The 115,343-nt window shown below is 56.8% G+C and carries 106 protein-coding genes, 3 tRNA genes and 1 riboswitch (1 of these 110 running past the window's edge); of the genes, 45 read left to right on the top strand and 64 right to left on the bottom strand.

Translation table 11 applies throughout. The features are described 5' to 3' along the window. Nucleotides 1-985 carry the 3' end of a TIM-barrel domain-containing protein gene (locus AA74_RS0117305; protein ID WP_025912881.1) on the top strand. Its footprint begins 1,379 nt before the window's first position, so only the last 985 of its 2,364 coding nucleotides appear in the window; the start codon falls outside the window, past its left edge; the stop codon is at nucleotides 983-985. An 83-nt stretch (nucleotides 986-1,068) separates the two neighbouring features. Here AA74_RS0117305 and AA74_RS0117300 read toward each other — a convergent pair whose 3' ends face one another. Beyond that, entirely contained in the window at nucleotides 1,069-2,664 is a 1,596-nt protein-coding gene (locus AA74_RS0117300) for an ABC-F family ATPase (protein WP_008501187.1), read from the bottom strand. Nucleotides 2,665-2,886: 222 nt separating this feature from the next. Between AA74_RS0117300 and ldtB the strand changes: the two genes are divergently transcribed. Both ldtB and AA74_RS01000000122285 read left to right on the top strand, forming a co-directional pair. Continuing rightward, on the top strand, nucleotides 2,887-3,807 hold the full coding sequence (gene ldtB / locus AA74_RS0117295) for a L,D-transpeptidase (protein WP_008501186.1): 921 nt from the start codon (nucleotides 2,887-2,889) through the stop codon (nucleotides 3,805-3,807). Nucleotides 3,808-4,049: 242 nt separating this feature from the next. Next, a complete protein-coding gene (locus AA74_RS01000000122285) occupies nucleotides 4,050-4,859 on the top strand; it encodes a glycosyltransferase (protein ID WP_023615566.1) in 810 nt (269 codons plus the stop codon). 8 nt (nucleotides 4,860-4,867) lie between these two features. Here the strand turns inward: AA74_RS01000000122285 and AA74_RS0117285 are convergent, their stop codons facing one another. From AA74_RS0117285 to AA74_RS0117275, 3 genes are read right to left on the bottom strand one after another with little or no spacing between them, the layout of a single operon-like run. Next, entirely contained in the window at nucleotides 4,868-5,584 is a 717-nt protein-coding gene (locus tag AA74_RS0117285) for a GntR family transcriptional regulator (RefSeq protein WP_025912880.1), read from the bottom strand. A 15-nt stretch (nucleotides 5,585-5,599) separates the two neighbouring features. Further along, a complete protein-coding gene (locus AA74_RS0117280; protein WP_025912879.1) occupies nucleotides 5,600-6,922 on the bottom strand; it encodes a PTS sugar transporter subunit IIC in 1,323 nt (440 codons plus the stop codon). Nucleotides 6,923-6,973: 51 nt separating this feature from the next. Then, entirely contained in the window at nucleotides 6,974-8,350 is a 1,377-nt protein-coding gene (locus AA74_RS0117275) for a glycoside hydrolase family 1 protein (RefSeq protein WP_025912878.1), read from the bottom strand. A 300-nt stretch (nucleotides 8,351-8,650) separates the two neighbouring features. Between AA74_RS0117275 and AA74_RS0117270 the strand changes: the two genes are divergently transcribed. Further along, nucleotides 8,651-9,754, top strand: coding sequence for a succinylglutamate desuccinylase/aspartoacylase family protein (locus AA74_RS0117270; protein WP_025912877.1), 1,104 nt, complete (start codon nucleotides 8,651-8,653; stop codon nucleotides 9,752-9,754). Between the two features lie 114 nt (nucleotides 9,755-9,868). On the opposite strand, the gene AA74_RS0117265 is transcribed toward AA74_RS0117270, so the two are convergent. From AA74_RS0117265 to mntR, 6 genes are all read right to left on the bottom strand, one after another. Continuing rightward, nucleotides 9,869-10,909 (bottom strand): aldo/keto reductase, encoded by a 1,041-nt coding sequence (locus tag AA74_RS0117265; protein ID WP_025912876.1) that lies wholly within the window; start codon nucleotides 10,907-10,909, stop codon nucleotides 9,869-9,871. A gap of 104 nt (nucleotides 10,910-11,013) precedes the next feature. Then, nucleotides 11,014-12,537 (bottom strand): efflux transporter outer membrane subunit, encoded by a 1,524-nt coding sequence (locus AA74_RS0117260; RefSeq protein ID WP_023292941.1) that lies wholly within the window; start codon nucleotides 12,535-12,537, stop codon nucleotides 11,014-11,016. Beyond that, the gene (locus tag AA74_RS0117255) at nucleotides 12,537-14,108 is read right to left on the bottom strand and encodes a DHA2 family efflux MFS transporter permease subunit (protein ID WP_008501179.1); all 1,572 of its coding nucleotides are present in this window, start codon (nucleotides 14,106-14,108) and stop codon (nucleotides 12,537-12,539) included. The genes AA74_RS0117260 and AA74_RS0117255 overlap by 1 nt, the downstream gene beginning before the upstream one ends. Then, nucleotides 14,105-15,199, bottom strand: a complete 1,095-nt coding sequence (locus tag AA74_RS0117250) for an HlyD family secretion protein (RefSeq protein WP_008501178.1) — start codon at nucleotides 15,197-15,199, stop codon at nucleotides 14,105-14,107. The genes AA74_RS0117255 and AA74_RS0117250 overlap by 4 nt, the downstream gene beginning before the upstream one ends. Before the next feature lie 101 nt (nucleotides 15,200-15,300). Then, the gene (locus AA74_RS0117245; RefSeq protein WP_025912875.1) at nucleotides 15,301-16,410 is read right to left on the bottom strand and encodes an anion transporter; all 1,110 of its coding nucleotides are present in this window, start codon (nucleotides 16,408-16,410) and stop codon (nucleotides 15,301-15,303) included. Next, nucleotides 16,407-16,880, bottom strand: a complete 474-nt coding sequence (gene mntR, locus AA74_RS0117240) for a manganese-binding transcriptional regulator MntR (RefSeq protein WP_008501176.1) — start codon at nucleotides 16,878-16,880, stop codon at nucleotides 16,407-16,409. The genes AA74_RS0117245 and mntR overlap by 4 nt, the downstream gene beginning before the upstream one ends. Before the next feature lie 183 nt (nucleotides 16,881-17,063). On the opposite strand from mntR, the gene mntS reads away from it, so the two are divergent. After that, nucleotides 17,064-17,192, top strand: coding sequence for a manganase accumulation protein MntS (gene mntS, locus AA74_RS01000000122280; protein ID WP_008501175.1), 129 nt, complete (start codon nucleotides 17,064-17,066; stop codon nucleotides 17,190-17,192). 283 nt (nucleotides 17,193-17,475) lie between these two features. Then, complete coding sequence (locus AA74_RS0117230; RefSeq protein WP_023343631.1) at nucleotides 17,476-19,059, top strand: phosphoethanolamine transferase; 1,584 nt, start codon at nucleotides 17,476-17,478, stop codon at nucleotides 19,057-19,059. A gap of 147 nt (nucleotides 19,060-19,206) precedes the next feature. Here the strand turns inward: AA74_RS0117230 and ompX are convergent, their stop codons facing one another. Then, nucleotides 19,207-19,725 carry an outer membrane protein OmpX gene (gene ompX / locus AA74_RS0117225; RefSeq protein ID WP_008501173.1) on the bottom strand — a complete coding sequence of 173 codons (519 nt, stop codon included), beginning with the start codon at nucleotides 19,723-19,725 and terminating at the stop codon, nucleotides 19,207-19,209. Nucleotides 19,726-20,079: 354 nt separating this feature from the next. Between ompX and rhtA the strand changes: the two genes are divergently transcribed. The 6 genes from rhtA to ybiO all read left to right on the top strand — a co-directional run bounded on the left by rhtA (nucleotide 20,080) and on the right by ybiO (nucleotide 26,686). Further along, nucleotides 20,080-20,967, top strand: a complete 888-nt coding sequence (gene rhtA / locus AA74_RS0117220; RefSeq protein WP_008501172.1) for a threonine/homoserine exporter RhtA — start codon at nucleotides 20,080-20,082, stop codon at nucleotides 20,965-20,967. A 299-nt stretch (nucleotides 20,968-21,266) separates the two neighbouring features. Then, nucleotides 21,267-21,770 (top strand): DNA starvation/stationary phase protection protein Dps, encoded by a 504-nt coding sequence (gene dps, locus AA74_RS0117215; protein WP_008501171.1) that lies wholly within the window; start codon nucleotides 21,267-21,269, stop codon nucleotides 21,768-21,770. Between the two features lie 362 nt (nucleotides 21,771-22,132). Next, nucleotides 22,133-22,876, top strand: coding sequence for a glutamine ABC transporter substrate-binding protein GlnH (gene glnH, locus AA74_RS0117210; RefSeq protein ID WP_025912874.1), 744 nt, complete (start codon nucleotides 22,133-22,135; stop codon nucleotides 22,874-22,876). Nucleotides 22,877-22,969: 93 nt separating this feature from the next. Next, on the top strand, nucleotides 22,970-23,629 hold the full coding sequence (gene glnP / locus AA74_RS0117205; RefSeq protein ID WP_003858462.1) for a glutamine ABC transporter permease GlnP: 660 nt from the start codon (nucleotides 22,970-22,972) through the stop codon (nucleotides 23,627-23,629). Then, entirely contained in the window at nucleotides 23,626-24,348 is a 723-nt protein-coding gene (gene glnQ / locus AA74_RS0117200; RefSeq protein ID WP_008501169.1) for a glutamine ABC transporter ATP-binding protein GlnQ, read from the top strand. The genes glnP and glnQ overlap by 4 nt, the downstream gene beginning before the upstream one ends. A 124-nt stretch (nucleotides 24,349-24,472) precedes the next feature. After that, complete coding sequence (gene ybiO, locus AA74_RS0117195; protein ID WP_025912873.1) at nucleotides 24,473-26,686, top strand: mechanosensitive channel protein; 2,214 nt, start codon at nucleotides 24,473-24,475, stop codon at nucleotides 26,684-26,686. A 48-nt stretch (nucleotides 26,687-26,734) separates the two neighbouring features. Here ybiO and rlmF read toward each other — a convergent pair whose 3' ends face one another. Then, nucleotides 26,735-27,646, bottom strand: coding sequence for a 23S rRNA (adenine(1618)-N(6))-methyltransferase RlmF (rlmF, locus tag AA74_RS0117190; RefSeq protein WP_025912872.1), 912 nt, complete (start codon nucleotides 27,644-27,646; stop codon nucleotides 26,735-26,737). A 243-nt stretch (nucleotides 27,647-27,889) separates the two neighbouring features. Between rlmF and mcbA the strand changes: the two genes are divergently transcribed. The 3 genes from mcbA (at nucleotide 27,890) to ybiJ (ending at nucleotide 29,090) form a co-directional block, all read left to right on the top strand. Then, complete coding sequence (gene mcbA, locus AA74_RS0117180; protein ID WP_021240977.1) at nucleotides 27,890-28,156, top strand: DUF1471 family periplasmic protein McbA; 267 nt, start codon at nucleotides 27,890-27,892, stop codon at nucleotides 28,154-28,156. Nucleotides 28,157-28,277: 121 nt separating this feature from the next. Next, nucleotides 28,278-28,544 carry a DksA/TraR family C4-type zinc finger protein gene (locus AA74_RS0117175; protein ID WP_023292949.1) on the top strand — a complete coding sequence of 89 codons (267 nt, stop codon included), beginning with the start codon at nucleotides 28,278-28,280 and terminating at the stop codon, nucleotides 28,542-28,544. A 285-nt stretch (nucleotides 28,545-28,829) separates the two neighbouring features. Continuing rightward, a complete protein-coding gene (ybiJ, locus tag AA74_RS0117170) occupies nucleotides 28,830-29,090 on the top strand; it encodes a DUF1471 family protein YbiJ (protein WP_025912871.1) in 261 nt (86 codons plus the stop codon). A gap of 119 nt (nucleotides 29,091-29,209) precedes the next feature. On the opposite strand, the gene ybiB is transcribed toward ybiJ, so the two are convergent. Beyond that, nucleotides 29,210-30,172 (bottom strand): DNA-binding protein YbiB, encoded by a 963-nt coding sequence (gene ybiB / locus AA74_RS0117165; protein WP_023326955.1) that lies wholly within the window; start codon nucleotides 30,170-30,172, stop codon nucleotides 29,210-29,212. Between the two features lie 256 nt (nucleotides 30,173-30,428). On the opposite strand from ybiB, the gene AA74_RS0117160 reads away from it, so the two are divergent. From AA74_RS0117160 to AA74_RS0117140, 5 genes are all read left to right on the top strand, one after another. Further along, nucleotides 30,429-30,965, top strand: a complete 537-nt coding sequence (locus tag AA74_RS0117160) for a fimbrial protein (RefSeq protein ID WP_021240980.1) — start codon at nucleotides 30,429-30,431, stop codon at nucleotides 30,963-30,965. A 69-nt stretch (nucleotides 30,966-31,034) separates the two neighbouring features. Then, on the top strand, nucleotides 31,035-31,709 hold the full coding sequence (locus AA74_RS0117155; RefSeq protein WP_008501161.1) for a molecular chaperone: 675 nt from the start codon (nucleotides 31,035-31,037) through the stop codon (nucleotides 31,707-31,709). A 26-nt stretch (nucleotides 31,710-31,735) separates the two neighbouring features. Further along, on the top strand, nucleotides 31,736-34,279 hold the full coding sequence (locus AA74_RS0117150; protein ID WP_155267975.1) for a fimbria/pilus outer membrane usher protein: 2,544 nt from the start codon (nucleotides 31,736-31,738) through the stop codon (nucleotides 34,277-34,279). Between the two features lie 22 nt (nucleotides 34,280-34,301). Then, entirely contained in the window at nucleotides 34,302-35,291 is a 990-nt protein-coding gene (locus AA74_RS0117145) for a fimbrial protein (protein ID WP_025912869.1), read from the top strand. A gap of 5 nt (nucleotides 35,292-35,296) precedes the next feature. Further along, nucleotides 35,297-35,800: a fimbrial protein gene (locus tag AA74_RS0117140; RefSeq protein WP_008501157.1), complete on the top strand. Its 504-nt coding sequence runs from the start codon at nucleotides 35,297-35,299 to the stop codon at nucleotides 35,798-35,800. Here the strand turns inward: AA74_RS0117140 and dinG are convergent. Together dinG and rhlE are read right to left on the bottom strand one after the other, a co-directional pair. Then, nucleotides 35,787-37,964, bottom strand: coding sequence for an ATP-dependent DNA helicase DinG (dinG, locus tag AA74_RS0117135; protein ID WP_021240984.1), 2,178 nt, complete (start codon nucleotides 37,962-37,964; stop codon nucleotides 35,787-35,789). The genes AA74_RS0117140 and dinG overlap by 14 nt on opposite strands. Nucleotides 37,965-38,061: 97 nt before the next feature. Continuing rightward, on the bottom strand, nucleotides 38,062-39,441 hold the full coding sequence (rhlE, locus tag AA74_RS0117130; RefSeq protein ID WP_008501155.1) for an ATP-dependent RNA helicase RhlE: 1,380 nt from the start codon (nucleotides 39,439-39,441) through the stop codon (nucleotides 38,062-38,064). Between the two features lie 205 nt (nucleotides 39,442-39,646). Between rhlE and cecR the strand changes: the two genes are divergently transcribed. The 5 genes from cecR to AA74_RS0117105 are packed head-to-tail and all read left to right on the top strand — an operon-like array spanning nucleotide 39,647 to nucleotide 45,287. Continuing rightward, entirely contained in the window at nucleotides 39,647-40,324 is a 678-nt protein-coding gene (gene cecR / locus AA74_RS0117125) for a transcriptional regulator CecR (protein WP_023343624.1), read from the top strand. Further along, complete coding sequence (hlyD, locus tag AA74_RS0117120) at nucleotides 40,321-41,316, top strand: secretion protein HlyD (RefSeq protein WP_025912868.1); 996 nt, start codon at nucleotides 40,321-40,323, stop codon at nucleotides 41,314-41,316. Before cecR ends, hlyD begins: the two co-directional genes overlap by 4 nt. After that, nucleotides 41,309-43,048 (top strand): ATP-binding cassette domain-containing protein, encoded by a 1,740-nt coding sequence (locus AA74_RS0117115; RefSeq protein ID WP_025912867.1) that lies wholly within the window; start codon nucleotides 41,309-41,311, stop codon nucleotides 43,046-43,048. Before hlyD ends, AA74_RS0117115 begins: the two co-directional genes overlap by 8 nt. Then, the gene (locus tag AA74_RS0117110; RefSeq protein ID WP_025912866.1) at nucleotides 43,038-44,171 is read left to right on the top strand and encodes an ABC transporter permease; all 1,134 of its coding nucleotides are present in this window, start codon (nucleotides 43,038-43,040) and stop codon (nucleotides 44,169-44,171) included. Before AA74_RS0117115 ends, AA74_RS0117110 begins: the two co-directional genes overlap by 11 nt. Nucleotides 44,172-44,180: 9 nt before the next feature. Next, complete coding sequence (locus tag AA74_RS0117105; protein WP_008501150.1) at nucleotides 44,181-45,287, top strand: ABC transporter permease; 1,107 nt, start codon at nucleotides 44,181-44,183, stop codon at nucleotides 45,285-45,287. Here the strand turns inward: AA74_RS0117105 and AA74_RS0117100 are convergent. Beyond that, nucleotides 45,249-45,659 (bottom strand): YbhQ family protein, encoded by a 411-nt coding sequence (locus AA74_RS0117100; RefSeq protein WP_008501149.1) that lies wholly within the window; start codon nucleotides 45,657-45,659, stop codon nucleotides 45,249-45,251. The genes AA74_RS0117105 and AA74_RS0117100 overlap by 39 nt on opposite strands. Before the next feature lie 133 nt (nucleotides 45,660-45,792). Between AA74_RS0117100 and AA74_RS0117095 the strand changes: the two genes are divergently transcribed. The 3 genes from AA74_RS0117095 to AA74_RS0117085 are packed head-to-tail and all read left to right on the top strand — an operon-like array spanning nucleotide 45,793 to nucleotide 48,751. Next, a complete protein-coding gene (locus tag AA74_RS0117095; protein WP_008501148.1) occupies nucleotides 45,793-46,554 on the top strand; it encodes an endonuclease/exonuclease/phosphatase family protein in 762 nt (253 codons plus the stop codon). Then, nucleotides 46,551-47,789: a cardiolipin synthase ClsB gene (gene clsB / locus AA74_RS0117090; protein WP_023343620.1), complete on the top strand. Its 1,239-nt coding sequence runs from the start codon at nucleotides 46,551-46,553 to the stop codon at nucleotides 47,787-47,789. Before AA74_RS0117095 ends, clsB begins: the two co-directional genes overlap by 4 nt. Then, nucleotides 47,789-48,751, top strand: coding sequence for a YbhN family protein (locus tag AA74_RS0117085; RefSeq protein WP_008501146.1), 963 nt, complete (start codon nucleotides 47,789-47,791; stop codon nucleotides 48,749-48,751). The genes clsB and AA74_RS0117085 overlap by 1 nt, the downstream gene beginning before the upstream one ends. An 89-nt stretch (nucleotides 48,752-48,840) precedes the next feature. On the opposite strand, the gene AA74_RS0117080 is transcribed toward AA74_RS0117085, so the two are convergent. The 6 genes from AA74_RS0117080 to moaA form a co-directional block, all read right to left on the bottom strand. Continuing rightward, nucleotides 48,841-49,548: a Bax inhibitor-1/YccA family protein gene (locus tag AA74_RS0117080; protein WP_025912865.1), complete on the bottom strand. Its 708-nt coding sequence runs from the start codon at nucleotides 49,546-49,548 to the stop codon at nucleotides 48,841-48,843. A 64-nt stretch (nucleotides 49,549-49,612) separates the two neighbouring features. Beyond that, nucleotides 49,613-50,065: a molybdopterin synthase catalytic subunit MoaE gene (moaE, locus tag AA74_RS0117075; protein ID WP_025912864.1), complete on the bottom strand. Its 453-nt coding sequence runs from the start codon at nucleotides 50,063-50,065 to the stop codon at nucleotides 49,613-49,615. A gap of 1 nt (nucleotide 50,066) precedes the next feature. Beyond that, a complete protein-coding gene (gene moaD / locus AA74_RS0117070) occupies nucleotides 50,067-50,312 on the bottom strand; it encodes a molybdopterin synthase sulfur carrier subunit (protein ID WP_008501143.1) in 246 nt (81 codons plus the stop codon). Further along, nucleotides 50,305-50,790, bottom strand: coding sequence for a cyclic pyranopterin monophosphate synthase MoaC (moaC, locus tag AA74_RS0117065; RefSeq protein WP_025912863.1), 486 nt, complete (start codon nucleotides 50,788-50,790; stop codon nucleotides 50,305-50,307). The genes moaD and moaC overlap by 8 nt, the downstream gene beginning before the upstream one ends. Before the next feature lie 3 nt (nucleotides 50,791-50,793). Continuing rightward, the gene (gene moaB, locus AA74_RS0117060) at nucleotides 50,794-51,306 is read right to left on the bottom strand and encodes a molybdenum cofactor biosynthesis protein B (RefSeq protein WP_025912862.1); all 513 of its coding nucleotides are present in this window, start codon (nucleotides 51,304-51,306) and stop codon (nucleotides 50,794-50,796) included. A 24-nt stretch (nucleotides 51,307-51,330) separates the two neighbouring features. Beyond that, nucleotides 51,331-52,320 carry a GTP 3',8-cyclase MoaA gene (gene moaA / locus AA74_RS0117055; protein WP_008501140.1) on the bottom strand — a complete coding sequence of 330 codons (990 nt, stop codon included), beginning with the start codon at nucleotides 52,318-52,320 and terminating at the stop codon, nucleotides 51,331-51,333. After that, a riboswitch (molybdenum cofactor riboswitch) is annotated at nucleotides 52,308-52,442 on the bottom strand. Its footprint overlaps the gene before it by 13 nt. 225 nt (nucleotides 52,443-52,667) lie before the next feature. Between moaA and yvcK the strand changes: the two genes are divergently transcribed. Continuing rightward, nucleotides 52,668-53,576, top strand: coding sequence for a uridine diphosphate-N-acetylglucosamine-binding protein YvcK (gene yvcK, locus AA74_RS0117050; protein WP_008501139.1), 909 nt, complete (start codon nucleotides 52,668-52,670; stop codon nucleotides 53,574-53,576). 89 nt (nucleotides 53,577-53,665) lie between these two features. Here yvcK and uvrB read toward each other — a convergent pair whose 3' ends face one another. Then, complete coding sequence (uvrB, locus tag AA74_RS0117045) at nucleotides 53,666-55,681, bottom strand: excinuclease ABC subunit UvrB (protein WP_008501138.1); 2,016 nt, start codon at nucleotides 55,679-55,681, stop codon at nucleotides 53,666-53,668. Nucleotides 55,682-56,432: 751 nt separating this feature from the next. On the opposite strand from uvrB, the gene AA74_RS0117040 reads away from it, so the two are divergent. Further along, the gene (locus AA74_RS0117040; protein WP_008501137.1) at nucleotides 56,433-57,155 is read left to right on the top strand and encodes an ABC transporter ATP-binding protein; all 723 of its coding nucleotides are present in this window, start codon (nucleotides 56,433-56,435) and stop codon (nucleotides 57,153-57,155) included. Here AA74_RS0117040 and bioD read toward each other — a convergent pair. The 4 genes from bioD to bioB are packed head-to-tail and all read right to left on the bottom strand — an operon-like array spanning nucleotide 57,118 to nucleotide 60,745. Then, the gene (gene bioD / locus AA74_RS0117035) at nucleotides 57,118-57,819 is read right to left on the bottom strand and encodes a dethiobiotin synthase (RefSeq protein ID WP_021240995.1); all 702 of its coding nucleotides are present in this window, start codon (nucleotides 57,817-57,819) and stop codon (nucleotides 57,118-57,120) included. The two genes, AA74_RS0117040 and bioD, sit on opposite strands and share 38 nt — an antisense overlap. Further along, nucleotides 57,812-58,567 carry a malonyl-ACP O-methyltransferase BioC gene (gene bioC, locus AA74_RS0117030; protein WP_025912861.1) on the bottom strand — a complete coding sequence of 252 codons (756 nt, stop codon included), beginning with the start codon at nucleotides 58,565-58,567 and terminating at the stop codon, nucleotides 57,812-57,814. Before bioC ends, bioD begins: the two co-directional genes overlap by 8 nt. Next, entirely contained in the window at nucleotides 58,551-59,708 is a 1,158-nt protein-coding gene (gene bioF / locus AA74_RS0117025; RefSeq protein WP_025912860.1) for an 8-amino-7-oxononanoate synthase, read from the bottom strand. The genes bioC and bioF overlap by 17 nt, the downstream gene beginning before the upstream one ends. Further along, nucleotides 59,705-60,745 carry a biotin synthase BioB gene (bioB, locus tag AA74_RS0117020; protein WP_008501133.1) on the bottom strand — a complete coding sequence of 347 codons (1,041 nt, stop codon included), beginning with the start codon at nucleotides 60,743-60,745 and terminating at the stop codon, nucleotides 59,705-59,707. Before bioB ends, bioF begins: the two co-directional genes overlap by 4 nt. A 68-nt stretch (nucleotides 60,746-60,813) precedes the next feature. Here bioB and bioA point away from each other — a divergent pair, with 68 nt between their 5' ends. Next, nucleotides 60,814-62,121, top strand: a complete 1,308-nt coding sequence (gene bioA, locus AA74_RS0117015; protein ID WP_032667605.1) for an adenosylmethionine--8-amino-7-oxononanoate transaminase — start codon at nucleotides 60,814-60,816, stop codon at nucleotides 62,119-62,121. Nucleotides 62,122-62,169: 48 nt separating this feature from the next. Continuing rightward, complete coding sequence (locus AA74_RS0117010; protein WP_021240999.1) at nucleotides 62,170-62,646, top strand: kinase inhibitor; 477 nt, start codon at nucleotides 62,170-62,172, stop codon at nucleotides 62,644-62,646. Nucleotides 62,647-62,731: 85 nt separating this feature from the next. On the opposite strand, the gene hutH is transcribed toward AA74_RS0117010, so the two are convergent. From hutH to hutI, 5 genes are all read right to left on the bottom strand, one after another. Then, entirely contained in the window at nucleotides 62,732-64,252 is a 1,521-nt protein-coding gene (hutH, locus tag AA74_RS0117005; protein WP_025912858.1) for a histidine ammonia-lyase, read from the bottom strand. Further along, nucleotides 64,249-65,937, bottom strand: coding sequence for a urocanate hydratase (hutU, locus tag AA74_RS0117000; RefSeq protein WP_021241001.1), 1,689 nt, complete (start codon nucleotides 65,935-65,937; stop codon nucleotides 64,249-64,251). The genes hutH and hutU overlap by 4 nt, the downstream gene beginning before the upstream one ends. Nucleotides 65,938-66,063: 126 nt before the next feature. Then, nucleotides 66,064-66,798 carry a histidine utilization repressor gene (locus AA74_RS0116995; RefSeq protein ID WP_023343612.1) on the bottom strand — a complete coding sequence of 245 codons (735 nt, stop codon included), beginning with the start codon at nucleotides 66,796-66,798 and terminating at the stop codon, nucleotides 66,064-66,066. A 19-nt stretch (nucleotides 66,799-66,817) separates the two neighbouring features. Next, nucleotides 66,818-67,756 carry a formimidoylglutamase gene (gene hutG, locus AA74_RS0116990; RefSeq protein WP_025912857.1) on the bottom strand — a complete coding sequence of 313 codons (939 nt, stop codon included), beginning with the start codon at nucleotides 67,754-67,756 and terminating at the stop codon, nucleotides 66,818-66,820. Beyond that, nucleotides 67,753-68,976, bottom strand: a complete 1,224-nt coding sequence (hutI, locus tag AA74_RS0116985; RefSeq protein WP_025912856.1) for an imidazolonepropionase — start codon at nucleotides 68,974-68,976, stop codon at nucleotides 67,753-67,755. The genes hutG and hutI overlap by 4 nt, the downstream gene beginning before the upstream one ends. 224 nt (nucleotides 68,977-69,200) lie before the next feature. Between hutI and AA74_RS0116980 the strand changes: the two genes are divergently transcribed. Continuing rightward, a complete protein-coding gene (locus AA74_RS0116980) occupies nucleotides 69,201-70,484 on the top strand; it encodes a putative acyl-CoA thioester hydrolase (RefSeq protein ID WP_008501124.1) in 1,284 nt (427 codons plus the stop codon). A 123-nt stretch (nucleotides 70,485-70,607) separates the two neighbouring features. Here the strand turns inward: AA74_RS0116980 and pgl are convergent, their stop codons facing one another. Next, nucleotides 70,608-71,603 (bottom strand): 6-phosphogluconolactonase, encoded by a 996-nt coding sequence (gene pgl, locus AA74_RS0116975; RefSeq protein WP_023292974.1) that lies wholly within the window; start codon nucleotides 71,601-71,603, stop codon nucleotides 70,608-70,610. A gap of 140 nt (nucleotides 71,604-71,743) precedes the next feature. On the opposite strand from pgl, the gene AA74_RS0116970 reads away from it, so the two are divergent. Next, entirely contained in the window at nucleotides 71,744-72,562 is an 819-nt protein-coding gene (locus AA74_RS0116970; protein ID WP_025912855.1) for a pyridoxal phosphatase, read from the top strand. Here AA74_RS0116970 and modC read toward each other — a convergent pair whose 3' ends face one another. The 4 genes from modC to AA74_RS0116950 all read right to left on the bottom strand — a co-directional run bounded on the left by modC (nucleotide 72,563) and on the right by AA74_RS0116950 (nucleotide 75,415). Continuing rightward, a complete protein-coding gene (gene modC, locus AA74_RS0116965) occupies nucleotides 72,563-73,621 on the bottom strand; it encodes a molybdenum ABC transporter ATP-binding protein ModC (RefSeq protein ID WP_008501121.1) in 1,059 nt (352 codons plus the stop codon). 2 nt (nucleotides 73,622-73,623) lie between these two features. Beyond that, a complete protein-coding gene (modB, locus tag AA74_RS0116960; RefSeq protein WP_025912854.1) occupies nucleotides 73,624-74,313 on the bottom strand; it encodes a molybdate ABC transporter permease subunit in 690 nt (229 codons plus the stop codon). Continuing rightward, the gene (gene modA / locus AA74_RS0116955) at nucleotides 74,313-75,086 is read right to left on the bottom strand and encodes a molybdate ABC transporter substrate-binding protein (protein ID WP_025912853.1); all 774 of its coding nucleotides are present in this window, start codon (nucleotides 75,084-75,086) and stop codon (nucleotides 74,313-74,315) included. The genes modB and modA overlap by 1 nt, the downstream gene beginning before the upstream one ends. A 179-nt stretch (nucleotides 75,087-75,265) precedes the next feature. Beyond that, nucleotides 75,266-75,415, bottom strand: coding sequence for an AcrZ family multidrug efflux pump-associated protein (locus AA74_RS0116950; RefSeq protein ID WP_008501118.1), 150 nt, complete (start codon nucleotides 75,413-75,415; stop codon nucleotides 75,266-75,268). A 127-nt stretch (nucleotides 75,416-75,542) separates the two neighbouring features. On the opposite strand from AA74_RS0116950, the gene modE reads away from it, so the two are divergent. The 7 genes from modE to gpmA all read left to right on the top strand — a co-directional run bounded on the left by modE (nucleotide 75,543) and on the right by gpmA (nucleotide 83,290). Next, nucleotides 75,543-76,331 carry a molybdenum-dependent transcriptional regulator gene (gene modE, locus AA74_RS0116945; protein ID WP_025912852.1) on the top strand — a complete coding sequence of 263 codons (789 nt, stop codon included), beginning with the start codon at nucleotides 75,543-75,545 and terminating at the stop codon, nucleotides 76,329-76,331. A 67-nt stretch (nucleotides 76,332-76,398) separates the two neighbouring features. Continuing rightward, nucleotides 76,399-77,871 (top strand): molybdate ABC transporter ATP-binding protein ModF, encoded by a 1,473-nt coding sequence (gene modF, locus AA74_RS0116940; RefSeq protein ID WP_025912851.1) that lies wholly within the window; start codon nucleotides 76,399-76,401, stop codon nucleotides 77,869-77,871. Nucleotides 77,872-78,072: 201 nt separating this feature from the next. Then, nucleotides 78,073-79,089, top strand: coding sequence for a UDP-glucose 4-epimerase GalE (gene galE, locus AA74_RS0116935; RefSeq protein WP_008501115.1), 1,017 nt, complete (start codon nucleotides 78,073-78,075; stop codon nucleotides 79,087-79,089). A gap of 9 nt (nucleotides 79,090-79,098) precedes the next feature. After that, entirely contained in the window at nucleotides 79,099-80,145 is a 1,047-nt protein-coding gene (gene galT / locus AA74_RS0116930) for a galactose-1-phosphate uridylyltransferase (RefSeq protein ID WP_023343607.1), read from the top strand. A 3-nt stretch (nucleotides 80,146-80,148) separates the two neighbouring features. Then, nucleotides 80,149-81,297: a galactokinase gene (gene galK, locus AA74_RS0116925; protein WP_021241009.1), complete on the top strand. Its 1,149-nt coding sequence runs from the start codon at nucleotides 80,149-80,151 to the stop codon at nucleotides 81,295-81,297. Further along, on the top strand, nucleotides 81,291-82,331 hold the full coding sequence (gene galM, locus AA74_RS0116920; RefSeq protein WP_021241010.1) for a galactose-1-epimerase: 1,041 nt from the start codon (nucleotides 81,291-81,293) through the stop codon (nucleotides 82,329-82,331). Before galK ends, galM begins: the two co-directional genes overlap by 7 nt. Nucleotides 82,332-82,537: 206 nt before the next feature. After that, the gene (gene gpmA, locus AA74_RS0116915; RefSeq protein ID WP_008501111.1) at nucleotides 82,538-83,290 is read left to right on the top strand and encodes a 2,3-diphosphoglycerate-dependent phosphoglycerate mutase; all 753 of its coding nucleotides are present in this window, start codon (nucleotides 82,538-82,540) and stop codon (nucleotides 83,288-83,290) included. A 61-nt stretch (nucleotides 83,291-83,351) separates the two neighbouring features. Here the strand turns inward: gpmA and aroG are convergent, their stop codons facing one another. After that, nucleotides 83,352-84,404: a 3-deoxy-7-phosphoheptulonate synthase AroG gene (aroG, locus tag AA74_RS0116910; protein ID WP_008501110.1), complete on the bottom strand. Its 1,053-nt coding sequence runs from the start codon at nucleotides 84,402-84,404 to the stop codon at nucleotides 83,352-83,354. Nucleotides 84,405-84,708: 304 nt separating this feature from the next. Between aroG and AA74_RS0116905 the strand changes: the two genes are divergently transcribed. Together AA74_RS0116905 and zitB are read left to right on the top strand one after the other, a co-directional pair. Continuing rightward, entirely contained in the window at nucleotides 84,709-85,086 is a 378-nt protein-coding gene (locus AA74_RS0116905) for a YbgS-like family protein (RefSeq protein ID WP_008501109.1), read from the top strand. 106 nt (nucleotides 85,087-85,192) lie between these two features. After that, nucleotides 85,193-86,125 carry a CDF family zinc transporter ZitB gene (gene zitB / locus AA74_RS0116900; protein ID WP_008501107.1) on the top strand — a complete coding sequence of 311 codons (933 nt, stop codon included), beginning with the start codon at nucleotides 85,193-85,195 and terminating at the stop codon, nucleotides 86,123-86,125. On the opposite strand, the gene pnuC is transcribed toward zitB, so the two are convergent. From pnuC to mngA, 18 genes are all read right to left on the bottom strand, one after another. Then, nucleotides 86,122-86,841, bottom strand: a complete 720-nt coding sequence (pnuC, locus tag AA74_RS0116895; RefSeq protein ID WP_023293003.1) for a nicotinamide riboside transporter PnuC — start codon at nucleotides 86,839-86,841, stop codon at nucleotides 86,122-86,124. The genes zitB and pnuC overlap by 4 nt on opposite strands. Nucleotides 86,842-86,863: 22 nt before the next feature. Then, complete coding sequence (gene nadA, locus AA74_RS0116890) at nucleotides 86,864-87,907, bottom strand: quinolinate synthase NadA (protein ID WP_008501105.1); 1,044 nt, start codon at nucleotides 87,905-87,907, stop codon at nucleotides 86,864-86,866. A gap of 191 nt (nucleotides 87,908-88,098) precedes the next feature. After that, nucleotides 88,099-88,174: transfer RNA gene (locus AA74_RS0116885), tRNA-Lys, on the bottom strand. 46 nt (nucleotides 88,175-88,220) lie between these two features. After that, nucleotides 88,221-88,296: transfer RNA gene (locus AA74_RS0116880), tRNA-Lys, on the bottom strand. A gap of 24 nt (nucleotides 88,297-88,320) precedes the next feature. Beyond that, a tRNA-Lys gene (locus tag AA74_RS0116875) sits at nucleotides 88,321-88,396 on the bottom strand. 161 nt (nucleotides 88,397-88,557) lie between these two features. Continuing rightward, nucleotides 88,558-89,352 (bottom strand): cell division protein CpoB, encoded by a 795-nt coding sequence (gene cpoB, locus AA74_RS0116870; protein WP_025912850.1) that lies wholly within the window; start codon nucleotides 89,350-89,352, stop codon nucleotides 88,558-88,560. A gap of 9 nt (nucleotides 89,353-89,361) precedes the next feature. Beyond that, entirely contained in the window at nucleotides 89,362-89,883 is a 522-nt protein-coding gene (gene pal, locus AA74_RS0116865; protein WP_003858578.1) for a peptidoglycan-associated lipoprotein Pal, read from the bottom strand. A 35-nt stretch (nucleotides 89,884-89,918) separates the two neighbouring features. After that, entirely contained in the window at nucleotides 89,919-91,211 is a 1,293-nt protein-coding gene (gene tolB, locus AA74_RS0116860; RefSeq protein ID WP_013097529.1) for a Tol-Pal system beta propeller repeat protein TolB, read from the bottom strand. A gap of 134 nt (nucleotides 91,212-91,345) precedes the next feature. Next, entirely contained in the window at nucleotides 91,346-92,614 is a 1,269-nt protein-coding gene (tolA, locus tag AA74_RS0116855) for a cell envelope integrity protein TolA (RefSeq protein ID WP_025912849.1), read from the bottom strand. Between the two features lie 28 nt (nucleotides 92,615-92,642). Further along, the gene (gene tolR / locus AA74_RS0116850; RefSeq protein ID WP_003858589.1) at nucleotides 92,643-93,071 is read right to left on the bottom strand and encodes a colicin uptake protein TolR; all 429 of its coding nucleotides are present in this window, start codon (nucleotides 93,069-93,071) and stop codon (nucleotides 92,643-92,645) included. Between the two features lie 3 nt (nucleotides 93,072-93,074). Then, entirely contained in the window at nucleotides 93,075-93,767 is a 693-nt protein-coding gene (tolQ, locus tag AA74_RS0116845; protein ID WP_008501101.1) for a Tol-Pal system protein TolQ, read from the bottom strand. Further along, nucleotides 93,764-94,168, bottom strand: coding sequence for a tol-pal system-associated acyl-CoA thioesterase (gene ybgC, locus AA74_RS0116840; RefSeq protein ID WP_003858593.1), 405 nt, complete (start codon nucleotides 94,166-94,168; stop codon nucleotides 93,764-93,766). Before ybgC ends, tolQ begins: the two co-directional genes overlap by 4 nt. 148 nt (nucleotides 94,169-94,316) lie before the next feature. Continuing rightward, nucleotides 94,317-94,607 carry a cyd operon protein YbgE gene (gene ybgE, locus AA74_RS0116835; protein WP_023618885.1) on the bottom strand — a complete coding sequence of 97 codons (291 nt, stop codon included), beginning with the start codon at nucleotides 94,605-94,607 and terminating at the stop codon, nucleotides 94,317-94,319. Continuing rightward, the gene (cydX, locus tag AA74_RS01000000122275; RefSeq protein WP_003858598.1) at nucleotides 94,607-94,720 is read right to left on the bottom strand and encodes a cytochrome bd-I oxidase subunit CydX; all 114 of its coding nucleotides are present in this window, start codon (nucleotides 94,718-94,720) and stop codon (nucleotides 94,607-94,609) included. Before cydX ends, ybgE begins: the two co-directional genes overlap by 1 nt. A 14-nt stretch (nucleotides 94,721-94,734) precedes the next feature. Then, nucleotides 94,735-95,874, bottom strand: coding sequence for a cytochrome d ubiquinol oxidase subunit II (cydB, locus tag AA74_RS0116825; RefSeq protein WP_008501099.1), 1,140 nt, complete (start codon nucleotides 95,872-95,874; stop codon nucleotides 94,735-94,737). Nucleotides 95,875-95,889: 15 nt separating this feature from the next. Then, entirely contained in the window at nucleotides 95,890-97,458 is a 1,569-nt protein-coding gene (cydA, locus tag AA74_RS0116820) for a cytochrome ubiquinol oxidase subunit I (protein WP_008501098.1), read from the bottom strand. A 680-nt stretch (nucleotides 97,459-98,138) separates the two neighbouring features. Further along, a complete protein-coding gene (gene mngB / locus AA74_RS0116815; RefSeq protein WP_025912848.1) occupies nucleotides 98,139-100,769 on the bottom strand; it encodes a mannosylglycerate hydrolase in 2,631 nt (876 codons plus the stop codon). Nucleotides 100,770-100,792: 23 nt separating this feature from the next. After that, complete coding sequence (gene mngA / locus AA74_RS0116810) at nucleotides 100,793-102,709, bottom strand: PTS 2-O-a-mannosyl-D-glycerate transporter subunit IIABC (RefSeq protein ID WP_025912847.1); 1,917 nt, start codon at nucleotides 102,707-102,709, stop codon at nucleotides 100,793-100,795. Between the two features lie 170 nt (nucleotides 102,710-102,879). On the opposite strand from mngA, the gene AA74_RS0116805 reads away from it, so the two are divergent. Then, on the top strand, nucleotides 102,880-103,596 hold the full coding sequence (locus tag AA74_RS0116805; protein WP_021241016.1) for a GntR family transcriptional regulator: 717 nt from the start codon (nucleotides 102,880-102,882) through the stop codon (nucleotides 103,594-103,596). Between the two features lie 83 nt (nucleotides 103,597-103,679). Here AA74_RS0116805 and sucD read toward each other — a convergent pair whose 3' ends face one another. The 8 genes from sucD to sdhC form a co-directional block, all read right to left on the bottom strand. Beyond that, on the bottom strand, nucleotides 103,680-104,549 hold the full coding sequence (sucD, locus tag AA74_RS0116800) for a succinate--CoA ligase subunit alpha (protein ID WP_008501094.1): 870 nt from the start codon (nucleotides 104,547-104,549) through the stop codon (nucleotides 103,680-103,682). After that, on the bottom strand, nucleotides 104,549-105,715 hold the full coding sequence (sucC, locus tag AA74_RS0116795) for an ADP-forming succinate--CoA ligase subunit beta (RefSeq protein ID WP_006809579.1): 1,167 nt from the start codon (nucleotides 105,713-105,715) through the stop codon (nucleotides 104,549-104,551). The genes sucD and sucC overlap by 1 nt, the downstream gene beginning before the upstream one ends. A gap of 95 nt (nucleotides 105,716-105,810) precedes the next feature. Next, nucleotides 105,811-107,031, bottom strand: coding sequence for a 2-oxoglutarate dehydrogenase complex dihydrolipoyllysine-residue succinyltransferase (odhB, locus tag AA74_RS0116790; RefSeq protein ID WP_025912846.1), 1,221 nt, complete (start codon nucleotides 107,029-107,031; stop codon nucleotides 105,811-105,813). Nucleotides 107,032-107,045: 14 nt separating this feature from the next. Then, on the bottom strand, nucleotides 107,046-109,853 hold the full coding sequence (sucA, locus tag AA74_RS0116785; protein ID WP_008501092.1) for a 2-oxoglutarate dehydrogenase E1 component: 2,808 nt from the start codon (nucleotides 109,851-109,853) through the stop codon (nucleotides 107,046-107,048). Nucleotides 109,854-110,101: 248 nt separating this feature from the next. After that, complete coding sequence (gene sdhB, locus AA74_RS0116780) at nucleotides 110,102-110,818, bottom strand: succinate dehydrogenase iron-sulfur subunit SdhB (protein WP_008501090.1); 717 nt, start codon at nucleotides 110,816-110,818, stop codon at nucleotides 110,102-110,104. A gap of 15 nt (nucleotides 110,819-110,833) precedes the next feature. Continuing rightward, entirely contained in the window at nucleotides 110,834-112,600 is a 1,767-nt protein-coding gene (gene sdhA / locus AA74_RS0116775; protein WP_008501089.1) for a succinate dehydrogenase flavoprotein subunit, read from the bottom strand. Next, entirely contained in the window at nucleotides 112,600-112,947 is a 348-nt protein-coding gene (gene sdhD / locus AA74_RS0116770) for a succinate dehydrogenase membrane anchor subunit (protein ID WP_008501088.1), read from the bottom strand. Before sdhD ends, sdhA begins: the two co-directional genes overlap by 1 nt. After that, nucleotides 112,941-113,345, bottom strand: a complete 405-nt coding sequence (gene sdhC, locus AA74_RS0116765; RefSeq protein ID WP_025912845.1) for a succinate dehydrogenase cytochrome b556 subunit — start codon at nucleotides 113,343-113,345, stop codon at nucleotides 112,941-112,943. The genes sdhD and sdhC overlap by 7 nt, the downstream gene beginning before the upstream one ends. A 639-nt stretch (nucleotides 113,346-113,984) precedes the next feature. Here sdhC and AA74_RS0116760 point away from each other — a divergent pair. Next, nucleotides 113,985-115,268, top strand: coding sequence for a citrate synthase (locus AA74_RS0116760; RefSeq protein WP_008501086.1), 1,284 nt, complete (start codon nucleotides 113,985-113,987; stop codon nucleotides 115,266-115,268). Nucleotides 115,269-115,343: the final 75 nt, after the last annotated feature.

Raw genomic sequence — 115,343 nt, 5'->3', positions numbered from 1 at the left:
GCAGCGCTTTGCGCCGGAGAAGCGTCCGTATCTGATCTCCCGCTCCGGCTGCGCCGGGATGCAGCGCTACGTTCAGACCTGGAGCGGCGACAACCGCACCAACTGGGACACCCTGCGTTATAACATCCGCATGGGGCTGGGCATGAGCCTGTCCGGACTGTTCAACGTCGGTCACGACGTCGGCGGTTTCTCCGGCGACAAGCCGGATGCCGAGCTGTTCGTGCGCTGGGTACAGAACGGCGTGATGCACCCGCGCTTTACCATTCATTCGTGGAACGATGATCACACGGTGAACGAGCCGTGGATGTACCCGGGCGTCACGCCTGCGATTCGCAGCGCCATTGAACTGCGCTACCGCCTGCTGCCGTATCTCTACACCCTGCTCTGGCAGGCGCACGCCGACGACGAGCCGATGCTGCGCCCGACCTTCCTCGATCATGAGCACGATGCGCAGACGTTTGAAGAGTGCGACGATTTCCTGCTGGGCCGTGACCTGCTGGTGGCCAGCGTCGTCGAAGCCGGGCAGCGCGAGCGCCGCGTCTGGCTGCCGGATAACGAAACGGGCTGGTACGATTTTTACACCCACGCGTGGTATGCGGGCGGCCAGGCGATCGTCCTTGATGCGCCGCTGGAAAAGCTGCCGCTGCTGGTGCGCGCCGGTGCCGGTTTGCCGCTCAGCGAACGCATCCGTCACGTGAGCGCCGATAAAGACGATACCCGTGAGCTGAAACTGTTCCCGGTGAAAGGCGTCGGCACCACCGCCGGGCTGCTGTTTGAGGATGACGGCGAAAGCTGGGGCTACCTGAACGGCAACGCGCTGTGGGTGGAATGGGAGATGGTGTGCGATGGCGCAACCATCAACCTGAAGGTGAACGCGCGGGGGGATTATCGTCCGGCGTGGAAGGCGCTGAAGGTATCATTACCGGCGGGGGAAAAACGTACGCTGCGGGTGAACGGGGTTGAAAGGAGTGAGTGGGTGCTCTGAACATTGCCGGGTGGCGGCTTCGCCTTACCCGGCCTACAAAGTCACCCGTAGGCCCGGTAAGCGAAGCGCCACCGGGCTTTTTTTTAGCCGTCGATACCTTTGCTGCGCAGGTAATCTTCGTAGTTACCGGTGAAGTCCACCACGCGCTCTGGCGTAATCTCGATCACGCGGGTTGCCAGCGAGCTGACGAACTCACGGTCGTGAGAGACGAAGATCAGGGTGCCCTGATACATCTCCAGCGCCATGTTCAGGGATTCGATCGATTCCATGTCCAGGTGGTTAGTCGGTTCGTCCATCACCAGGATGTTTGGTTTTTCCATCATCAGCTTGCCGAACAGCATGCGGCCTTTCTCGCCACCGGAGAGCACTTTAGCAGGCTTTTTGATGTCGTCCTGGCTGAACAGCAGACGGCCCAGGATGCTGCGCACCGCCTGCTCGTCGTCGCCTTCCTGCTTCCACTGGCTCATCCAGTCGAAGACGGTCAGGTCATTTTCGAACTCGTACTCATGGTCCTGCGCGTAGTAGCCAATCTGCGCGTTCTCGGACCATTTCACGGTGCCGTTGTCCGGCTGCAGCTCGCCGACCAGGGTTTTCAGCATGGTGGATTTACCCACGCCGTTGGCGCCCAGAATGGCAATCTTCTCGCCCACTTCCAGCAGCAGGTTGAAGTTTTTAAACAGCGGGCCTTCATCGAAGCCTTTGGTAAGGGCTTCCACTTCCAGCGCGTTACGGAACAGCTTCTTGTCCTGCTCGAAGCGGATGAACGGGTTCTGACGGCTGGAGGCTTTAACCTCTTCCAGCTTGATTTTATCAATCTGACGCGCACGCGAGGTCGCCTGACGCGACTTAGAGGCGTTGGCGCTGAAGCGGCTAACGAAGGACTGCAGGTCGGCAATCTGCGCTTTCTTCTTGGCGTTGTCCGCCAGCAGACGCTCGCGCGCCTGGGTGGCGGCGGTCATGTACTCGTCATAGTTGCCCGGATAAACGCGCAGCTCGCCGTAGTCCAGATCCGCCATGTGCGTACAGACCATGTTCAGGAAGTGACGGTCGTGCGAGATGATGATCATGGTGCTGTCGCGGTCGTTGAGCGTCTGCTCCAGCCAGCGGATGGTGTCGATGTCCAGGTTGTTCGTGGGTTCGTCGAGCAGCAGGATGTCCGGGTTAGAGAACAGCGCCTGAGCCAGCAGCACACGCAGCTTCCAGCCTGGCGCAACTTCGCTCATCGGGCCGTAATGCTGTTCAACCGGAATGCCGACGCCCAGCAGCAGCTCGCCCGCACGCGCTTCCGCAGAGTAACCGTCCATCTCGCCGTACTGCGTTTCCAGATCGGCCACCTTATAGCCATCTTCTTCGCTCATTTCGGCCAGCGCGTAGATGCGATCGCGCTCCTGCTTCACTTCCCACAGCTCCGCGTGCCCCATGATCACGGTGTCCAGCACGGTGAACTCTTCGAAGGCGAACTGATCCTGACGCAGCTTACCGATACGCTCGTTCGGATCGAGCGACACGTTGCCGAGGGTCGGCTCCAGATCGCCGCCGAGGATCTTCATGAAGGTGGATTTTCCGCTACCGTTGGCGCCAATCAGGCCGTAACGGTTGCCGCCGCCAAATTTGACGGAAATGTTTTCGAACAGCGGCTTACTGCCAAACTGCATAGTGACGTTGCTGGTAACTAACACGGGGAGATTCCTGCGAAAAGTGTGATAAACACGGCATTATGCCACAATTCCGAATTGAGATCCCGTGTTGCGGCAATCCACTAAACTTTAACAAAATCGAAAAAAATGTGATTTCGTACACATCTGAATTCCCAGTGAGCGGGAATGCACATATAATGCGCTCCCATCACAGATTCAGACTTATCAACTCATCGCCAGAATGGCTTAGATACCTCGCACAACATGAACATGAAATTAACAACGCTTTTTGCGGCGGCGTTAGCCGTAGTAGGTTTTTGTAAGACCGCGTCTGCGGTGACGTATCCCCTGCCGACCGACGGAAGCCGTCTGGTGGGTCAAAACCAGGTGGTGACGGTGCCTGAGGGTAACTCTCAGCCGCTGGAGTATTTCGCCGCGCAGTACCAGCTGGGCCTGTCTAACATGCTGGAAGCGAACCCGGGCGTTGACCCGTATCTGCCAAAAGCAGGTACCGTGCTGAATATTCCTCAGCAGCTGATCCTGCCGGATACCGTTCATGAAGGTATCGTGATCAACAGCGCCGAAATGCGTCTGTATTACTACCCGAAAGGCACCAACACCGTTATCGTGCTGCCAATCGGTATCGGCCAGCTGGGCAAAGATACCCCGCTGAACTGGACCACCAAAGTTGAACGTAAGAAAGCGGGCCCAACCTGGACCCCTACCGCCAAAATGCACGCGGAATACATCGCTGCGGGCGAACCGCTGCCAGCCGTTGTGCCAGCCGGCCCGGATAACCCGATGGGTCTGTATGCCCTGTATATTGGTCGTCTGTATGCGATTCACGGCACCAACGCCAACTTCGGTATCGGCCTGCGCGTGAGCCACGGCTGCGTGCGCCTGCGTAACGACGACATCAAGTTCCTGTTCGAAAACGTGCCGGTCGGTACGCGCGTGCAGTTCATCAACGAACCGGTGAAAGCGACGTCTGAGCCAGACGGCAGCCGCTACATCGAAGTGCACAACCCGCTGTCCACCAGCGAAGACCAGATCAACAACAACGAGATCGTGCCGATTACGCTGAACAGCGCGGTGCAGTCCGTGACCTCTCAGCCTGACGTGGAAACCACCATCGTCGACCAGGCGATTCAGAACCGTTCCGGTATGCCGGTGCGTCTGAACTGATCAATCTGAATCTTTAAAGTACATTATAAGACCTCGAAATCTCGGGGTCTTATTACTCCGCGATACCCACTGCACTCATCGTTTCTGAACAGCAATTATTGCCGTAATTCCCATTCTTGCCATTTTCTGCCAACCCGGCGTGGTTACATCTGATCCTCTAAGTGTTATGATGCGCCTACTTATAACATCAGTTTAATCTGTATTTATAGGGTCTTTTTATTTCCTGGAGCACACTTAGTACAATGATCAGTATTAACTTAACAACAACAAAATCGCGCCTTTATCTCTGTTCGCAGACAGTGTGGTCACTAGCGAACCAGAGTAAAAAAGTCGATCAAATTGTTGTATGGGTCTCCAGTACACCTTATCTCAGTGATGAAGGCATCACTGAAGAGCCTGAATGGGCGCAGAAAATTCGCCAGACAGGTACAAACCTGGTTTTTAAATGGGTTAAAAACACCGGGCCTTATCGTAAATTGTTTCCTGCGTTACAAGCGGCAACGGAAGAGGATATTCTGATTTATGCCGACGATGACGCCATTTATAACGAAATGTGGGCAGAAACCCTACTAGATGATTTTTACCACCACAATCAGGAATATGTGGTTGCTGCGCGCGTGCGCGAAACGGTAAAGAAGAAGAAAGAACTTCTTGATACCTATCGTAATTTCCCGCTTATCACTGTGCCAAAAGTTGTTAAGCAAAACTATATCATCACCGGTCTTGGTGGCGTTGTCCTCAAGAAAAATATGATTCCGGAGTATTTCCATTTTAACGAGGATTTTATTCGGGTTTGTCCTCGCGCAGATGATATTTGGATCAGCAAACTGATTCAGCTCACCAAAACACCGGTCTATGTTTCTGCAAAGAGCATTCGTTTTGTTCATGAGATAATTCATGATTATGGATTATCACGCGACAATACCAGCAAAATAAAACGATCCTGGATCCAAAAAATCCGTTTTACATTTAAGCCGGGTCATATTCAGCATCTGTGTCAGAACGATCTTTACATAAAAGATACAGACAGCTATTTCGAGTCGTGTGCCTGAAGGACGGACTATCCGTTATTCACGATAACAATCCCGCCGTGGTCGTACCGATAGTGGCAGTGGGCATACTCCAGCGGCGTGCCATCTTCCAGATAAATGACCTGCTCCACCTCCAGCACCGGATCGGTTTCCTCACAGACCAGATGCTCTCTGTCCAGCGCGCTGGGCTTTAGCGCCCGCACGACCCGGTATGATCCCATAATTTTCAGCCCCAGGGTTTCCTGAACGTACTGAAACACTGACCCTTCAAGGTGGTTTTTCGTCAGGCCCGGCACCAGATTCATCGGCATCACCGTGGAATCCAGCGACATCGGTTCGCCGTTCAGTAAACGCAGGCGAATGAAGTCGTAGATCGGCGCATCGGCGTTAATCATCAGCGACGCCTGCTCTTTTTCGTTCGGGAAGCGCAGTTCGAAATGCACCACCTGGCTCGTGACCGTACCCAGATGCGCCCAGGTTTTGGTGGCACCGAAATAGTCGCTGCCGGAGAGATCCCACTGCGAGAGCTGGAGGAAGTTTTTGCGGATGAACGTCCCTTGCCCCTGACGGGTGTAGACCAGCCCTTCGACGATCAGCTGGCGCATCGCCTGCTGGATGGTCATCCGGCTGGTGCTGAACTCCGCCGCCAGCGCAAACTGGTCCGGGAGCGGTTCATTGGCGGCGTACTGCTGGCTGATAATGCGTTTCTTGATTTCCCGCGCTATGGTGATGTACTTCGCCGCCATCGTCCTTCCTTACAGTTAGTTTTCTATCCCGCTGTTTTTCAACGCCACTCGCTCGGCAATCTTGAGGAAAGGCAGGTAGAAGAATACACCAAATATAATGATTGCCAACTGCACCACCACCGCCCGCCAGTCCCCTGCCGTCGCCAGCCAGGCGCTGAGAATCGGCGGCGTGGTCCACGGGATCATCACCACGCAGCGCGACATGAATCCCAGCGTGGTACAGAGCCAGGCGAAGTAAATGCCTATCGCGGGCAACAGCACAAACGGGATCATTAGCGGCAGGTTAAAGACAATCGGCAGGCCGAAGATCACCGGCTCGTTGATGTTAAATAAGCCGGGCGCCAGCGACAGACGCGCCACCTGTTTCGCCGACTGTTGTCGTGAGAAGATAAAGATGGCGATCAGCAGCGAGATCGTGCTGCCGGTTCCGCCCACCATGCCAAACGTCGGCACGAAGATGTTGTTGATGATGTGCGGAATGGGCTGGCCGTTGGCGAAGGCCAGCATGTTCTCGTTGGTGTTGATCAGCAGAAACGGCTCCAGCACCACGCTGTTGACCACCGACTGATGGATACCGAGCGTGAACAGGAAGTTGCCGAAGCTGTAGATGAAAATCGTCCCCGGCAGGCTGGTGTTGATCAGCCGCAGCGGCTGCTGGATAAAGGTGGTAATGAGATGGATCAGATCCGTGTGCAGCACGTTTGCCAGCACGGCCGCCAGCACCGCGAACAGGGAGAGCGTGAGGATCGTCGGGATCAGCGCGGTAAAGGATTTGCTGACCGCTGGGGGCACATTTTCCCCGAGCGATATGTGCAGCGCCTTCAGGCGCGAAATCGCGATAAACACTTCCGTTGAGAGCAGCCCAATCAGCACCCCGGCGAAAATGCCGGTGGAGCCGATATTGGCGAAGGTCAGCACCTGCGTGACGTTCACCGCGGCGTCGCTGCCAACGGGCGTAACCTGTAAGCGCATCGGCATCATGATGATAAAACTGCTGACGGCGATAACCACTGCCGAGACCGGGTTGTCGAAATCTTTGTTGCGCGCCAGTGACCAGGCGATCATCGGGGCCAGCAGCAGCGCGGCGATGTTAAGCGTGCCGTTGATAATCGCCTCGCCCCACACTTTGAAGTGTGCCAGCGTATCGCCGTGAAAAATCCACGGGAACACCACGTTGTTCACCAGCACCGCCAGACCGGCGAGGATGAAAATCGGCATCACCGTGGCGAAGGCGTCGCGCAGGGAGCGCAGGTGCACCTGGTTTGCCAGGCGCGCCGAGAACTCGACAAACTTATCGACAAAGGACTGCATATGCGGTGTGATTTTTGTTTCAGACATAGCGGAGTGTTCCCATCAATCAGTCACAAAAACGGCCCGGCAGCGTACGGCTTACATCTCGCGTCCGTTGGTATGGATAACCTGTTTTAACCACGCGTAGCTCTTCTTCGGCACGCGCCTGAGGTCTTTCAGGTCGTGGTTTTCCCGGTTGACGTAGACCACGCCATAGCGCTTACGCATGTCGCCCTGGGAGCTGAGAATGTCGATTAACCCCCAGCCGAGGTAGCCCATGACCTCTGCCCCATCCTCGAATATCGCCGCTTTCATCGCCTCGATGTGCGCCCGGTGGTAGTCGATGCGGTAGGTATCCTCGATGGGGTTGACGCCATCCCAGGACTCAATCACGCCAATCCCGTTTTCAATCGGGAACACCGGCATGCGCCAGTCGTTGGCGTAGCGGGTAATGATGGTGCGAAAACCGAGCGGGTCGATCTGCCAGTTCCACTCGGTGGCTTTCAGGTAGGGGTTATTTTTCTCGCCGTGCAGCAGGTAATAGTTGACCGGCGTGCCTTCCGGAATCGCATCGCTGTCCAGCGTTTTGCTGGCGTAGTAGCTGAAGGCCATATAGTCGTTTCTGGTGCGCGCCAGTAGCGCTAAATCTTCGGCACGGTAGATATCACCAAAGCCTTCCTGCTCCACCACCGCCATCACCGCCGGGCTGTAGCCCTGCCCGGCAAAGACGCGCAGCAGGTTCTGGTTAAGGAACTCGTCATACTGCTGGGCGCAGAAGATATCGCGCGGTTTGCAGGTGGCCGGATAAACCAGCTGGTGCGCCAGCATGCCGCCCATCAGCTGGCCCGGTTTCGTCTGGTGCAGATACTCGGTCAGCGCCATGTGCGCCACCATGGTGTGATGCTGCAGCTCGTACAGCTCGCGCAGGGTTTGATCGCCTTTCATGTAGCCGGAAATACGAAACGCTTCCGGCATATGGAAGATGTTCTGCTCGTTGAAGGTCAGCCAGTACTTCACGCGGTCGCCAAAGCAGTCGATCATCTTTTTACCGTAGCGGATAAAGGCGTCCATTACGCGGCGGTCATTGAAGCCGTTGTACTCCTGCGCCAGCGCCAGCGGCATATCGAAGTGGTAGAGGCAGATCATCGGCTCAATACCGCGGGCGATGAGATCTTCAATAAAGCGGTCGTAAAACGCGATGCCCTCGTCGTTGAACGCGCCGTCACCCTGCGGACAGACGCGGCTCCAGGAGATCTGGAAGCGGTAGCAGTTCATGCCCAGATCCTGCATCAGGTCGAAATCTTCCCGGTAGCGATGGTAGGAGTCGGTCGCGACTTTCCAGTCGGAGATGTTCTCCCCAGCTTCGCGAATGTCGTACACCGACATCCCCTTCCCGCCCTCGTTCCAGGCCCCTTCCGTCTGCATGCTCGATACCGAGTTGCCCCATAAAAAGTTGGCCGGCAGCTGATTGCTCATGTTTCCTCCCTATATGACTAGTCATTTAAAATTTCATGACTAGTCATATAGGCGAAGATGGCATGTCGATCAAAGCGGAGGATCGTTTTTTGTGAGGTAGGTTAGAAAGAAGACGCCGGGCAGGAAAAATGAATCGCGCAAACCCTGTTATTGAGGCCGGTGCGTTAGCCTATGCAAAATCACATTTCCCGATCGTGCCGCTGGCTGGCCTCATAAAATCACTATTAACTTAATGAGCACGAACCACGGCCCAGGCCGAAAAATAAAAATCTCAACCCTATCAAATGGAAAATGACGCTCATGAAGATATCTACTAGCCGTATCGCATTCGCTCTCAGCTTAGCGTTGCCATGCTCAATGACTCACGCGGCAACGGTGTATACGGGTGATAAGGTGCAGGGAGTGCCGGTTATCTCGACTCTGGATGTATCAGACCTGACAGCAGGACAACATCGCTTCATGTTCGAGGGGGTTGAGACAGGAACAGGACAGCGCTGGTATGTCCCCATCATGGTGGCAAAAGGCAAAACGGACGGGAAGAAAGTCCTTCTGCAGGCGGGCGTCCATGGCGATGAGCTAAACGGAGTGCGCATCGTACAAAAAGTGATGGAACAACTGGACCCCGCAAAAATGAACGGCAGCGTTATTGGCATTATAGGTCCAAACCGTTCTGGACTTGAAAGGATCTCCCGGACATGGTCCGTTTCAACCGATGGGGGTGAGACGATCGACTACAACCGCGTGCATCCAGGAAAAGAAACGGGTAACCCTGCCGAGCGTCAGGCATGGATGATGTGGAATAAGGTTTACAAAGGAAATGTCGACCTGGCGATTGACTATCACACCCAGTCTACCGGAACGGCTTATCCGCTGTTCATTTATGCCGACTACCGCAATGCGGATGCCCGGACGATTGCAGAACTTTTTCCGGCCGATCAAATTAAGAAAGATCCCGGCGAAGCCGGCTCAATGGAAACCACCTTTATTCAAAATGGTATCCCGGCGATAACGGCCGAGACGGGAGAGCCCAGGATTTACCAGCAGGATATGATTGCCAGGGGTGTAGAGGGTGCCCTCAATGTACTGATTCATTACAAGGTGATTGAAGGCAAAATCGGCGCAAGCGCCAGCAGCAATAAAACGTATATTGGTAATGCGATCAGTTCAATACGAGCAACCACGGGTGGGTTTGCGGAAGTTTTCGTTAAACCCGGCGACAGGGTCAAAGCAGGACAAGAGGTCGCCCTGCAGCGAAATGCATTCGGTGATGTTGTCGCGAAGTATTCAGCAGAGCGGGACGGCAAAGTACTGTCAGTTGGAACAGATGTCGTGAGAGAACCCCGAGCCCTGCTGGTAAGAATCCTTGAGCAAAACCCAGCGGCAACCTGCAAAGACGGTTGCTGATTCCCGCCACAGCCCATCGTTGAATCGGCAAAAGCGTGCTCAGTGAAATAAGCCGCTTTCGCCGATTTCTGTACCGATGGGCAAACAAATTTAAAAATTACCTGATGCGGAGAGTTACTGTTGCGCGAGCTGATTACGGCGATACTCTCCCTGCCGCTCCAGCATCCAGCCGGGATACTCGCGCGGCAGCGCGCTCACCGCATCCAGCTGTTTGAGCTCGTCTTCGCTTAAGCGGATCCCGGTGGCGGCAATGTTGTCGTCCAACTGCTCAACGCGCTTCGCGCCAATGATGACGCTGGTGACGGCTTTCTGATGCAGCAGCCACGCCAGCGCGATTTGCGCGACGGAGACGCCCTTGCTTTCGGCAATCACGCGCATCACGTCCACGCAGTCAAAGGCGCGCTCTTTGTTCACCGGCGGGAAGTCAAACTCCAGACGGCGGCTACCGGCTTCGCTCTGCCCGTCGCGGCCATATTTTCCGCTCAACAGGCCGCCCGCCAGCGGGCTCCAGACCATCAGCCCGACGCCTTCGCTCTGCATCATCGGCACCAGCTCGCGCTCAAGATCGCGTCCGGCGATGGTGTAATACGCCTGGAGGGAAGCGAAGCGCGCCAGCCCGAGGCGCTCGGAAATACCCAGCGCTTTGGCAATCTGCCACGCCGCCCAGTTCGAGACGCCGATATAGCGCACGTGGCCGTGCTGCACCAGGTTATCCAGCGCATACAGCGTCTCTTCAATCGGCGTGGCCGGGTCGAAGCCGTGCAGCTGATAGAGATCGATATGATCGAGCTGCAGGCGGCGCAGGCTCTCCTTCACGCTGCTGATGATGTGATAGCGCGAGCTGCCGCGCGAGTTCACTCCTGCCGTTCCCGTTTCGCCAAATACTTTAGTGGCGACTACCACGTTCTCGCGCGGAATTTTCAGGTTTTTCAGCGCCTGGCCGACGATCGCCTCCGAACGCCCTTCCGAGTAAACGTCCGCGGTGTCGATAAAGTTGATCCCGGCATCCAGCGCGCGGCCCACCAGCTGTTCTGCTTCGCTTTGCTGGAGCTGACCAATCTTGCCCCACATGCCGCCTTCACCGCCGAAGGTCATGGTGCCGAGGCAGAGTTCAGAAACGAACAGTCCGGTATTGCCCAGTTTTTGATAACGCATAACGCTTTCCTCGCATGTCGATTGGGTGTCTGTTAGTTATACCCGCCCCTCAACCATCGCGAATGTGGCGTTCCTGTCCGTTTCTTGCCCAATCCTCTGAAAATTTATCCGCGCGGGGCGTCGCCAAAGACGCTGTAGTCCGGTAATTGCACCTGCTGATACGGCTCCCAGCCGCCGCCGAGCGCCTTGTAGAGCGCCACCAGATCGAGTGCGCTTTGCACCTGCGCCTGCGCGCGCTGCTGCTCGGCCTGCGCCAGCTGTCGCTGGGCGTCCAGCACGTCGATAAAGCTGGCGATCCCCTGCCGATAGCTGTCGCTCGCCAGGTCAAAGGCGTTTTGCAGGGCATCAATGGTTTTCGCCAGGCCCGCTTCACGCTGCTGGTCGGTGCGATAGCTCACCAGCGCATTTTCGACATCGCCGAGCGCAGTCAGCACCGTTTGACGATAGTCCAGCACCGCGGCTCCCTGCTGCGCCCGCGCCACCTTCACGCTGGAAACCAGTCGACCGCCCTGGAAGATGGGGATGGAGACCTGCGGGCCAAAGCTGTAGAAGTGGCTGCTCCAGTCGGTCAGCCAGTTGGTTTCACTGTTGCGCAGGCCAAACTGCCCGGAGAGGGTAAAACTCGGGAACAGCTGGGCCACCGAGACGCCAATCTGCGCCGTGGCGGCATGAAGATTCGCCTCCGCTTCGCGCACGTCCGGACGGCGTCGCGCGAGCGTAGACGGAATGCCGGTTTGCACGATATCCGGCAATGCGGGCATCGGCTGCACGCTTTGTAACTCCGCATCCAGCGCCCCCGGCGGCTTGCCAAGGAGGATCGCCAGGCCATTCATCGCCTGCCGCGCTTGCGCCTGGTACTGCGGCAGCTGCGCCTCCAGGTTACCCAGCTGTGCCCGCGCATTTTCCACGTCCATCTGCGGCGACAGCCCGCCGCGCTGGCGGCTCTCGGTCAGATCCAGCGTTTGCTGCGCGCTTTTAATCTGGGTGTTCAGCGTGGCGATAATACTCTGCGCCCCGCGCAGCTGGAGCCACGCGCGCGCCACTTCCGCCTCCAGCGACACCAGCGCGTCGTTACGCTGCTCGATAGCGGCTTTCTGCTGCGCCTCGGCGGCTTCCACCTGTCGGCGCACCTTGCCCCAGAGGTCGATTTCCCACTGGGCGTCGAAGCTGCCCTGATAGAGGTTGATCGGCTGCGTCAGCGGTCCTAACGCGCCCCGCAGCTCAGGATCGACATTATCCAGCTGGTCATACACCCCGTGGGATTTCAGCTCCCCTTCCAGCCCGAGCTGCTGGCGCGTCGCCTGCAGATTGCCGTTCACCGACGGGTAAAACGCCCCGCCCGCCTGGTTAATCTGCTCGCGCGCGCCGGCGATGCGCAGCACCGTCTGCTGCAGCGTCAGGTTCCCGGCGATGGCGCGTTCCACCAGGCTGTCGAGCTGCGGCGAGCCGAAGGTCTTCCACCAGCGCGGGTTGGTCGCGGCGGAGGTCGTCTGCGATTTTACCCCGCTGTCGCCCTTATCGTTCCAGTGCGTGACGGCAGGCGGCGCGGGCGGCTGATAGTCCGGCCCGACGGCGCAGCCTGCCAGCAGCATCATTATCATCAGGGGGTGTAAACGTCTGTGTATCATCAATGTGCTCCTGCACTCCCCTCGCTCTTAACCGGCGAGAGCAACAAACAAAACGGAATCAATAGCAAGGCCACGGCGCTCAGAAGGGTGAAGACGTCGATGTAGGCCAAAAAGCGCGACTGCTCGATCATGGTCTGGTACAGGCGTCCGGTGGCAATCCCGGTGGGATCGCCCACCTGGGTCGTGAAGTTCTGGATCGCCTGGGCGCTTTCGCGTATTGCCTGCTGAAACTGTTCGTTAAACGGCGAGGCGTGGTACGCAAGGTGCGCGCTATGCGCCTGAGACCGTTCGGTGATGGCCGCCGTCGACAGCGAGATCCCGACCGAGCCCGCGACGTTACGGAACATAGTGAACAGCGCCGCCGCGTCGGCATTCAGCCGTCTTGGAATCGAAATAAAGGCAATGGTGGTCAGGGGCACAAACAGGAACCCCAGCCCCAGCGACTGGGCGCTGCGGAACAGCACCAGGGTTTCAAAGTCGATATCCGGGGTCAGCGTGCGCGACCAGAAGAACGACACCGCCAGGCAGGTAAAGCCAAAGGCAATAATCCAGCGCGTCTGCACCACCGGCATCAGCTTTAGCACCAGCGGGATCGTTAATACAATCAGCACCGCCCCGGGCGACAGCACCAGCCCGGACCAGGTGGCGGTATAGCCTAAATCCTGCTGCGCCAGCTGGGGGATCACCACCGAGCTGCCGTACAAAATCATCGCCATCCCCGCCATCAGCAGGCTGGAGATGGCAAAGTTGCGGTCCTTCATGCAGTGCAGATCCACCACCGGTTTTTTGGCATACACCAGCCAGTAAATGGCACCGATAATGCCGATTAGCGTTAACACCGCGAAGGTACGGATAAAGTTCGAGTAGAACCAGTCCTCATCTTCTCCCCGGTCAAGCATCACCTGCAGGCAGCCAAGCCCTAAGGCGATCAGGCCGATCCCCGTCCAGTCGATGGTCAGCTTCTCTTTAGATTTGCTCTCCCACGGCGGATCTTCCAGCAGCTGGTAGATCGCCAGCACCGTAACAATCCCCACCGGGATATTGATAAAGAACACCCAGCGCCAGGAGTAGTTGTCGGTGATCCAGCCCCCCAGCGTCGGGCCGAGGACCGGTGCAACGATAATCGCGATGGAGGAAAGGCCGAACGCTTTGCCCCTGTCCTCCGGCTTAAAGTAGTCGAGCAGTACCGACTGCTGCGTGGGCTGCAGCCCGCCGCCAAAAAAGCCCTGCATCACGCGGAACAGGATGATCTGCCACAGCTCGGTGGCGATGCCGCAGAGGAACGAGCAGACGGTAAACATGACGATGCAGATCAGGAAGAACTGCTTGCGGCCAAATACCCGGCTCAGAAACGCCGAGATGGGCAGCACGATGCCGTTCGCGACCAGGTAGCTGGTTAATACCCAGGTGGATTCGTCATAGCTGGACGAGAGTGAACCCGCCACGTGGGGCAGCGCCACGTTGACGATGGTGGTGTCGAGGATCTCCATAAACACCGCCAGGGTGACGACAATCGCCACCGCCCACGGATTGCTGGCGGGCTTCCAGCTGTCGTGGCTGTGATCCGTCATTCCACCGTCACCTTCGGCGCGACCGACAGCCCCAGCGGCAGCGGTTTGTTCGGATCGAGCCCCTTATCAATCACGATTTTCACCGGCACGCGCTGCACAATTTTGACAAAGTTACCGGTGGCATTTTCAGCCGGGAAGGCGGAGAAGCGCGAGCCGCTGCCCTGCTGGATACTGTCAACGTGGCCCTCAAGCGCCATATCCGGCCACGCGTCGACCGACACGGTGACCTTATCGCCGGGCTTCATGCGCTCAAGCTGGGACTCTTTGAAATTCGCCACCACCCACACGTTCGGCGAAACCAGCGAGAACAGCGCCGTTCCCGCCTGCACCAGCGTACCGGGCTGCACGTTGCGTTTGGTGACAAACCCGTCGAACGGGGCGCGAACTTCGGTGTAAGAGAGGTTCAGATTGGCCGTTTCCAGCTGCGCTTTGGCCTGTTCGACCTGACGCTCGCGCGCTTCAACGTTGGTTTCCTGCTGGCGGATTTGCAGCTGGACCTGCTCTGCCACTTCCAGCTGCGCCTGAGCGCTGGCCAGACCCGCCTGGGCGCTGCGCAGTTGCGCATTCGCAGAATCAATACTTTGCTGGGTGGTCGCCCGCGGATCGACGCCGCGCTGGCGGCGATACTCCGCCTGCGCGTTCGCCAGATCGGCCTGCGCTTTCAGCACCTGCGCTTTGGCTTCGTCACGCTGGGCGGGATACTGCACTTTGGAGAGTGCGAGCTGCGCCTGGGCCTGGTGCAGCTGCGCGATAGCCAGCCCAAGCTGGGCCTGGGCCTGATCGCGCTGCGCGGTGGTATCCCGCGGATCGATGACCACCAGCAGATCGCCTTTTTTCACGCGCTGGTTATCGCGCACCCGCAGCTCGGTGACGTAGCCTGCCGTTTTCGGGGCAATCGTCACCACGTCGCCGTCGGTAAAGGCGTCGTCGGTCGTCTCTTCGTTACGGGTTAAAAACCACCAGACCAGCGCCACGACGACCATCACCACCACGACAATGCCGAGGATAATTAACGGTTTTTTGCCCGGGCGCTTACGCTCATTATTATTTTTGTCCTGCTCGTCAGCAGGTGGAGTTTGATCTTCAGCCATAGTTCAGCAACGGTCCTGTCAGTGAGCGGCATCACACTATGCCGTTCACTAAAGCTAGGACGTTGCTATACGTTTGCCAGGAAAAACTGACAAATTGCGCACTATATGAGAAGGAATATTCCGAAACCGATCGCCGCGGCCCAAACCAGCATCGGGATTGACCAGAGATGGAAGCGCCACCAGATGCGGCGATCGTTGGCCATGCGCAGGGCAATCAGGTTGGCCAGCGAGCCGGGCAGCAGCCCAAACCCGCCGATATTCACCGCCCAGGCCAGCAGCGTGTCCGGCGGAACATAGTTGAGCAGCAGAATGGTGGAAGGCACGTTGCTGATAAACTGCGACAGGCCAATCGCCGTCAGCCACAGTCCCGGCTGAGACAGCGTGCTGACGCTGTGGAGCACGTTTTGCAGCACCGGAAGCTGAATAAGCAGATGCACATCAATAAACATCACCATAAAGACCAGCAGCAGCGTCCAGTCCACGCTGACCAGCACGCGTCGCGCGAGGACGACAAAGCCCGCGGCGACAAGCAACACGCCCGCCACCTCATACTTCAGCTCCAGCGCGAACAGAAAGACGATATATAACCCGAGGCAGCTCCAGACCAGACGCGGCTGCCACTGCGGGCCCGTGGTGCCGCTGTGGTATTGCAGTTTTTTATCCGGAAAGGCAAACCAGCAGACCGCCAGCAGCGACAGCATCATCACCAGCGCCAGCGGCGCCATCTGCCAGGTAAAAGCGGCGAACGATAGCCCGGAACGGCCCCAGAGGAGGATATTTTGCGGGTTACCGATGGGCGTTAACAGAGAACCGGCATTAACGGCGAGCGCTTCGAAGATGATCAGCCGGCTTACCGGGATCTCGCAAAGCTTACGCAGCGTGAGGGTGAGGGGCACGATGATAAACAGCGCCACGTCGTTGGTCAGAAACGTCGACAGCACCGCGGCGGAAAACACCATAAACAGGGTCAACCTGCGCTCGGTGGCAAAGCGGCGCACCATTTTACGGCCCAGAACGTCAAAATAGCCGCTCAGCTCAACCCCTTTGGTGAGCATCATCAGGCCGCTCAGGGTAATGATGGTGCGCCAGTCAATGGCAGCGGGCCAGGCCTGCGGCGCAAACGGCACAAAGAGGCTTAACCCTGCGCCAATGAGTAATAAGAGATGGAAGAAACGATCGCGTGCCAGGGCCTGCAGTCCAGGGATTTTCATTCAGCGGAGGGACCATATTTAAGGGTAAATTCGCGAAACTTCACCAGCGTCTCTTCGCTGACGTGGTGTTCCATGCCTTCCGCATCCCGGCGGGCAATCTCCGGGCTGACGCCCAGCACCAGTAAAAAATTCTCGACAAGCTGGTGGCGCTCGCGGCTCTCCTGCGCGAGTTTCTCCCCTTCCGGCGTCAGAAAGACCCCGCGCCAGGGGATCATTTCAATTAGGCCCACGGAGGCGAGACGTTTTAACATTTTTGCGACAGTTGGCTGCGATACCCCCAGCCTGGCGGCCATATCGACCTGACGCGCTTCCCCGACCTCACGAATCAGATCGGAAATGAGTTCAACATAATCATCAATCAGTTCACGCCGGTGCGCTTCACGGACCTGGCGAAAACCTTCGACATGCTCTTCAACATTCACCAGTTGCGTCGTTTTTTTAATGGTTGGCTTACCTGCGCGACGGTTCATTGTACTTCCTCAGTGGGGTGACGCTTCCAGCGCCCGGTATCGAGAGCGCACATTGTAAACCATCCCTCCACAAGCACAAAAAATTAACGAAATAGCCATAGCTATACAATATAGCCTGTGCTATATCTGTATGTAATGCAGTCACCCTTCACGGATCGAAGGGATCAAAAATCAGGAGGTCTTATGAACGAATTCAAGAGGTGCATGACCGTGTTTACCCACTCCCCCTTTAAAGTGCGCTTAATGCTGCTGAACATGCTGTGCGATATGTTTAACGGCAAACCGCATCAGGATGATAAACCTTCCCACTAAGCGGCGTTGCGGTACGCCGCTTCATTTTCCCGTCACAATCTCGCTCTAAACTGGCTCCCAGCCGCCTTATTCCCGATCTTTTTTACGGATTTGCAATCCCCTTCGCAAAACATCTGCTTAGCAACTGTTGATATTATTTAGCGCTCGCACTATCTTCTTGCAGCCCTGCACAATTTGCGGCTCGCTGAAGCGGACCCTCATTCCCTCTCCACGCACTGTCAGGCAGGTTATGACCCTTGACGCCAGGGTGAGCACATGGCGTTTTCATCCATGATAGTGACCTATGAATGTAACCCTGATAGATACCGTTGTGACCCGCAGCCGGGCCTTAAGCCCGTGGACGGGTTTTTACTTTTTGCAGTCATTACTGATTAACTTTGCGCTGGGTTATCCCTTTAGTCTGCTCTACGCGGTGGCCTTCACCTGCATTCTGCATGTGCTATGGCGCGCCGCCCCGCGCGCGCAAAAAGCGTTAATCGGCATCTGTTCACTGGTTGCTGCGCTCTATTTCCCGTTTGGTCAGGCGTACGGCTCACCAAACTTTAATACCCTTCTGGCGCTGCACTCGACCAATATGGAAGAGTCGACGGAGATCCTGACGATCTTCCCGTGGTACAGCTACGTGGTCGGGCTCTTTATCTTCGCATTGGGCGTTATCGCCATTCGTCGTCAGCCGGGCGAGAAAAAATCCTGGGGTAAGATCGACATACTCTGTCTGGTGTTCAGCGTTGCCGTGGCGTTTGTCGCCCCCATCCAGAACATTCCCTGGGACGGTAAGCTCAGGCTCACCAATATCGGCTACCCGGTTTTCCGCTTCGTAAAAGACGTCGTTGTTAACAATAAAGAGGTTCTCGACGAACAGGCCCGCATGGCTGAGCTTTCCAATATGAAAGATACCTGGAACGTGCTGGCCGTGAAGCCGAAATATCACACCTATGTAGTGGTGATTGGTGAAAGCGCGCGTCGCGATGCAATGGGCGCGTTTGGCGGCCACTGGGATAACACCCCGTTTGCGAGTTCGGTCAAAGGCACCCTGTTTACCGATTATGTCGCGGCCAGCGGCTCGACGCAGAAATCACTCGGTCTGACCCTTAACCGGGTGGTGGATGGCAAACCGCAGTATCAGGATAATTTCGTCACCCTGGCAAACCGCGCGGGTTTTCAGACGTGGTGGTTCTCTAATCAGGGGCAAATTGGCGAATACGATACGGCGATTGCCAGCATCGCCAAGCGGGCTGACGAAGTGCAGTTCCTGAAAAATGGCGACTTTGAAGCTGACAAAAACACTAAAGACGAAGCGCTGCTGAAAATGACGGCGCAGGTCTTCGCCACCCCGCGCACCCAGCCGCAGCTGATCGTCCTGCACCTCATGGGGTCGCACCCACAGGCCTGCGATCGGACAGGCGGAAAGTACGCGGAGTTTGTGCAGTCCAAAGAGACCTCCTGCTATCTCTACACCATGACGCAAACCGACGACCTGCTGAGCAAGCTGTACGATCAGTTGCGCAATACGGGCGACAGCTTCTCCATGGTCTATTTCTCGGATCACGGGCTGGCGTTTAAAGAGCGCGGTAAAGAGGTGCAGTATCTGGCGCACGATGACAAGTTCCAGCAGAACTTCCAGGTGCCGTTTATGGTGCTGTCGAGTGACGATAAAACGCATCGCGTCATTAAAGCACGCCGTTCAGCAAATGATTTCCTGCAGTTTTTCTCGCAGTGGACGGGGATTACCGCCGGGCAGATAAAAAATGTTTATCCGTTTGTCTCTAACAAGAAAGCTCCCCCAGTATACGTTACCAACTTCAAGTTACAGAAAGTTGACTACAACCATCTGGGTACGGATATTTTTGATATTAAGAATAAGTAATTGCCGTCTCGTGCGGACCGATGCCCTCTCCCACGGGGAGAGGGAACCAACACTCAAAACGGCAACCTCAGGTTGCCGTTTTGCTTTTATCTTCGACAAAAAAAATCCGCCACAGTGGGCGGATTTTTTATTTAATCACCGAAGTGATTAGAAGCGGTAACCTACGCCCGCGATCCAGGTGCCAACGTCAACGTTGCGGATACGGCTCTGCTCATAGGAGAAGTCCAGAGCAACGTCCTGGATTGGGTTGAACTGCAGGCCTGCGCCATAGGAGAAGCCGTAGTCGCTGTTGCTTGCAGTGCGGTTCAGACCTTCGTTTTCGGTCTGCTGGAATTTACCGTAGCCAACACCTACAACACCGTAGATGCTTGCCCAGTCGTTCAGACGGTAAGCTGGACCAGCAGTGATACCGTAGTACTGGCCTTTGTTGTATGCGCCGTTTTCAGAACGATCTTTCTCGGTGTAGGTGAAAGAACCGATCACGCCCAGTGGGTTGTTATCCTGCTCGTAACGATACTTCAGGTTGAAACCGTTAGCTTTGTTCATCACGCCCTGATAGTCGCTCTGAGCGTAACCACCAGTAACAGTAGAAGTAGCAGCTACAGCGGTACCTGCGGAAACAGCCAGTACAGCGGCCAGTGCTGAAAGACATGCAATTTTTTTCATAACCACCTCAAATGTGATCCAAGTAAGTCCGTAAGTTTTAAATATATCAAAAAAATTTGCGAAACTCTTTGTGATTCGTGATGTCTAATGAAGCCTTTCCTGTAACAGAACGTTTCCAGCGTAAGCTATCTCTTTCAAATCACATGCAATTTTCACTACTAAATGCGCATAGTGCGCGTCTGCGCCGTTACATTCATCCAGATTATTCCTAATCTGACAGGCGATAAATCCACCAGCGCTTATCCATTTTACGGATTTCACCTGCTTTTTTTTCAACAGCGCCTCAACCGTCGCCGCATATTTCCTTTACACTGCAACCTTTACCTCATTTGACATAAGCTGACAGGAGAAAGGATGCCTGGGTTATCCCGCACGTCGTCGGTCTGGTTGCCGGTTGCAGTCATACTCATTGCCATGTTGTCCATTCAAAGCGGCGCCTCGCTGGCAAAATCGCTTTTTCCACTGGTTGGCGCGCCAGGGGTGACCGCCCTGCGTATTGTTCTGGGCACGGCGATACTGGTGGTCATTTTTAAACCGTGGCGACTGCGCTTTAAAAAGGAGCAGCGTTTACCGCTGCTGTTTTATGGACTCTCCCTGGGGGCGATGAACTACCTGTTCTATCTCTCCATCCAGACGATACCGCTGGGTATTGCCGTCGCGCTGGAGTTTACCGGCCCGCTGGCGGTGGCGCTGTTCTCCTCCCGACGTCCGGTCGATTTTATCTGGGTCGTGTTGGCCGTACTGGGCTTATGGTTCCTGCTGCCGCTGGGCCAAAGCGTTTCTGAGATTGACCTGACGGGCGCAGCGCTGGCGCTGGGCGCAGGTGCCTGCTGGGCTGTCTATATCCTCACCGGCCAGCGCGCAGGGGAAGAGCACGGACCGGCAACGGTGGCGCTGGGTTCCCTGATTGCGGCCATCGTGTTTGTGCCCATCGGCATGGCGCAGGCGACAGAATCGATCTGGCAATGGTCCGTCATGCCCATCGGGTTGGCGGTTGCGATTCTCTCTACCGCACTCCCCTACTCTCTGGAGATGATTGCCCTTACGCGTCTGCCGACGCGCATATTTGGCACCCTGATGAGCATGGAGCCTGCGCTTGCAGCCATTTCCGGGATGGTGTTTCTCGGTGAAACCCTGACATTGACCCAGACGCTGGCGCTCTGCTCGATTATCGCGGCATCAATGGGATCGACGCTCACCATGCGCCCCGAACCTAAAGTTGAGAAAGTGGATATCAACTAAGGCCATATATTCTGCATGGCTTCCACGCCATGCAGAATAAAGGCCAAAAAGACAGTCGTTATAATTTCTTACACTCTGATTCCTGCCAGCTAAATATCCCTCTGCGCGGACTTCCTCATTCAGCAATTAAGATTGATCTGTATCAATTTAAAAATTATTCAACATTTTCAATAAATTAAATTCTCAACCTCCTTCTCGCTATTAAACCAATAGGCACAGCCAAACCGCAGAGAAAAAATCCGGTGCTATACTTAGTTCCGTAATTACCTGGGACATAAACATCAAGAGGATATGAGATTATGAGTACCGCTAAACTGGTGAAAACGAAAGCGTCTAATCTGCTTTATACCCGTAACGATGTATCGGACAGCGACAAAAAAGCGACCATTGAGTTGCTGAATCGCCAGGTGATCCAGTTCATCGATCTTTCGCTAATCACCAAACAGGCCCACTGGAATATGCGCGGTGCAAACTTTATTGCCGTTCATGAAATGCTGGATGGCTTCCGCACAGCACTGGTTACCCACCTCGATACGATGGCTGAACGTGCCGTTCAGTTAGGCGGCGTGGCGCTGGGTACCACACAGGTGATCAACAGCAAAACCCCGCTGAAAAGCTATCCGCTGGATATCCACACCGTTCAGGATCACCTGAAAGAGCTGGCGGACCGCTACGCGATTGTGGCGAACGATGTGCGCAAAGCGATTAGCGAAGCGAAAGACGAAGATACCGCAGATATCTTCACCGCCGCGTCCCGCGATCTGGATCAGTTCCTGTGGTTCATCGAATCTAACATCGAATAATTCATACGAATTTTCTATCAAACCCTCGCCTTCCGGTGAGGGTTTTGCACATCTATGGTGCACGTTTTTTGCCTGAGAACGTGCAAAAGTGAAGAAATTGTAATAATCACCTCACACAACCGTTAACGGAAGATTGTTTTTTCGTCAGAATTTACGCTAAATATCTCCCTGTCAGTTGAGCCAAACGACGCGCACCAAAACAGTGCTCCACTTTGGTGCAATAAAACCTCATTGCCCCATTTATTGTGCAATGCATGACATCATCCCCTTTGCAAAACAACAGCTTGTAAAGTTGGCACGATTTTTTCATTGTGCCATCAGTTCTCGCAGGGGATCGCCCCGTGGATATAAAAGGAAATGCTATGAAGTCTGTATTAAAAGTTTCACTGGCTGCACTTACCCTGGCTTTTGCGGTGTCCTCTCAGGCTGCCGACAAACTGGTTGTGGCGACCGACACGGCGTTCGTTCCGTTTGAATTCAAACAGGGTGATAAATACGTTGGTTTTGATGTGGATCTGTGGGCCGCAGTCGCAAAAGAACTCAAGCTGGATTACACCCTGAAGCCGATGGACTTCAGCGGCATCATCCCGGCGCTGCAAACCAAGAACGTTGATCTGGCGCTGGCGGGTATCACCATTACCGACGAGCGTAAAAAAGCGATCGACTTCTCTGACGGCTACTACAAAAGCGGCCTGCTGGTGATGGTCAAAGCCGATAATAACGACGTAAAAAGCGTGAAAGATCTCGACGGCAAAGTGGTGGCAGTGAAGAGCGGCACCGGGTCAGTTGATTACGCGAAAGCGAATATCAAAACCAAAGACCTGCGCCAGTTCCCGAATATCGACAATGCGTACATGGAGCTGGGTACCGGCCGCGCTGACGCAGTGCTGCACGACACGCCAAACATCCTGTACTTCATCAAAACCGCGGGCAACGGCAAGTTCAAATCTGTGGGCGAATCTGTGGAAGCTCAGCAGTACGGTATCGCCTTCCCGAAAGGCAGCGACGACCTGCGCACGAAAGTTAACGGCGCGCTGAAAACGCTGAAAGAGAACGGCACCTATAACGAAATCTACAAAAAATGGTTCGGTACCGAGCCTAAATAATTTCACCTGAATTCAGGTTTGTAACGCCCGGTGGCGCTGCCGCTTACCGGGCCTACGTTTTTCGTTTTTCACCACGGTATACAGGAATACATCATGCAGTTTGACTGGAGCGCCATCTGGCCTGCCATTCCACTCTTGCTTGAAGGCGCTAAAATGACCCTGTGGATTTCGGTCCTGGGTCTGGTTGGCGGGTTGATTATCGGTCTTGTCGCCGGTTTCGCCCGCACCTACGGTGGCTGGATTGCAAACCACATCGCACTGGTTTTCATCGAAGTGATCCGCGGCACCCCCATTGTCGTGCAGGTCATGTTCATCTACTTCGCCCTGCCTATGGCATTCACCGACCTGCGCATCGACCCGTTCAGCGCCGCCGTCGTCACCATTATGATCAACTCGGGCGCCTACATTGCGGAAATTACCCGCGGTGCGGTGCTGTCGATTCATAAAGGGTTCAGTGAAGCCGGTCTGGCATTAGGCCTTTCACGTCGCGAAACGATCCGCCACGTTATCCTGCCGCTGGCGCTGCGTCGCATGCTGCCACCGCTGGGCAACCAGTGGATCATCAGCATTAAAGATACGTCGCTGTTCATTGTTATCGGCGTGGCCGAACTGACCCGTCAGGGGCAGGAGATCATTGCTGGCAACTTCCGCGCGCTGGAAATCTGGAGTGCGGTGGCCGTTGTCTACCTGATCATTACTCTGGTTCTGAGCTTCGTTCTGCGTCGTCTTGAAAGAAGGATGAAAATCCTGTGATTGAATTTAAAAACGTTTCCAAGCACTTTGGCCCAACCCAGGTGCTGCACAATATCGATCTGAACATCAAACAGGGTGAAGTGGTGGTGATTATCGGGCCATCCGGCTCCGGTAAGTCGACCCTGCTGCGCTGCATCAACAAGCTGGAAGAGATCACCAGCGGCGACCTGATTGTCGACGGTCTGAAGGTGAATGACCCGAAAGTGGATGACCGTCTGATTCGTCAGGAAGCGGGCATGGTGTTCCAGCAGTTCTACCTTTTCCCGCACCTGACGGCGCTGGAGAACGTGATGTTTGGCCCGCTGCGCGTGCGCGGTGCCAACAAAGCGGCGGCAGAAGCGCTGGCGAAAGATCTGCTGGCGAAGGTCGGCCTCGCAGAACGCGCCCATCATTACCCTTCCGAGCTGTCCGGTGGTCAACAGCAGCGCGTGGCGATTGCCCGTGCGCTGGCGGTCAAACCGAAGCTGATGCTGTTTGATGAGCCTACGTCCGCACTCGACCCGGAGCTGCGTCACGAGGTGCTGAAGGTCATGCAGGATCTGGCGGAAGAAGGGATGACGATGGTTATCGTGACCCACGAAATCGGCTTCGCGGAGAAAGTGGCGTCCCGCCTTATCTTCATTGATAAAGGCCGTATCGCGGAAGACGGTAACCCGCAGGAGTTGATTGCGAATCCGCCGAGCCCGCGTTTGCAGGAGTTCCTGCAGCACGTCTCCTGATCCCTCGCGTTACGCTAAGCCGGGCCTGCCCGGCTTTTTTACGCCAGATTGTTCCCAAAAATCCCCCTCCGCGTCCCGACTTCTATACTTATCATTTTGTTCGACATTTTCACCGGAGGACGCCGTGCCGTGGATCCTGTTGCTGTTGATTAGCCTGTTTAGTGCGCCATCGTTCGCCGTCGCGATCCCCGGTGTGACCACCGGAACAACCGCCAGCCAGCAAAGTACGCCCCCGCCGGAACCGGATGTTGAACAGAAGAAAGCGGCTTACGGCGCGCTTGCCGATGTTCTTGAGAACGACACCTCCCGAAAGGAATTAATCGAGCAGTTGCGCAAAGCCGCCGCCACGCCGCCCCAGGAAACCGTTCCGACCCTCACCCCTCCGCAGGAGGAGGAGCAAAAAACGGTGCTGGAAAATGTCACCGACGTGAGCCGCCACTATGGGGAAGCGCTCTCCTCGCGCTTTGCCCAGCTCTACCGCAACCTGATTGGCTCACCGCATAAGCCGTTTAACCCACAAACGTTTACCGCCGCCGCCATGCAGTTCCTGATGCTGGCCGGTGCAGTCTTCCTTTTTTACTGGCTGGTGCGCCTGTGCGCGTGGCCGCTGTACCGCAAAATGGGGCAATGGGGACGCAGAAAGAATCAGCAGAAAAGCAGCTGGCTGCACCTGCCGCTGATGATCGCCTCAGCGTTTATCATCGATTTACTGCTGCTGGCGCTGACGCTGTTCTTAGGCCAGATGCTGGCCGACAGGCTGAACGCGGGCAACAAAACCATCGCCTTCCAGCAGTCGCTTTTCCTGAATGCCTTTGCCCTGATTGAGTTCTTCAAGGCGCTGCTGCGGTTACTCTTTTGCCCTCACGTGCCGGCGCTGCGTCCCTTCTCCATTCGGGACGAGAGCGCAACATACTGGGCGCTGCGCCTGAGCGTGCTCAGCGGGCTGATTGGCTACGGTCTGCTGGTTGCCGTGCCGATCATCTCCAACCAGGTGAACGTCCAGTTTGGCGCGCTGGCAAACGTCATTATCATGCTCTGCATTACCGTCTGGTCGCTGTACCTTATCTTCCACAATAAAAAGACCATCACCGAGAGCCTGCTGCATCTGGCCGATCGTTCCCTCTCGTTCTTCAGCCTGTTTATTCGCGCATTCGCCCTGGTGTGGCACTGGCTGGCAAGCGCCTACTTCATCGTATTGTGCTTCTTCTCGCTGTTCGACCCGGGAAACAGCCTGAAATTTATGATGGGGGCAACATTCAAAAGCCTGGCCATTATCGGCATCGCGGCATTTGTCTCGGGGCTGCTGTCGCGCTGGATCTCGAAAACCATCACCCTGTCGCCGCAGGTACAGCGTAATTACCCGGAGCTGCAAAAACGGGTGAACGGCTGGATGTCGGTATCCCTCAAGGTGGCGCGCATTCTCACCGTCTGCGTGGCGATCATGCTGCTCCTTAACGCGTGGAGCCTGTTTGATTTCTGGAACTGGCTGCACAACGGCGCAGGTGAAAAAACGGTCGACATTCTGATTCGCATCGCGCTGATTTTGTTCTTCTCTGCCGTCGGCTGGACGCTGCTGGCGAGCCTCATCGAGAACCGTCTGGTGTCAGATATTCACGGCAGGCCCCTGCCCAGCGCGCGGGCCCGCACATTGCTGACGCTGTTCCGCAACGCGCTGGCGGTCATCATCAGTACCATCACCATCATGATTGTGCTGTCAGAAATCGGGGTGAATATCGCCCCGCTGCTGGCCGGTGCAGGTGCCCTGGGGCTGGCGATCTCCTTCGGGTCGCAAACGCTGGTGAAGGATATTATTACCGGCATCTTTATCCAGTTTGAGAACGGGATGAACACGGGCGATCTGGTGACCATCGGGCCGCTGACCGGCACGGTGGAGCGGATGTCGATTCGCTCGGTGGGCGTGCGTCAGGATACCGGGGCGTACCACATCATCCCCTGGTCTTCGATCACCACCTTTGCCAACTTTGTGCGCGGCATTGGTTCCGTGGTGGCGAACTACGATGTGGACCGTCATGAGGATGCCGATAAAGCGAAGCAGGCGCTGCGCGATGCGGTAGAAGAGCTGATGCAGATGGAGGATATTCGCGGGCTGGTGATTGGCGAGCCGTCATTTGCCGGCATTGTCGGGCTGACGAACACGGCCTTTACCCTGCGCGTGTCGTTCACCACCCAGCCGCTGAAGCAGTGGACGGTGCGCTTTGCGCTCGACAGCATGGTGAAAAAGCACTTCGATCTGGCGAACGTGCGGATGCCGGTACAGACGTATCAGGTCCTGCCGCCGCCCGCAGCGCCGCTCCCTCCGCAGGAGCCGACGCTGTAGCCGGGTTGCCGGATGGGGGCTTCGCCTGACCCGGCCTGCGGCGCAGCGCTATTTGCGACGTTTGTTATCGTCCATAAATGACCAGGCGATAAAGCGGCTTTGCTTCTGGCCCTGCGCCATCTCTTTTTTCACCACTTTCACCGCGCCCGCTTCGGTGAGCGCGCGGTAAAGTGGCGGCAGGTTATCACCGCGTGAAACCAGCGTCGTAAACCACTTCACCTGACGGCCAAACTGTTTGCTTTCCGCAATCATGCGCAGGATAAAGGCCACCTCGCCGCCTTCACACCACAGCTCCTGCTGCTGACCGCCGAAGTTCAGCGCGGCGTCTTCAGCCTGACCCAGGTTGCGGCGCTTGCGCTCGCTGCCCGCGCGGGCCGCTGCCGCCGAATCGTGGAACGGCGGGTTGCACATCGTGGCGTCATAGGTTTCATTTTTATGAATAATGCCGTTGAAGATTGAGGCGGCCTCTTTCTGACGACGCAGGCGAATGGCGCGGCTTAATCCCGGGTTCGCGTTGATAATCGCCTGGGCGCTGGCGAAGGCCTCGGCACCGATTTCGCTTCCGGTAAAGCGCCAGTGATACTCATGCGCGCCGATCAGCGGGTAAATCAGGTTCGCCCCGGTGCCGATATCCAGCACGGTCGCCTGCTGAGGAATAATGCCATCACGGTCTTCAGCCAGAAGATCGGCAAGGTGATGAATGTAATCCGCGCGGCCCGGAACGGGTGGACAGAGAAAGCCTTCCGGAATATCCCAGTTCGCCACACCGTAGTAATGTGCGAGCAGCGCTTTGTTCAACATTTTAACCGCCTGGGGGTCAGCAAAGTTGACCGAAGGTTCACCCGCGGGGGTCTGGACAATATAGTCCTGCAGCGGCGGGCAGCTCAGGCATAACGCATTCATGTCGTAGCGGCTGCGGTGGCGGTTTCGTGGGTGCAATCCCGGCTTTTGGGAAGTCATGGCGTTCTCCTTTAAACAGCGGCGTAAGATACCCTTTGCTGGCCCAACGGTAAATCTTTCTCTGCGGCGCTTAAAAAGCCGCCATAAATCAAACACCTTTATGTCTATGATCTGTCAGCGTAATGTCAACTTTTATCGTTCAAAAAATAAGCAGATCATCATCAAATATTTGCGCTAAGTCACACTCGTCAGGCTTCTAAACTTAAGGGGAATCACCTGTTGTTTCCTCATGAGGATGTGATTATGAAAAAGTACCTGACCCTTGTTGTTATCGCCGCCGCCCTGACGACCGCGTCGTTTTCTGCGATGGCCGTTCAGTCGCTGACCCAGAGTACCGACACCAGCCAGCTTCAGCCTGCAGGCACCGTCTCCGTAAGCCGCGCAAGTAACCTGGACGATCTGCAGAATAAACTGGCGGAAAAAGCCCGCCAGGAAGGTGCAAAAGGCTTCGTGGTGAATTCCGCTGGCGGAGATAACCATATGTACGGCACAGCGACCATCTATAAATAATCTGCCCCACCCCATGACTGCATCTGCCTGCCAGATGCAGTTTGCTCTCTTCCTCGCCTTGATTGTTCATTTTTTAACCCCACATTAAAAGCAGGGCATAACACCATTTCAGGAGGATGCTATGGCTTCCGGTTGGGCGAATGATGACGCCGTAAACGAACAGATCAACAGTACGATTGAAGATGCGGTTGCGCGCGCTCGCGGTGAAATCCCACGCGGCGAAAGCCTGGAGGAGTGCGAAGAGTGTGGAGAGCCGATCCCGGAGGCGCGGCGAAAAGCCATTCCAGGGGTAAGGTTATGCATCACCTGCCAGCAGAATAAAGATTCAAAAAATGCTTCACATTCAGGTTATAATCGCAGAGGTTCGAAAGACAGCCAGTTACGTTGACTTTCCTTTACCTAAGTTAACCGCCGGGGCGCTTACCTTTACGCTCACGATTTTTAGCGAACCGCGTAGCAAAATGTGCCCTTCATTTTTGTTCTGTAAAGCGCATCCACAAGAAGTGTAAAGCGCCACTTTGAATTTATTAGTAATCAATAAGTTATTTGTCATTCAATTTTTTTGATTGACCACGTCAATTCTCTTCGATTTTATCTCTCAAGAAAAAACGTGATACTCATCACATCGACGGAACATTGTCCCCTTAACAGAAACACCTGCGAGAGATTACTTATGAAACCCATCAAATATGCTGTAGCTGCTGTTGCCCTGTCCGCTCTGTCTTTCGGCGCTTTCGCCGTTGAGCCAGTCTCTTCTGCTCAGGCACAGAACATGAACAAAGTTGGTGTGGTGAGTGCTGATGGCGCGACCACCCTAGACGGTCTGGAAGCCAAACTGGCTGAGAAAGCGGCTGCTGCCGGTGCAAGCGGATACACCATTACCTCCGCTAACGGCAATAACAAGCTGAGCGGTACCGCGGTTATCTACAAATAATCGCCTGAATGAATGCTGTCCCCTCGCCAAACCCTCTGGTGAGCTGCTCCAACCCTCATTGACCCTGTTGTTTGTTACCCTTGCTTGCCCGTCCGCCACTGGACGGGCTTTTTTTTTGCCTAAAACGCCGCGTCCACGCGTTTGAGACCGGCCTCGACCGTATCAACTTCCCCGGTTGCCAGCAGGCAGCAGGCCATCTGCAGCTTAATGGACTGCGGCACAGGCACGCTTCCGGCGAGGCACTGTTCAATCCAGTGCGCGGTGGTGTGCGGGTCTTTCGCTTCAGGGAGAATGACGTCCGTATTCTCTTCCCCGCGCGCCAGAACAGCGCGCGTACCGGCAGAATCGATCAGCATCAGCTGAGGGCAGCGGAGTGGATTGGCATACACCTCACCTTCTGTACCGTGCATCAGCAGCGCCCTGCCGCCAATCTCCTCAAAAAATTTCCCGACACGCCCCACGTATTCCGGGTGCGATACGCTGGAAAGGCGCAATGCGGCATCTTCTGCAAACGGCGTCGCCAGCTTCGCCAGGGTGTGGGCGCTGTTGCGCACGCCCATCCGCCAGCGCATATCCAGCTGCTTTTCCAGCGGCGGGCACAGGGCTCCGACGGGGATGTAAACCGGCTGATGGCCATCCAGCTTCGCCTGCGCCTGTCCTGCATGACGCGTTGGCTCAATCCCCAACATGCCGAAAATGGTCTCCGTCAACACGCGGGTGGGATCTTCGCTGACCCCGTGAACCACCACCGGGAACCCCAGCTTATGCAATAAGATCGCCAGCAGCGGAGTGAGGTTTGCCTGCTTGCGCGCGCCGTTATAGCTCGGGATGACAATCGGCATCGGTTTTGCCACCGGCGGCGTCAGGCGCAGCGTTTGCGCCTGCATCGCCTCGTAAAAACCGCGCATCTCCGCTTCGCCTTCGCCTTTGATACGCAGCGCAATCAGGATGCCGCCCATCTCCAGGTCAGGTACCTCGCCATCGAGCATTCGAGTATACAGGGCGCGAGCAGTTTCATGGTCCAGATCGCGGGCGTGGTTTTTGCCCCTGCCTACCTCTTTGATAATCTTGCGATAATCCACGACATCTCTCCTGAAAATATCCTTCTGGTAACAATATAGCCCTGTTAAACGTTCGGACGTTAGTTTTTTTCTACATCATCAACGTTCTGTTTTTAAGGATAAAAATGAAACTCAAGCATTATTTCAATTATTTGTGATTCCAGCAGAAGATTCTTAATGCACCATTATTTGTTTAAATAACCAGTGGAAAGTCATTAAGGGTCAACGGTGAAAACGTCCAGGCAACGCTCTCACCAGAAACATATCAGGATTTGTTATGAACAAGGTTGCTTTAGGTTTAATCATCGCCGCAGCGGTGGGATGTTCTGCATCCACGTTTGCGGCAACAAACGGTGAAGGTCAGATCAATTTCACCGGTGAAATTATCGATTCTGCTTGTCAGGTCGTGAATGGATTAAGTAATCCATTAAATGTTCAGCTGGGAAAAGTGTCTAAAACGGTATTTACCGGTGCTGGCTCTACCAGCACATTAACGAAGTTTGATATTCAGTTAACGAATTGTCCTGACACGGTCACCTCCGCAGCCATTAATTTCGGCGGTACGCCAGATGCGAATAACAACGCTACGCTGGCCTTAACGCCAGATAGCGATGCGGCGACCGGTGTGGCAATTCAGCTGGTTGATGCCTCAGAGCAGCCTGTCAGCCTGTATACGCCATCGCAGCAGTATCAATTAACCTCCGGTACGGCGGTTAACGATCTGGAATTTGGTGCCCGTTATATCCAAACCGGCGCTGCGATCACCGCAGGCCCTGCTAACTCTGTATCGACCTTCACCGTTATTTATAACTGATCTTATCAATCCTGAGATATTAATGCTTTTGCGGGCATTAATATCTCATCTATTTATTGAGAAATCTGTATGCGCCACGGTTATTTACTGAGCACGCTTTTACTGGTAGCCGCCACTGCACATGCGGGCGTCATTATTAATGGCACCCGTCTGGTCTACCAGGGAGATAAAAAGGAATCATCTCTTGGTCTTTCAAATCCAGATGCGACGGATTATCTGGTGCAGTCCTGGGTTGATTCCGGCGGTAAAAACCTGGCCAAAGCCCCGTTCCTCATCACCCCGCCGCTTTTCCGTCTGGATGCCAAAGAAGATAACGTTCTGCGCGTGGTACGCACGGGCGGAAATTTGCCTGAAGACAGGGAATCCCTGTACTGGTTGAATATTAAAGCGATCCCTTCCTCAAAGCAGGTGGAAGGCGTGAATACGCTGCAAATTGCGATTAATACCCGTATTAAATTGCTGTATCGCCCGTCTGCGGTAAAAGGCAGACCAGAAGACGTGGCCGATAAGCTTGAATGGCGTCGCGAAGGTAACGAGCTGGTGGTGAATAACCCCACGCCGTTTTATATGAATTTCCAGGCGGTCACCCTGAATGGTCAGAAAGTGACGAAAGCGACCTGGGCCGTTCCAAAAACAGAAACGCATTTTGCCATACCGGGTAATGTCAGAGGCTCGAACGTGACGTATTCCATTATTACTGATTACGGCAGCATCAGCCATACCTGGTCGAAATCCGTTCATTAATACTTTTCCCCGGTAATAAAATAATCATGTACAGCCATAAAAAGCCGTTCACCTGCCGATTTTCGTCATTGCTGGTCATTCTTTTTGGCCTGGTAATGGCGATCTTTGCGCATCAGGTTATGGCTGATGATTATTTTAACCCTGCCCTGCTGGATATTGATAATCCCCAGCAGGGAAAAACCGATTTATCCGTCTATGAAAAAGGCCCAGGCCAGGCGCCGGGTAAATATCAGGTTACGGTGTTTATCAATAATAATAAAATTGATACCCGCGATGTTACCTTTACGCTGCAGAAAGACGATCAGGGCAACAGCACGCTGCAACCTTGCTTTACCGTGGACGATTTAAAAAGCCTCGGGATCAAGACCCAAAAATATCCGCAGCTGAAAGCCAAAGGCCAGTGCGCCGATTTACACGCCATCCCTGCGGCATCCGCGACCTTCCGCGTTCGCAACCAGCAACTGCTGCTGAGCATTCCCCAGTCGGCGCTCGGTCAGGTGCCTCGCGGCTACATTGACCCAAAAGAGTTTGACGAAGGAATTAACGCGGGCCTGCTTAACTACAGTGCAAATGCCAGCCAAAGCCATGCGCGCCAGCCGGGTGAACAGGATAACAGCAGCCAGTACGTTAACCTGCGTCCGGGTTTGAACATTGGCGCATGGCGCATTCGCAACTATTCCACCTGGAATCGCAGCACCACGGGTAACGAGGAGGACCAAAAATTCACCTCCGTATATACCTACGCGCAACGCGATATGGTGGCGATGAAAAGCGACCTCACCGTCGGCCAGAGTTCCTCGCCTTCCGACGTTTTTGACAGCGTACCCTACACCGGCGTGGAGCTGAAATCCGATAACGACATGCTGCCGGACAGTGAAAAAGGCTATGCCCCCATTATTCGCGGCACCGCCCACAGTAACGCGCAGGTGGTGGTACGCCAGAACGGTTACATCATTTATCAGAATACGGTCGCCCCCGGCGCGTTCGAAATTAACGATCTCTACCCCACCGGCAGCAGCGGCGATCTCCAGGTCACCGTGAAAGAGACCGACGGCAGCGAAAGCCATTTCGTCGTGCCGTTTGCCTCCGTGCCGGTATTGCAGCGTGAAAAAAATCTGCGCTACAGCGTGACTGCCGGACGCTACCGTTCTTATGACAACGACGTCGAGAAGACCCCGTTTGCCCAGGGCAGCGCCATCTACGGTTTACCCTACGGTTTCACCGCCTACGGTGGCGTGCAGCAGAGCAGCCATTACCAGTCTCAGGCGGCTGGCGTCGGGAAAAACATGGGCGATTTAGGCGCCTTTTCCATTGACGTGACCCGCGCAAAGGCCCTGTTGAAAAAACAGCAGGCCAGCAAAGGCCAGTCGTGGCGCGTGCGCTATAGCAAAGACATCGCCCGGTCAGGCACCAACTTCTCCCTGGCCGGCTATCGCTACAACAGCAAAGGGTTTTACACCCTTGAAGACACCATGGAGTCATATACCCGCTCCGACGACTGGTCTGCACCGCAGCAGCGCCGCGCCCGAACCGAAGCCACCATCGACCAGACGCTGCCGGAAGGCTGGGGATCCGTCACCCTGAGCATGGTGAAAGAGACGTACTGGAGTCAGAGCCAGAACATGACCTCGATGAGCGTCAGCTACAACAATAGCTGGCACGGGGTGAGCTACAGCCTCAGCTACAGCATGAACAAAAACACCCAGGACAGCGATGAAGACGGTAACGAGGTGACAAATGACAACCAGTTCTCGCTGAGCGTCTCGGTGCCGCTGGACCGCTGGATGCATAACACCTGGGCCACCTACAACCTGAACAACACCAAAGACGGCACGACGCAGAACATCGGCCTGAACGGCACGGCGCTGAAAGAGGACAACCTGAACTGGAACATCCAGGAAGGGCTGAGCAGCACCGGCAGCGGTAACTCCACCAGCATCAACGCCGATTATAAAGCGACCTATGGTGAAGTGAGCGCAGGCGTCAGTCAGGATAAATATCAGCAGACCGTGAACGTCGGTTTGCAGGGCGGCGTGGTTGCCCATGCGAACGGAATAACCCTGAGCCAGCCGCTCGGTGACACCATCGCGCTGGTGAAAGCGCCGGGCACGCACGGAACCCATATCACGAACCAGACGGGCGTCGAGACCGACTTCCGCGGCTACACCGTCGTGCCGTTTGTTACCGCGTATCGCCACAACACCATCGCGCTGGATACCGAAACGCTACCGGACAACGCCGACGTCACCCACGCGGCGCAGATCGTGACGCCAACCCGCGGGGCCGTGGTGCGCGCCAGCTTTAACACCCGCGTGGGTAACCGCGTCCTGATGACGCTTACGCAAAAGGGTAAACCGCTGCCCTTCGGCGCAACGGTCACCACCGAGGATAAGGACAGCGAATTTATTGTCGGGAATGACGGCCAGACCTACCTCTCTGGTCTGCCGCAGCAAGGGCATCTCAACGTTTCCTGGGGACAGGGGGCGAACGAGCACTGCGTCGCTGACTATGCGCTAACGGATGAGAAAGAGAAAACCAGCATCATTAACGCTGCCGCGCAGTGTCACTGATCCACCGTTCAGGCTAACGATTATGCAAATGATTAAACAGTGCTTTTTCTTACTGGTTCTGGGAACCGCCGCGTTATTTATGCCGCATGCGAAGGCGACCTGTACTACGCCAGACCTACCGAAAATGATCAACGTGGCCTCTATCTCCGTTCCCACGACGCTGGCCGTTGGCGAAACGATCCCGGGTACAGAGCAAATCGCCCATATCGCCGGTAATTGTGACAATGCGGAAGATAAGGGGCTGGAAATTGTCTCTTGTTACTACGGCACTGGGGCTGAGATTCCAGGCCTGAAAGGTGTCTACGATTCGGGAGTTCCTGGGATCGGTGTGGCCCTGATGAACGATCAGGGGCAGCGCATCAGCGGAGCCGGAGGCGTTAACTGCATTTCCACAGGAACGCCGTTGGGTTATGTTTCCAGCGATGGCAAACAGACCTTTAATTTCGACGTTACGCTGGAGTTGGTCAAAACCAGCGATACCGTAGCGTCAGGCACGCTGAATCAAAGTCAGACCCGTTTTGGGATCGGGGTTTATCACCACGAAGGGCTGGGCGATCCCAACACCATCTCCTATGCTGGCAACGTTATTCTGAAAGAGGTCACCTGCTCCGTCCTGCCGAAAAACCTGACGGTCAATCTGGGGGATTTCCCGGTCAGCGATTTTATCAGCGTGGGGATGCTCTCTTCCCCGGCACGAAACTTTGACGTCACGGTGAACTGCAACAGCACCGTACAGCCTGAAGTGAAAATTACCAGCTCAAACGGCTATGAAACGGCCTTCGAAGGGGTGCTGAAACTCACGCAGCAGACCGGCGTCGCGACGGGCGTCGGTGTCCGAATACTGTTCGACGACAATATCGCCACCTTTGATACCTACGTTAACACCCGAAGCGAAGCCATTGCCAACGAAACGCTGACCATACCGTTTGAGGTGCGCTACGAGCAGGTCAGCGACGAGGTCACCCCCGGTCCGGCCAACACTGTTGCCACTATCACGCTTGCTTATAAGTAACTGACATGAAGAAGATAATTGCGTTTCTGGCGCTGGGGCTGATCGCCCAGGCACACGCCGAGGATATTCAGATCCAGATGACGGGCAACATTTACGCCAATACCTGCATCATCGACAGCGCCAGCCGGAACCTGACGGTGGATTTAGGTCAGGCGGCATCCGGTGATTTTAAAGACGTGGGCGATACCGGCGAGTGGAAAGACTTTTCCCTGTCAGTATCCCACTGCCCGCCAAGCCTCGCGCTTGCCACCGCCTACTTCTATGGCCAGGCGGACAGCACGCACCCCACTAAATTCGCCAATATCGGCAGCGCAAAGGGGCTGGCGCTGGAGCTGGCAGACCGGCAGGACAATATTCTCATCGCTCCGCAGGCGAGCTTTAACGCGGTGATTAATCAAAACGATCACACGGCCACCTTCCCACTCGCCGCACGCTACTACGCCACCTCCATGCCGGTGAGCGCGGGGACGTTCAGCAGCGTGGTGCAGGTGACCTTCACTTACCAGTAGGACCGCGCCCCTTAGCACGGATGCTTTTCCTGCGCCCGGCGGTCAGTGTTGCCGGGCGTTTTTTTACCTCGGGCACCTCTGGCTGTTCAATCGGAAAGATCGGAAGCGCATTTAACAACCGTTGGCCGTAATTTTTTGTGAGCAGACGCTTGTCATAAATCACCACCTCCCCCCAGCAGCCGTGGCTACGGATCAGACGCCCGACCTGCTGAATAAGGTTAAACGACGCCGCAGGTAAGCTTTGCACCTCAAACGGATAGCGGTTGAGGCTCTTCAGCCACTCGCCCTCGGTGATAACGACCGGGCTGTCGATGGGCGGGAAGGCAATTTTATGAATATGCACCTGCGTCAGGTAATCGCCCTTCAAATCCAGACCTTCCGCGAAGGACTGCAATCCTACCAGCACGCTGCGCTCGCCGTTATCGATGCGCTTGCGATGGGTTTCCACCAGCCGGTAACGGGGCTGGTCGCCCTGGACCAGCAGAAGCAGGCGCAGGTCGGTCACATGTTCCAGAAAACGCTGCATCGCCCGTCCGCTGGCAAACAGCACCAGCATGCCGGGGTACTTCCTGCTCTCAACCTGTTCGCGGAAGTAGGCCGCCATTTCTGCAATGTGCTGCTCTTCGTTGTCGATAAGCGGCTCGTACTTCATGCGCGGGATCACCAGCTTACCCTGCTCGCAGTGGTTAAACGGCGAATCCAGCGCGACAAAACGATCGCCCGCTTTCTCTTTCAGGCCGCTCATCTCCTGCAGCCGCGAGAAGCTGTTCAGGGAGCGCAGCGTGGCGGAGGTCACGACCACGTGCGGCACGCTGCGCCAGATGAGTTTTTCCAGCTGATCGGCCACGCGGATGCCCACGCAGTGGAAAAACAGGTGGACCTGGCCGTCGCGCACTTCACGGGTGGCCCATTTGGTGACCGGCGCGCCCGACGCCTGCGCCATCGAGGCCAGCCGCCAGAGCTTGCTCTGGGCTTCGAACATGCCGAGCGCACGGTTCATTTGCAGCAGAATGCGGTGCAGGCGAACAACGTCATGGGTGCCGGTTTTCTCGCTGAGATCGTTTAAGAACATCTCCGCCAGCCCGCGCAGCTTTTCCAGATGCTTCGCCAGCTGCTGGCAAATCTCCATCACCTCCTCCGGCAGTTCGCCCATCGCAAAGCGGTGTTCCGCCTCCTGGGCTGCGGGAAGATAAAGATTCAGGATGTTGTTCAGAGACGAGATAAGGCTGTAAACCTCTTCGCAGTGATCGCTCAGACGCTCCGGCACCGCCAGCGGCGGCGTGGTTTTCGGGCGGAACTGCTCCATGCAGGTGGCGACAAGCTTGCAGAAGAGATCCAGCTGCAGGCGGAACCAGGGCGCGGTAATTTCTGCGCTCATCTCCAGCGCGTCGCGCGCCACGTCGGGCAGATGGTGGCCTTCGTCGAGCACCAGCAGCAGGTTTTTCGGCTCCGGCAGCACCGCTTCGCTCTCCAGCGCCGCCATCACCAGCGCGTGGTTAGCCACCACCACTTCGGCTTCCTGAATTTCGCGCCGCGCGACGAAGAACGGGCATTCGCGGTAGTAGTGACAGTTGCGGTTCAGACAGCTGGCCTTGTCGGTGCTGAGCCTGCGCCACAGATCGTCGCTGATGGCTTTATCGGTGTGATCGCGCAGGCCGTCCCATTTATAACCATCAAGATCGCCTTTCAGCGTTGCGCAGAGCTCCTGCTCGGCTTTGTTGTTGGGCGTGAGATCGTCGTCGAGGAACGCCAGCAGATCCTGTTGCGACGCCTCGCTGCTGGCAAGCCCTGCCAGGTTACGCGGGCAGACGTAGCGACCGCGGCCAAAGGCGGCCGTAAACCGCAGGTCGGGGATGATTTTGCGCAGCAGCGGCAAATCTTTGCTGAAGATCTGGTCCTGCAAGGCCACGTTGGCGGTGCTGACCACCAGCGTTTTGTCCTCCTCCCGCGCGATGGCGATGCCGGGAATGAGATACGACAGGGTTTTCCCGACGCCGGTCGGGGCTTCAATCGCCAGATGTCGCCCGTCGTCCCCGGCGAGCGTTTTTGCCACGTCGGCAATCATCTGCCGCTGCGGCGCTCGGGGGATAAAATCGGGGATCTGCTGCTGTAGCGCCTTATACCAGGCGCCTATTTGCGCTTTCAGCGCCGCGGTTAAAGCCATTGGAAAACCTGAAATACTGTATAAACAGCCACTATTGTGGCACTTTCTCTTCGCTGCCGCAAAAAGAAAAGCCCGGCTTTACGACCGGGCTTCCAGATTACTGCGGGTTAGCAGGCTTGCGCGGGCGGCGTCGGCGCTGCCCTTCCCCTGCCGGCTTGCCTTCGCCGCTGCGCCACGGATTGTCACCGGCCGGTTTGCTGTCGTTGCCACGACGCGGCGGTTTGCCCGCTGTCTTCGGCGCGCCACCTTCGGCACGACGCGGCTGTTGGCCGCGACCACCGCCGCCCTGACCGCGACCGCCCTGACGACCGTTCTGAATCGGCTCGGCTTTGATCGACGGGTCCACTTCATAGCCCGGGGTTTCGATGCGCGGGATCTCTTTCTTCAGCAGGCGTTCGATGTCGCGCAGGAGCTTGTGTTCATCCACGCACACCAGAGAGAGCGCTTCACCGGTGGCCGCCGCACGACCGGTACGGCCGATACGGTGCACGTAGTCTTCCGGCACGTTTGGCAGCTCGTAGTTCACCACATGCGGCAGCTCTTCAATGTCGAGGCCACGGGCGGCGATGTCGGTCGCCACCAGCACGCGGATGTCGCCAGACTTGAAGTCCGCCAGCGCACGGGTACGCGCGCCCTGGCTCTTGTTGCCGTGGATCGCCGCGCTGCGGATGCCGTCTTTGTTCAGCTGTTCCGCCAGGTGGTTCGCGCCGTGCTTGGTGCGGGTAAAGACCAGCACCTGCTGCCAGTTACCCTGACCGATCATCTGGGAGAGCAGTTCGCGCTTGCGCTTTTTATCCACAAAGTGAACGTGCTGCGTCACCTGCTCAGAGGCAGTGTTGCGGCGCGCCACTTCCACTTCCAGCGGGTTATGCAGCAGCTTTTCCGCCAGCGCCTTGATCTCGTCGGAGAAGGTCGCGGAGAAGAGCAGGTTCTGACGACGCGGCGGCAGCTTGGCCAGCACGCGACGAATGTCGTGAATAAAGCCCATGTCGAGCATGCGGTCGGCTTCGTCCAGTACCAGAATTTCGATGTTATCCAGCTTCACCGCGTTCTGGTGTTCCAGATCCAGCAGACGGCCCGGCGTTGCCACCAGCACGTCCACGCCGCCGCGCAGCTTCATCATCTGCGGGTTGATGCTGACCCCGCCGAACACCACCAGCGAGCGAATGTTGAGATAGCGGCTGTAGTCACGCACGTTCTCGCCAATCTGCGCGGCCAGCTCGCGGGTTGGGGTGAGGATCAGGGCACGAACCGGACGACGGCCTTTGGCGTGCGGCTGGTTTTTTACCAGCAGCTCTAACAGCGGCAGCGTAAAGCCCGCGGTTTTACCGGTGCCGGTCTGGGCGCTGGCCATCAGGTCACGGCCCTGAAGAACGGCAGGAATAGCCTGCTGCTGGATTGGGGTTGGCTCAACGTAGCCCTGCTCTGCGATCGCGCGCAGAATTTCCGGGTTCAGGCCAAGGGAATCAAAAGACATAAAAACTCCGAACCGCCCCGACCATCACAGGTGTAGTTTTCAGGGAGATATAACAATTGAGAGGACAAAAACCACAATGTCGCGAAGGGGCGGAGTGTAGCAGCTTTTGTGACGTGGCGCATAAAATATCCCTCCGCGTTCCCTCGACGGGGATGCAAATCAAGCATAATCTTAATCAATCGATTGATTAATTTTTAATGCCGCCATGAATACAACACCCACAACAACCAAAGGTGAACAGGCCAAAAACCAGCTTATTGCCGCCGCGCTGGCGCAGTTTGGTGAGTATGGGCTGCACGCGACCACGCGCGATATCGCCGCGCTGGCGGGGCAGAACATTGCGGCGATTACCTACTATTTTGGCTCAAAAGAGGATTTATATCTCGCCTGCGCCGAGTGGATCGCCGATTTTATCGGCACGCAGTTTCACCCGCACGTTGAGGAGGCCACCGCGCTGCTCGGCCAGCCATCGCCCGATCGCGAGGCCATCCGCCAGCTGATCCTGAGTGCCTGCCACAACATGATCCGCGTGCTGACGCACGACGATACGCTCAACCTGAGCAAGTTTATCTCCCGCGAGCAGCTCTCCCCCACTGCCGCCTACCAGCGGGTACACGATCGGGTGATTGCCCCGATGCATACCCACCTGACCCGGCTGATCGCCGCCTATACCGGGCGGGATGCCGGCGATACCGCGACAATTTTGCATACCCACGCCCTGCTGGGTGAAATCCTTGCCTTCCGTCTGGGCCGGGAAACCATCCTGTTACGCACCGGCTGGACACAATTTGATGAGGATAAAGCCGCGCAGATCGGTGAGGTGATCGCCTGTCATCTCGATCTGATCCTGCAAGGCTTAACGCAAAGGAGCCTGAAGTCATGAAAAAACCTGTCGCCATCATTCTGGTGGTCGTTGTGTTGCTTGCCGCGGGCGTCGGTGGATGGCTGTGGTATCAGAGCCATCAGGATAAAGGCCTGACGCTGTACGGTAACGTGGATATTCGCACGGTGAACATGAGCTTCCGCGTGGGCGGACGTCTCGCCTCGCTGAACGTGGACGAAGGCGATGCCATTAAAAGCGGGCAGACGCTGGGGATGCTGGACAAAGCGCCCTATGAGAACGCGCTGCTGCAGGCCAAAGCGGGCGTTTCCGTTGCGCAGGCGCAGTATGACCTGATGCTGGCCGGCTATCGCGACGAAGAGATCGCCCAGGCCGCTGCCGCCGTCAAACAGGCACAGGCGGCCTATGACTACGCGCAGAACTTCTATGCCCGCCAGCAGGGGCTGTGGAAAAGCCGCACCATTTCCGCGAATGACCTGGAAAATGCGCGCTCGTCCCGCGACCAGGCGCAGGCAACCCTGAAGTCCGCGCAGGATAAATTAAGCCAGTACCACACCGGTAACCGCCCGCAGGATATCGCCCAGGCGAAAGCCAGCCTTGAACAGGCGCAGGCCCAGCTGTCGCAGGCAGAGCTGGATCTGCACGACACCACGCTGGTGGCACCGTCAGACGGCACGCTGATGACCCGCGCCGTCGAGCCGGGCAGCATGCTCAGCGCGGGCAGCACCGTGTTAACCCTCTCCCTGACCCGCCCGGTCTGGGTACGTGCCTACATTGATGAGCCCAATCTCGGCCAGATGCAGCCGGGCCGCGAGCTGCTGCTTTATACCGACGGTCGCCCGGACAAGCCGTATCACGGCAAGGTGGGCTTCGTCTCCCCTACCGCCGAATTCACGCCGAAAACGGTAGAAACGCCGGACCTGCGTACCGACCTGGTGTATCGCCTGCGCATCATCGTGACCGATGCGGACGACGCCCTGCGCCAGGGCATGCCCGTCACCGTAAAAGTGAACAGCGGGGAACGACATGAATGACGCGGTTATTCAGCTCAACAGTCTGGTTAAACGCTTTAAGGGGATGGATAAGCCTGCGGTCGCGCCGCTGAACTGCACCATCCGGAAAGGCTACGTGACCGGGCTGGTCGGTCCGGACGGCGCGGGGAAAACCACGCTGATGCGGATGCTGGCGGGGTTGCTGAAGCCGGATGAAGGATCGGCCCGCGTGCTGGGCCTGGATCCGATAAAGGACGACGGCCCGCTCCACGCCATGCTCGGCTATATGCCGCAGAAGTTTGGCCTGTATGAAGACCTGACGGTGATGGAAAACCTGAACCTGTACGCCGACCTGCGCAGCGTCACCGGCGAAACCCGGGAGAAAACCTTCGCCCGCCTGCTGGAATTTACCTCGCTCGGCCCGTTCACCGACCGGCTGGCGGGCAAGCTCTCCGGCGGGATGAAGCAGAAGCTGGGGCTGGCCTGCACGCTGGTGGGCGAGCCGAAGGTGCTGCTGCTGGATGAGCCCGGCGTCGGCGTGGACCCGATTTCCCGCCGCGAGCTGTGGCAGATGGTGCACGAGCTGGCGGGCGACGGGATGCTGATCCTCTGGAGCACCTCCTACCTCGACGAAGCGGAGCAGTGCCGGGACGTGCTGCTGATGAACGAAGGCGAGCTGCTCTATCAGGGCGAGCCGACGACGCTGACGCAGAGCATGGCCGGGCGCAGCTTCCTGCTGCACAGCCCGCAGGCGTCCAACCGCTCGCTGCTGCAGCGGGTGCTCAGGCTGCCGCAGGTCAGCGACGGGATGATTCAGGGCCGCTCGGTGCGGGTCATCCTCAAAAAAGAGGCCACCGTCGACGATATTCGCCGGGCGCCTGGAATGCCGACGATTGAGATGGAAGAGACGGCGCCGCGTTTTGAAGATGCGTTCATCGACCTGCTGGGCGGCGCGGGAACCTCCGAGTCGCCGCTTGGGGCGATCCTGCACACGGTGGAAGGTACGCCGGGCGAAACGGTGATCGAAGCCAAATCCCTCACCAAAAAGTTCGGGGATTTCGCCGCCACCGACAACGTCAATTTTGCGGTGAAGCGCGGCGAGATTTTTGGCCTGCTCGGACCAAACGGCGCGGGAAAATCGACCACCTTTAAGATGATGTGCGGCCTGCTGGTGCCGACGTCCGGCAAGGCGCTGGTGCTGGATATGGATCTGAAGGTCAGCTCCGGCAAGGCGCGCCAGCACCTGGGCTATATGGCGCAGAAGTTCTCCCTGTACGGCAACCTGACGGTCGAGCAGAATCTGCGCTTTTTCTCCGGCGTGTACGGCCTGCGCGGGCGGGCGCAGAACGAGAAAATTCGCCGCATGAGCGACGCCTTCGGGTTAACGACGATTGCTTCCCACGCCACCGACGAACTGCCGCTCGGCTTTAAGCAGCGGCTGGCGCTGGCCTGCTCGCTGATGCACGAGCCGGATATTCTGTTTCTGGACGAGCCGACCTCCGGCGTTGATCCCATTACCCGCCGCGAGTTCTGGCTGCATATCAACAGCATGGTGGAAAAAGGGGTGACCGTGATGGTGACCACCCACTTTATGGACGAGGCGGAGTACTGCGACCGCATCGGGCTGGTGTATCGCGGCAAGCTGATTGCCCACGGCACGCCGGACGACCTGAAAAACCAGGCCGCCGACGATGAGGTCCCGGACCCGACCATGGAGCAGGCGTTTATCACCCTCATCCACGACTGGGATAAGGAGAATGCCCATGCGCAGTAACGCCCTTTCCTGGCGCCGGGTGCGCGCGCTGTGCGTTAAAGAGACGCGGCAGATCGTGCGCGATCCCAGCAGCTGGCTGATTGCGGTGGTGATCCCCCTGCTGCTGCTGTTTATCTTTGGTTACGGCATTAACCTGGACTCCAGCAAGCTGCGGGTCGGGATTTTACTCGAACAGCAGAGCGAAGAGGCGCTGGACTTTACCCACGCCATGACCGGTTCGCCCTACATTGATGCCACCATCAGCGACAACCGCCAGGAGCTGATCCAGAAGATGCAGGCCGGGAAGATTCGCGGTCTGATCGTCATTCCGGTGGATTTTGCCGCCAACATGGCGCGGGCAAATACCGATGCGCCGATCCAGGTCATCACCGACGGCAGCGAGCCGAACACCGCGAACTTCGTGCAGGGCTACGCGGAGGGGATCTGGCAGCTCTGGCAGATGCAGCGCGCCGAAGACCGGGGTGAAGAATTTAAGCCGCTTATCGACGTGCAGACGCGCTACTGGTTTAACCCCGCCGCCATCAGCCAGCACTTTATTATTCCGGGCGCGGTAACGATTATTATGACGGTGATCGGCGCGATTCTGACCTCGCTGGTCATCGCCCGCGAGTGGGAGCGCGGCACCATGGAGGCGCTGCTTTCCACCGAAGTGACGCGCGTCGAGCTGCTGCTGTGCAAGCTTATTCCCTACTACTTCCTCGGCATGCTGGCGATGCTGCTCTGCATGCTGGTGTCCGTCTTTATCCTCGGCGTGCCGTATCGCGGCTCGCTGATCGTGCTGTTCTTTATCACCAGCCTGTTTTTACTCAGCACGCTGGGGATGGGGCTGCTCATCTCCACCATCACCCGCAACCAGTTTAACGCCGCGCAGGTGGCGCTGAACGCCGCTTTCCTGCCGTCGATAATGCTCTCAGGGTTTATCTTCCAGATAGACAGCATGCCTGCCGTCATCCGCGCCGTGACCTACGTAATTCCGGCGCGCTACTTCGTGAGCACGCTGCAAAGCCTGTTCCTGGCGGGGAATATTCCGGTAGTGCTGATTATCAACACGCTGTTTTTAATGGCGTCGGCGGTGATGTTTATCGGGTTGACGTGGATGAAAACCAAACGGCGGTTAGATTAAGGAGCGCGCATGTTTCACCGTTTATGGACGTTAATACGCAAAGAGCTGCAATCCCTGCTGCGCGAGCCGCAAACCCGCGCCATTCTGGTGTTGCCGGTGCTGATCCAGGTTTTACTGTTCCCGTTTGCCGCCACCCTTGAGGTGACCAACGCCACCATTGCCATTTACAACGAAGACAACGGCAAACACTCCGTCGAGCTGACGCAGCGCTTTGCGCGTGCGAAAGCCTTTACCCACATCCTGCTGCTGAAAAGCCCGCAGGACATTCAGCCCACCATCGACACGCAAAAAGCGCTGCTGCTGGTGCGCTTCCCGGCGGATTTCTCCCGCAATCTGGATACCTTCCAGACCGCGCCGATGCAGCTGATCCTCGACGGGCGTAACTCCAACAGCGCCCAGATTGCGGCCAACTACCTCCAGCAGGTGGTGAAGGATTACCAGCAGGAGCTGATGGACGGCAAACCGAAGCCCAACAACAGCGAACTGGTGGTGCGCAACTGGTATAACCCGAATCTGGACTACAAGTGGTTTGTGGTGCCGTCGCTGATCGCCATGATCACCACCATCGGGGTGATGATTGTGACCTCTCTCTCCGTCGCCCGCGAGCGCGAACAGGGCACGCTGGATCAGCTGCTGGTCTCTCCGCTCGCCACCTGGCAAATTTTCGTCGGCAAAGCGGTGCCGGCGCTAATTGTCGCCACCTTCCAGGCCACCATCGTGCTGGGGGTGGGAATTTGGGCCTACCAGATCCCGTTCGCCGGATCGCTGGCGCTGTTTTACTTCACGATGGTGATTTACGGGCTGTCGCTGGTGGGGTTTGGGCTGCTGATCTCCGCACTCTGCTCGACGCAGCAGCAGGCGTTTATCGGGGTATTCGTCTTTATGATGCCCGCGATCCTGCTCTCCGGGTACGTCTCGCCGGTTGAGAATATGCCGGTGTGGCTCCAGGATCTGACGTGGATAAACCCGATACGCCACTTTACGGATATCACCAAGCAGATCTATCTGAAGGATGCGAGTCTGGATATTGTCTGGGGAAGTTTGTGGCCGCTACTGGTCATCGCGGCCACGACAGGCTCAGTGGCCTATGCGATGTTTAGACGCAACATCGCGTAGCTTTTTCTCTTTGGTCAGCAACGAGACCACCGCAGGCCCTGCGAGGATGGCCAGACCCGCCAGGGCCAGCAGCAGGTTGTTTTGCAGCACGCGTGACAGCAGCCACAGAACAATCATCGCCGCACCAAAGTACCAGGTGGTGGTGAGCTCTTCGAGCACGTCACCCACCTCGCGCCAGCGCGCGTCATGGTGGCGCTGCAAGAACAGCATCGACAGCACGGTGACGCCGTAAAGGACGCATAGCCCCAGGCCAACACGTACCAGCGTGCCGCTCATCCAGCCCATCACCAGTACGGCCACGACCAGTAAATGCAACATTATCTGCCAGCAACTCAGGCCAGTTGCGACACGAACACGTTGTTGCCACTTCATGGCTTCTCTCCTGAAGGATTTTTCTCTGCTTAATCAGACTACCGCACTTTACGGAAAATTCCGTAACGCCGCATCTTTTTGTGACGACGACTACACTTTATTTTCATCGGGATAGTCACTCAGGAAGGAGCTTATGACGAAAAAAATGCAGCATTTCTCGCTTAAAGTGCTGACGATAAACATTCATAAGGGCTTCACAGCATTTAACCGCCGCTTCATTTTACCGGAGCTGCGCGACGCGGTGCGCACCGTCAGCGCGGATATTGTCTGCCTGCAGGAGGTGATGGGCGCACACGAAGTACATCCGCTTCACTTTGAGAACTGGCCCGACACGCCGCACTATGAATTTCTGGCCGACACCATGTGGAGCGATTACGCCTACGGCCGCAACGCGGTCTATCCTGAAGGTCATCACGGCAACGCGGTGCTGTCGCGTTATCCCATTGAACATTATGAAAACCGCGACGTTTCCGTCGGGGAGAGCGAAAAACGCGGCCTGCTCTACTGCCGCATTACCCCGCCCGACCTTGAGCTGCCCATCCACGTCGGCTGCGTTCATCTGGGCCTGCGCGAAGCCCATCGTCAGGCGCAGCTGAAAATGCTGGCCGAATGGGCCAACGCGCTGCCTGACGGTGAACCTGTTGTCGTGGCAGGCGATTTCAACGACTGGCGCCAGCGGGCAAACCATCCGTTGAAGGTGGATGCCGGGCTGGAGGAGATCTTCACCCGGGCGAACGGCAGGCCTGCGCGCACGTTCCCGGTCCGTTTCCCGCTGCTGCGGCTTGACCGCATCTACGTTAAAAATGCCCACGCCAGCAGCCCGACCGCCCTGGCGCTTCTCAACTGGCGGCATCTTTCCGACCATGCCCCGCTCAGCGCGGAGATCCACTTATGAAATGTTCCTGGCAGGAAGGCAACCGGATCACGCTGCTGGTCAACGGGGACGAGTATTACCCGGCCGTGTTTAAGGCAATTGATAACGCCCAGCAGAAAGTGATCCTCGAAACCTTTATCTGGTTCGAAGACAACGTCGGCAAGCAGCTGCACAGCGTGCTCCTGCGCGCCGCACAGCGCGGCGTCAAAATTGAAGTTCTGCTGGATGGCTACGGCTCGCCGGACCTCAGCGATGCGTTCGTCAATGAACTGACCGCCGCAGGCGTGGTATTCCGCTACTACGATCCCGGCCCTCGCCTGTTCGGCATGCGGACCAACCTTTTCCGCCGAATGCACCGCAAAATTGTGGTGGTGGATGAGACGGTGGCGTTTGTCGGCGGCATTAACTACTCGGCGGAACATATGTCCGACTACGGCCCGGAAGCGAAGCAGGATTACGCCATTCGCATTGAAGGCCCGGTAGTGCAGGATATCTTGCTGTTTGAGCTGGAGAACCTGCCGGGGAAAGAGGCCGTTCGCCGCTGGTGGCGACGCCGCCATCGCCCGGAAGAGAACCGGAAGCCCGGCGAAGCGCAGGCGCTTTTCGTCTGGCGCGACAACGGCGAGCACCGGGACGACATTGAACGTCACTATCTCAAGATGCTGGCCAACGCCAAGCGCGAAGTGATCATCGCCAACGCCTACTTTTTCCCGGGCTATCGACTGCTGCATGCCATGCGCAATGCCGCCCGACGCGGCGTGCGCGTGAAGCTGATTGTCCAGGGCGAGCCGGATATGCCGATCGTCAAAGTCGGGGCGCGGCTGCTGTACAACTACCTGGTGAAGGGCGGCGTCCAGATCTACGAATATCGTCGTCGACCGCTGCACGGCAAAGTCGCGCTGATGGACGATCACTGGGCCACCGTAGGCTCCAGCAACCTCGATCCGCTGAGCCTGTCGCTGAATCTTGAAGCCAACCTGATCATTCACGACCGCCAGTTTAACCAGACCCTGCGGGATAACCTGCAGGCGTTGATCGTTAACGACTGCGTGCGCGTGGATGAGTCTATGGTTCCCAAACGCACCTGGTGGAACCTGGGCATCAGCGTGGTGGTGTTCCACTTCCTGCGGCATTTCCCGGCGATGGTCGGCTGGCTGCCGGCGCATACGCCGAAGCTGGCGCAGGTGGACCCGCCGGTACAACCCGAAATGGAAACCCAGGACCGCATTGAAGCGGAAGACGGAGGCAAACCCTGATGTCAAAATCGCATCCACGCTGGCGTCTGGCAAAAAAGATCCTCACCTGGGTATTCTTTATTGCCGTCGCGGTGCTGCTGGTGGTCTACGCGCAGAAAGTGGACTGGGAAGAGGTGTGGAAAGTCATCCGCAACTATAACCGGATGGTGCTGCTGGGCGCGACGGGGCTGGTTATCGTGAGCTACCTGATGTACGGCTGCTATGATCTGCTGGGTCGTGCCTACTGCGGCCACAAGCTGGCCAAACGTCAGGTGATGCTGGTGTCGTTTATCTGCTACGCCTTTAACCTGACGCTGAGCACCTGGGTCGGGGGCATTGGCATGCGCTATCGCCTCTACTCGCGGCTCGGCCTGCCGGGCGGGACCATCACGCGTATTTTTTCCCTGAGCATTACCACCAACTGGCTGGGCTATATCCTGCTCGGCGGGGTGATCTTCACCATCGGCGTCGTGCAGCTGCCCGCGCACTGGTATATCGACGAGGCCACGCTGCGCATTCTGGGCATCGTGCTGCTGCTGATTATCGCCGTTTATCTCTGGGCCTGCGCGTTTGCAAAGCGCCGCCATATGACCATCAAAGGGCAAAAGCTGGTCCTGCCCTCGTGGAAGTTTGCGGTGCTGCAGATGGCGGTCTCCAGCGCCAACTGGATGGCCATGGGGGCGATTATCTGGCTGCTGATTGGCGAGGACGTCAATTACTTCTTCGTGCTGGGCGTGCTGCTGGTGAGCAGCATTGCCGGGGTGATTGTGCACATTCCGGCGGGGATCGGCGTGCTGGAGGCGGTGTTTATTGCCCTGCTGGCCGGGGAGCATGTTTCTCAGGGAACGATTATCGCCGCCCTGCTGGCGTACCGCATGCTGTATTACTTCCTGCCGCTGGCGCTGGCAACGGTCTGCTATCTGGTGCTGGAAAGTCGGGCGAAAAAGCTGCGGGCGAAGAATGAGAGGATGCTAGCGAAGTGAATAAGTCGGGTGGCGGCTTCGCCTTACCCGACCTACGGTTCGCGCTTCGCAGGACGGGCAAGGCGAAGCCGCCACCCGGCAAAGCAACCTTAGCGACGGTTGCCTAAAATCCGCAGCAGCATCAGGAACAGGTTGATGAAGTCCAGATAGAGCGTCAGCGCGCCCAGAATCGCGTATTTGCGCAGGTTGGAACTGTCGCGCACGTCGATCTGCTCGCCGATGTTTTTCAGCTTCTGCGTGTCATAGGCCGTCAACCCGACGAAGAGCACCACCCCGATATAGGTCACGGCCCACATCAGCGCGTCGCTCTTGAGCCACAGGTTCACCAGTGACGCCAGCACAATCCCGATCAGCCCCATAAACAGCATGCTGCCGAAACCGCTCAGATCGCGCTTCGTGGTGTAGCCGTACAGGCTCATCGCGCCAAACATCCCGCCGGTGACCACGAAGGTGCTGGCGATGGATGAGTAGGTGTAAACGATAAAGATGCTGGAAAGCGTCAGCCCCGTTAGCGCCGAATAGAGCATAAACAGGGTCGTTGCCATGCCGGCACTTAGCTTGTGCACCAGACCCGAAAGCACAAATACCAGCGCCAGCTGCGCGATGATCAGCCCAAAGAAGGTGATTTTGCTGGAGAAGATAAACATCATCAGCTCCGGCGTATTCGCCGCATACCACGCGATAAACGCGGTAAGCAGCAGGCCAACCGTCATCCAGCCGTACACCTGAGCCATATACGTCTGCAGGCCGCTACGGGTCTGCTGCACTATTGAATCGGAACGCGGAAATCGGTCCATGATTCACTCCTGATTAAGATTAAGTAGACACACACGTTAAGAGTAACACATCCACGTAAACCGACTACCAACGGCTGGCGGCCTGTTTATCGCTGTCGCGAGATTCTACCCAGCGATCGCCTTCCGGCGTGGCTTCGCGCTTCCAGAACGGCGCTCTGGTTTTGAGGTAATCCATAATGAACTCCCCTGCCGCAAACGCGCTGCCGCGGTGCGCGCTGGTCACCCCGACAAAGACAATCTCCTCGCCGGGCCACATCTCGCCGATGCGGTGAATCACCGTGACGCGTCCGAGCGGCCAGCGGCCTCGCGCCTCGTCCACTATCTCCGCCAGCGATTTCTCGGTCATGCCGGGATAGTGCTCCAGCGTCAGCGCCTTCACGCTGTCACCGAGGTTGTGATTGCGCACTTTGCCGGTAAAGGTCACGACCGCACCGTCTTCGTCGCGTTCCGCCAGCCAGCTGTATTCTGTCCCCACGTTAAAACGCTCAGGGCCAACCAGAATGCGGGTTTCACTCATATTAGCCCCCTGTGACCGGCGGGAAGAAGGCCACTTCATCCCCGGCCTTCAGCGGATGGGTAAGCTCCACCAGCGTCTGGTTAACGGCGGCCAGCAGCTTGCCTTCGTCGAGCGCCAGCGCCCAGCGGTCGCTCTGTGCCGCCAGATGCGCACGCAGAGCCGCAACGTTTTCAAAAGACGCATCCAGCGTCAGGCTGTCGGTATTCACCAGCTCGCGCACCTGCGCAAAAAAGAGCACCTTAATCATGGCTGTCCACCTTAAAATCTCCGGATTTGCCGCCGCTTTTTGCCAGCAGGCGAACCGGGCCAATCACCATGTCTTTCTGCACCGCTTTGCACATGTCGTAGATGGTCAGCGCGGTCACGGACGCTGCCGTCAGCGCCTCCATCTCCACGCCGGTTTTGCCGGTTAAGCGGCACAGCGATTCAATGCGCACGCGGCTCTGCTCCGGCTGCGCCTGAAGGTTCACTTCCACCTTGCTCAGCATCAGCGGATGGCACAGCGGAATTAAGTCCCAGGTGCGCTTGGCGGCCTGAATACCGGCGATGCGGGCGGTCGCAAAGACATCACCCTTGTGATGGCTGCCGTCGATGATCATCGCCAGCGTTTCCGGCAGCATGGTGACGAACGCTTCGGCGCGCGCCTCGCGCACCGTTTCCGCTTTGGCGGAGACGTCCACCATATGCGCTTCGCCAGCGGCGTTAATGTGGGTCAGTTGTGACATAGCTTATTTCTTTAAATGGGGATGGAAATTACACGGACGGGTGCGGGCATCCAGCTGCGGGGCGATGATGTTTTCCCACGCGGTGCGGCAGGCTTTGGTCGAGCCCGGCATGGCGAAAATCAGGGTGTTGTTCGCCACCCCGGCAACGGCGCGCGACTGCAGCGTGGAGGTGCCAATCTCTTCAAAGGAGAGCATGCGGAACACTTCGCCGAAGCCTTCCACCTCGCGGTCGAACAGCGGGAGCAGCGCTTCAGGCGCCTGATCGCCCGCGGTAAAGCCGGTGCCGCCGGTGATCAGCACCACCTGCACCTCATCGCTGGCGATCCACTGAGAGACCTGCGCGCGAATGGCGTAGCGGTTCTCCTTCACGATCGCTTTATCGACGATGTGATGTCCCGCGTCATGGGCCACCTCGCGCAGCCAGTGGCCGGAGGTATCATCCTCTTCGCCACGGCGATCGGAAACGGTAAGGATAGCAATGCGTGTCGGGATAAATTCTGCGCTTACCTGACTCATCTTCTGATTCCTTCTTAAGCCTGATTACCCGCCGATGTAAGACAGGTTCTGAGTAATGCCGGTATTGCCCTGATGCAGGAAGTGGGTCTGTTTTTTATGCGTCAGCGCTTCAGAAATGCGCGCTTCAAGCGCCTCCTGCTGGGCATCGTCTGCCAGCAGATCGCGCAGGTCCACGCCGCCGTCCCCGAACAGGCACAGGTGCAGCTTGCCGACGGAAGAGACGCGCAGGCGGTTGCAGCTGGCGCAGAAGTCTTTCTCGTAAGGCATGATAAGCCCGATCTCGCCTTCGTAATCAGGATGGCAGAAGACCTGCGCCGGGCCGTCGCTGCGCTGGCGGATCTGGTGGATCCAGCCGCGTTTCAGCAGCGCGTCGCGCAGGACCATGCCGGAGATGTGATGACGGCGGAACAGCTCGCTGCCCTCGCCGGTTTCCATCAGCTCAATAAAGCGCAGCTGAATGGGGCGGGATTTGATCCAGGCGAGAAAGGTGTCCAGCTGATGGTGGTTGACGTCGCGCATCAGCACCGTATTGACTTTGACCTTCTCGAACCCGGCGCTGAACGCCGCGTCGATGCCGTCCATCACCTGGCGGAATTTATCCTGGCCGGTAATGGCGTGAAACTGGCGGGCGTCGAGACTGTCCACGCTGACGTTAATGGCGGTTAAGCCCGCATCGCGCCAGGTGGCCACGTCGCGCGCCATGCGGTAACCGTTGGTGGTCACGGCAATCTGACGAATGCGGTCGTTTTCACGCACGGCAGCAATGATGTCCGGGAAATCACGGCGCAGAGAGGGTTCACCGCCGGTCAGACGCACTTTTTCAGTGCCGAGCTCAGAGAAGGCGCGCGTGACGCGGCGCACTTCATCCACGGAGAGAAAGCCGTTATTGGTGACGCTGCCCGGCTTGTAGCCATCGGGCAGGCAGTAGGTGCAACGGAAGTTGCACACATCGGTAATCGACAGACGTAAGTAGTAAAACTTACGCGCGAAAGCATCAGTAAGTTGTGAAGCCATGTACACCTTTCCAGATACGGGAGGCACAGTCATTTCTTTCTGTACCCTGGTGGCAAATTCGCCACGGCCAGAGCGCCATATCTTTCGACACAGGCACAAGGGCTAGAGTGTATGTTTTCAGTGTTGAAAACGTGGTTAAGGCGATAGTAGCGCGGAAAGTCTGACAGCGCCATTATCGCTTTTCGCTATATAATTACGTATATAGCGAATCAATCCTGCATTTTCGCTACAGAATACCTAAAAACTGCACTTTCACATTGATATACGTCATTTTGCTTCGGGTGAGGCATCGTCTTTTAGGGGTAGTTAGGTTACTGTTACGCGATCGAACGTGATAAGGAATACGTATGCGCAATCGCACTTTTGCGGATCTTGACCGAGTGGTCGCTCTTGGCGGAGGCCACGGCCTGGGCCGCGTCATGTCCTCTTTGTCGTCACTCGGCTCAAGGCTGACAGGGATAGTGACCACCACCGATAACGGCGGCTCAACCGGGCGAATCAGACGTGCCGAAGGCGGTATTGCCTGGGGCGATATGCGCAACTGCCTGAACCAGTTAATTACCGAGCCGAGCGTCGCATCGGCGATGTTTGAGTACCGTTTTGGCGGCAATGGCGAACTTTCCGGGCATAACCTCGGAAATCTGATGTTAAAGGCGCTGGATCACCTGAGCGTAAGGCCTCTTGAAGCCATCAATCTGATCCGTAACCTGCTCAAAGTGGACGCATTCCTGATCCCCATGTCTGAACAACCGGTTGACTTGATGGCCATCGACGCCGAAGGGCATGAAGTGTACGGCGAGGTGAACATTGACCAGCTTCTGCTGCCGCCCAAAGAGCTGATGACTTACCCGAGCGTGCCGGCGACGCGTGAAGCCGTAGAAGCAATTGGCGATGCGGATTTAATTCTGATCGGCCCGGGCAGCTTTTACACCAGCCTGATGCCGATCCTGCTGGTGAAAGAGCTGGCGCAGGCACTGCGCCGCACCCCGGCGCCGATGGTCTACATCGGCAATTTAGGGCGTGAGCTGAGTCCGGCCGCGGCGAGCCTGTCGCTGGCGGACAAGCTCGACCTGATGGAGCAGTACGTCGGTAAGAAAATTATCGACGGTGTCGTGGTTGGGCCAAAAGTGGATGTGACAGGGATTGGCGATCGCGTGGTGGTGCAGGAGCCGCTGGAAGCCAGCGATATTAAATATCGTCACGACCGCCACCTGCTGCGCGAGGCGCTGGAGAAAGCAATTCAGGCGTTGGGTTAACAAAAACCCCGGTGGCGCTGCGCTTACCGGGGTGACAAAAGACGCTAAACCTGTAGGCCCGGTAAGCGCAGCGTCACCGGGCAAAAAACTCACGATGCCGCGATAAACAGATCCCGCAGCTGATGAAGCTGGTCGCGGATCTGCGCCGCCTCTTCGAACTCCAGGTTCTGCGCGTGCTGCATCATCTGCCCTTCCAACTCGTGGATCTTCTGCTGCAGCGCTTTCGGCGTCAGCACGACGGTATCTTCTTCCACCACTGAACGCGCCTTGCCGCGGCCTTTCGCTTTGGTTTTGGCAATGTTCTGGCCCAGCGCCAGAATATCCACCACCTTCTTGTTCAGCCCCTGCGGGGTAATGCCGTGCTCTTCGTTGTAGCGCTGCTGTTTCTCGCGGCGGCGCTCCGTCTCACCGATCGCTTTCGCCATCGACGGGGTGATTTTGTCGCCGTACAGAATCGCTTTACCGTTGACGTTACGCGCGGCGCGGCCGATGGTCTGAATCAGCGAACGCTCGGAACGCAGGAAGCCCTCTTTATCCGCGTCCAGAATCGCCACCAGCGAGACTTCCGGCATATCCAGACCTTCCCGAAGCAGGTTAATCCCCACCAGCACGTCAAACTCGCCCAGACGCAGGTCGCGGATAATCTCCATGCGCTCCACGGTATCGATATCCGAGTGCAGATAACGCACCTTCTCGCCGTGCTCTTCGAGATACTCGGTCAGGTCTTCCGCCATACGCTTGGTGAGCGTGGTCACCAGCACGCGCTCGTTAATGGCGGAACGGGCGCGGATCTCAGAGAGCAGGTCGTCTACCTGCGTCGCCACCGGACGCACCTCGATAATCGGGTCCAGAAGCCCGGTCGGACGCACTACCTGGTCAACCACCTCATCGCCCGATTTTTCCAGCTCGTAGTTGCCCGGCGTGGCAGAGACGTAGATGGTTTGCGGCGCCAGCGCCTCAAACTCTTCAAACTTCATCGGACGGTTATCCAGCGCTGACGGCAGGCGGAATCCGTACTCCACCAGCGTTTCTTTACGCGCCCGGTCGCCGCGGTACATCCCGCCGATCTGCGGGATCGTGACGTGGGATTCGTCGATCACCAGCAAACCGTCTGCTGGCAGGTAATCAAACAGCGTCGGCGGCGGCTCGCCCGGCCCGCGCCCGGAGAGGAAGCGGGAGTAGTTTTCGATGCCGGAGCAGTAGCCCAGCTCGTTCATCATCTCCAGGTCGAACTGGGTACGCTGGCTGAGGCGCTGCTCTTCCAGCAGCTTATTGTTCGCCAGCAGCACTTTGCGGCGCTCGGCCAGCTCCACTTTGATCTCTTCCATCGCCTGCACGATACGCTCGCGCGGCGTCACGTAGTGCGTTTTCGGGTAGATGGTGAAGCGCTGGATCACTGACTCAACGTGTCCGGTCAGCGGGTCGAAGAGCGACAGGCGTTCGACCTCCTCGTCAAACAGCTCAACGCGCAGCGCCATATCGTCCGATTCCGCCGGGAAGATGTCGATCACTTCGCCGCGCACGCGGAACGTACCACGCTGGAAGGCCTGGTCGTTGCGGGTGTACTGCAGCTCCGCCAGGCGGCGCAAAATCGCGCGCTGGTCGATAATCATCCCCTGCGTCAGGTGCAGCATCATCTTGAGATAGAGATCCGGATCGCCCAGGCCGTAAATCGCCGAAACAGAGGCCACCACAACCACATCGCGACGCTCCAGCAGCGCCTTAGTGGCCGACAGTCGCATCTGCTCAATGTGTTCGTTCACCGACGCATCTTTCTCGATGAAGGTATCAGAGCTCGGCACATAGGCTTCTGGCTGGTAGTAATCGTAGTAGGAGACGAAATACTCAACGGCGTTTTCCGGGAAGAACTCTTTCATCTCGCCGTAAAGCTGCGCCGCCAGGGTTTTGTTGGGCGCCAGCACCATCGTAGGGCGCTGGAGATCCGCAATCACGTTGGCAATGGTAAAGGTTTTACCCGAGCCGGTAACCCCGAGCAGCGTCTGGTGCGCCAGCCCATCCTCCAGCCCCTCTTCCAGACGACGGATCGCTTCAGGCTGATCGCCAGACGGACGGAAAGCAGAATTCAATTTGAACGGTTTACTCATGGGCGACAACCTGATGACGTTATAAGCGGCAGGTGAATAATTTTACTCCTTGTTGCCAGGAATGCCAGTAAAAAACACTGGATGAAAAACCAGTAGCATGTCAGGATATTTAGCATAGCGCCTGAATGATTAGCGCGATAGCGGCCAAAATTTGGACAGTGGCAACATAAAACACCAGTCAGGTCAGGTTATCCCCAGAACTTTTTCTTTTTTAACATTTGTCAAGCCAGGTAATGATAGTTTTATGGCAACGGGTGACACTTTCATGACGGGAATTGATTTTATCTAACCAATTAAAAAATAAACGATATTTTCTAAAGCCGCGTTTCGCGTCAATTTGGGCGTAAGCCGCGTCTTCTCTCGCTTATCGCGTGTTTTCTAACTCTAATACACATGGTTATCCACAGGAATAGTGGATAACTGCTTCCAGCCCATACAGACTGGCGCTCTGCAAATTCCCGGATTTTCCCACGAGGCGGCAGCAAAAAATTTTTATAGCTCTTTTTTGCTGATTAACAGTCGCGTCATTCATAACCAACTGACGAGATCTTGCTCACATTTCCATCATTTCTGGCTCTGCACCACAACTCAACACCGTCGGCACCGTCGATGTGCAATCCCCCTTTTTATCCCCCGCGCTTCTGTGACTTATTCCTAAAAAAGACGCTTTTTTAATCACTTTCCGCTTTATGGCAGGGGTTTTGCAGTTTAACAACGAGCCACACCTACACACATTTTTAAGGAGAGAAAGATGTTGAGCCTGCGTGCAGTGAATCAGTTTTACGGAAGTCAACATACGCTATGGAATGTGGATTTAGATTTTCCGCAAGGGATGTGTACAGGCGTCGTTGGCCTGCCGGGGATGGGGAAAACCACCCTCATGAACTGCATCGCCGGGAAAGTGCCTGTCGAAAGCGGCAGCATCATCTGGTATGAGGCGGGCGCGCCGCCGCGCGATTTGCTCAACCCGCCGCCAGAACAGCGTTCCGGGCCGGGAATAGGCTATGTCTCGCAGGACAGGCGGATCTTCTCCCAGCTCACGATTGAGGAGAACCTGCATATCGCCATGCGGGCGACGGGGAAACCGAACCCGGAGGCGAAAAATGACGTTTACGACCTGTTCCCGGCGCTCTATGCCTTGCGACGAACCCGCGCCAACACGCTCTCTCCGGACGACCAGTATCAGCTGGCGCTGGCTAATGCGCTGGTGAACCGCCCTCACCTGCTGATCCTGGATGAACCGCTGCACGGCGCGGGGCACAGCGTTGCCCAGAAGCTGGTGCAGCTGCTGGGGCGCTTAAACCGGGAGTTAGGGATGACGGTGCTGTTAGCGGAGCAGCAGCTGTCGTTTATCCGCCGGGTGGCGGACCGTTTCTGTCTGCTCTATCGCGGGCGTAACGTGGCGCAGGGCCACGTTAACGAACTGGATGACGAGCTTATCGCTCACTGGATGTCGCGGGAAGCAAAACGCTGAGATCGAGATAACGTCCGATTTCGGCATTTTCCGCGCCGTCAGCCAGCCAGGGAATTTCCCCGAGGCACGGCGCGGGAAGGACGCGCCTGAGCGTCGCCAGATACGCCTGATGGCGTTTACCCGGCGCAACCACGTCGTTGGCTATCCAGCCCGCAAGACGCAGCCCGGCCTGCTGGACGGCCTGTGCGGTCAACATGGCGTGATTGATGCAGCCCAGCTTGACGCCGACGACAAGAATGACCGGAAGCTGCTCGGCCTGCACCCAGTCAGCAAACGTCTGCGTGTCTGAAAGCGGCGTAAACCAGCCACCGGCCCCTTCCACCAGCACCCAGTCGGCCTGATTTTCCAGCGTCCGCAGTCCGGCAGACAGCACGGCAAAATCAATCGGACGACCTTCGTCAGCGCTGACAATGTGCGGCGAGGTCGGTTCGGCAAAGGTGTACGGATTCACTGCAGAATAGGCGAGTTCACGCGTGCTGTTACGCTGGAGCGCCAGCGCGTCGGTGTTGCGTAACCCTTCCGCCGTCATCTCGCTGCCGGACGCCACGGGCTTATACCCGGCGGTGTTTTTCCCGAGCAGCCGTGCCGCCTGCAGCAATGCCGTGCTGGCAACCGTTTTGCCCACTTCTGTGTCCGTGCCGGTGACAAAATAACGTTCAGTCACGTTCGATAACCCCATGAAAAAGTTGATAGGAGAGCGGGAAATGCCCCCGCTGCTGCGGCCAGGCCAGCTCAAGGCGCTGCAGTTGACCCCGGGTAAGCGGTTTTTTCTCGCGTCCGGTATGCAGGTGCGTGGCGCCGATACCCTTCAGCGAACGCATGGCGCTGAACGCATCGCTAAAATTGAGCGTGATGGTCTGCACCGTGCTGCGATAGCGCCAGCCTGCCAGCGCCTGCGTCACCTGCTCATACGATAAAAACCGGTTAGCGTGCGGCTGTTCATCCACCGCTTTCCAGGCCTGATTCAGCTCCGGCAGCGAACTTTCCAGCAGGGTGGTAAAGGCCACCTTCCCGCCCGGCCGCGCCACGCGATAAAGCTCGCGCAGGGCCTGCGGCAGGCTGCTGCACCACTGAACCGCCAGATGGCTCCAGACCAGATCGAACTGCGCGTCCGCCAGCGGGATCGCCTCGATATCGGCCAGCAGATAACGATCTGCCGCCTGCCGCTGGCGTGCCTCTTCCAGCATCCGGGCTGAGAGATCGATAGCCGTCACCTGGCTTCCCGCCCCGCGCCAGTAGCGGCTGTTGCTGCCGGGACCACAGCCGGCGTCCAGCACCTGTGGAAAACCGTTCTCGCCAAGGGCGGCCAGAAGCCCCTGCGCGCTCAGACGCTGCAGCTCATCATGCTGCGAATAGCTCTGCGCGGCGCGGCCAAATGCGGCAGCGATGGCCTGCTTATTCACCGGCATCATGGAGCGCCTCCAGCAACGTCTCAATATCCTGTGCTTCATGCGCCGCCGTCAGGGTTAAGCGCAGCCGCGCCGTGCCCGGTGGGACGGTGGGCGGGCGGATGGCCGTGACCCACATGCCCCGCTGGCGCAGCGCCTGTGCCAGTGCCAGCGCGCGGCCGTTTTCACCGACAATCACCGGCTGAATAGCGCTCTGCGAATCGGGACTGTGGAAAGGCAGCGCCGCGAGTCCCTGACGGAAGCGGGAGATATGCTCTGCCAGCCGCTGGCGACGCTCCTCCCCTTCTGCGCTGCGGATGACAGCCAGCGACGCCGACAGCGCTACGGCCTGCGCCGGAGGCATGCTGGTGCTGTAAATCAGGTGGCGGGCAAACTGCAGCAGATAGTCGGCGACGGATTCGCTGCACAGCACGGCGGCGCCGCTGACGCCAAAGCCTTTGCCGAAGGTGACAATCAGCAGTTCCGGCTTCACGTTTTGCTGGTATGCGCTCCCGCGCCCTTCGTCGCCCATCACGCCAGTGCCGTGGGCATCGTCCACCAGCAGCCAGGCGTTTTGCCGCTTTGCGGCCTCGTGCAGCGCGGCAAGCGGCGCGCTGTCGCCGTCCATGCTGAACACCCCTTCCGTGACCGCCAGCTGTTGTCCGTCGCAGGGTTTATCCAGCAGCGCAGCAAGCTGCCCCGCATCGTTATGGGCAAAACGCCGCAGCTGCGCCGGGCTTAAATTTGCCGCCTCCAGCAGGGAGGCGTGGCTTAAGCGATCGGCGACAATGCGATCGTCCTTGCCCATCAGGGCCGTGATGACCGCCTGGTTGGCGGCAAACCCAGAGATAAACAGCAGCGCGCGCGGGTAGCCCAGCCAGTCGGCAAGCGCCTCTTCCAGCGCCTGATGCGCCGTGGTGTATCCGCTGACGTGTCCCGATCCGCCGCTGCCCACGCCAAACCGCTCCGCGCCCTGCTGCCAGGCGCGGATAATGGCCGGATGCTGGCTCAGCCCGAGATAGTCGTTGCTGGAGAAATTGCAGAACTGCTGGCCTTCACGGGTAAGAAAACGGCCCGCGCCGTTTTCCACCACCCTGCGAACGCGAATTGCCTCTGCCGCCCGACGGTCGTCGAGCGCAGAGTTGATACGTGCCTGCCAGGTCATACGGCTGCCGCGTTGTAGAACTGGTCGGTGTCGGCGTTAAAAATCTGCTGCTCCAGCTGCTGCTGTTGCTCGTTATCGCCCGTCAGCACCTCGGTCTGGTGCGGGTTCAGCCCCAGCTTGCGGAACAGCTGAACGTCTTTGTCCTCTTCCGGGTTCGGCGTGGTCAGCAGCTTGCAGCCGTAGAAGATGGAGTTGGCCCCGGCCATAAAGCACATCGCCTGAGTCTGCTCGTTCATCTGCTCGCGGCCCGCAGAGAGGCGAACGTAAGACGTTGGCATCATGATGCGCGCCACCGCGATGGTGCGGATAAAATCAAACGCATCCACGTCCTCGTTATCCGCCAGCGGCGTGCCCTTGACCTTCACCAGCATGTTGATCGGCACGCTTTCCGGCGGGGTCGGCAGGTTCGCCAGCTGCAGCAGCAGGCCCGCGCGGTCTTTCACCGTCTCGCCTAAGCCCACGATGCCGCCGGAGCAGACCTTGATCCCCGCGTCACGCACTTTATCCAGCGTATCCAGACGCTCCTGGTAGGTACGCGTGGTGATGATGTTGCCGTAAAATTCCGGCGAGGTGTCGAGGTTGTGGTTGTAGTAGTCCAGCCCCGCCGCCGAGAGGCGCTGCGCCTGCTCCTCGTTGAGCGTGCCGAGGGTCATGCAGGCTTCGAGGCCCATCTCCTTCACGCCCTTCACCATCTGCTCCAGGTACGGCATGTCGCGATCGTGCGGGTTCTTCCACGCCGCGCCCATGCAGAAGCGGGTTGAACCGGCGTTTTTGGCCTTGCGCGCGGAGTCGAGGACCTGCTCGACCTCCATCAGGCGCTCTGACTCCAGGCCGGTTTTGTAGCGCGCGCTCTGCGGGCAGTATTTGCAGTCTTCGGGGCACGCGCCGGTCTTGATCGACAGCAGCGTGCTGACCTGAACATGGCGGGGATCGAAGTGCTGACGATGCACCTGTTGGGCTTCGAACATCAGCTCAAGGAAAGGTTTGTTGAATAATTCAGTAACTTGCGACATCGTCCAGCGTGCGTGGTGAGCCATCGGGCTTCTCCAAAGGGTTTTGTTAATTTTCGGTTCGGTTTATACTCGTAAACCTAAAACTTTTCAAAATGGTTTACAAGTCGATTATGACCCAGGACGATCTCGCCTTCGACAAGCAGCATATCTGGCACCCTTACACCTCCACCACCCGCCCCCTTCCCGTCTATCCGGTGGCCTCGGCCCACGGCTGCGAGCTACATCTCGCCAGCGGCGAACAGCTCGTTGACGGGATGTCCTCCTGGTGGGCGGCCATTCACGGGTATAACCACCCGCGCCTGAACGCGGCGATGAAGACGCAGATTGACCAGATGTCGCACGTGATGTTTGGCGGGATCACCCATCAGCCTGCGGTGGATTTATGCCGTCGCCTGGTGGCGATGACGCCTGACTCGCTGGAGTGCGTCTTCCTGGCGGATTCCGGCTCCGTGGCGGTGGAAGTGGCGATGAAAATGGCGCTGCAGTACTGGCACGCTAAAGGCGAAGCGCGCCAGCGTTTCCTCACCTTCCGCAACGGCTATCACGGGGATACCTTCGGAGCGATGTCGGTGTGCGATCCGGACAACTCCATGCACAGCCTGTGGAAGGGGTATCTGCCGGAAAACCTGTTCGCCCCTGCGCCGCAGAGCCGCTTCGACGGCGAGTGGAACGAGATGGACATGGTCGGCTTCGCCCGACTGATGGCGGCGCATCGTCACGATATTGCTGCCGTCATTCTTGAACCGATCGTGCAGGGCGCGGGCGGAATGCGGATGTACCACCCGGAATGGCTGAAGCGTATTCGCAGGATGTGCGACCGCGAGGGCATTCTGCTGATTGCCGATGAGATCGCCACCGGCTTTGGCCGCACCGGCAAGCTGTTTGCCTGCGAACATGCGGGTATCGCCCCGGATATTCTATGCCTCGGTAAAGCGCTGACCGGCGGCACCATGACGCTCTCCGCCACGCTCACGACCCGCCAGGTGGCCGACACCATCAGCGACGGTGAAGCCGGCTGCTTTATGCACGGCCCGACGTTTATGGGTAACCCGCTGGCCTGCGCCGTGGCGAGTGAAAGCCTTGCGATTCTGGAGAGCGGCGAGTGGCAGACGCAGGTTGCGGCGATAGAAGCGCAGCTGAAAGCGGAATTGAGCGCCGCCTCGGGCGCGAATTTCGTGGCGGACGTGCGCGTGCTGGGCGCCATCGGGGTGATTGAAACCACCCATCCGGTGAATATGGCGGCGCTGCAGCGCTTCTTCGTGGACCAGGGCGTGTGGGTCCGGCCTTTCGGCAAGCTTATCTATCTGATGCCGCCGTACAGCATCACGCCAGAGCAGCTTCGAAAACTAACCGACGCGGTTGTAACAGCCGTTAACATTCCCGCGCATTTCACGATTTAACCCAATGCATTACACTTGCTGAACGAGCGATCAACGAGGGTAAACCGTATGAAAATCATCAGTAAAGATCTGCGCGACGGTGAAAAGCTGCCGGAACGGCACGTTTTCAACGGCATGGGGTATCAGGGCGATAACATCTCCCCGCACCTGGCGTGGGACGAGGTTCCGGCAGGCACCAAAAGCTTTGTCGTGACCTGCTATGACCCGGATGCGCCAACCGGTTCCGGATGGTGGCACTGGATCGTGGCGAACCTGCCTGCCGACACGCGCGTGCTGCCGCAGGGTTCCGGTTCAGACCTGGTTGCCCTGCCTGAAGGTGCCATTCAGACGCGTACTGACTTCGGTAAAGCGGGCTACGGCGGCGCGGCGCCGCCAAAAGGGGAAACTCACCGCTATATCTTCACGGTGCACGCGCTGGACGTGGAGAGAATTGAGGTCGATGAAGGCGCGAGCGGCGCGATGGTCGGGTTTAACGTGCATTTCCATTCCCTGGGGAGCGCGTCGATAACGGCGATGTATTCGTAAAAAAAGCCGGGTGGCGGCTACGCCTTACCCGGCCTGGATTTCGTACTCGTAGGCCCGGTAAGCGCAGCGCCACCGGGCAAAAAAATCACAGCACCGAAGGTAGCAGCCCCGCCAGCCGCCCTTCTTCCAGAAGCTGCATCGCCTTATCAATATCCGGGGCAAAGAAGCGGTCATCATCGTAATGCGTGACGTGCTCGCGCAGCACCTGGCGCGCCTGCTCCAGCAGCGGGCTGGATTTAAGCCCTTCACGCAGATCGATACCCTGACTTGCCGCCAGCCATTCCACCGCCAGCACGCCGCGGGTGTTGGAGGCCATCTCCCACAGACGACGCCCGGCAGCCGGTGCCATCGAAACGTGATCTTCCTGGTTTGCAGACGTTGGCAGGCTGTCCACGCTGTGCGGGTGCGACAGCGCCTTGTTCTCACTTGCCAGCGCGGCTGCGGTCACCTGGGCAATCATAAAGCCCGAGTTGACCCCGCCGTTACGCACCAGGAACGGTGGCAGCTGGGACATATGTTTATCCATCATCAGCGCGATGCGGCGCTCGGACAACGCGCCGACTTCGGCAATCGCCAGCGCGATATTATCCGCCGCCATTGCCACCGGCTCGGCGTGGAAATTACCGCCGGAGACCACCTCGTTTTCCTGGGCGAACACCAGCGGGTTATCGGACACCGCGTTGGCCTCCACCAGCAGCACCTCCGCCGCCTGGCGCAGCTGCGTCAGGCACGCGCCCATCACCTGCGGCTGGCAGCGCAGGGAATACGGATCCTGCACCTTCTCACAGTTGTGGTGTGACTCCGCGATCTCGCTGGTGTCGGTAAGCACGTGACGGTACATCGCGGCGGCATCAATCTGTCCCCGCTGACCGCGCACCTCGTGGATGCGGGCATCGAACGGGCGACGCGAGCCCAGCACCGCTTCGGTGGTCAGCGCACCGCACACCACCGCCGAGGCAAACAGATCTTCCGCTTCAAACAGGCCGCGCAGCGCGAAGGCGGTCGATGCCTGGGTACCGTTCAGCAACGCCAGCCCCTCTTTCGCCGCCAGCGTGATCGGCGTTAAGCCGGCTTTTTTCAGCGCCTCTTTCGCAGGAAGCCACTCGCCCTGCCAGCGCGCTTTGCCTTCGCCCAGCAGCAGCAGCGACATGTGCGCCAGCGGCGCGAGATCGCCGGAGGCACCGACGGAGCCCTTCGCCGGGATCCACGGATAGACCTCCGCATTAACCAGCGCCATCAGCGCCTGAATCACGCTCAGGCGAATACCGGAGAAACCGCGCGCCAGGCTGTTGATTTTGAGCACCATCATCAGACGGACAATCTCATCGTCAAGCGGCTGACCGACGCCCGCCGCGTGCGACAGCACCAGCGAACGCTGCAGATTTTCCAGATCGTGCGTCGCGATGCGGGTCTGCGCCAGCAGCCCAAAGCCGGTATTAATCCCGTAAGCCGTGCGCCCTTCGGCAACGATGGCTTCAACGCAGGCCACGCTGTCGTTAATGGCGGCGTGGGCGCTTTCATCAAGCGACAGGGTGACCGGCTGACGCCAGACGTTACGCAGCTGCTTGAGCGTCAGTGAGCCGGGAGTGAGTGTTAACGCGTTCATTCATGCTTTCCTTGTGTGGCAGGGATCATCGGCAGGTTAAGTCCCTGCTCTTTGGCACAGTCAATGGCAATCTCGTAACCCGCATCCGCGTGACGCATCACGCCAGTGGCCGGGTCGTTGTGGAGCACGCGAGCGATACGCGCGGCGGCTTCATCGGTACCGTCGCAGACGATGACCATCCCGGAATGCTGGGAGAAGCCCATTCCCACGCCGCCGCCGTGGTGCAGCGACACCCAGGTCGCGCCGCTGGCGGTGTTGAGCAGGGCGTTCAGCAATGGCCAGTCGGAGACCGCGTCCGAGCCGTCGCGCATGGCTTCGGTTTCGCGGTTCGGGCTGGCGACGGAGCCGGAGTCCAGGTGGTCGCGGCCGATGACGATCGGCGCGGAAACTTCACCGCTGCGCACCATTTCGTTAAAGGCGAGGCCCAGTTTTTGACGCCACTCCAGCCCTACCCAGCAGATACGCGCCGGCAGGCCCTGGAAGTTAATGCGCTCGCGGGCCATGTCCAGCCAGTGGTGCAGGTGTTCGTCATCGGCGACGATCTCCTTCACTTTGGCGTCGGTCTTGTAGATGTCCTCCGGGTCGCCGGACAGGGCAACCCAGCGGAACGGTCCGATGCCGCGGCAGAACAGCGGGCGGATATAGGCCGGGACGAAGCCCGGGAAGTCGAAGGCGTTACTCACGCCCATCTCTTTCGCCATCTGGCGGATGTTGTTGCCGTAGTCAAAGGTCGGAATGCCCATCTGGCTGAAGGCCAGCATCGCGGAGACGTGTTCCGCCATGGCGCGTTTCGCGGCAAGCACCGTGCCTTCCGGATCGGTTTCCGCTTTTTGCTGATAGTCTTCCCACGACCAGCCTTTTGGCAGGTAGCCGTGCAGCGGGTCATGGGCGCTGGTCTGGTCGGTGACCAGATCCGGGCGCACGCCGCGGGCAACGAGTTCAGGAAGAATGTCCGCCGCGTTGCCGCACAGGGCAATCGACACCGCTTTGCCTTCGGACGTGTATTTTTTGATGCGCGCCAGCGCGTCATCGAGATTCTCGGCCTGTTCGTCGACGTAACGGGTGCGCAGTCGGAAATCAATGCGGCTCTGCTGGCACTCAATGTTCAGCGAGCACGCGCCGGCCAGCGTGGCGGCCAGTGGCTGCGCGCCGCCCATCCCGCCCAGACCGGCGGTCAATACCCAGCGGCCTTTCAGCGAGCCGTTGTAGTGCTGGCGACCGGCCTCCACGAAGGTTTCGTAGGTGCCCTGCACGATCCCCTGGCTGCCGATGTAGATCCAGCTCCCGGCGGTCATCTGGCCGTACATCGCCAGCCCTTTCGCGTCGAGTTCGTTGAAGTGTTCCCAGGTGGCCCAGTGCGGCACGAGGTTAGAGTTGGCGATCAGCACGCGCGGGGCGTTTTTGTGGGTTTTAAACACGCCAACCGGCTTGCCGGACTGCACCAGCAGGGTTTCGTCGTTTTCGAGTTCGGTCAGTGCCTTAACAATGGCGTCATAGCATTCCCAGTTGCGCGCGGCGCGGCCAATGCCGCCGTAGACCACCAGCTCGTGGGGGTTTTCCGCCACCTCAGGATCAAGGTTGTTCATCAACATGCGCAGCGGGGCTTCGGTGAGCCAGCTTTTGGCGGTAAGGGTGGTGCCGCGCGCGGCGCGGACGTCCTGCTGGCGGTATTTACCTGACGACATTGTGTGCTCCTATACGGGACAGATGATGCATTTAGATATACTTGTATAGACAAGCACACACAAGGTCAGATTTAACAAAAAAGATACAATTTTGTTATATTGCGTTAGCGATCACGCTTATAAAACTTATGACATAAAGTGGCCCTGCAGCCGGTAACGGTTCCCCGGGAAAAGCAGCCGGGCATGTGACACGATGTGCGATGAGGACCAGGTTCGACGGCGGATCAGCAGGCACGGGTCGTGCTCTTTAATGCGCAGCCGTTCGCACTCCTGCGGCGTGGCGCGCACGGCTTCCACAATGTGCTCCCCTTCCGTCAGCGGTGCGACGAGCGAGAGATAGGCATGCGGCGTGGTCTGGGTGTAATCCTGGTTCAGATAGTCCGGTATCCGTTCAGCGTTCACGCAGCGATCCTCAATCTGCACCGGAATGTCGTTTTCGAAATGGACCATCACGGAGTGGAAGATGCGGCTGCCCTCTTTGACGTTCAGCTCTACCGCCTGCTCGGCGCTGGCCTGGGTCTCTTCGAGCACCAGCACCTCACAGCGGTGCTGATGATTACGCGCGGCAATCTCGTCCGCAATGCTGCGGATTTCAAACAGGGCGGACTGCCCTTTCGGCTCCGCCACAAACGTCCCGACGCCCTGCAGGCGCACCAGAAGCCCTTCGTCGGTCAGCTCGCGCAGCGCCCGGTTGATGGTCATCCGGCTAAAGCCAAACTGCGCCACCAGTTCGGCCTCCGAGGGAATGCGGTCGTGCGGCCGCCAGACGCCGGTGGCGATTTTTTCGCTGATCGCCTGCTTCACCTTTTCGTAGAAAGGCGCGGGAGGGCTCGACGGCGGCAGGGGTGAGCGTGAAAACATCGTGACTCCTTGAATAGTGTTATGCCCACCAGTGAGCAATTTGCCAGGCCAGACGGGCGGCAAGCTTTGCGCCCTGCCCGTCCCGATCGAACTGCGGGTTAAACTCTACCAGATCGGCGGCCTGTAGCTTACCGCTACGGCAGATTTGTTCGATAACGGGGAGGAGATCCAGTGCCGGTATGCCTAACGCAGCCGGAGCGGAAACGGCGGGCATTTCGCTGGCGGGCAGGACGTCCAGATCGATTGTCAGGTAGACGCGATCGGCCTGGGCCAGCACCTTTTCCAGCGCGGATAGCGCATCGCGCCTGAAATGGAGATCCTCCACCAGCGTGACGTTCAGGCGTTCAGCCTCATCCCACAGCGCCTGCGTGTTCGCCGCCCGGCTCACGCCAAAACAGGCGTACTGAAATGCCCGCCCGCGCTCAGCGCAGTAGTGCGCCAGCTGGCGAAACGGCGTGCCGGACGTCGCCCGGTCGGCCTTGCGCAGATCGAGATGGGCATCCAGGTTGATAATCACAACCCGCTCGTTCGGAAAGGCGTCCAGCACGCCGCGACCGTGCGCCCACGCGGTTTCGTGTCCGCCGCCAAAGACCAGCGTGCGCATCCCGGACCGCTGGCATGACGTCACGGCATCGCTTAACGCCTGCTGTGCCGCTTCCAGCTCGTCACCTTCAACGTAAACCGACCCCATATCCGCCAGCCGCTCGTGTCCCAGATGGCTTGCCATATTTGCCAGCGCCTTACGCAGCACATCAGGCGCCTGCACGGCGCCGGGCCTGCCCTGATTACGTTTTACCCCTGCATCACATTCAAAGCCTATCATCGCAATGCCGGATGCCAGCGGCGTGAACGCCCCCTGCTGCCGTATCGTCTGGAAAATGCGCGTTGCGTTGCTGGCCTCGGCGCTGTCGTCGCGCCCCTGCCAGACCGTTTCGGCGACGGGCCGCCATAACCTCATACTGCCTCCCCACGGAATATACGTTGATACAGCGGATTGCGTCCCGGCTCGTAGACCATCTCTACCGGATCGTGAGCATCCCAGACGATGAAATCGGCGACAAACCCGGCCCGCAGCTGTCCGTGGGTTTCCCCGCGGCCCAGCGCCTGCGCGGCATGGCGCGTGACGCCAGCCCAGGCTTCCTCGGGCGTCAGGCCAAACTGGACGCAGGCCATGTTCATCGCCAGGTGCAGGCTGGCAAACGGGCTGGTACCGGGGTTATAGTCGGTGGCGACCGCCATTGGCACGCCGTGTTTTCTGAGCTGTTCCACCGGTGGACGCTGACGCTCCTGCAGAAAATAGAACGCGCCCGGCAACAGGACCGCCACCGTGCCGCTTTGCGCCATCGCCTGAACGCCTGCGTCGTCGAGATATTCGATATGATCGGCTGAGCGTCCTTTATACCGGCTGACCAGCGCCGCACCGCCCTGATTCGACAGCTGCTCGACGTGCCCTTTCACCGGAATACCGAGCGCGGTCGCCGCCTTGAAGAGGCGCTCGGTTTGCGACGGGGTAAAGCCGACGTTTTCACAGAACACGTCGACAGCTTCAAACAACTCTTTTTGCCACAGCGTGGGCAATATCTGATCGCAGACCAGCGTGAGGTAGGCATCCGGATCCTGTCGGTATTCCGGCGGAACGGCGTGGGCCGCCAGCAGCGTTGGGCTGATATCGATCGGATTATTGAGGCTCAGCTGGCGTGCGACCTGCAGCATTTTCTCTTCGGCCTCGGCGTTGAGGCCGTATCCCGATTTGATTTCAATCGTGGTCACGCCTTCATTTATCAGACGCTGAAGCCGCTGCTGTGCCAGCTTAAGCAGGGTTTCGGGTGAACTGCTGCGCGTCGCCGTCACGGTCGCGTTAATCCCGCCCCCCTGGGCGCTGATGGTTTGATAAGAGACACCGTTCAGACGCTGCTCCCACTCCGCCGCGCGATCGCCGCCAAACACCAGGTGGGTATGGCAGTCAATCAGGCCCGGGGTGACCAGACGACCCTGAAGATCGACACAGTGAGTGTGTCCGGCCGGAATGTCAGATTCAGGGATTACGGCAAGGATAGTTTGACCCCGTATAACCAGGGCGTGTTGATCTTTCAGTCCATAGGGCGCACGGACGTCCGGCGCCATCGTAGCCAGTCGCGCATTTCGCCATATCACATCGTCAGGATGAATCTGCTGCATGGGCTTTCCACTTGTCATGGGTTGTATAGACATTTATTTTCATCTGTTGTCTGCTGTCAACCGACTTTGCGGAAAATGTTATTTATTTGTGATCACTTACCCGCCGCTCCAGGGCTAAAAATGCAACTTTTACCCTTTTTATCTTCCCGTTTCGCTCAACTTAGTATAAAAAAGCAGGCTATTTCGTCTATCCCGTAAAGACTTGCATACCCAGGAGCTTCACCTTGAACATTTCCAGGATTTCCCGTCTGGCGTTAGCGCTCGCCTTTGGCGTGACCTTATCCGCATGCAGTTCAACCCCACCGGATCAGCGCCCTTCTGAGCAGGTCGCGCCCGGTACCGCCTCCCGCCCGATTTTGTCCGCTGATGAAGCGAAGAACTTCGACCGTGCGCACTACTTCTCGTCGATGGATCCTAACGCTGCGCCGTGGACCCCGTCTTCGATTAACCTGCCGAAACAGCCTGACTTCGTGGTTGGCCCGGCAGGTGCGCAGGGCGTAACGCATACCTCTATTCAGGCTGCGGTAGATGCTGCCATCACGAAACACAGCGCGTCTCGCCAGTACATCGCGATCCTGCCAGGCGAATATGAAGGCACCGTGTATGTTCCGGCGGCACCAGGCAGCATTACGCTTTACGGTCTGGGCGAAAAAGCAATCGACGTAAAAATTGGCCTGGCGATTGATTCTGAAATCGACAGCAACACCTGGCGTCACCTGGTGAACCCGGCCGGTAAATATATGCCGGGCAAACCGGCGTGGTACATGTTTGATAACTGCCAGAGCAAGCGTTCCGCCACGGTTGGCGTGATGTGCTCTGCGGTGTTCTGGTCCCAGAATAACGGTCTGCAGCTGCAGAACCTGACCATTCAGAATACCCTGGGCGACAGCGTTGACGCCGGTAACCACCAGGCCGTCGCGCTGCGCAGCGATGGCGATAAGGTGCAGATTAACAACGTCAACATTCTGGGTCGTCAGAACACCTTCTTCGTGACCAACAGCGGCGTGCAGAACACCCTGCAGAATAACCGTCTGACCCGTACGCTGGTGACCAACAGCTACGTTGAAGGTGACGTGGATCTGGTCTCCGGCCGCGGCGCGGTGGTATTTGATAACACCGATTTCCGCGTGGTGAACTCACGTACCCAGCAGGAAGGTTACGTGTTTGCTCCGGCAACCCCGTCGAACCTCTTCTTCGGCTTCCTGGCCGTGAACAGCCGCTTTAACGCTGCCGGTGACGGCGTGGCGCAGCTGGGACGCTCCCTGGACGTGGACGCGGCGACCAACGGTCAGGTTGTGATCCGCGACAGCGTGATCAACGAAGGCTTCAACATGGCGAAGCCGTGGGCGGATGCGGCGATCTCTAAACGTCCGTTCTCCGGCAATACCGGTGCGGTGGACGATAAAGGGAACGTGCAGCGCAACCTGAACGACGCTAACTTCAACCGCATGTGGGAGTACAACAACCGCGGTCTGGGTAGCAAAGTGGTTGCTGAGCCGAAGCAGTAAGCTGTCCTTTTGCCGGGTGGCGGCTTTGCCTTACCCGGCCTACAGGTTATGTAAGCCCGGTAAACGCACTGCCACCGGGCATAAAAAAACCTCGCATTCGCGAGGTTTTTTGTTTTAAGCCGCTTAGTGAGCGTTAACCACCACCCACATCGGCCCCTGGCCTACGGCGTAGCGCCCTTTCTCTTCCAGCAGCCCCTGCTCGCCTTTAATTTCATACAGCGCGATGTGGTGGGATTTCTGCCCCGCCGCAATCAGGTATTTGCCGCTGTGATCGATATTAAAGCCGCGCGGCTGGGTTTCCGTCGGCTGGAAGCCTTCAATCGCCAGCACGCTGCCGTCTTCGGAAACGCTAAACACGGTGATCAGGCTGGAGGTGCGGTCACAGGCGTACAGATGACGGCCATTTGGCGTAATGTGAATATCCGCCGCCCAGCGGGTGTCGGAGAAATCAGACGGCATCATATCCAGCGTCTGCACGCACTCAATCTGACCGTTTGGATCTTTCAGCTCCCATACGTCCACGGAGCTGTTCAGTTCGTTGACTACGTAGGCGTACTGCTGGTTCGGATGGAAGACCATATGACGCGGGCCTGCACCTTCGACCGTCGTGACTTCAGCTGGATTCTGCGCCACCAGGTGACCATCGTCGCTCAGGGTGAACAGGCAGATACGATCCTGCTTCAGGGCAGGCACCCACAGCGTGCGGTTATCCGGAGAGATATTCGCCGAGTGGCAGCCTTCCAGCCCTTCCACCACATCCACGGTTTCGACCGGAATGCCATCTTCCAGACGCGTTACGCTGACGCAGCCCGCATTATACGAGCCGCTGAAGACAAAGTTGCCTTTACGATCGGTTGAGATATGGGTTGGACTGCCCGGCAGCGGCGCTTCGGCAGTGTACGTCAGCGCGCCGTCGTCCGGAGAGATGCGATAGGCCAGCACGCGAAACTCCGGGCGCACACCCACGTACAAGAAACGTTTATCCGGGCTGATGACCATCGGCTGTACCTGGCCTGGCACATCAACAACCTGAACCAGCGTGAGTGTCCCTTCGGTATTTAAGCGCCAGACGTGGATCTGCTGGCTTTCAGGACTGGCGGTATAAACGGTTTGTTTCATGAATATTCACTCCTCACTGCGCATGAAAGTAATTAACTTTTGACGGTGAATGCTGAATTGTCGACAGGAATTTTGAAGCATTCGCCTCTCGGTGTACCATCCCATCAAAACGTAAATTCAATATTAACCCGGGAAAACAGATGACCTCGCGTGTGATTGCTCTGGATTTAGACGGTACCTTACTGACGCCGCAAAAAACCCTTCTCCCCTCTTCCCTTGAAGCGCTTAAACGCGCGCAGGAAGCGGGATATCAACTCCTTATCGTAACGGGTCGACATCACGTAGCCATTCACCCTTTTTATCAGGCACTGGCGTTAGATACACCTGCAATTTGTTGTAATGGCACTTATTTGTATGATTATCATGCAAAAAAGGTTTTAGCCTCCGACCCGCTGCCGGTTCCTCAGGCGCTGCAACTGATTGATCTGCTGGATGAGCACGCCATTCACGGCCTGATGTATGTGGATAACGCAATGGTCTACGAGCGCCCTACCGGCCACGTGGTGCGCACCAGCAACTGGGCGTTGTCCCTGCCTGAAGCGCAGCGTCCGGTCTTTACCCAGGTATCCTCCCTGCGTCAGGCAGCCCAGGACGTTGAGGCTATCTGGAAATTCGCCCTGACGGATGAAGACACGACCAAACTGAATACCTTCGCGAAGCACGTCGAGGAAACGCTGGGGCTGGAGTGCGAGTGGTCCTGGCACGATCAGGTGGATATTGCCCGCAAAGGCAACAGCAAAGGCAAGCGTCTGACGCAGTATGTGGAATCACAGGGCTGGTCAATGCAGGACGCGATCGCCTTCGGCGACAACTACAACGACATCAGCATGCTGGAAGCCGTCGGTACGGGCGTGGCGATGGGCAATGCCGACGACGCGGTAAAAGCGCGCGCTAACGTGGTGATTGGCGACAACACCACCGACAGCATCGCGCAGTATATTTATACCCACCTGCTGTAATCAGGCGGTGATCGAGACGCTCTTAATTTGCGCGTAAAGCCACAGGCCGGGTTTGATCCCTAACTCATCCCTGGCCCAAGGGCTGATGCGCGCCCAGAGCGTCCGGCTTCCCACCTCGAGCTTCACTTCCACCTGGCCGTTATCATCAAAACACTCCGCGACTTTGGCGCGCAGAATATTTCGAATACTGGTTTGCAGCGGCGGCTGCAGCACCAGCGAGACGTCAGATGCCTGAATACGAATACGCAGCGCGGACTGCAACGGCTTGTCGATCTTATTGACCCACAGGTGCTGATCGCCCAGCGCCAGCGCCGTCATCGCGTAGTGCGGATGGTGTTCCAGGACGCTCACCTTCAGAATGCTGCTCTGCTGTTCCCGGGGTAACCAGGGGTGCATGACGCTGCTGCCCCAGACCTCTTCCAGGTTGCCGAAGGCCTTCACGCTGCCCTCTTCCAGCACCAGCACTTTGTCGGCCAGATGAAGGATCTCATCCAGCGAATGGCTGACGTAGAGCATTGGAATATTAATTTCTCGCGTCAGGCGCTGCAGGTAGGGCAGGAGCTCACGTTTGCGCGGAATATCCAGCGAGGCCAGCGGTTCGTCGAGCAGCAGCAGTTCGGGTGCGGTCAGCAACGCGCGGCCAATGGCCACGCGCTGTTTTTCTCCGCCGGAAAGCGACGAGGGCAGTCTGTCGAGCAGTGGCTCAATGCCTAAAAGCGTCACCAGCTTATCAAACTGTCCGGCCATGCTTTTCGCCATGCCGTAACGCAGGTTGCCGCGCACGCTGTAGTGCGGGAATAGGCGCGCGTCCTGGAAAACATAGCCAATGCGGCGTTTATCCGGCGTGAGATACACCTTGTTTTCCACGTCGTTTAAGACGCGGTTATTCAATACAATCCGTCCTGACTGCGGGCGCGTCAGGCCGCTGATGGCATTTATCAGCGACGTTTTTCCCGCCCCCGAGACGCCGAAGATGGCGGTGATACCGCTTGCAGGCAGCGTCTCGTTAAGCGTCAGGGTATGGTTTCCCAGCGTCTGGGTGAAATTCAGTTCCAGCATGCTTATTTCCCCATCCGCTCACGGCTCAGCCGCGCCAGCCATTCCGACACCAGCAGCGATACCAGGGCTAGTACGATTGAGATGATACACAGCCGCGCCGCGGCGCCTTCTCCGCCCGGCGTTTGAATCAGGGTATACATGGCCGACGGAATCGTTCGCGTCTCGCCGGGAATGTTCGAGACAAAGGTGATGGTCGCGCCAAACTCGCCCAGCGAGCGGGCGAACGCCAGTACCGTCCCGACAATAATGCCGGGTAACGTCAGGGGAAGCGTGATGGTGAAAAAGACGCGCCAGCGCCCGGCACCGAGCGTACGGGCCGCCTGTTCGAACTTCATGTCCACGCCTTCCAGCGCGAGGCGGATCGCCCTCACCATCAGCGGGAATGACATTACCGCCGCCGCCAGTACCGCACCGCGCCAGCTAAACGCAAAGGTCAGTCCAAACCAGTCGTAAAGTTTTTCGCCAATAAAACCGCGTCGCCCCATGGAAATTAACAGCAGATAACCGACCACCACGGGCGGCAACACGAGCGGAAGATGAAGCACGCTGTCGAGCAGCGCTTTGCCGGGAAACCGACAGCGAACCAGTAGCCAGGCAAAGAAGATCCCAAAGGGCAAACTCAGCGCAACCGCCAGGGAAGAGACTTTAAGGCTCAGCAGAACAGCCTGCCATTCAGGATCGGTCAATATCATCAGTGAGTCGTAAATCCGTAACGTTTAAAGATCGCGGACGCCTCCGGCCCCTTCAGATAATCGCGGAAGGCCGTCACGGTCGCATTTTTTTGTCCATCAACAATCGCAACAGGATATTCCACTTTCTTGTGGGAGTCTTCCGGGAACGTTGCCACCACTTTCACACCCTTACTGGCAACGGCATCAGAGCCATACACAATGCCCAGCGGGGCTTCGTTGCGTTCCACCAGCGCCAGCGCGCCGCGGACATCTTCCGCCGGGGCCAGCTTCGGTGACAATGTCTCCCATGCGCCCAATTTTTGCAGCGCTTCTTTGGCGTAGATCCCGGCCGGAACGTGCTCCGGATCGCCCACCGCCAGACGCCCGCCGTTCAGCAGGCTTATCCAGTGGGTCTCTTTGTTGATGGTGAAGTCAGCCTGGGCGCTGGCTTTTGGCGCCACGACAACCAGGCTATTCCCCAGCAGCGTTTCGCGGGTTGCCGCATCAATCGCTTTTTTCTCCGCCGCGTAATCCATCCACTTCTGGTCAGCCGAGATGAACAGATCCGCCGGCGCGCCCGCTTCTATCTGGCGAGCGAGCGTCGAGGAAGAGGCAAACGAGGAGACCACCTCGACGTTTTTCTCTTTTTTATACGCCGCCGCGATATCCTGCAGCGCGTTAGTCAGCGACGCCGCCGCAAAGACCGTGATTTTACCGTCGTCCGCCAGCGCGTGTCCGGTAAGGGAAAGCGTCAACGTTGCCCCTGCAAAAAGGCGTACCCATGAACGTGCCATCTGTAACTCCTGTGAGTATCGTTATATACACATTAATATAACGGTAACGTCAGGGAGATCCCAGCTTTTAATCGTACCGCTGAAGAGGTAAACCGGCGTAGTGCGTTAAAGAGTATCGGCGAAAATGGGAAAATCTTGAGAGCAAAACGCCCGGACAAGCCGGGCGTTTTGGGGGGGAATCAATGCTGCTTTTTAGCCTGGTCTCTGTGACCAATGTTCGAAAAGACGTTGAACACTTCACCCAGGCCGTAGATGGCACCGAGGATGATGGCCATCACTACTGGTACCATGATCACGGCGAATACCAGACTTTTCAACAACTCTAACATGGTTTTCTCCAGATATTGTGAACAGCTTATTCTACCCTTTCAACTGAGAAAAACATCCCCTTTTGTGCGGTACCCTTTGCGCCCTGCACCATTTGGGTCACAATACCCTTTTTGCCAGGACACTGTTATGCAGGCCGAAATTCTTCTCACACTCCGACTTCAGCAAAAGCTTTTCGCCGATCCGCGACGTATCGCCCTGCTTAAACAAATAGAACAAACGGGCTCGATTAGCCAGGGGGCGAAAAACGCGGGCATCAGCTACAAAAGTGCCTGGGACGCCATCAACGACATGAACACCCTGAGCGAACAGCCGCTGGTGGACAGAGCCACGGGCGGCAAAGGCGGCGGCGGTGCAATCGTGACGCGTTATGGCCAGCGTCTTATTCAGCTTTACGATCTGCTGGCCCAGATTCAGCAAAAAGCGTTCGATGCGTTAAGCGATGACGATAACGTTCCGCTGGACAGTCTGCTGGCCGCCATTTCCCGCTTCTCGCTACAAACCAGCGCCCGCAACCAGTGGTTTGGTACGGTGACGGCGCGCGACAATCTGCAGATACAGCAGCATATTGAGATCCTGCTTGCCGATGGCACCACCCGTCTGAAGGCCGCCATAACGGCGCAAAGCGCGGAACGTCTTGAACTGGATGAAGGGAAAGAGGTGCTGGTGCTCCTGAAGGCGCCGTGGGTCAGTATTACACGCGATCCCGACGCGGCAAAGACAGCAGATAACCAGCTGCAGGGCACCATCAGCCATATCGAACGCGGCCAGACGCAGTGCGAAGTGCTGATGACCCTGGCAGATGGGCAGCCGCTTTGCGCGACCGTACCGCTCAGCGAGTCGGACAACGTAGAAGAAGGTGCTGCCGTCACCGCGTATTTCAACGCGGACCGGGTGATTATCGCCACTTTGTGCTGAGCACATTGACAATCGTACCGACAGTGCGTATCCCTGATATCTGGTGCTGCAAAAACAGGGATAAACCATGTCATCATTGCATATTTCGCAAGGCACGTTTCGTCTTAGCGATACCCGAACGCTGACAATTGCTGATTTGACGCTACGCGCGGGTGAAAGCTGGGCGTTTGTCGGCACAAACGGCAGCGGTAAATCCGCGCTGGCCCGCGCGCTGGCCGGAGAGCTCAACCTCCTCAAGGGCGAATATCAGAGCGACTTTACGCGCCTGACGCGCCTGTCGTTTGAACAACTGCAAAAGCTGGTCAGCGACGAGTGGCAGCGCAACAACACCGATTTGCTCAGCCCTGGCGAAGACGATACCGGCCGTACGACGGCGGAAATTATTCAGGATGAAGTGAAGGATCCCGCCCGCTGCCAGCGCCTGGCAGAACAGTTCGGTATCACCCCTCTGCTGAACCGGCGCTTTAAATACCTTTCGACCGGCGAGACGCGAAAAACGCTGCTTTGTCAGGCGCTGATGAGCGAACCTGAACTGCTTATTCTGGACGAACCGTTCGACGGTCTTGACGTGCAGTCCCGGGCGCAGCTGGCGTCTCTGCTGGCGTCGCTTAATCAGCAGGGATATACCCTCGTGCTGGTGCTTAACCGTTTTGATGAAATTCCGGACTTTATTCAGCACGCGGGCGTCCTGGCCGACTGTAACCTGACCGAGACCGGCGAAAAAAACGCGCTGCTTAAGCAGGCGCTGATTGCCCAGCTCGCGCACAGCGAACAGCTCGACGGTATTACCCTTCCGGAACCCGACGCCCCGTCGGCGCGCCACGCGCTTGATCCCCACCAGCCGCGCATCGTGCTGCGCGATGGGGTGGTCGCTTATGACGATCGCCCGATCCTTAATCACCTCAGCTGGACGGTCAATCCAGGCGAGCACTGGCAGATTGTCGGCCCCAACGGCGCGGGAAAATCCACGCTGCTGAGCCTGATCACCGGCGATCATCCGCAGGGCTACAGCAACGACCTCACGCTGTTCGGTCGGCGTCGCGGCAGCGGCGAAACCATCTGGGATATCAAAAAACATATCGGCTACGTCAGCAGCAGCCTGCATCTGGATTACCGGGTCAGTACCACGGTACGCAACGTGATCCTCTCCGGGTATTTTGACTCCATCGGCATTTATCAGGCGGTATCGGACAAACAGCACAAGCTGGCCCAACAGTGGCTGGACATTCTGGGCATGGACAACCGGGTTGCTGACGCGCCGTTTCATAGTCTTTCGTGGGGGCAGCAGCGTCTGGCGCTGATCGTTCGCGCGCTGGTGAAACACCCCACGCTGCTGATCCTCGACGAACCGCTGCAGGGACTCGACCCGTTGAACCGCCAGCTTATCCGCCGCTTTGTGGACGTGCTGATTAGCGAAGGTGAAACGCAGCTGCTGTTCGTTTCACATCATGCCGAAGATGCCCCCTCCTGCATCACCCACCGCCTGGAGTTTGTTCCGGACGGTGAGCACTATTACTATCGGCAAAGCAAAATCGATTAACCCCCGGAGGGCACCGCCCTCCGTTTTTCAGATAACCTGCACTAATACATTGCTATCCCGTTGATCTACAATGCCTCACGGTAGCTGAAAATCGGATTTTAAAAACAGTGTAAACGATTCCACTATTTTATCCCATGTCACACTTTTCGCGTCTCTGTTATGCTATGGTTATTACATACCATAAGCCCAATGGAGCGAAATATGCGAGTTCTGGTAACAGGTGGTAGCGGTTACATCGGTAGTCATACCTGCGTGCAGCTGCTGCAAAACGGCCATGACGTCATCATTCTCGACAACCTGTGCAACAGTAAGCGCAGCGTGCTGCCTGTGATTGAACGTCTTGGCGGTAAACACCCGACGTTCGTGGAAGGCGACATCCGTAACGAAGCGCTGATGACCGAGATCCTTCACGACCACGCCATTGAAGCGGTGATCCACTTCGCGGGTCTGAAAGCGGTCGGTGAATCCGTTGCTAAGCCGCTTGAGTATTACGATAACAACGTCAACGGCACCCTGCGTCTCATCTCCGCCATGCGTGCGGCCAACGTCAAAAACTTCATCTTTAGCTCTTCCGCCACCGTCTACGGCGATCAGCCTAAAATCCCTTACGTTGAAAGCTTCCCGACCGGGACGCCGCAAAGCCCGTACGGCAAAAGCAAGCTGATGGTGGAGCAGATCCTAACCGATCTGCAAAAAGCCCAGCCGGAGTGGAGCATCGCGCTGCTGCGCTACTTCAACCCGGTCGGTGCGCATCCGTCTGGCGATATGGGGGAAGATCCGCAGGGCATTCCGAACAACCTGATGCCGTATATCGCCCAGGTTGCCGTAGGCCGCCGCGAGTCGCTGGCGATTTTTGGCAATGACTACCCGACCGAAGACGGCACCGGCGTGCGCGACTATATTCACGTGATGGATCTGGCCGACGGCCACGTTGCGGCCATGCAGCAGCTGGCGGATAAACCGGGCGTGCATATTTACAACCTCGGCGCCGGGGTCGGCAGCAGCGTGCTGGACGTGGTTAACGCCTTCAGCAAAGCCTGCGGCAAGCCGGTGAACTACCACTTCGCACCGCGTCGTGAGGGCGATCTGCCTGCTTACTGGGCCGACGCCACCAAAGCCGACAAAGAGCTTAACTGGCGTGTTACGCGCACGCTTGATGAAATGGCACAGGATACCTGGCACTGGCAGTCACGCCACCCGCAAGGCTATCCGGACTAAGGATCCGTCATGACGCAATTTAATCCCGTCGATCATCCGCATCGTCGTTTTAACCCGTTAAGCGGGCAATGGATTTTAGTTTCTCCGCATCGCGCCAAGCGCCCCTGGCAGGGGGCGCAGGAGACGCCTGCAAAACAGACGCTGCCGCAGCACGACCCGGACTGCTTCCTCTGTCCGGGCAACACGCGCGTCACCGGGGATAAAAACCCGGACTACAAAGGCACCTTCGTGTTTACCAACGATTTTGCCGCCCTGATGACCGACACGCCGGACGCGCCGGAAAGCCACGATCCGCTGATGCGCTGTGAAAGCGCGCGCGGTACCAGCCGCGTGATCTGCTTCTCTCCCGATCACAGCAAAACGCTGCCGGAGCTGAGCGTTGAGGCACTGAAAGAGGTGGTCAGCACCTGGCAGGCGCAAACTGCCGAGCTGGGTCAAACTTACCCATGGGTGCAGGTGTTTGAAAATAAAGGTGCGGCCATGGGCTGCTCTAACCCGCACCCGCACGGCCAGGTCTGGGCGAACAGCTTCCTGCCTAACGAAGCCGAGCGTGAAGACCGCCTGCAAAAAGCGTATTACGCAGAAAACGGCTCATCGATGCTGGTGGATTACGCGCAGCGTGAGCTGGCCGACGGCAGCCGTACCGTGGTGGAGACCGAACACTGGCTGGCCGTCGTGCCTTACTGGGCCGCCTGGCCGTTTGAGACGCTGCTGCTGCCGAAAGCGCACGTGCAGCGCATCACCGAACTCAGCGACGCGCAGCGCGACGACCTTGCCCTGGCGCTGAAAAAGCTGACCAGCCGTTACGACAACCTGTTCCAGTGCTCCTTCCCGTACTCCATGGGCTGGCACGGCGCACCGTTTAACGGGGAAGAGAATCAGCACTGGCAGCTGCATGCCCATTTCTATCCGCCGCTGCTGCGCTCTGCGACGGTGCGTAAATTTATGGTGGGCTACGAAATGCTGGCGGAAACCCAGCGTGACCTGACGGCGGAACAGGCGGCTGAACGTCTGCGTGCCGTTAGCGACGTCCACTATCGCGAATCAGGAGTCTAAAAAATGAGTCTGAAAGATAAAACACAATCCCTGTTTGCTGAGAAATTTGGCTACCCTGCCACCCACGTAATTCAGGCACCTGGCCGCGTCAACCTGATTGGTGAACACACTGACTACAACGACGGCTTTGTGCTGCCGTGCGCCATCGATTACCAGACGGTCATCAGCTGCGCGAAGCGCGACGACCGCCAGGTTCGCGTGATTGCGGCGGATTACGGTAATGAGACGGACGCGTTTTCCCTCGATGCCCCGATTGTGACGCACGACAGCCAGCAGTGGTCTAACTACGTGCGCGGCGTGGTGAAGCATCTGCAGAAGCGTAATAAAAACTTCGGCGGCGCCGATTTGGTCATCAGCGGCAACGTGCCGCAGGGGGCGGGCTTAAGCTCCTCTGCGTCTCTGGAGGTCGCCGTCGGCACCGTGTTCCAGCAGCTCTATCATTTACCGCTGGATGGCGCACAAATCGCCCTGAATGGTCAGGAAGCGGAAAACCAGTTCGTGGGCTGCAACTGCGGCATCATGGACCAGCTGATCTCCGCGCTGGGCAAAAAAGAGCACGCGCTGCTGATCGACTGCCGCTCGCTGGGCACCAAAGCCGTACCCCTGCCAAAAGGCGCGGCTGTCGTGATCGTCAACAGCAACTTTAAGCGCACGCTGGTGGGCAGCGAGTACAACACTCGCCGCGAGCAGTGCGAAACCGGCGCCCGCTTCTTCCAGCAGCCCGCCCTGCGCGACGTCACGCTCAATGAATTTAACAAAGTGGCGCACGAGCTGGACCCGATTGTCGCCAAACGCGTTCGTCACGTGCTGACGGAGAATGCCCGTACCGTTGAAGCCGCGTCCGCGCTGGCGAAAGGTGACCTGAAACGCATGGGTGAACTGATGGCGGAATCTCACGCCTCCATGCGCGATGATTTTGAAATCACCGTGCCGCAGATCGACACCCTGGTGGAGATCGTCAAAGCGGTCATTGGCGACAAAGGCGGCGTGCGCATGACGGGCGGCGGTTTTGGCGGCTGCATCGTTGCGCTGGTGCCTGAGGAGCTGGTCCCTGCTGTACAGGACGCCGTGGCGAAGCAGTACGAAGCAAAAACAGGTATCAAAGAAACCTTCTATGTTTGCAAAGCATCACAAGGAGCCGGACAGTGCTAAACGAAACACCTACCCTCGCACCGGATGGTCTGCCGTATCGCCTGTTAACCCTGCGCAATCGCGCGGGGATGGTGGTTACGCTCATGGACTGGGGTGCAACCCTTCTTTCAGCACGCGTACCGATGCCGGACGGCAGCGTGCGCGAAACCCTGCTCGGCTGCGCATCGCCCGAGCAGTATGTTAATCAGTCTGCCTATCTGGGTGCATCCGTAGGGCGCTATGCGAACCGCATCGCGAAGAGCCGTTTTGAACTCGACGGCGTGCAGTACACCCTGCTGCCAAGCCAGGGTGAGAACCAGCTGCACGGTGGCCCGGACGGGTTTGATAAACGTCGCTGGAAAATTGTTCGTCAAAACGACGGCGAAGTGCTGTTCTCGCTGGATTCGCAGGACGGCGATCAGGGCTTCCCGGGTAACCTTATCGCCTCCGCGCGCTTTACATTGACCGACGACAACCGTATCGCCATTGAATACCGTGCGACGGTCGACAAGCCGTGTCCGGTCAACCTGACCAATCACGCGTACTTTAATCTGGACGGTAACCAGTGCGACGTGCGGAACCACAAGCTTCAGATCCTGGCGGATGCGTATCTGCCGGTTGATGAGATGGGCATTCCGTACCAGGGCCTCAAAGACGTGAGCGGCACCAGCTTTGACTTCCGCAGCGCGAAATCCATCGCCCAGGATTTCCTGAGCGATGACGACCAGCGCAAGGTGAAAGGCTACGACCACGCGTTCCTGCTACAGGCTAAAGGCGATGTGAAACAACCTGCCGCACAGGTCTGGTCCACCGATGAGAAGCTGCAGATGACGGTTTATACCACCGCTCCTGCCCTGCAGTTCTACTCAGGTAACTATCTCGGCGGCACGACGGCGCGCGAACACGAAGAGTACAGCGACTGGCAAGGGCTGGCGCTGGAGAGCGAGTTCCTGCCGGACAGCCCGAATCATCCGGAATGGCCGCAGCCGGACTGCGTGCTGCGCCCAGGTGAAGAGTACGTTAGCGTGACGGAATATCATTTTATTCCACATTAATATTCAGCCCTCCCTCCGGAGGGCTTTTTTCTGTGCGCCTTGCTGAAAATAGCGCCGATCGCAGACAAAATCATAACCCTGGATTCACAAGCATCTTACACTCAGAGACTATTTTCGCTATGGTTAGGGTTAAGCGTTGCTGCTGGCACGGCCACGGCAATATAATGAGAATTGTTATCATTCTAAAAATGCTTGAGGAGTAAGAGATGGCTATTACTAAGCTGGTTCTGGTGCGTCACGGCGAAAGCCAGTGGAACAACGAAAACCGCTTTACCGGTTGGTACGACGTTGACCTGTCCGAGAAAGGCGTAAGCGAAGCAAAAGCAGCAGGTAAACTGCTGAAGGAAGAAGGCTTCAGCTTTGATTTTGCTTACACCTCTGTGCTGAAACGTGCCATCCATACCCTGTGGAACGTGCTGGACGAACTGGACCAGGCCTGGCTGCCGGTTGAGAAATCCTGGAAACTGAACGAGCGTCACTACGGTGCGCTGCAGGGCCTGAACAAAGCGGAAACCGCTGAGAAATACGGTGACGAGCAGGTTAAACAGTGGCGTCGCGGCTTCGCGGTCACCCCACCAGAGCTGACCAAAGATGACGAGCGCTACCCGGGCCACGACCCGCGTTACGCGAAACTGACCGACGCTGAGCTGCCAACCACCGAGAGCCTGGCGCTGACCATCGACCGCGTTGTGCCTTACTGGAACGAAACCATTCTGCCACGTCTGAAAAGCGGCGAGCGCGTGATTATCGCCGCTCACGGTAACTCCCTGCGTGCGCTGGTGAAATACCTGGACAACATGGGTGAAGACGAAATTCTCGAACTGAACATCCCAACTGGCGTACCGCTGGTGTATGAGTTCGACGAAAACTTCAAGCCAATCAAACACTACTACCTGGGTAACGCGGACGAAATCGCAGCGAAAGCGGCGGCCGTTGCGAACCAGGGTAAAGCGAAGTAATTTTCGCTGACCATAAAAAAAGCGCGGAACCGTCCGCGCTTTTTTATTTGAGCCGTCAGAATTAACCGCGACGCGCTTTCACCGCATTCGCCAGCTGGCGCAGGATGGCGTCGGTGTCATCCCAGCCGATGCAGGCATCGGTCACGCTCTTGCCGTACACCAGCGGCTCGCTGCCTTCCAGGTTCTGGTTACCTTCAACCAGATGGCTTTCGATCATCACCCCAATTACCGCCTTCTCACCGCCGGCAATCTGCTGACAGACGTCTGCGCCCACTTCCATCTGCTTTTTAAACTGCTTGCTGGAGTTGGCGTGGCTGAAATCGATCATCACCTGCGGTGGCAGCCCGGCTTTTTCCAGCCCGACTTTGACTTCGGCCACATGCTTTGCGCTGTAGTTCGGCTCTTTGCCGCCGCGCAGAATGATATGGCAGTCACCGTTACCGCTGGTGTTAACGATGGCGGAGTGGCCCCATTTGGTCACGGACAGGAAGCAGTGCGGTGCGCCCGCTGCGTTGATGGCGTCGATAGCCACCTTAATGGTGCCGTCAGTGCCGTTTTTGAAGCCAACCGGACAAGAGAGACCGGACGCCAGCTCGCGGTGAACCTGAGATTCAGTAGTGCGGGCACCAATTGCCCCCCAGCTCATCAGGTCTGCCAGATACTGGGGCGTAATCATATCCAGGAACTCACCGGCCGCAGGCAGCCCGCTGTCGTTAATCTCCAGCAGCAGCTTGCGCGCAATGCGCAGGCCGTCGTTGATCTGGAAGCTGTTATCCATGTGCGGATCGTTAATCAGCCCTTTCCAGCCAACGGTGGTGCGCGGTTTTTCAAAATAGACGCGCATCACGATTTCCAGCTCATCCTTCAGCTCTTCACGCAGGGTGAGCAGACGGGCTGCGTATTCTTTCGCGGCAGCAGGATCGTGGATAGAGCATGGGCCAATCACCACCAGAAGACGATCGTCATTACCTTTCAGGATCTTATGGATCGCTTTACGAGCATGAGAAACCGTGTTTGCGGCATTTTCAGTGGCGGGGAATTTCTCAAGGAGTGCTACAGGAGGTAATAACTCATTGATCTCTTTAATACGTAAATCGTCGTTCTGATAATTCATCTTCGTTCCAGCTCTGCCATATCTTTAGTAATGAAAGCAATCCTTTCAATCTATCTTGTCGCTCAGGAAGTGTAAACACGGTTTTACACTTCACGCAGATAATTCCTGGAATTCGCCTAAAAATCGCCACAAAATAGCGAAAAACGAGATCTAACCTAAGCTTTTTAACTGTAACAACCATTTTTACACGCTTAAACGCGATTCCCGACTGACGTAAGTCCGTATGGCGGAATCTTTCGCCTCTGAAAAAGATGCACTGTTGGAAAAAGTTATCCAGCGTAACGACAAGAACAGGAGCACCATGATGAAAATGACAAAACTGGCAACCCTCTTCCTGACCGCCACCCTCACCCTGGCCAGCGGTAGCGTTCTTGCGGCCGAAACGGGCTCATCGGGTAACGGTGATGCAAACGCGGCTGCGTCAGCAGGCCAGGTCGCCCCTGATGCCAAACAGAACGTCGCCCCGAACAATGTCGATAATAGTCAGATCAATAATGGAAACACCAACACCGGCGGCACCATGCTGCACCCCAACGGTACCGACTCCGGCACCATGAATCATGACAGCATGAGCAAAGATGAAGTTCATAAGAACTCCATGTGTAAAGATGGCAAATGTCCCGACCCGAATGACAAAGTGGGGGATGATGCCAATACCAAAACAGATGGTACGACTCAGTAACCGGCTGTGAAATTAATGATAAAAGGAGAGCTAAGGCTCTCCTTTCTTTTTGAGTAACCTATTAAAAACGCTACACTAAAAACGATAACGAATCAGGAAAGATAACATGGCACACACACATTCCCACGCCGCTGGCGACGACAACGCTAAACGATTGCTGCTGGCCTTTGGCGTCACCGCAACCTTCATGATTATTGAGGTCATCGGCGGTCTGGTCTCCGGCTCTCTGGCGCTACTGGCTGACGCCGGGCATATGCTTACCGATGCAGCGGCGCTACTTTTCGCCCTTCTGGCCGTACAGTTTGCCCGTCGTCCCCCCAATACACGCCATACCTTCGGCTGGCTGAGGCTGACGACCCTTGCCGCCTTTGTTAACGCGATTGCCCTGGTGGTCATTACCATTCTTATCGTCTGGGAGGCCATTCAGCGCTTCAGACATCCTCAGCCGATTGCCGGGGCGACAATGATGGTGATTGCCGTGGCAGGGCTGGTGGCGAATATCCTGGCCTTCTGGATTTTGCACCGCGGCAGCGAGGAAAAGAACCTCAACGTGCGCGCGGCGGCTCTGCATGTGCTGGGGGACTTGCTCGGCTCAGTCGGGGCGATTGTCGCCGCGCTGGTGATCCTCTATACCGGCTGGACGCCTGTCGATCCGATTCTGTCCGTGCTGGTGTCGTGTCTGGTCTTGCGCAGCGCCTGGCGGCTGCTGAAGGAGAGCGTGAATGAACTGCTTGAAGGGGCTCCGGCATCCATGGACATCGACGAGCTGAAGCGCAACCTGCGCCGTACTGTTCCGGAAGTCCGTAATGTCCACCACGTGCACGTCTGGCTGGTGGGGGAGAAACCGGTCATGACGCTCCATGTCCAGGTGATCCCACCTCACGACCACGATGCGCTGCTCGATCGCATCCAGCACTTCCTGGAACATCACTACGACATTAGCCATGCCACCGTTCAGATGGAGTATCAGCCCTGTAGCGGACCGGACTGCCACCTTAACGAGGCGCAGTCCGGTCATTCACATCATCATGACCACTAGCTGGAAAGCGCGCGAGAGCCTCGCTCACGCGCGCTGTTAATCCACATCCGGCTACCGTTCAGCGCGATGAAGGTCAGCAACAGATATTCCAGCGACATGGCATAGACGCCCTGCAGGGCGAAGATCGCCACGCTGATAACGTTGATGATGACCCACAGCAGCCAGTTCTCAACGTATTTACGGGTCATCAGAATCATCGCCGCAATCGACAGCACCATCATGCAGGAATCCCAGAACGGGAAAGCATCCGGCTGGAGTTCTGGCATCGTCACGTTCAGGCCGATGCCGGACATGACCGAAACGGCAATGCGGGTCAGGAACGCAAATACCGGATTGATGAAGACGGTCATTAAGCCAATGGCCACCACGCAGGCGACAAACCAGGCGATGGCTTTCGGCAAGGGCAGCCAGCGAATCTGCAGCTCTGCCTCCTGCTGGCTGTTCTGACGCGACCACGCATACCAGCCGTAAATATTGGCGGCGAAGAAGAACAGCTGCAAAAGCAGGCTGGCGTACAGCTGGATCTGGAAGAAGATAATCGCAAACAGCGTGACGTTAATCAGCCCGAACGCATAATTGCTGATCTTCTCAAGGCTTGCCAGCCAGATACACAATAATCCCGCCAGCGTACCAACGGCCTCAATCCATGACAGGTCATAGCCACCTGCACCAATCGGTATATGAACCAGAATGTTCTGTGTGCTAAAAAAATCCATCTTTTCCCCGGGGCGTAGTGAATTAAGTACGTAGTGTAGCCGCAAAATCCAGCATGCGGTTAAGCGGAATTAACGCGCCTTCACGCAGGGCTGCATCCACGTGGATTTCATGCGCCGCACCACCGGTTTCTAACCCTTCGGCAATCGCTTTCAGGCCGTTCATCGCCATCCACGGGCAATGCGCACAGCTGCGGCACGTTGCCCCCTCGCCTGCGGTAGGCGCTTCGAGAAGCTCTTTCTCCGGCACGGCCTGCTGCATCTTATAGAAGATACCGCGATCGGTCGCCACGATAAGCTGCTTGTGAGGTAAAGTCCTGGCCGCGTTAATAAGCTGGCTGGTTGAACCCACCGCATCCGCCATGTCAACAATCGACTGCGGAGATTCAGGGTGCACAAGAATGGCGGCGTCAGGATAAAGCGCCTTCATGCGCGCCAGCGCCTGCGTCTTGAACTCGTCATGAACGATACAGGCGCCCTGCCAGCAAAGAACGTCAGCCCCCGTCTGCTTCTGAACATAATTGCCGAGATGACGATCAGGCGCCCAGATAATTTTCTCCCCCAGACTATCCAGATGTTCAATCAGCTCAACGGCGATGCTTGACGTGACCACCCAGTCTGCCCGCGCTTTCACTGCTGCCGAGGTGTTCGCGTAAACCACCACGGTCCGGTCAGGGTGGGCATCACAGAAGGCCGTGAATTCGTCAATCGGACAGCCGAGATCCAGGGAACACTCCGCGTTAAGCGTGGGCATCAGAATGGTTTTTTCCGGGCTCAGGATCTTTGCCGTTTCGCCCATAAAACGCACGCCGGCCACCAGCAGCGTGGAAGCGGGATGTCGTGCACCGAAGCGCGCCATCTCCAGTGAGTCAGAAATGCAGCCCCCGGTCTCTTCCGCCAGCTGCTGAATTTCCGGGTCGGTGTAGTAATGGGCCACCATCACCGCGTCGCGCTCTTTAAGAAGACGTTTAATCTTCTCGCGGTAGAACTGCTTTTCGTCCTGGCTCAGCGGGACAGGCTTAGGCGGAAACGGATAGATTGCGGCTTCAGGATCAAACATCACACTCATTATGGCTTCTCGTTTTACGGGCTTAACAATATTGCCTTTCATTTGCCTGACATAGCAAAACGCGTGGCAATTGTGTTTTGTATACTAAACAAGATAGCGAATCTGGCGTGAAAAGTCACCGGGAATAGATGGGCGGAGCATTTGTTGTACCGCAGATAGCAAAAAGGCGCCTTTAGGGCGCCTTTCTACACTGGTGGGTCGTGCAGGATTCGAACCTGCGACCAATTGATTAAAAGTCAACTGCTCTACCAACTGAGCTAACGACCCATTCGGGTGCTGACTTCGAAGATTTTTACTCGGTACCACTTTAAAGTGGTGGGTCGTGCAGGATTCGAACCTGCGACCAATTGATTAAAAGTCAACTGCTCTACCAACTGAGCTAACGACCCCTTGCGGGATTTTTTTCTTCGAAGTGGTGGGTCGTGCAGGATTCGAACCTGCGACCAATTGATTAAAAGTCAACTGCTCTACCAACTGAGCTAACGACCCACTTTTATGCTGCTTTCACGTTGTTTGATATCCCGTGGCAACGGCGGCATATATTACTGATTTAAGAATTCTGCGCAACAAAAATTTCGATGAAGATCACTTAACTGCTTAGTAATCATGCTGCACGACCAGAAATAACGCGATTTCTGGTCATGCGATAATCATCCCATCGAATTCAGACGTTTTTGCGCCTGCTTAGCACCTTCGGTACCCGGGAATTTTGCGACCACCTGCTGATAAACCGCTTTGGCTTTCGCCGTGTCGCCTTTGTCCTGCATGATCACGCCAACCTTATACATCGCATCTGGCGCTTTCGGCGATTTTGGGTAATTTTTCACCACTGAGGCAAAATAAAACGCCGCATCGTCCTTTTTACCCTTGTTGTAATTCAACTGACCGAGCCAGTAATTGGCATTTGGCTGATAAGTGGAATCAGGGTATTTCTTAACAAAGCTCTGAAACGCAGCAATCGCGTCATCCTGACGAGATTGATCCTGCACCAGGGCAATGGCCGCATTGTAGTCCGTATTCGCGTCACCGCTCTGTACAGGCGCGCCTGTTGAGGCAGACGTATCAGCAGATGGCGCTGGCGTAGACGTCGCCGCACCGCTCTGATCGCCTGCGGCTGGCTGCGCTGCTGCGCCACCGCTGCTCAGGCTATCTATCTGCAACAAGATTTGCTTCTGACGTTCCACAACCTGATTAAGCTGATACTGGCTTTCCTGAATCTGACCGCGGAGAGAGTCAATATCATTCTGGTTATCGGAAAGTTGTTGCTGGAGTTGGGTTAAAAGCTGGCTGTGAGCGTTAGAAATACGCTCGAGTTGAGTGACCCGGTCTTCTACCGAGCCTGAGCCGACACTACTGATTGGTGCCTGAGCAAAAGCGGCCCAGGGGGCCGCTATTCCAACCAGTAACGACAGACTCAACAGATGATGTCTGAAGTTACTGCTCATGCAATTCTCTTAGTAAACCAGTACGGCACGACGGTTTTTGGAGTAAGCCGCTTCGTCATGACCCAGTACTGCAGGTTTTTCTTTACCGTAAGAAACGATGGAGATCTGGTCAGCAGAAACGCCTTTACCCTGCAGGTACATTTTAACAGCGTTAGCACGACGTTCACCCAGGGAGATGTTGTACTCTGGAGTACCACGTTCGTCCGCGTGACCTTCTACGGTGACTTTGTAAGATGGGTTGCTACGCAGGAAGTTAGCGTGCGCATCCAGCATCGCAGCGAAGTCAGAACGGATGTCGTATTTATCCAGATCGAAGTAAACGATGTTGTTCTGCTGCAGCTGCTGCATCTGAAGACGCGCCTGCTCTTCAGAAGACATGTTGCCATTGCCGTTCGCGTCCATACCGGTGCCGGCACCCATCATGCCTTCGCCGCTCTGGTCATTGCTGGCGTTCTTGTTAGAAGAACACGCTGCGATTGCCATTACAGGCAGAGCGATCATCAGCCCCTTCAGCACTTTGTTCAGTTGCATTTCTATGATTCCTTTAGTAATCAATTAATTATTATTTACAGATACGGCGACCAGGCAGGTGATTTTACCTGTCCATCAGTTGCCGGAATACGCGCTTTGAAACGCCCATCTGTAGAAACCAGATTCAGCACAGATCCCATCCCCTGAGAAGAGCTGTAGATTACCATCGTGCCGTTAGGTGCCAGACTTGGCGTTTCATCCAGGAACGTTGACGACAGAACTTGCACGCCACCCGCTACCAGATCTTGTTTGGCAATGTGCTGCTGCCCGCCGTTGGAGCTGACCATTACCATAAATTTACCGTCGCTGCTCACGTCTGCGTTCTGGTTCTGAGAACCTTCCCAGGTAATACGCTGCGGAGCACCGCCGTTGATGTTGACTTTGTAGATTTGTGGACGGCCGGCCTGGTCAGAGGTAAACGCCAGGTTTTGACTGTCCGGGAACCATGAAGGTTCGGTGTTGTTGCTGCGACCGTCGGTCACCTGACGGATCTGGCCAGAGCCAATGTCCATCACGTACAGGTTCAGGCTACCGGTTTTAGACAACGCAAAGGCCAGTTTAGAGCCGTCCGGAGAGAATGAAGGTGCACCGTTGTGACGTGGGAAAGACGCCACCTGACGAACCGCACCGTTTGCCAGCGTCTGGATAACCAGCGCAGAACGGCCGCTTTCGAAGGTCACATACGCCAGCTTAGAACCGTCCGGAGACCAGGCTGGAGACATCAGTGGCTGCGAGGAGCGTTTCACCAGGAACTGGTTGTAGCCATCGTAGTCAGATACGCGCAGTTCGTACGGGAATTGACCACCGTTGGTCTGCACCACGTACGCGATACGGGTACGGAACGCGCCTTTAATGCCGGTCAGTTTTTCAAATACCGCATCGCTCGCAGCGTGTGCCGCGTAGCGCAGGTACTGCTTAGTGACCTTGTAAGAGTTCTGGGCCAGAACGGTACCTGGTGCACCGCCGGTATCCACCAGCTGCCAGGCCACGTTGTAAGAACCGTCCGGATTAGGGGTAACCTGACCCACAACCACGGCATCAATACCCAGTGCAGACCATGCTGCAGGCTGAACTTCCTGCGCGCTACCCGGCTGCTGAGGCAGGCGAGAACGATCTAACGGGTTGAATTTACCGCTGTTACGCAGGTCAGCCGCCACGATGCCACCGGCATCTTCAGGTGCAGCGCCAGGACCGGCCCACTGGAACGGAACAACACCGATTGGGCGTGCCGAGTCCACCCCCTGGGTGATCTCGATACGTACTTCTGCGTGCAGTACTGCTGCCCACAGCATTAAAAAACTAAATGCTACACGTAATGCCTGCTTCATCATATCTCCCTTATCCGGGTAACCTTACCCACGATAATTTAGCAGAATGTTAACAAACTCAAATAGACAAAACTACCCGAACCCTGTGACTAAACCTGGTCTATTTTTCCCCGTTTGCACGGGGAAAATGTAACTTAAGGTTTGAAGTCCAGCGGCGCATTTTTGAAGACTTCGTAGACTGCCTGCGAAGGCGGTTTAGGCATCTTCGCCTGACGCGCTGCAGCCAGGGCCGCAGTACATAGAGCCGGGTCGCCACCTTCAGACTTAATATCCAGCAGCATGCCATCCGGAGCCAGTTTTATACGCAACGTACACGTTTTACCGGTATAGGAAGACGCATCATAGAATCGACTTTCAATAGCGGATTTAATCTGCGCGGCATAACCGTTGATTTCAGCCCCTGTCGCACCGTTACTCTTAGTGTTACCACTTCCGGTCGGCGCTGCGTTGTTTCCTTTCGCCCCACCGCCCGTTTTCGGCGCATTCTTACCGGAGCTCAAATCGCCGAGCAGATCATCAACCCCTGCGGCAGCAGCGGCTTTTTCAGCGGCGGCAGCCTTTTTAGCAGCCGCTTTTTCAGCTGCTGCTTTCTTATCGGCAGCGGCCTTCTCAGCTGCAGCTTTTTTGTCAGCAGCGGCTTTTTCGGCGGCTGCCGCTTTTTCTGCCGCGGCTTTTTCTGCTGCTGCTTTCTCTGCAGCAGCCGCTTTCTTCGCGGCCTCGGCAGCAGCTTTCTTCTCTGCTTCCTGAGCGGCCTTCTTCGCGGCTTCCGCTTCTGCTTTCTTCTGAGCCTCAGCTGCGGCTTTCTTCGCGGCTTCGGCTTCCGCTTTCTTCTGAGCATCAGCGGCCGCTTTCTTCGCCGCTTCGGCTTCCGCTTTCTTCTGGGCATCAGCAGCCGCTTTCTTCGCCGCTTCTGCCGCTAATTTCGCCTGGGCATCAGCCTGTGCTTTCGCGTCCGCTGCGGCTTTTGCTGCCGCCTCTTCCGCCTGCTTTTGCTGTTCCTGTGCTTTTTTCGCGGCCTCTTCGGCTTGTTTCTGCTGCTCTGCCTGCGCTTTCGCGGCTTCCTGCGCCTGCAAACGTTCTTTCTCAAGCTGCTTCAGACGCTCCTGCTCGGCAGCCTGCTTTTCACGCAGTTCTTCCGCTTGCTGTTGCGCCTGTTTTTCACGCTGCTCTTCAGCCCGTTTTGCACTCGCCTTCTGCTGCTGTTGGCGATTATAGTTCTGTACTACCGCACCGGGATCCACCATGACGGCGTCAATGGAAGATCCTCCACCGCCGCCGGCTGATGCATCAATATGCTCGTCGAACGAACTCCAGATCAGCGCTGCAAAGAGAATAACGTGCAGCACTGCGGAGACGATTATCGCTCGCTTAAGCTTGTCGTTCTGTTCGGTTGCCTTTGACACTATCGGTTCCCAAAAACTACGCGGATGATCAAATAGGTTGGGTCATTAAGCCAACTGACTTAACACCCGCACTATGTAGCAAGTTCAGCGCTTTAATAATTTCATCGTAGGGTACGTCTTTCGCGCCACCGATTAAGAAGACCGTTTTCGGATTTGACTCCAGGCGACGCTGCGCTTCGGCAATAACCTGCTCAGGTGGCAGCTGATCCATACGATCTTTTTCTACCACGACGCTGTATTGCCCTACGCCGGAAACCTCAATGATAACCGGAGGATCGTCATTGGTGCTCACCGCCTGTGATTCTGTCGCATCCGGCAGATCCACTTCCACGCTCTGGGTAATGATTGGCGCTGTTGCCATGAAGATCAGCAGCAGTACCAGCAGGACGTCCAGCAGCGGAACGATATTGATTTCGGACTTGAGCTCGCGACGACCTCGTCCACGCGATCTGGCCATGGTTTACCCCTTGTTGCTCTCGGTGCTGGTAAACGCCTGACGGTGCAGAATCGCAGTGAACTCTTCCATAAAGTTGTCGTAGTTCAGTTCCAGTTTGTTCACGCGCTGGTTCAGACGGTTGTAAGCCATAACCGCAGGAATTGCCGCAAACAGACCGATAGCGGTCGCAATCAGTGCTTCAGCGATACCCGGTGCAACCATCTGCAACGTGGCCTGCTTCACCGCGCCCAGCGCGATAAAGGCGTGCATGATCCCCCACACGGTACCAAACAGGCCGATATACGGGCTGATGGAACCGACAGTACCGAGGAACGGAATATGCGTTTCAAGGTTTTCCAGCTCGCGGTTCATCGAAATGCGCATCGCGCGCGAGGCACCTTCCACCACCGCTTCAGGCGCATGATTGTTTGCACGATGCAGACGGGCGAACTCTTTGAAGCCGCTATAGAAAATTTGCTCGGAGCCGGTCAGGTTTTCACGACGTCCCTGGCTCTCCTGGTACAGACGAGAAAGCTCAATGCCCGACCAGAACTTATCTTCAAACGCTTCAGCCTCACGGCCAGCGGCATTGAGGATACGCGTTCTCTGGATGATGATGGCCCAGGATGCGATTGAAAAACCAATCAAAATCAACATGATAAGTTTAACCAGAAGGCTTGCCTTCAGGAACAAATCAAGGATATTCATGTCAGTCACTGCTTAAACTCCGCGACAATAGACTTAGGAAGCGCACGAGGCTTCATTATGGTTGGATCAACACAAACAATCAGCACTTCAGCTGAGTTCAGTACGGTATTCTCTGCGTTGACTATCCGCTGCGTGAAAACCAGTGAGGTCCCGCGCATTGATGTAATTTCAGTTTGGACTTCGAGCATATCGTCGAGTCTGGCAGGCGCAAAATACTCAAGCGTCATCTTGCGTACCACGAAGGCAACTCGCTCAGCCAACAGCACCTGTTGACTAAAGTGATGATGGCGCAGCATCTCTGTGCGTGCCCGTTCATAAAAAGCAACGTAGCTGGCGTGGTAAACCACACCACCGGCATCGGTATCTTCGTAATAGACACGAACCGGCCATCGAAACAGCGTTGTATTCACTTTACATCCCAGTAATGCAACAAAAGTTAGAGCTTTTAAACTTCGCTACTATACGCGCGGGAAAGATGGTTTGGAATGGGGGAAAGTAAACGGAGAGTAAATTTTTATGGGCTCGGGTAAGCCCATAACGTTAACGGACATTTCTTATTCAGAAGAAGAAGAAAATCAAACCGGCGAGTAGCACCAGATCGGCGATCGGCGGGCAAAAAATTCCCTGCCAGTGAACGGCTTTCGGACGAAAGCCTACGCCGTGGATCACACCTGCGCACACCGCCCACATGATGAGGAAGCCGTGCCAGATTTCAAGCTCGCTGGTTTTCGCTGCAAAGCGCGAAGGGTCCCAGAAGATACAGCCTGCCAGCAGTAATGCCATCACTAAAGAAAGCGCCCGTAACGGGCGCTTATCCATTACCGCGTAAAGTTTCGCGATAATATTCATCAGTGTTTTTCTTCACCCGCTTTGGTCGCTTCTACGTGCTCAAGCGCCAGGGCAGTGATGACACCAAATGCACAGGCAAGAAGCGTCCCTAAAATCCATGCGAAATACCACATATTCAGCTCCTTACTTAATACATAGAGTGGGTGTTGCTTTCGATATGTTCTTTCGTGATGCGGCCGAACATTTTCCAGTAACACCAGATGGTGTAGGCCAGAACAATCGGAACGAACACGCAAGCAACATACGTCATCAGGTTCAGCGTCATGTGGCTGGACGTAGCATCCCACATGGTCAGGCTAGCATTCAGCATGGTGCTGGATGGCATGACGAATGGGAACATCGCAATACCCGCCGTCAGGATGATGCATGCCAGAGTCAGTGAAGAGAACACGAACGCCAGCGCGCCTTTTTCCAGACGAGACGTCAACATGGTCAGCAGCGGCAGCAGCACGCCCAGCGCCGGGATCGCCCACAGCACAGGGGTAGTGTTGAAGTTCACCAGCCATGCTCCCGCCTGACGCGCCACTTCTTTGGTCAGCGGGTTAGACGGTGCGGTGTGGTTAATGGCAGACGTCACAACGTAGCCATCAATGCCGTACACCACCCACACACCGGCCAGCGCGAAGCAGACCAGCGTAACCAGCGCAGCAACCTGAGCCGTCGCGCGGGAGCGCAGATGCAGTTCGCCTACGGTACGCATCTGCAAGTAGGTTGCGCCCTGAGTGATGATCATCGCCACGCTGACGACACCGGCCAGCAGACCAAACGGATTCAGCAGCTGGAAGAAGTTACCGGTGTAGTAAAGACGCATGTACTCGTCCAGGTGGAACGGTACGCCCTGCAGCAGGTTACCGAACGCCACGCCGATCACCAGCGGTGGAACGAAGCTACCGATGAAGATGCCCCAGTCCCACATGTTGCGCCAGCGGGTATCTTCAATCTTCGAACGGTAGTCGAAACCGACCGGACGGAAGAATAAAGAGGCCAGCACCAGAATCATCGCCACATAGAAACCGGAGAACGCAGCCGCGTAGACCATCGGCCAGGCAGCGAACAGCGCGCCGCCTGCGGTGATCAGCCACACCTGGTTACCGTCCCAGTGCGGGGCGATGGAGTTGATCATGATTCGACGCTCGGTGTCATTACGACCGAGGAAACGGGTGAGCATCCCCACCCCCATGTCGAAACCATCCGTGACGGCGAAACCGATCAGCAGAACGCCAACCAGCAGCCACCAGATAAAACGCAATACTTCATAATCGATCATTTGATGACTCCTGTCTTAGCGTGCCGGCTGAGTAGTCGCAGTGGACTGCTCGTAGTGATAGCGACCGGTTTTCAGGCTGCTTGGGCCAAGGCGCGCGAACTTGAACATCAGGAACAGTTCAGCCACCAGGAACAGGGTGTACAGACCACAAATCAGCAGCATGGAGAAGATCAGGTCGCCTGCGGTCAGGGACGAGTTCGCTACCGCCGTTGGCAGCACCTCACCGATCGCCCATGGCTGACGGCCATATTCCGCCACAAACCAGCCGGACTCAATCGCGATCCACGGCAGTGGAATACCGTACAGCGCGGTGCGCAGCAGCCATTTTTTCTCGCCGATGCGGTTGCGAATCACGGACCAGAAGGACGCCGCAATGATCAGCAGCATGATGATGCCGCAGCCCACCATGATACGGAATGCGAAGTACAGTGGCGCAACGCGTGGAATTGAGTCTTTGGTTGCCATCTGGATCTGCGCTTCCGTCGCATCAGAAACGTTCGGGGTATAACGCTTCAGCAGCAGACCGTAACCCAGATCTTTCTTCACGTCGTTAAACTGATCGCGAACGGCCTGGTCGGTAGAACCGGCACGCAGCTGTTCCAGCAGCGAGTAGGCTTTCATACCGTTACGGATACGCTCTTCGTGCTGCACCATCAGCTCTTTCAGACCCGTCACCTGCTTATCAACAGAACGGGTGGCGATGATACCCAGCGCGTAAGGGATTTGAATAGCGAAGCGGTTTTCCTGCGCGTCCTGATCGGGAATACCGAACAGCGTAAAGGCAGCAGGTGCCGGCTGGGTTTCCCATTCGGCTTCGATAGCGGCCAGTTTGGTTTTCTGCACGTCGCCCATTTCGTAACCGGATTCATCACCCAGAACAATAACGGAGAGAATCGCAGCCATACCGAAGCTTGCAGCGATAGCAAAGGAGCGTTTAGCAAACGCGAAGTCACGACCGCGGAGCATGTAGTAAGAACTGATACCCAGTACAAACATCGCGCCGCACACATAGCCAGAAGCGACGGTGTGAACGAATTTAACCTGAGCAACCGGGTTCAGGACCAGCTCGGCAAAGCTGACCATCTCCATACGCATGGTTTCGAAGTTGAAATCAGACGCGATAGGGTTCTGCATCCAGCCGTTCGCGACCAGGATCCACAGCGCGGACAGGTTCGAACCTAATGCCACCAGCCAGGTCACCGCCATATGCTGGACTTTACCCAGACGGTCCCAACCGAAGAAGAACAGACCTACAAAGGTGGATTCAAGGAAGAATGCCATCAGACCTTCAATGGCCAGCGGCGCACCGAAGATATCCCCTACATAGTGGGAATAGTAAGACCAGTTAGTCCCGAACTGGAACTCCATGGTCAGACCGGTTGCCACGCCCAGTGCGAAGTTGATACCAAACAACTTGCCCCAGAACTTGGTCATATCTTTATAAATCTGTTTGCCGGAGAGAACGTATACCGTTTCCATGATGGCCAGCAGGAACGCCATACCGAGCGTCAGTGGCACAAACAGGAAGTGGTACATCGCGGTCAAGGCAAACTGTAAGCGCGACAGTTCGACTATATCTAACATCATGACTCCTTGCTCATCGCATGAAGACTCCGAGAGTGAACCCCGTCAGAAAGAGATCCACACGCATGCCCCAATACAAATTATTCGCATCCTTGTCGTCGTTATTACCCTGAAGGAGGATAAAAACGATGACGTGAGGTTACAAATACGTTAATAAAAAACTCAAATTGATACCGCAAATATAATACGCTGCAAAACCCTTACAATAAACAGGTTTTTATTGAATCACATTTACGTTTTTCGACGGTGATCAATTTATAGCAAAATTACCACTTTTCGGCCATTTTGATCGGGAACAATTTAGCGCTTTTCAGCACCTTTTTCCAAGGATTAAACTTTGATTTAAATCAAAAACAAACCTTGATGTTAACTATGTTTAATCGTGGTGAGAATGGTAAAAACCATGTTAATGATATGTGCATGTAAAGATGTGATTGGTTATCGAAGACGAAAAAAAATATAAACAGAAGTGATTTTAATTAACGCGAAACAAAAGCCTCATTTCGATGCGCGGCAAACAATAAAGCATAGTCGGGGCGGGTTATTTTTCCACGGCATTTATGCAACCCTTCGTAATTACATTTATTTTACTTTTGTCACCCCATAACTTAACACCGCGGAGTGACTATTTAATGAAAAAGGCCGCAAACAGTGCAGCCTTTTAATGATATCAGCGATTCTCAGGCAAGAAGAAGGCTAAAGGTTCGCGACTGTCCCGGTCTGAACGCCCCGACAATGCCTTCGTCTTCATCGTGGTCCATCAGCCGTTCATTCATGTCCGTTTCGCAGCACCGCTTCACCGCTGGATTGACGGATAGCGTCGCGTCACATGCGCTGGACTGTGAAGGGTTGAACAGACGAAGAATGAGCTCATCACGATCTTCCGCTTTTTTGATCGCACTGAGTACGCATCCCGTTGGCGAAAGCGCTAACAGGCTGTAACTTTCCGGCGTGGTCAACGACGCGCGATTCAGCTTCATTGCATCCCAGGGGATCTTGTTATAACACTGCACCGGCGTTAACCACGATTGAGCCTGCTGCGCGACACCCGCGTTTTCCGGCGTGCCGCTGAAGCTGAAGAGGCTAAAGCGACAGCTTAGCGGACCACGCACCTGAGCGTCCGGGACCGGCATTTTAATACCGGATGGTCTGCCGGGGCGCAGGAGCAGATCTTCTTTGCCGAGTACCCCCACGCCGCGCAGCAAGGTCAGAGCAAATGCCTTTTGTTCATCGCCCACGACTTCAAATTCACGCAGCCCCTCGGTAAATAGCGCAAGCCCGTTTCGTTTTTCCTGCAGGACGGCGTAGTTGAGTAAATTCCAGACGGGAACCGGCGCTTCTTTCCACCCCTCCTCCTGCCAGTTTTGCATCGCCGCGTCCTGCACCGGACGAGAGATCGTGCCAAACTGCGTATCCGCTAACACCTCCCGGGTCGCAAACGGCGTTGGGATGAGCACGCGAACGCGGTGGTCGTCGGCCTGATTATCCAGGCGCACCGCCACGTCAATGCGTCTGCTGTTGCGGCTTAGCGTAATTTCAAATTCAGCGCCGAGGTAGCCGTTTCGCTGGCGCGCCGCGCGTTCCGCCAGGTTCGCCGGAACGGCGATTCGATGGCGGATAACTGCCCTGCTCTGCCAGCCTTCATGCGTAACCTCAAATTCATGCTCGCCCTGCGCGGAAGTGAGTCTCCACTCTTCCCGCGAAGGCGAGTAGTCGTACTCATCGCCATCATCCGAGCTCTCTTCGATTTCCAGCACGCGGTCATAAATAAGCCCGGTTTCTTTGTCGCGCAGGCGCAGCGAACCGTCGTCATTTACGTCAATCTGCCAGAAGGCGTTTTCAAGTAAGGAGGCGGTATTTTCCCCCGGAGAGAGCACCTTCCCGGCCACGTTTGGTTCGATAAACAGCGTACGGTAGCCCATCGACGGCAATATCTGGCTGAGCTGAATATCAAACTCCATAAACGGTTCGTAATTGCCGTAGTGAACAATCTGTCGGTCAATGAGGCCCGGGTCGAGCTCTCGCGCGCTGCGGATGAAATACGGGATCTCGTTGCCTTTGTCATCCCGCAGACGGAACTGACTGGCGCGCAGTCGAATCGTGGTGTTCATCACCTCCTCACGCGGCCAGGGCATCAGGTTGAACATCACCAGCTTATCGGCATCGCTTTGCGGCATGTTGTCGACAATCTTGCGCATATAGAAACGCGCCAGGTTGTCTGCCATGTCCTCAGCCAGCTCGAAGCGGGAGACAATCTCGCGATGCACCTTGTCGCTGCAGCAGCAGCCGATGCTGTCGTGAGCGTGGTTTTTGAGGATCTCTTTCCACATCTTCTCCAGCAGGCCGTGGTGGTAGTTGAAGCCCAGCGTCCAGGCAAGCGTCGCCAGCGGCTCGAGGATGTTGACAATTTTGTTCTCAATACGCGCATGGGCGATTTTGATATCCATGCGCGTGGAGCCGATGGTCCGGTGCACGCGCATGTATTTCCCGTCGATAAACTCGCCTTTTAAGGTCGCCAGGTCATCGCGGTGCGCGTCGATGCGATCAAAGACCTCCTCAAACCGGCTCATCACAAATTGACGCTGCGGATAGATTTCACGCAGCTTCTCCATCACCGCGAAAATGTTCTGCTGCAGCGGCATCTGGTCGTGGCCGTTGGGCAGCAAAATCGCTTTAGTAACGGACGCCTTTTCCAGAACCTCGAAATAGCTGTCGAGCCGTTTTCGCAGCCCCGCTTCGTCCTCCGGTAAGTACTTACCAATCGCGTAGCCCAGCGGCAGCACCTGTGCCGTCACTTCACTGCCGTCCTGGCTCTGCCAGAGAAATTCGGTTTTATCGGTCCCGTGGCGTTCAGAACAACCGCGCCAGAACATCGTGCGGGTCATGCCAAACCCGTTATAGATATGCGGAAGCTGGCCGGACATGCCAAACGAATCCGGCAGATAGCCGATCTTCATCGGCTCGCCGAAGGCCATACAATCCCGGATGCCGTACATCAGGTTGCGGACAATCGACTCGCCGCTCACGATCGTGGTATCGGTCTGGGTATACCAGGGGCCGATAATCAGCTTTCCACGCTCGACAAGCGCCTTCACGCGAGAGCGGTTTTCGGGCACAACGGCAAAATAATCCTCCAGAACAGCCGTCTGTCCATCGAGAACATAGTATTTGTACTCATCATCCTGCTCCAGCCGGGTCAGGATCTCTTCCATATTATTGACCAGAAGAATACGCGACTCTTCGGTAGTGAAGTACCACTCACGGTCCCAGTGCATATGCGGCGTGATATGAACGCGAGATACAGCTTTCATCTTCGTTTCCTGTTTGTGCGTTTTTACGATAAGGCGTCTTCAGTGACGTAGTTGCCCTTTTTTACCGCCTGGCGTCGCCAGAGCAGCAGAACCAGGGTGGAGATAGCGGTACCCACCAGCGCCGCGCCAAACCAGCCCGCCGCGGCAACCACACCGCCCAACCCGGCATCGTGAAGTAAAAAAAGAGAGAAAATCCCGGCCCCCGGCGTAGACAACCCGATCCCCATCGCACCGACAGCCGCGCCTGTCACCATGGATCCGAGTACAAATGAGCCAATGACGCGAAGCGGGTCTTCAATCGCCATCGGAATCGCCCCTTCGGTAATGCCCGCGAGGCCGAGCAGCCAGGTCGATTTACCGGTTTCAATTTCAAACGACTTAAACAGCTTCGGTGCCAGCATCGTTGACGCCGTGACGGTGAAGGCTGAGACCATTTTGACGGAAGCAAAGATCGCATAGGGACCGTATACCCCGTTCGCCATCGCCCCCAGGCAAAACGCGTAAGAGGCTTTGTTGACCGGGCCGCCCAAATCGAATGAGCACATAAACCCGAGGATTGCCCCCAGAAGCAGCGCATTCGCGCCGGAGAGACCGTTAAGCCAGACGGTGAGCGTGTTATTAAGCCAGGCCACCGGTTCGCCAATCACAAACAGCATCAGGCTGCCCGCGCCCAGCACGCCAATCACCGGATAGAGATAAAAAGTCAGAAAGCCGTTGTAGCGGCTACTGAGCCGGATATGGTTTTTCACCCAGCGCATCAGATAGCCCGCGATCAGCCCACCGACGATAGCGCCGAGAAAACCGGAGCCGATCATGTTGGCAGCCAGACCGGCCGCAAAGCCCGGCGTCAGCGCGGGTTTATCCGCCAGCGAGTAGGCGGTGTAGGCCGAGAGAACAGGCACCATCAAAATGCCAAGCATGCCGCCGCCAAGCTTGCGGTACATCCACAGCCACGAGTTTTCCTGGTCAAACAGGTGCTGCAGGCCAAGGATCTGCGCCAGCAGTACCGATACGGCCAGCACCGTACCGCCGGCAACGATCAGCGGCACCGCAAAAGAGATGCCGCTGAGAAGCGCCTGCTTGAGTTCAGTTTTAACGCGCTTTTTCGTTTCGGTATCGACCTGCGCATGGCGCGCATCGGTAGAAGGCTTTAGCGCCAGCGCGCGCTCAATCAACGCTTCAGCATGACGCAGGGGTTCCGCAACGGGAACGGAAATGGCGGGGATCCCCTGAAAGCGCTCGCTCTCTTTGATCGCCACTTCAGCGGCAAAAATACACGCTTTCGCCTCCAGCAACTGCTGGGCAGTAATTCGCCCTTCGATGCCGTTCGCCCCCTGCTTTTCGACCACCACGTTGACGCCGAGCTTACGTCCCGCTTTCTCCAGGTACTCTGCGGCCATATAGGTATGCGCGATCCCGGCCGGACAGGCGGTGACACAGACGATGGTTGGTGCATTCACCGGCGTATCAGCCTCGTCTTCCTTCGAGACACCGTTCAGCGCATCAAGCAGATCCTCCGCCGTCGCTGCAGCCATAACGCGTTCCCGGAGGACATCATCGGCCAGGCGAGACGTCAGCGCCGTCAGCACCTGGATATGCGTGGATCCCGCTTCAGCTGGCGGGATGGCAAGCAGGACGATCAGCTCTACCTGTTCAGGGCCGTCCACCCCCTCCCACTCCAGCGGTTCGCGCAGCGTAGCAACCGCAAAAGCCGCTTCGTTCACCGCGTTCGATTTACCATGCGGGACAGCCAGCCCTTCACCCAGTGCGGTTGGCCCCTGAGATTCGCGGCGGTAGACCTCCGCCAGAAATGCCTCGCCATCTGTGATTTTGCCCAGCGCCACCAGCCGCATTGTAAGCTGGCGAATGGCCTCATCACGGCTGGCATAGTGTGCCTGCACGCAGACAGCACTGGTGTGGGTCAGAGTCGTCAGGTTCATAAGATCCTCACACATACGTTGTTATTGTCTGGCGGCAATTGTGGCATGTCATACAATACATTTATGTGATCATTTTCACTAACAACGTAAATTTGTATTTAAGTTGTATTATTTACAAATTTTAAGCGGGAGGCATAATTCCATGAAAAGGTATTAGAAAGGCAGATTCGATGGGTAACAAACCGATGTACCGGCAAATAGCCGATGCGCTTCGCGAAAAAATCAGTGCGGGAGAGTTAAAGCCTGGCGATGCGTTACCGACGGAATCCAGCCTTCAGGAGGCATTCAACGTGAGTCGCGTCACGGTGAGACAGGCGCTGAAGCTGCTTACGGAAGAGCAGATCGTCGAGAGCATTCAGGGCAGCGGCACCTACGTAAAAGAAGAGCGCGTCAATTACGACATTTACCAGCTCACCGGGTTTTACGAAAAACTGGCGGACCGGAACGTGGATACCCACAGTGAGGTGAGCATTTTCGAAGTGCTGAAAGCCGATGCAAAACTTGCCGAAAAGCTGAATCTCTCTCATGACGATAAAGTCTGGCACGTCAAACGCGTCCGCTTTATCAAACAAAAACCGGTAAATCTGGAAGAAACGTGGATGCCGCTGGCCCTGTTCCCCGACCTCACCTGGGAAGTGATGGAGAATTCGAAATACCACTACGTTGAGCAGATCAAAAAGCTGGTTATCGATCGCAGCGAGCAGGAGCTGGTGCCGATCATGCCGTCAGAGGAGGCGATCGCCGCGCTGTCGCTCGATCCGGCAAAGCCGATCCTGGAAAAAGTCTCCCGCGGGTTTCTGAAGGACGGGCGGGTATTTGAATACAGCCGCAACGTGTTCAATACCGATGATTACAAGTTCACGCTAGTCGCCAGACGCAGGCAATAAAAAAGGCCGCTTTACAGCGGCCAACCATGTCGAAACGGACATTTTTATACTGCAACGCCCCCCTTTCGGGGAGCAGAGAGGACTTACTTAATGATGGATTTCAGTGCTTCGCCGATATCCGCCAGGCTGCGAACGGTCTTCACGCCTGCGGCTTCCAGCGCTGCGAATTTCTCATCAGCCGTACCTTTACCACCGGCGATGATCGCGCCTGCGTGACCCATACGCTTGCCTTTCGGCGCGGTCACACCCGCGATGTAGCCCACAACTGGCTTGGTCACGTGTTCTTTGATGTAAGCAGCCGCTTCTTCTTCCGCGCTACCACCGATCTCACCGATCATCACGATCGCTTCGGTCTGTGGATCTTCCTGGAACAGCTTCAGGATGTCGATGAAGTTAGAACCCGGGATTGGGTCACCGCCGATGCCCACGCAGGTGGACTGGCCGAAACCGTAGTCGGTGGTCTGCTTAACCGCTTCATAGGTCAGGGTACCGGAACGGGACACGATGCCCACTTTACCCGGCTTGTGAATGTGGCCCGGCATGATGCCGATTTTGCATTCGCCCGGGGTGATCACGCCTGGGCAGTTCGGGCCGATCATACGCACGCCAGCTTCATCCAGCTTCACCTTCACGGTCAGCATATCCAGCGTCGGGATACCTTCGGTGATGGTGATGATCAGTTTGATGCCTGCGTCGATCGCTTCCAGAATGGAGTCTTTGCAGAACGGCGCCGGAACGTAGATCACGGTCGCGGTTGCGCCCGTCGCTTCTACGGCTTCACGCACGGTGTTGAACACCGGCAGGCCCAGGTGGGTGGTGCCGCCTTTACCTGGCGTTACGCCGCCAACCATCTGCGTGCCGTAGGCAATCGCCTGTTCGGAGTGGAAAGTCCCCTGGCTACCGGTGAAGCCCTGGCAGATAACCTTGGTATCTTTATTAATTAAAACTGACATTATTTCCCCTCCACTGCGGCAACAACCTGCTGAGCTGCATCCGTCAGACTTTTCGCTGCAATAATATTCAGGCCGCTGTCAGCCAGTTTTTTCGCGCCGAGTTCAGCGTTGTTACCTTCCAGACGCACAACCACCGGAACGTTAACACCCACTTCTTCTACCGCACCGATGATACCGTCGGCGATCAGGTCGCAACGGACGATGCCGCCGAAGATGTTAACCAGAACGGCCTTCACGTTGTCGTCGGAGAGAATGATTTTGAACGCTTCGGTTACGCGCTCTTTGGTTGCGCCACCGCCCACGTCGAGGAAGTTCGCTGGCTCGCCGCCGTGCAGCTTAACGATGTCCATGGTGCCCATCGCCAGGCCCGCACCGTTAACCATGCAGCCGATGTTACCGTCCAGCGCCACGTAGTTCAGCTCCCACTGTGCCGCCTGCGCTTCACGCGGGTCTTCCTGAGACTGGTCGCGCATTTCGCGCAGATCCGGCTGGCGGAACAGCGCGTTGCCGTCAGCGCCCAGCTTGCCGTCGAGGCAGATCAGATCGCCCTGGGTCGTGATCACCAGCGGGTTGATCTCGATCAGCGCCAGATCGCGCTCCAGGAAAATGGTCGCCAGACCCATGAAGATCTTGGTGAACTGCTGAACCAGCTTGCCTTCCAGACCCAGTTTGAACGCCAGCTCGCGACCCTGGTAAGGCATTGGGCCTGCCAGCGGATCGATAGCCACTTTGTGGATCAGGTGCGGGGTCTCTTCCGCCACTTTTTCGATTTCCACGCCGCCTTCGGTAGATGCCATGAACACCACGCGACGGGAGCTACGGTCAACCACCGCGCCCAGGTACAGCTCTTTCGCGATGTCGGTTGCAGCTTCAACCAGGATCTGGTTAACCGGCTGGCCGTTCGCATCTGTCTGGTACGTTACCAGACGCTTGCCGAGCCAATGTTCAGCAAACGCACGAATCTCTTCTTTGCTCTTAACAACCTTCACACCGCCCGCTTTACCACGGCCACCAGCGTGAACCTGACACTTAACTACCCACGGGCCGGAACCGATTTTAGATGCGGCTTCTTCTGCTTCACGCGGGGTAGTACAGGCATAACCCACCGGAGCCGGTAAGCCATACCGGGCAAACAGCTGTTTGGCCTGATATTCATGTAAGTTCATGTGTTCTATCCATCCTTCAGGGTAATCGTTATCTTCAAACCTGTAGACCGGCGCAGCGTGTGCCGGCCTACGGGGCAGGTGATGCTAAATCGTGACTAGACGTCCAGCAGCAGACGCGTTGGATCTTCGAGCAGCTCTTTAATGGCTACCAGGAAGCCCACGGACTCGCGGCCGTCGATCAGGCGGTGGTCGTAAGAGAGCGCCAGGTACATCATCGGCAGGATCTCAACTTTACCGTCTACCGCCATAGGACGATCTTTGATGGCATGCATACCCAGGATCGCGCTCTGCGGCGGGTTAATGATCGGGGTAGACATCAGCGATCCGAAGACGCCGCCGTTGGTAATGGTGAAGTTACCGCCGGTCAGGTCGTCTACGGTCAGCTTGCCGTCGCGGCCTTTCACCGCCAGCTCTTTAATGTTTTTCTCGATGTCGGCCATACCCAGGGTATCCACATCACGCAGAACCGGGGTCACCAGGCCACGTGGGGTAGAAACCGCCATGCTGACGTCGAAGTAGTTGTGGTAAACCACGTCATCGCCATCAATGGACGCGTTCACTTCCGGGTAGCGTTTCAGCGCTTCAACCACCGCCTTCACGTAGAAGGACATAAAGCCCAGACGGATACCGTGACGTTTTTCGAACGCGTCACCGTACTGCTTGCGCAGGTCCATGATTGGCTTCATGTTCACTTCGTTGAAGGTAGTCAGCATCGCGGTAGAGTTTTTCGCTTCCAGCAGACGCTCGGCCACGCGCTTGCGCAGGCGGGTCATTGGCACGCGTTTTTCGCTGCGGGCACCCAGAGCAGGCTGTGCTGCCGGTGCTGCCGCAGGGGCTTTCGCTTCGGCCTGAGCAGGCGCTTTCGCCAGATGCTTGTCGATGTCTTCGCGGGTCAGACGACCGCCCACACCGGTACCTTTGATGGCTGCCGGGTCAAGGCTGTGTTCCGCCAGCAGGCGACGGATCGCCGGGCTGAGCGCGTCGTTGGTCTGTTCTTCCAGAGAAGCCTGCTGGCGCTGAGCCGGCGTAGAGGCTTTCTCTTCAGACTTCGCGCTGGACTCTTTGCCCGCGCTGTTGCCTTCACGCAGGCGACCCAGGATCTGACGAGAGGTGACGGTGGTGCCTTCGTCTTCCAGCACCGCGTCCAGAACGCCATCCGCCGAAGCCGGTACTTCCAGTACCACTTTGTCAGTTTCGATTTCTACCAGCACTTCATCGCGCTTAACGGCATCGCCTGGTTTTTTGTGCCAGGTAGCGACGGTCGCATCTGCTACAGATTCAGGCAGGTCGGGAACAAGAATATCTACGCTACTCATTATGTATCCTTTAATTAATCGACGTTCAGCGCGTCATTGACCAGATCTTGTTGCTGCTTCTGGTGAACGGACATATACCCTACCGCCGGAGAGGCGGAGGCCGGGCGACCTGCATAGCGCAGGGCTGACCCAAATGGAATCACTTCACGGAAATGATGCTGGCTGCAGTACCATGCGCCCTGGTTGAGCGGCTCTTCCTGGCACCAGACAAAATCATGAACGTGAGCGTACGGTTTCAGCGCTTCCTGCACCGCCTGGTGCGGGAACGGATAAAGCTGTTCGATACGCACGATGGCGACATCTTTCTGATCGTTCTTACGGCGCTGTTCCAGCAGGTCGTAATAAACCTTACCAGAACACATCACCACACGCTTCACGGCCTGTGGATCCAGCTCGTCAATTTCACCGATGGCTGGCAGGAAGGTACCGTTCGCCAGCTCTTCCAGGCTGGACACCGCCAGCGGGTGACGCAGCAGGGATTTCGGCGACATGACCACCAGCGGACGACGCATACCGCGCAGCGCCTGACGACGCAGCATGTGGTAAACCTGCGCCGGGGTCGACGGCACGCAAACCTGCATGTTCTGCTCGGCGCAGAGCTGCAGATAACGTTCCAGACGCGCGGAGGAGTGCTCCGGACCCTGGCCTTCATAGCCGTGCGGCAGCAGCATCACCAGGCCACACATACGGCCCCATTTCTGTTCGCCGGAGGAGATGAACTGGTCGATAACCACCTGCGCACCGTTGGCGAAGTCGCCGAACTGCGCTTCCCAGATGGTCAGGGTGCGCGGTTCTGCCGTGGCGTAACCGTATTCGAAAGCCAGTACCGCTTCTTCAGACAGCACGGAGTCCCAGACCTTGAACTGGCCCTGACCGTTGTGCACGTGCTGCAGCGGGGTGTAGGTTGAACCGTTAGACTGGTTGTGAACCACCGCGTGACGGTGGAAGAAGGTGCCACGGCCCGCATCTTCACCGGACAGACGAACAGGAATGCCTTCGTCAACCAGCGTCGCGTAAGCCAGCGTTTCCGCGCCGCCCCAGTCGAACAGCTTCTCGCCTGCCGCCATGGCCTGACGGTCAGCATAAATTTTCGCCACGCGAGACTGCATCTCGATAGCGTCCGGCACGGTGCTGATGCGTTTAGCCAGCTCCTGCAGGCGCTTCATCTCCACCTTGTTCGGATAGCTCTCATCCCACTCGTGGTTGAGGTACGGCGACCAGGTAAAGGAGTGCATGTTCATCGGGCGCAGCTCTTTCACTACGCATTCACCCGCGTCCAGCGCGTCGCGGTAGAGGTTGACCATTTCGGTCGCATCTTCCAGCGTCGCCACTTTGTCGCTTTCCAGCTTGTCAGCATAGATTTTGCGCGGCGTCGGGTGTTTTTTGATTTTCTGATACATCAGCGGCTGGGTTGCACTTGGCTCATCCGCTTCGTTGTGGCCGTGACGGCGGTAGCAGAAGAGGTCAATGAACACATCGCGTTTGAAGGTGTTACGGAAGTCCAGCGCCAGACGGGTAACGAAAGCCACGGCTTCCGGGTCATCCGCGTTAACGTGGAAGATCGGCGCCTGAACCATCTTACCGATGTCGGTGCAGTACGGGGTAGAACGTGCGTCAAGCGGGTTAGAGGTGGTGAAGCCCACCTGGTTGTTGATCACGATGCGAACGGTACCGCCCACTTCATAACCACGCGCTTTGGACATGTTCAGGGTTTCCTGCACCACGCCCTGCCCTGTCACCGCCGCATCACCGTGGATGGTGATTGGCAGAACTTTGTTGCTGCTCGGCTCGTCCAGACGATCCAGACGCGCGCGCACGGAACCGATAACCACCGGGCTGACGATCTCGAGGTGTGACGGGTTAAACGCCAGCGCCAGGTGAACCAGACCGCCTTCGGTTTCGATATCTGACGAGAAGCCCATGTGGTACTTCACGTCGCCGGTGCCGAGGTGTTCTTTATGTTTGCCTGCGAATTCGTCGAACAGGTCCTGCGGTTTTTTACCCAGCACGTTGACCAGTACGTTCAGACGACCACGGTGTGCCATGCCCAGCACCACTTCACGGGTGCCGCTCTTGCCTGCGTGACGAATCAGCTCTTTCAGCATCGGCACCAGGGCGTCACCGCCTTCCAGCGAGAAGCGTTTTGCGCCCGGGAACTTCGCGCCCAGATAGCGCTCAAGGCCTTCCGCTGCGGTCAGTTCGCTGAGGAAGCGTTTTTTCTCATCAGCCGAGAAGGTCGCGTGGCCCGCTACGGATTCGATGCGCTGCTGGATCCAGCGCTTCTCTTCGGTAGAGGTAATGTGCATGTATTCCGCGCCGATGGAGCCGCAGTAGGTTTGCTTGAGCGCATCAATCAGATCGCCCAGCTTCATCGTGTCTTTGCCGATGGCAAAGGAACCTACGTTAAAGCTTTCCTGGAAATCGGCCTCGGTCAGATCGTGATACGCCGGATCGAGATCGGCCACACGGTCTTGTTTCCACAGTCCCAGCGGATCGAGATTCGCATGCTGGTGACCACGGAAGCGATAAGCGTTGATAAGCTGCAGGACTTTAACCTGCTTCGCATTGGTGTCAGGGTCGGAAATCGCAGAAGAGTAACGTGAGGCATCCTTCGCCAGACGACGGAAATAATCACGTGTTTTGGAATGGAATTGATCCGGTTTGACCCCTGTACCAGGCAACTGCTGGAACATGGAACGCCAGTTTGCGTCCACTGAGTCAGGATCGGTTAAGAAGTCTTCATAGAGCTGTTCTATCCAGCTCTGGTTGGCACCAGAGAGGTAAGAAGAGTCCAGCCAGGCTTTCATTGCGCCGTTCTGCATCGTGATCCCTTAAGCATTTTTATGCTTACTTTCGCCGTAGAAACTACCACGCACACCACGTGTACGTGCCGGGGTTCACCTGCGAGCTCTTTTCATTTGGCCCGCGAAGGAACCTTTAGAAACTGTCTGGACTTCAGGGTAGTACAGGGCAGTTTTTAAAGGTTTCTGCATTTTGCCCGGTGGCGCTACGCTTGCCGGGCCTACAGTTTCGTAGGCCGGATAAGCGCAGCGCCATCCGGCAACGTTACTTACGCACTGCGCTGCAGCAGCATCGACTTAATATGGCCGATGGCGCGCGTCGGGTTCAGCCCCTTCGGACACACACTGACGCAGTTCATAATGCTATGGCAGCGGAATACGCTGAAAGCGTCACTCAGTCCTTCCAGACGGCTGTCGGTTTCGGTGTCGCGGCTATCGATCAGGAAGCGATAGGCAGCCAGCAGACCGGCCGGGCCGATAAACTTGTCCGGGTTCCACCAGAACGACGGGCAGGACGTAGAACAGCATGCGCAGAGAATACACTCGTACAGACCATCGAGTTTTTCACGCTGCTCAGGAGACTGTAAGTGCTCACGAGCCGGTGGATTTTGCCCATTATTCAATAAGTAAGGCTTAATCTTCTCATATTGTGCATAGAATTGCCCCATGTCTACCACCAAATCACGCACGACCGGCAGGCCTGGCAGAGGACGGATAACAATTTTCTGACCAGGACGCTGCAACGCTGAAATTGGCGTGATGCAGGCCAGGCCATTTTTGCCGTTCATGTTCACACCGTCAGAACCACACACCCCTTCACGGCAGGAGCGACGGAACGACAGGGTTGGATCTTTTTCTTTCAGCTGGATTAAGGCATCCAGCAGCATCATGTCGCGACCTTCTTCCGCTTCCAGGGTGTAGTCCTGCATGCGCGGAGCGTCGTCTACATCCGGGTTATAACGATAAACTGAGAATTCGAGTTTCATTATCCTGTCTCCGCATTAGTAAGTACGAATCTTCGGCGGGAACGCCGGACGCAGTTTCGGTTCCATGTTGACGCTACGACGCGTCATGGTTTCCGACTCTGGCAGATACAGGGAATGGCACAGCCAGTTTTCGTCATCACGTTCCGGGAAGTCGAAGCGGCTATGCGCGCCACGGCTTTCGGTACGGAAGTTTGCCGACATCGCGGTCGCGAACGCGGTTTCCATCAGGTTATCCAGCTCCAGGCACTCAACGCGCTGGGTGTTGAACTCGCTGGAGGTGTCGTCCAGACGGGCATTTTTCAGACGCTCGCGGATCGCTTTCAGCTGCTCAAGACCTTTGGCCATCGCGTCGCCTTCACGGAATACCGAGAAGTTGTGCTGCATGCATTCCTGCAGCGCTTTACGGATTTCCACCGGATCTTCGCCGTTACGGTTGCCGTTCCAGCGGTTGAGGCGCTCAAGAGAGGCATCAATTTCGTCGTCGGTCGCGTCACGCAGCGCGCCCTGCTCGGCAATGGATTCCTGCAGATGCAGACCCACTGCGCGACCAAACACCACCAGGTCCAGCAGCGAGTTGCCGCCCAGACGGTTTGCGCCGTGTACGGATACGCAGGCAATTTCGCCCACCGCGAACAGGCCAGGAATAACCACGTCTTCGCCCTGCTCGTTCACGGTCAGCGCCTGACCGGTCACTTTGGTCGGAATACCGCCCATCATGTAGTGGCAGGTTGGGATAACCGGAATCGGCTCTTTCACCGGATCGACGTGCGCGAAGGTGCGGGACAGTTCCAGGATGCCCGGCAGACGGGATTCCAGCACTTCTTTACCCAGGTGGTCGAGTTTCAGCTTGGCGTGTGGACCCCAAGGGCCGTCACAGCCGCGGCCTTCACGGATTTCGATCATGATGGAACGCGCCACCACGTCACGACCCGCAAGGTCTTTCGCATTCGGGGCATAACGCTCCATGAAGCGCTCGCCGTGTTTGTTCAGCAGGTAGCCACCTTCACCACGGCAGCCTTCCGTCACCAGAACGCCCGCACCGGCGATACCGGTTGGGTGGAACTGCCACATCTCCATATCCTGCACCGGCACGCCCGCGCGGATAGCCATACCGACACCGTCACCGGTGTTGATGTGGGCGTTGGTGGTGGACTGGTAAATACGGCCTGCACCGCCGGTCGCCAGCACGGTAGCGCGGGCTTTGAAGTAAACCACTTCACCGGTTTCGATACACAGCGCGGTACAGCCAACGATGGCGCCATCGGCGTTTTTCACCAGATCCAGCGCATACCATTCGGAGAAGATGGTGGTGTGGTTTTTCAGGTTCTGCTGATACAGGGTGTGCAGCAGCGCGTGACCGGTACGGTCAGCCGCCGCCGCGGTGCGTGCCGCCTGCTCGCCGCCGAAGTTTTTCGACTGGCCGCCAAACGGACGCTGATAGATGGTGCCATTTTCCAGACGGGAGAACGGCAGCCCCATGTGGTCCAGCTCCAGAATCGCTTCCGGGCCGGTTTTACACATATATTCGATGGCATCCTGGTCACCGATGTAATCGGAACCTTTTACCGTGTCATACATGTGCCATTCCCAGTTATCTTCATGGGAGTTACCCAGCGCAACGGTAATACCGCCCTGCGCAGACACAGTATGGGAACGGGTTGGGAAGACTTTAGAGAGCAGCGCACAGCTCTGGCCACTCTGGGAAATTTGCAGTGCGGCACGCATACCTGCGCCACCGGCACCAATCACAACAGCATCAAATTCTCTGACTGGCAGTTTCATTACACACCCCACACCACAACGAATCCATAAATAACGTAAACCACCAGTGCAACCACAATGGCCAGCTGCAGTGGAAGGCGAATCGCCAGCGGTTTAACGTAATCGGTCAACACCTGCCACATGCCAATCCAGGCATGAATAAGGATGGAGAAAAGGGCCAGCAGGGTGAACACTTTGGTGAAGGCGGATCCGAAGAACCCACTCCAGATTTCCCACGTCAGCGTGCCGCTGGTCGCGAAGAAACCGATCATATAGATGATGTAGAGGGTGAGAACGATGGCGGTAGCACGGACCAGAATGAAGTCATGTACGCCGTTGCGTCCTAATGCGGAGGCGTTGCTTACCATACGAGAACTCCTGCGAGAAGTGAAAGCACGACTGTAATCACAAATGAAATGTTAGCGGAGCGCTTCCCGGCTTCGAAAGTCTCTTCCAGGTAGCCAAAGTCCATCAGCATATGGCGAACACCCACCACAACGTGGTACGCCAGCGCGGTCAGAATGCCCCACATGATGAATTCCACGAAGAAGCCGTTCATGATGGCAGAGGCCTGGAGGAATCCTTCAGGAGAAGAGAGGCTGGTGCCCAGTAACCACAGCAGAATACCGACCGCCACAAACGTAATCACACCAGAAACACGGTGCAGAATGGACGCTATTGCTGTTACGGGGAACCGGATCGTTTTCAGATCCAGATTGACAGGTCTTTGTTTTTTCACATTTCTTATCATGAATAACGCCCACATGCTGTTCTTATTGTTTCCTTCCTCCGGACTGCGATGCGGGTCAGACAGCGTTCCTTTTCTATAACTGCGCGTCATGCAAAACAGTGCTTCCAGATGCTTAAACGACACATTACAACGCTGGGTGGCTCGGGATTGCAGGGTGTTCCGGAGACCTGGCGGCAGTATAGGCCGTTCACAAAATCATTACAATTAACCTACATACAGTTTGTCGGGTTTTCTCTGGAACAGTGATCAGGGTCACGATAACAACATCTTTTTAATTTTTAATCATCTGATTTGACAAATGTTAAACAATATTGTTACAAACGTCATCAGAAAAGGCATATAATGCGCAAAAGTTATGAGGTCTCTCTTTCACCTGACAAATAGTTATGTAACAGTGTGATGGTATTGACCGAAGTTATCAGGACAGTTATTAGTGATATACAGGTTTGAATAATTCGGACTGCAAAAACGCTGATTTGCTGTTGTTTCACTGATATTTCATTCGTTTACCTGCAAGGCGCCATAGCTCTGTACCCTGGTTTGTCCTCGTGAGCTGAGCGGTAAGCCAAATAACAATCTGGTAACGGTGATTAACAGCTGAAAGCAAATCCGGTAAAGCGCAGTCTTAAGCATAAGGCGCTAAGGAGACCGTAAATGGCTGATACAAAGGCAACGCTCACCCTAAATGGTGACACTGCTATTGAACTGGATGTGCTAAAAGGCACGCTCGGTCAGGATGTTATTGATATCCGTACGCTGGGTTCCAAAGGGGTATTCACCTTTGACCCTGGATTTACCTCTACCGCATCTTGCGAATCCAAAATCACCTTTATCGACGGTGACGAAGGTATCCTGCTCCATCGCGGCTTCCCTATCGATCAGTTAGCCACCGAATCCAACTATCTGGAAGTGTGCTACATCCTGCTGAACGGCGAAAAACCGACGCAGGCCCAGTTCGATGAATTTAAAACCACCGTGACCCGTCACACCATGATCCATGAGCAGATTACCCGTCTGTTCCATGCGTTCCGTCGTGACTCTCACCCAATGGCGGTGATGTGCGGGATTACCGGTGCGCTGGCAGCGTTCTACCACGACTCCCTTGACGTGAATAACCCGCGTCACCGTGAAATCGCTGCTTACCGTCTGCTGTCCAAAATGCCGACCATGGCGGCGATGTGTTACAAATACTCCATCGGCCAGCCGTTTGTGTATCCGCGTAACGACCTCTCCTACGCGGGCAACTTCCTGCGCATGATGTTCTCCACGCCGTGCGAAGAGTACGAAGTGAACCCGGTTCTGGAACGCGCGATGGACCGTATTCTGATCCTCCATGCTGACCACGAACAGAACGCCTCGACCTCAACCGTTCGTACCGCAGGCTCTTCAGGCGCGAACCCGTTCGCCTGTATCGCTGCGGGCATCGCCTCCCTGTGGGGACCGGCGCACGGCGGCGCCAACGAAGCGGCGCTGAAGATGCTGGAAGAGATCAGCACCGTTGAGCACATTCCTGAGTTCGTGCGTCGCGCGAAAGACAAGAATGACTCCTTCCGCCTGATGGGCTTCGGTCACCGTGTTTACAAAAACTATGACCCGCGCGCCACCGTGATGCGTGAAACCTGCCACGAAGTGCTGAAAGAGCTGGGTACCAAAGATGACCTGCTGGAAGTGGCGATGGAGCTGGAACACATCGCGCTGAACGACCCGTACTTCATCGAGAAGAAACTCTACCCGAACGTCGATTTCTACTCTGGCATTATTCTGAAAGCGATGGGCATTCCGTCTTCCATGTTCACCGTGATCTTCGCCATGGCCCGTACCGTAGGCTGGATTGCGCACTGGAACGAAATGCACAGCGAAGGCATGAAGATCGCCCGTCCTCGTCAGCTGTATACCGGCTACGAGCAGCGTGATTTTAAGTCTGACCTGAAGCGCTAAAAGTTAAGCCCGGTGGCGCTGCTGTATGACCGGATACATAGGTGACAGATCAGACCGGGAACATAGGTAACACTT

This window comes from Enterobacter sp. 5-4, assembly GCF_000612205.1.
Classification (GTDB): Bacteria; Pseudomonadota; Gammaproteobacteria; order Enterobacterales; family Enterobacteriaceae; genus Enterobacter; species Enterobacter roggenkampii.
Note: the sequence above shows the minus strand (reverse complement) of the source record. Positions and strands in the feature narration are given on the sequence as shown.

Coding starts and splice junctions, on each gene's coding strand:
- ldtB (WP_008501186.1), top strand. CDS start 2,887: ATGAACATGAAATTAACAACGCTTTTTGCGGCGGCGTTAGCCGTAGTA.
- AA74_RS01000000122285 (WP_023615566.1), top strand. CDS start 4,050: ATGATCAGTATTAACTTAACAACAACAAAATCGCGCCTTTATCTCTGT.
- AA74_RS0117285 (WP_025912880.1), bottom strand. CDS start 5,584: ATGGCGGCGAAGTACATCACCATAGCGCGGGAAATCAAGAAACGCATT.
- AA74_RS0117280 (WP_025912879.1), bottom strand. CDS start 6,922: ATGTCTGAAACAAAAATCACACCGCATATGCAGTCCTTTGTCGATAAG.
- AA74_RS0117275 (WP_025912878.1), bottom strand. CDS start 8,350: ATGAGCAATCAGCTGCCGGCCAACTTTTTATGGGGCAACTCGGTATCG.
- AA74_RS0117270 (WP_025912877.1), top strand. CDS start 8,651: ATGAAGATATCTACTAGCCGTATCGCATTCGCTCTCAGCTTAGCGTTG.
- AA74_RS0117265 (WP_025912876.1), bottom strand. CDS start 10,909: ATGCGTTATCAAAAACTGGGCAATACCGGACTGTTCGTTTCTGAACTC.
- AA74_RS0117260 (WP_023292941.1), bottom strand. CDS start 12,537: ATGATACACAGACGTTTACACCCCCTGATGATAATGATGCTGCTGGCA.
- AA74_RS0117255 (WP_008501179.1), bottom strand. CDS start 14,108: ATGACGGATCACAGCCACGACAGCTGGAAGCCCGCCAGCAATCCGTGG.
- AA74_RS0117250 (WP_008501178.1), bottom strand. CDS start 15,199: ATGGCTGAAGATCAAACTCCACCTGCTGACGAGCAGGACAAAAATAAT.
- AA74_RS0117245 (WP_025912875.1), bottom strand. CDS start 16,410: ATGAAAATCCCTGGACTGCAGGCCCTGGCACGCGATCGTTTCTTCCAT.
- mntR (WP_008501176.1), bottom strand. CDS start 16,880: ATGAACCGTCGCGCAGGTAAGCCAACCATTAAAAAAACGACGCAACTG.
- mntS (WP_008501175.1), top strand. CDS start 17,064: ATGAACGAATTCAAGAGGTGCATGACCGTGTTTACCCACTCCCCCTTT.
- AA74_RS0117230 (WP_023343631.1), top strand. CDS start 17,476: ATGAATGTAACCCTGATAGATACCGTTGTGACCCGCAGCCGGGCCTTA.
- ompX (WP_008501173.1), bottom strand. CDS start 19,725: ATGAAAAAAATTGCATGTCTTTCAGCACTGGCCGCTGTACTGGCTGTT.
- rhtA (WP_008501172.1), top strand. CDS start 20,080: ATGCCTGGGTTATCCCGCACGTCGTCGGTCTGGTTGCCGGTTGCAGTC.
- dps (WP_008501171.1), top strand. CDS start 21,267: ATGAGTACCGCTAAACTGGTGAAAACGAAAGCGTCTAATCTGCTTTAT.
- glnH (WP_025912874.1), top strand. CDS start 22,133: ATGAAGTCTGTATTAAAAGTTTCACTGGCTGCACTTACCCTGGCTTTT.
- glnP (WP_003858462.1), top strand. CDS start 22,970: ATGCAGTTTGACTGGAGCGCCATCTGGCCTGCCATTCCACTCTTGCTT.
- rlmF (WP_025912872.1), bottom strand. CDS start 27,646: ATGACTTCCCAAAAGCCGGGATTGCACCCACGAAACCGCCACCGCAGC.
- mcbA (WP_021240977.1), top strand. CDS start 27,890: ATGAAAAAGTACCTGACCCTTGTTGTTATCGCCGCCGCCCTGACGACC.
- AA74_RS0117175 (WP_023292949.1), top strand. CDS start 28,278: ATGGCTTCCGGTTGGGCGAATGATGACGCCGTAAACGAACAGATCAAC.
- ybiJ (WP_025912871.1), top strand. CDS start 28,830: ATGAAACCCATCAAATATGCTGTAGCTGCTGTTGCCCTGTCCGCTCTG.
- AA74_RS0117160 (WP_021240980.1), top strand. CDS start 30,429: ATGAACAAGGTTGCTTTAGGTTTAATCATCGCCGCAGCGGTGGGATGT.
- AA74_RS0117155 (WP_008501161.1), top strand. CDS start 31,035: ATGCGCCACGGTTATTTACTGAGCACGCTTTTACTGGTAGCCGCCACT.
- AA74_RS0117150 (WP_155267975.1), top strand. CDS start 31,736: ATGTACAGCCATAAAAAGCCGTTCACCTGCCGATTTTCGTCATTGCTG.
- AA74_RS0117145 (WP_025912869.1), top strand. CDS start 34,302: ATGCAAATGATTAAACAGTGCTTTTTCTTACTGGTTCTGGGAACCGCC.
- AA74_RS0117140 (WP_008501157.1), top strand. CDS start 35,297: ATGAAGAAGATAATTGCGTTTCTGGCGCTGGGGCTGATCGCCCAGGCA.
- dinG (WP_021240984.1), bottom strand. CDS start 37,964: ATGGCTTTAACCGCGGCGCTGAAAGCGCAAATAGGCGCCTGGTATAAG.
- rhlE (WP_008501155.1), bottom strand. CDS start 39,441: ATGTCTTTTGATTCCCTTGGCCTGAACCCGGAAATTCTGCGCGCGATC.
- cecR (WP_023343624.1), top strand. CDS start 39,647: ATGAATACAACACCCACAACAACCAAAGGTGAACAGGCCAAAAACCAG.
- hlyD (WP_025912868.1), top strand. CDS start 40,321: ATGAAAAAACCTGTCGCCATCATTCTGGTGGTCGTTGTGTTGCTTGCC.
- AA74_RS0117115 (WP_025912867.1), top strand. CDS start 41,309: ATGAATGACGCGGTTATTCAGCTCAACAGTCTGGTTAAACGCTTTAAG.
- AA74_RS0117110 (WP_025912866.1), top strand. CDS start 43,038: ATGCGCAGTAACGCCCTTTCCTGGCGCCGGGTGCGCGCGCTGTGCGTT.
- AA74_RS0117105 (WP_008501150.1), top strand. CDS start 44,181: ATGTTTCACCGTTTATGGACGTTAATACGCAAAGAGCTGCAATCCCTG.
- AA74_RS0117100 (WP_008501149.1), bottom strand. CDS start 45,659: ATGAAGTGGCAACAACGTGTTCGTGTCGCAACTGGCCTGAGTTGCTGG.
- AA74_RS0117095 (WP_008501148.1), top strand. CDS start 45,793: ATGACGAAAAAAATGCAGCATTTCTCGCTTAAAGTGCTGACGATAAAC.
- clsB (WP_023343620.1), top strand. CDS start 46,551: ATGAAATGTTCCTGGCAGGAAGGCAACCGGATCACGCTGCTGGTCAAC.
- AA74_RS0117085 (WP_008501146.1), top strand. CDS start 47,789: ATGTCAAAATCGCATCCACGCTGGCGTCTGGCAAAAAAGATCCTCACC.
- AA74_RS0117080 (WP_025912865.1), bottom strand. CDS start 49,548: ATGGACCGATTTCCGCGTTCCGATTCAATAGTGCAGCAGACCCGTAGC.
- moaE (WP_025912864.1), bottom strand. CDS start 50,065: ATGAGTGAAACCCGCATTCTGGTTGGCCCTGAGCGTTTTAACGTGGGG.
- moaD (WP_008501143.1), bottom strand. CDS start 50,312: ATGATTAAGGTGCTCTTTTTTGCGCAGGTGCGCGAGCTGGTGAATACC.
- moaC (WP_025912863.1), bottom strand. CDS start 50,790: ATGTCACAACTGACCCACATTAACGCCGCTGGCGAAGCGCATATGGTG.
- moaB (WP_025912862.1), bottom strand. CDS start 51,306: ATGAGTCAGGTAAGCGCAGAATTTATCCCGACACGCATTGCTATCCTT.
- moaA (WP_008501140.1), bottom strand. CDS start 52,320: ATGGCTTCACAACTTACTGATGCTTTCGCGCGTAAGTTTTACTACTTA.
- yvcK (WP_008501139.1), top strand. CDS start 52,668: ATGCGCAATCGCACTTTTGCGGATCTTGACCGAGTGGTCGCTCTTGGC.
- uvrB (WP_008501138.1), bottom strand. CDS start 55,681: ATGAGTAAACCGTTCAAATTGAATTCTGCTTTCCGTCCGTCTGGCGAT.
- AA74_RS0117040 (WP_008501137.1), top strand. CDS start 56,433: ATGTTGAGCCTGCGTGCAGTGAATCAGTTTTACGGAAGTCAACATACG.
- bioC (WP_025912861.1), bottom strand. CDS start 58,567: ATGATGCCGGTGAATAAGCAGGCCATCGCTGCCGCATTTGGCCGCGCC.
- bioF (WP_025912860.1), bottom strand. CDS start 59,708: ATGACCTGGCAGGCACGTATCAACTCTGCGCTCGACGACCGTCGGGCG.
- bioB (WP_008501133.1), bottom strand. CDS start 60,745: ATGGCTCACCACGCACGCTGGACGATGTCGCAAGTTACTGAATTATTC.
- bioA (WP_032667605.1), top strand. CDS start 60,814: ATGGTTTACAAGTCGATTATGACCCAGGACGATCTCGCCTTCGACAAG.
- AA74_RS0117010 (WP_021240999.1), top strand. CDS start 62,170: ATGAAAATCATCAGTAAAGATCTGCGCGACGGTGAAAAGCTGCCGGAA.
- hutH (WP_025912858.1), bottom strand. CDS start 64,252: ATGAACGCGTTAACACTCACTCCCGGCTCACTGACGCTCAAGCAGCTG.
- hutU (WP_021241001.1), bottom strand. CDS start 65,937: ATGTCGTCAGGTAAATACCGCCAGCAGGACGTCCGCGCCGCGCGCGGC.
- AA74_RS0116995 (WP_023343612.1), bottom strand. CDS start 66,798: ATGTTTTCACGCTCACCCCTGCCGCCGTCGAGCCCTCCCGCGCCTTTC.
- hutG (WP_025912857.1), bottom strand. CDS start 67,756: ATGAGGTTATGGCGGCCCGTCGCCGAAACGGTCTGGCAGGGGCGCGAC.
- hutI (WP_025912856.1), bottom strand. CDS start 68,976: ATGCAGCAGATTCATCCTGACGATGTGATATGGCGAAATGCGCGACTG.
- pgl (WP_023292974.1), bottom strand. CDS start 71,603: ATGAAACAAACCGTTTATACCGCCAGTCCTGAAAGCCAGCAGATCCAC.
- AA74_RS0116970 (WP_025912855.1), top strand. CDS start 71,744: ATGACCTCGCGTGTGATTGCTCTGGATTTAGACGGTACCTTACTGACG.
- modC (WP_008501121.1), bottom strand. CDS start 73,621: ATGCTGGAACTGAATTTCACCCAGACGCTGGGAAACCATACCCTGACG.
- modB (WP_025912854.1), bottom strand. CDS start 74,313: ATGATATTGACCGATCCTGAATGGCAGGCTGTTCTGCTGAGCCTTAAA.
- modA (WP_025912853.1), bottom strand. CDS start 75,086: ATGGCACGTTCATGGGTACGCCTTTTTGCAGGGGCAACGTTGACGCTT.
- AA74_RS0116950 (WP_008501118.1), bottom strand. CDS start 75,415: ATGTTAGAGTTGTTGAAAAGTCTGGTATTCGCCGTGATCATGGTACCA.
- modE (WP_025912852.1), top strand. CDS start 75,543: ATGCAGGCCGAAATTCTTCTCACACTCCGACTTCAGCAAAAGCTTTTC.
- modF (WP_025912851.1), top strand. CDS start 76,399: ATGTCATCATTGCATATTTCGCAAGGCACGTTTCGTCTTAGCGATACC.
- galE (WP_008501115.1), top strand. CDS start 78,073: ATGCGAGTTCTGGTAACAGGTGGTAGCGGTTACATCGGTAGTCATACC.
- galT (WP_023343607.1), top strand. CDS start 79,099: ATGACGCAATTTAATCCCGTCGATCATCCGCATCGTCGTTTTAACCCG.
- galK (WP_021241009.1), top strand. CDS start 80,149: ATGAGTCTGAAAGATAAAACACAATCCCTGTTTGCTGAGAAATTTGGC.
- gpmA (WP_008501111.1), top strand. CDS start 82,538: ATGGCTATTACTAAGCTGGTTCTGGTGCGTCACGGCGAAAGCCAGTGG.
- aroG (WP_008501110.1), bottom strand. CDS start 84,404: ATGAATTATCAGAACGACGATTTACGTATTAAAGAGATCAATGAGTTA.
- AA74_RS0116905 (WP_008501109.1), top strand. CDS start 84,709: ATGAAAATGACAAAACTGGCAACCCTCTTCCTGACCGCCACCCTCACC.
- zitB (WP_008501107.1), top strand. CDS start 85,193: ATGGCACACACACATTCCCACGCCGCTGGCGACGACAACGCTAAACGA.
- pnuC (WP_023293003.1), bottom strand. CDS start 86,841: ATGGATTTTTTTAGCACACAGAACATTCTGGTTCATATACCGATTGGT.
- nadA (WP_008501105.1), bottom strand. CDS start 87,907: ATGAGTGTGATGTTTGATCCTGAAGCCGCAATCTATCCGTTTCCGCCT.
- cpoB (WP_025912850.1), bottom strand. CDS start 89,352: ATGAGCAGTAACTTCAGACATCATCTGTTGAGTCTGTCGTTACTGGTT.
- pal (WP_003858578.1), bottom strand. CDS start 89,883: ATGCAACTGAACAAAGTGCTGAAGGGGCTGATGATCGCTCTGCCTGTA.
- tolB (WP_013097529.1), bottom strand. CDS start 91,211: ATGAAGCAGGCATTACGTGTAGCATTTAGTTTTTTAATGCTGTGGGCA.
- tolR (WP_003858589.1), bottom strand. CDS start 93,071: ATGGCCAGATCGCGTGGACGAGGTCGTCGCGAGCTCAAGTCCGAAATC.
- ybgE (WP_023618885.1), bottom strand. CDS start 94,607: ATGAATATTATCGCGAAACTTTACGCGGTAATGGATAAGCGCCCGTTA.
- cydX (WP_003858598.1), bottom strand. CDS start 94,720: ATGTGGTATTTCGCATGGATTTTAGGGACGCTTCTTGCCTGTGCATTT.
- cydB (WP_008501099.1), bottom strand. CDS start 95,874: ATGATCGATTATGAAGTATTGCGTTTTATCTGGTGGCTGCTGGTTGGC.
- cydA (WP_008501098.1), bottom strand. CDS start 97,458: ATGTTAGATATAGTCGAACTGTCGCGCTTACAGTTTGCCTTGACCGCG.
- mngB (WP_025912848.1), bottom strand. CDS start 100,769: ATGAAAGCTGTATCTCGCGTTCATATCACGCCGCATATGCACTGGGAC.
- mngA (WP_025912847.1), bottom strand. CDS start 102,709: ATGAACCTGACGACTCTGACCCACACCAGTGCTGTCTGCGTGCAGGCA.
- AA74_RS0116805 (WP_021241016.1), top strand. CDS start 102,880: ATGGGTAACAAACCGATGTACCGGCAAATAGCCGATGCGCTTCGCGAA.
- sucD (WP_008501094.1), bottom strand. CDS start 104,549: ATGTCAGTTTTAATTAATAAAGATACCAAGGTTATCTGCCAGGGCTTC.
- sucC (WP_006809579.1), bottom strand. CDS start 105,715: ATGAACTTACATGAATATCAGGCCAAACAGCTGTTTGCCCGGTATGGC.
- odhB (WP_025912846.1), bottom strand. CDS start 107,031: ATGAGTAGCGTAGATATTCTTGTTCCCGACCTGCCTGAATCTGTAGCA.
- sucA (WP_008501092.1), bottom strand. CDS start 109,853: ATGCAGAACGGCGCAATGAAAGCCTGGCTGGACTCTTCTTACCTCTCT.
- sdhB (WP_008501090.1), bottom strand. CDS start 110,818: ATGAAACTCGAATTCTCAGTTTATCGTTATAACCCGGATGTAGACGAC.
- sdhA (WP_008501089.1), bottom strand. CDS start 112,600: ATGAAACTGCCAGTCAGAGAATTTGATGCTGTTGTGATTGGTGCCGGT.
- sdhD (WP_008501088.1), bottom strand. CDS start 112,947: ATGGTAAGCAACGCCTCCGCATTAGGACGCAACGGCGTACATGACTTC.
- sdhC (WP_025912845.1), bottom strand. CDS start 113,345: ATGTGGGCGTTATTCATGATAAGAAATGTGAAAAAACAAAGACCTGTC.
- AA74_RS0116760 (WP_008501086.1), top strand. CDS start 113,985: ATGGCTGATACAAAGGCAACGCTCACCCTAAATGGTGACACTGCTATT.